The following is a 112005-nucleotide window of genomic DNA, read 5'->3' as shown; positions in this document are numbered from 1 at the left end:
TTCTTCGTCACCTCGGCCGACTCCGGCACCGTGGTGCTCTCCACCCTCTCCGCCCGCGGCGGCAGCGCCGACGACGACGGGCCCAAGTGGCTGCGGGTGTTCTGGGGCCTGGCCACCGCGCTGGTCACCGGCGGGTTGCTGTTCGCCGGCAGCATCGACGCGCTCAAATCAGCGGTGGTGCTCACCTCGCTACCCTTCTCGCTGATCCTGCTGCTGATGATGTGGGGCCTGCACAAGGCCTTCTACCTCGAATCCCAGCGCCAGCGCGCGCGCAGCCACTCCCTGGCGCCGCCGCTGGCGGCCAAGGCCGGCGGCTGGAAGCGGCGCATCTCCCAGGCCGTGCACTTCCCCACCCGCGACGAGGTGTACCGCTTCCTGGCGGACGTGGTGAGCCCGGCGATGGCCGAGGTGGCGGAGGTGTTCCGCGACAAGGGCCTGCAGGTGGACGCCGACCTCGACCCGGGCAACCTGGAGCTGAGCCTGGAGATCGGCCACGGCGAGCAGCACCCGTTCTACTACCAGGTATCGATGCGCGGCTACTTCACGCCGTCCTTCGCCCGCGCCGGCATGGGCGGCCTGCACCTGAAGAACCGCCGCTACTTCCGCGCCGAGGTGCACCTGGCCGAGGGCAGCCAGGACTACGACCTGATGGGCTACGGCAAGGAGCAGATCATCAACGACATGCTCGACCAGTACGAGCGGCATCTGCAGTTCCTGCATCTGGTCCGCTGAGAAGCCGTCTACGATCCGCCATGCGTCGGCATGGCTGCGTAGACAGTTTCCAGACGCGACCAAGGGAGGCCTGGAAATAGGCAATTGATAGTGATTATCATTGGCCATTCTTTTTCCAGGCCATTCCCATGTCGGCGACCGTCCTCGACCCACAGCACGCCCTGCGCGACCTCTACAGCGAGCACCACGGCTGGCTGCACGGCTGGCTGCGGCGCCGCCTGGGCAATGCCTGCGATGCCGCCGACCTGGCCCAGGACACCTTCGTCCGCGTGCTGCGCGCGCGCAACGCCAGCGAAATCCGCGAGCCACGCGACTACCTGGCCACCGTCGCCCGCGGCCTGATGGTCGACCACTTCCGCCGCCGCGCGCTGGAACAGGCCTACCTGGAAGCCCTGGCCAGCCTACCGGAAGACGAGCAGCCCTCGCCGGAGACCCAGGCCCTGCTGTTCGAGGCGCTGATGGAGATCGACCGCCTGCTCGACGGCCTGGGCGCCAAGGTCAAGCGCAGCTTCCTGCTGGCCCAGGTGGAAGGCCTGACCTACGCCGAGATCGCCGAGCGCCAGGGCATTTCCCTGCGCACGGTGAACAACCACATGGCCAAGGCCATGGAACACTGCTGCCTGATGCTGCCATGAGCACCGCCACTCCCAGCGAGACCGAGCGCCAGGCCATCCGCGCCGCGGCCCAGTGGTACGCGCGCCTCTATTCCGGCCAGGCCAGCGATGCCGACCGCAACGCCTGGCAGCACTGGTACGCCGCCAGCGCCGAGCACCAGCGCGCCTGGGCCCGGGTGGAACAGGTGCGCCAGCAGTTCGCCCGGGTGCCGGGGCAACTGGCCGGGCCGACGCTGGGCGCCCGCGCGCTGTCGCGGCGGCAGATGCTCGGCGGCCTGGGCAGCCTCGCCCTGGGCCTGCCGTTGGCCTGGCTGGCCTGGCGCGACACGCCCTGGCAGGCATGGCTGGCCGACTACCGCAGCGCGGTGGGCGAACGCCGCGAAGTCACCCTGGCCGACGGCTCCTCGCTGACGCTCAACACCGATAGCGCGGTGGACGTGCTCTTCGACCCCCGACAACGCCTGCTGCGCCTGTTGCGCGGGGAAATCTTCGTCAGCACCGCGCCGGACCCCAGCGGCAGCGCGCGGCCCTTCCGCGTGGAGACGCCCCAGGGCCGCATCCTCGCCCTGGGCACCCGCTTCAGCGTGCGCCTGCTCGACGGCCGCACCCGCGTCGCCGTGCTCGACAAGGCCGTGGAAGTCCGCCCCCAGGCCGCGCCGCAGCGCAGCCGCATCCTGCACGGCGGCGAGCAGCTCGACCTCGACGCGCTGGAACTCGGCCAATTGCGGCACAACGACGCCAACACCGCCGCCTGGCTGGCCGGCAGCCTGATCGCCGTGGACCGCCCGCTGGGCGAGCTGCTGGAGGAACTCTCGCGCTACCGCAGCGGCGTGCTGCACTGCGACCCGCGGGTGGCCGGCCTGAAGGTCTCCGGCAACTTCCCCATCGGCGACACCGACCTGGCCCTGGCCGCCCTGGAATCCGGCTTCGACCTGCGCATCGTGCGCCATACGCGCTTCTGGGTCAGCGTGCAGCCACGCGCCTGAACGCCGGGGGCGAAAAAAATCCGCCCGCCCTTGCACTTTTTCCCGCCCTCGCCCGGCCCCCTCTTATTCCGGGCCATCTGGCCCAACTTGGGGGAGCTTGCATGAACCGCTACACCGCCCCGGCGCCGACCACCGGCAGCCGCTCGTTGCACAAACCGCTGGCCCTGGCCATCGCCCTGGCCCTGGGCGCCGGCGCGCTCGCCGCCACCACGGCCCAGGCCGCGGAAGCCGCGCGCTACGACATCGCCGCCGGCCCGCTGGCCGAGGTGCTCGGGCGCTTCGCCAGCGCCGCCGGGGTGGCCCTGTCGTTCGACGCCGCGCAACTGCGCGGCCGCCAGTCCACCGGCCTGCACGGCAGCTACGACGTCACCGGCGGCTTCAGCGCGCTGCTCGCCGGCAGCGGCCTGGAGGCCGAGCCCCAGGCCAACGGCAGCTACGTGCTGCGGCCACTGCCCACCGACGGCGCCGTGGCCCTGTCGGCCAGCACCATCACCGCCAGCCTCGGCGCCGAGACGCTGCCGCCCGCCTATGCCGGCGGCCAGGTGGCCAGCGGCGCGCGCCTGGGCATGCTGGGCAACGCCGACCTCATGGACACGCCCTTCAGCGTCACCAGCTACACCGCGCAGACCATCGAGGCGCAGCAGGCGCGCAGCGTCGCCGACCTGCTGGTGGCCAACGACCCGTCGGTGCGGGTGGTCGGCGGCCGCGGCGACCTGGTGGACACCTACGTCATCCGCGGTTTCAACGTGAACAACGCCGACGTCGCCCTCAACGGCCTGTACGGCGTGCTGCCCTACTGGCGGGTGCCGATCGAGTTCGCCGAGCGCGTCGAAGTGCTCAAGGGCCCCACCGCCCTGCTCGGCGGCATGTCCCCCGGCGGCAGCGTCGGCGGCACCATCAACCTGGTGCCCAAGCGCGCCGAGGACCAGCCGCTGACCCGCGTCAGCCTGGACTGGACCGACCGCTCGCAGGTCGGCACGCACCTGGACATCGGCCGCCGCTTCGGCGAGGGCAACGCCTTCGGCGTGCGCTTCAACGGCGTGTACCGCAACGGCGACACCGCCATCGACCACCAGAGCCGCGAGTTCCCGCTGATGTCCCTGGCCCTGGACTTCCGCGGCGAGCGCCTGCGCCTGTCCAGCGACCTGCTGTACCAGAAGGAAAGCCTGGAGGGCGTGGTGCGCCCGGTGATCACCGGCAACGCCACCAGCATCCCCCACGCGCCGGACTCCAAGACGCGCTTCGGCCTGCGCGATTCCTACCTGGACCAGGAGGACTACTCCCTGGTCAACCGCGGCGAGTACGACCTCGGCGACCACCTCACCGCCTTCGCCAGCATCGGCGGGCGGCAGAGCAACTACGAGACCATCGCCGCCAACAGCATCCTCAACGGCAACCAGGGCGACATCATCAACGGCCTGGCGCGCCAGCGCGCCGACCGCCGCACCTACTCCGGCGAGGCCGGCCTGCGCGGCGACTTCGACACCGGCCCGGTGCGCCACGACTGGACGCTCAGCGCCAACCGCCTGCACGAGCGCCTGGGCATGGTCTACGTGTTCACCGGCATGCAGCCGGGCAGCCTCTACGAGACCTCGCCGCACACGCCGATCCCGGACTTCTCCAGCCTCGACGGCGGCATCCCCAAGACCAACGAAACCGACCTTTCCGGCGTGGCCCTGGCCGACAAGCTGTCGATCCTCGACGAGCGTGTGCAGTTCACCGCCGGCGTGCGCCGGCAGACGGTGCAGTCCAAGGACTACGACCCGTCCAGCGGGGCGCGCACCAACAAGTACGACGAGCACGCCTGGACGCCGATGTTCAGCCTGCTGGTCAAGCCGCTGGACGAGCTGTCGCTGTACGCCAACTACATCCAGGGCCTGAGCCAGGGCGACACCCCGCCCTCCACCGCGGCCAACGCCGGCCAGGCGCTGGCGCCGTACAAGGCCGAGCAGTACGAGGTCGGCGCCAAGTACGAACTGGGCAGCTTCACCACCACCCTGGCGCTATTCGAGATCAAGAAGCCCAACGCCTTCCTCGACGCCGACAACGTGTTCCGCGCCGACGGCGAGCAACGCAACCGCGGCATCGAGCTGAGCCTGTTCGGCGAACTGACCGACGACCTGCGCGTGCTGGCCGGCGCCACCTACATCAAGGCCGAGCAGAGCAAGACCGCCAACCCCGCCAGCGAAGGCCAGGACGCCCCCGGCGTGCCGCGGCGCCAGGCCAACCTGGGGCTGAGCTGGGACACCCCGTTCGTCCGGGGGCTGACCCTCGACGGCCGCTGGATCTACACCGGCGCGGCCTACCTGGACACCACCAACGACCTCAAGGTCCCGCACTGGAACCGCGTCGACGTCGGCGCCAGCTATGCCTTCCAGGTCGCCGGCAAGCCGCTGGTGGCGCGGGCCAACCTGGAGAACCTGCTGGCCAAGGACTACTGGACCGCGTCCAACGGCTACATGACCGTCAGCTCGCCGCGCACCCTGTCGCTGTCGCTGACCGCGGACTTCTGAGGCGCCCATGACCGCGAAAGCCCTGCGCACCTGGTACCTGGTGCACAAGTGGACCAGCCTGGTGTCCACGCTGTTCCTCCTGCTGCTGTGCCTGACCGGCCTGCCGCTGATCTTCCACGAGGAGATCGAGCACTACCTGGAACCGCACCCGGAGCTCAAGCCGCTGACCGCCGAGTCGCCGCGCATCGACTACGACGATGTGGTGGCCCGCGCCCTGGCCGCGCGCCCGGGCGAGGTGGTGCGCTTCGTGGTGTTCGACCCCGACGAGCCGCTGGGCGCGGTGATCACCGCGCCCAGCCTGGTGCCGCCGCCGGAGATCGGCCACGTGCAGCCGTTCGACGCGCGCACCGGCGAGTTCTTCGACCCAGAGCCGCCGCCCGGCGGCTTCATGTACCTGATGCTCAAGCTGCACACCGACCTGTTCATGGGCCTGCCCGGCTACCTGTTCCTCGGCTTCATGGGGCTGCTGCTGGTGGCCTCGCTGGTATCCGGGGTGGTGGTCTACACGCCCTTCATGCGCAAGCTCGACTTCGCCGCGGTGCGCACCCGGCGCAGCCGCCGGGTGAAGTGGCTGGACCTGCACAACATGCTGGGCATCGTCACCCTGGCCTGGGTGCTGGTGGTGGGCGCCACCGGGGTGATCAACACCTTGGCGCTGCCGATCCTCATGCTCTGGCGCAGCGACCAGCTGGCCGACATGACCGCGCCCTACCGCGACGCGCCGCCCATGGCCGACAACGGCTCGCTGCACAAGGCGCTGCAGACCGCCCAGGCGGCGGCGCCGGACATGACCATGAGCTTCATCGGCTTCCCCGGCACCCAGTTCAGCAGCCAGCACCACTACGCGGTGTTCATGCACGGCGCCACGCCGCTGACCAAGCGCCTGCTCAAGCCGGCCCTGGTGGACGCGCAGACCGGCGAGCTGACCGACATCCGCGAGATGCCGCTGTACGTGAAGACGCTGTTCCTCTCGCAGCCGCTGCACTTCGGCGACTACGGCGGGCTGCCGCTGAAGATCGTCTGGACGCTACTCGACCTGGTGGCCATCGTCGTCCTCGGCAGCGGCCTGTACCTGTGGTTCGCGCGGCGCAAGACCCTGGAGAAACGCCTGGCCGACCTGCAGGCCGGGCACCTGGCCGCGGAGGGCGAGGCATGAAGCGCAACCTGTGGAGGGTGTTCCGCTGGCCCCTGGCGCTGGCCGTGCTCAGCCTGGTGGGGCTGGTTTCCGCGCTGGTCGGCGACGGCCCCTGGGACGCGCTGTCCTGGTTCGCCCTGGGCATTCCCCTGGTGGTGATCCTGGCGGCGCTGGCCCGCGCCCGCAGGCCGTCGCCATGAACCCGATCTACGGCGACCGCACCCTGCGCCTGTGCGGCTACGCCGGGCTGCTGGCCGCGGTGTTCTGGATGATCGGCGACGCCGGCCTGCTCGGCGCCCGGGCCAACCTCGCCGACTACCCGCCGCTGCAGGACTACCTGGCGCGGATCAGCTTCGAAGGCCTGGACTACATGCTGCCCAACAGCGAGCCGCGCCTGGCCTTCGGCGCCCTGGTGGCGGTGCTGGCCATGCCGCTGTACCTGCTCGGCGCCTGGCACTGGTTCCTGGTCGCCCGCGGCCGGGGCTGGATGGCCTGGACGCTGTTCGCCCTGCTGGTCTGCGGCAACGCCTACTCGCCGCTGGGGCACGCCGCCTTCTACCACCTGGGGATGGTCTACAAGACCCTCCTGCTGGTGCCGGCGGACGCCCACCCGGCGCTGCTGGCGCTGGGCGAGCAGTTCCACCGCCTGCTGATGATCGCCTGGGTGGCGGCGGTGGGCGGCCTGGTGGCCGGGCTGGGCGTGCTCGCCCTGGCCATCGCCTGCGGGCGCACGCGCCTGCCGCGCAGCAGCGCGCTGCTGCTCAACCCGCTGAGCCTGGGGGTGCTGGGCCACTTCGCCCCCGCCGCGCTGGCGGAGCCGCTGGCCACCTGGCTGCGCGGCGCCGGCATCAACATCGGCTGGTTCGTCGCCTACGCCTTCTCCAGCCTGTGGTTCGCCCGGCGCGGGGCTCAGAGCCGGTAGGGCAGGCGCACGCCGGCGTCGTCGACGGGAAAGTCCCTGGTGTTGCGGGTGACCAGCAGGCGCCCCTGCACCTCGGCGCTGGCCTTGATGATGGCGTCCGGCAGCTTCACCCGCAGCGCCTGGCGCACCGCCACGGCGCGCTCGGCGACGGGCGCGTCGAGCGGCACCAGGGCGAAGCTGTCGAGGAAGGCGCGGGTGGCCGCGGCGGTGGCGGGCGTGGCGCCGATCATAACCTCCATCCAGGTGACGATGCTGATGGCGGGGTCATCGTAGCGGCGCAGCTCGTCGCGGGCCTGCTCGTGGCCGTTGAGGTAGTCGATGAGGATGTTGGTGTCGAACAGCGCCTTCACCATTCCTCGCGCACCTTCTCCTGGTAGGCCAGGCCGTCGCCGGCGCTGCCGTTCCACAGGCCGAAGGCGGCCTCGGCATCCTGCCGGCGGTGCCGGACCAGGTACTCGGCGACCGCCTCGCGGATCAGCGCGGCGCGCGATTGCTGCTGTTGCTCGCCCAGGGCGTTGAGCGCCTCGAGATGTTCGGCAGGGATGTCGACCAGGGTACGCATGGTGCCCTCCATATGTGATATCGATAACATATATCACACATCCCCGATCGACCAAGCCTGCGTTTGTATCAGCGTTTGCCCAGCACCTGGCGGTGGAACAGCACGCAGACCACCACGAACACCAGCAGCCCCAGCCACTGCGCGGTGTCCTCGAAGCCGGCGCCGACCAGCGCCAGGGGCGCGTCCTTGCCGCTGGTGCCGATCAGCGCGGCGAGCAGGATGCCCATCAGGCTCTCGCCGACGATCAGCCCCGAAGCCAGCAGCACGCCGCGGCGGCGCGGCAGGTCGGCGTACTTCTCCTCGTCCACCCCGGCGGCCTGGGCGCGCTTCTTCAGCGCGCTTTCCAGCAGCCAGGCGAGCACCGCGCCCACCACCAGGGTCATGCCGATGGTCGGCGGCAGGTAGATGCCCAGGCCCACGGCCAGCACCGGCAGGCTGGCCTTGCCGGTGCGGCGCAGGAGCACGTCGACGAGGATCAGGGCGATGCCCAGGGCCACGCCGATGAGGATCATGTTCCAGTTCAGCGCGTTATGGAAAATCCCGCTGGCGATGGCGGTCATCAACGTCGCCTGGGGCGCGGCCAGGGCCGCGCCGGGGTCCATGCCCTCGCGTGGCAGGGCGCCGGTGAAGCCGTAGGCGTTGTACAGCAGCTCCAGCACCGGCGGGATCACCAGCGCGCCCACCAGGCAGCCGACGATCAGCGCCACCTGCTGGCGCCAGGGCGTGGCGCCGACCAGGTAGCCGGTCTTGAGGTCCTGCAGGTTGTCGTTGGAAATGGCGGCGATGGCCAGCACCACCGAGGTGGTGAACAGCGCCAGGGCGATCGCCAGCTTGCCGCCCTCGCGGGCCAGGAAGCCGGTCTCCAGCGAACCGACGCCGAGGATCAGCAGCGACACCAGGATCACCGCGATGATGCCGATGCCGGAGATCGGGCTGCTGGAGGAACCCACCAGGCCGGCCATGTAGCCGCAGGCGGCGGCGATCAGGAAGCCGAAGAAGAAGGCGAACACCACGCAGGTGGCCACCAGTCCCCAGAAGGCGAAGCCGGCGAGGTCCGGCGCGGCCTGGCCGAGGAAGTAGGCGAAGACCACGAACAGCGCCACCAGCAGGACCGCGGCGATGGCCAGGATCCAGGCCGCCGGCATGTCGCGCTCGGTGCGCAGGTCGCTGGCCTCGACGCGTCCGCTGATGGCGCCGAGCGAGGCCCAGACGCCCTGCACCATGGGCTTGAACAGGGTGGCCAGGGTCCAGAGCGCGGCCACGCCTATGGTGCCGGCGCCGAGGAAGCGCACCTGGCTGCTCCACAGCTTGCTGGCCAGTTCCGGCAGGCTCTGCCCGGCGGCCAGGGTGCTGTTCACGGTGAGCAGCGGCACCGCCACGCCCCAGGCGATCACCACGCCGATGAGGATGGCGATGCCGGCGGTGATGCCCATCAGGTAGCCGGCGCCCACCAGCGCCAGGGAGAAGCCGGTGGACAGGCGGAAGGCCGCCTGGCCGGCGCTGATCCAGAAACTGAAGCCCTCGGCCAGCAGCTTGAAGCCGCTGCTGAACAGGCTGAACAACGCCGCCACCAGACCGCCGGCGAGGATGTCGCGCAGGCCCGGCTTGCTGCCGTCGCCGGCCTGCGGGTGTTCCTCGTCATGGCTGCCGACACGGAGGATTTCCGCCGCCGCCACGCCCTCGGGGTACGGCAGGCTGCTCTGCACCACCATCACCCGGCGCAGCGGGATGGTGTAGAGCACCCCGAGGATGCCGCCGATGGAGCAGATGGCCGCCGTCTGCCAGAACGGGAAGCCGGCCCAGTAGCCGATCATCAGCAGCCCCGGGAGGATGAAGATGATCGACGACAGGGTGCCGGCGGCCGAGGCCTGGGTCTGCACCATGTTGTTCTCCAGGATGTTCGAGCCGGAGAAGTAGCGCAGCACCGCCATGGAGATCACCGCGGCGGGGATCGAGGAGGCGAACGTCAGCCCGACCTTCAGGCCCAGGTAGACGTTGGAGGCGGTGAAGACGACGGTGATGAGGGCGCCGAGGATGAGCCCGCGCAGGGTCAGTTCGGCCAGGTTCGATTCGTCCGGAATCCGTTCGAGCATGGAAGGAAGTCTCTGAAAGGCAACCTGCCAAGCTTAGGCCAGAGCGGCGCGCGCGCCCACGTCACCGAATGTCGCCCAGGCGACGCCCCCCGCTTTTCGTAGGAGCGAGCTTGCTCGCGAACAGCTTCGGCACGAGGCGGTTCGCGAGCAAGCTCGCTCCTACAAGGGCAAGGGTTGGCGTGCGGGGGTCAGAACGGCTTGTCGCCGAGTATGGTCGCGCGGTGCATCACCCGGCGCTGCGGGCGGTAGTCGTCCACCGCGTAGTGCTGGGTCACGCGGTTGTCCCAGAAGGCCACGTCGTTCTCGCGCCAGCGCCAGCGCACGGTGAACTCCGGGCGGGCGACGTGGGCGAACAGCAGGTCGAGGATGGCCCGGCTCTCGGCCGCCGACAACTCGTTGATGCGGGTGGTGAAGCCGTCGCTGACGAACAGCGCCTTGCGCCCGGTGACCGGGTGGGTGCGGATCACCGGGTGCGAGCGCGGCGGGTTCTTCTTGCGCGCCTCCTCCAGCCGCGCCAGGTCGGCGTCAGTGGCGCCGAAACGTTCCTGGGGGAAGGACTTGCTGATGTCGTGGGTGGCGGTCAGGCCGTCGAGCAGGCGCTGCAAGGGTTTGGACAGCGCCTCGAAAGCGGCGATGCCACTGGCCCAGAGGGTGTCGCCACCGTAGGGCGGCAGTTGCTTGGCGGCCAGCACCGCGCCCAGGGCCGGGGTTTCCAGGAAGGTCACGTCGGTGTGCCAGATGGCGTTGTCGCGCACGTCGGTGACGGCGGTGTCGAGCACGATCACCTCGCGCTGCTCGGGCACGCTGGGGTAGATCGGGTGGATGTGCAGGTCGCCGAAGCGCGCGGCGAAGGCGGCCTGCTGCGAAGGAGTCAGCGGCTGGTCGCGGAAGAACAGCACCTGGTGGGTGAGCAGGGCCTGCTCGATGGCCTGCTGCTGGGCGTCGTCCAGCGGCTGGCGCAGGTCGATGCCGGAGACTACGGCGCCCAGGGCGGGGCTGAGGGGGGCCAGGGTCAGGGTGGTCATTTCTTTTCTCTCTCGTGTTCTGTGCGGGGAAGAGCACCCTCTCCCCAGCCCTCTCCCGCAAGCGCGAGAGGGGGCTTTGTTCGGTGTGTCAGTCGAGCGCCGAGCTAGCCGGCAGCTCCGATCAGTCCCCTCTCCCGCTTGCGGGAGAGGGTTAGGGTGAGGGGCTCTGGCTCTGGCTCTTGCTCCTCCCCCTACTCCCAGGAAGCAAACCGCCCCTGCAACCAGCGCAAACCCACCTCGAAGCTCAACGCGATCCCGGCGATCAGCAGAATCCCCAGCACCACCACATCGGTCGCCAGGAACTGCGCCGCCGACTGCACCATGAAGCCCAGCCCGCGGTTGGCGGCGATCAGCTCGGCGGCGACCAGGGTCGACCAGCCCACGCCCAGGGCGATGCGCAGGCCGGTGAGGACTTCCGGCAGGGCGCTGGGCAGCACTACGTGGCGCACCACCTGCCAGCGGTTGGCGCCCAGGCAGCGCACCGCCTGGATGCGCGACCTGTCCACGCGGCGCACGCCGGCGGCGGTGGCGATCAGCAACGGGGCGAACAGCGCGAGGTAAATCAGCAGCACCTTGGACAGCTCGCCGATGCCGAACCAGATGACGATCAGCGGCAGGTAGGCCAGCGGCGGGATCGGCCGGTAGAACTCCACCAGCGGGTCGAGCGCGGCGCCCACCAGCGGGTTGAGGCCCATGAGGATGCCCAGCGGAATCGCCGTGAGCACCGCCGCGCCGAGGGCCAGCAGCACGCGCAGCAGGCTGGTGCCGATGTGCTGCCACAGCGTGGCGTCGACGTAGCCTTCGGCGAGCACCCGCTGCAAAGCTTCGTAGAGCTGCTCGGGAGCCGGCAGGAACAGCGTGTCGACCCAGCCGAAATGGGTGGCGAACCACCAGAGCGCGGCGAGTGCGGCGATGCTCCCGGCGGCGGCCCAGCGCCGCGCGTCGCGTGGGCGGGCAGGCTTGGCGCGGCGGCGGGCAGGCAGCTTGGCGCTGAGGGTGTCAGTGGGCATGTTCGGCCTCCGGTTCTTCGAGGAACTCATCCAACAACTCTTGACGCAGGCGGCCGAACTCGGGGTCGGCCTTGATCGAGCGCACCGGCTCGCCGGCCGCGTAGCGCCGCGCGAAGTCCGGGCGCAGGCGCTTGACGATGCGCGCCGGCGGGCCGTCCATGACCACCAGGTCGGTGGCCAGGAACAGCGCCTCGTCGACGCTGTGGGTGATCAGGAACAGGCCCTTGCCGGTCTTGCGCCACAGGTCCAGGGTGAGCACCTGCATGCGCTCGCGGGTCAGGGCGTCGAGGGCGCCGAAGGGCTCGTCCAGCAGCAGGAAGTCCGGCTCCACCGCCAGCGCGCGGGCCAGGCCCAGGCGCTGGCGCTGGCCGCCGGAAAGCTGCGAGACGCGGTAATGCGCGTGCTCCTGCAGGCCCACCAGGGCCAGCACCGCGCGGGCGCGGGCCTCGCGCTCGGCGCGGCCCAGGCCGCGGATGCGCAGGCCCAGGGCGACGTTGTCGAGGGCGTCCAGCCAGGGCATCAGGGCGTCGTCCTGGAACACCACGCCACGCTCGCCGCCGGGGCCTTCGAGAGTCCGGCCGTCGATCTGCACGCGGCCGCGGTCGGGCTTCTGGAACCCGGCCAGGACGTTGAGCAGCTTGGACTTGCCGCAGCCCGAAGGGCCCAGCACCACCAGGGACTCGCCCTTGGCCACGTCCAGGGTCAGCTCATGCAGCACGCGCCGGGTCTGGCCATGCTGCTGGAAAGAAAGGCTCACGGCCTCGGCCGTCAGACGGCTCATGTTTCTGCCCTCCGCAGGGTAAGAAGTGGCTCGCTGGAGCACCCTCTCCCCCCGCCCTCTCCCGCAAGCGGGAGAGGGGGCTACCCGTGCCATCCCCGGGAATCGGTGCCCAGGCCTGGCGACGGACGGCTCCCTCTCCTTTCAGGGCGAGGGCTGGGGAGAGGGGCTCTTCAGCGGGCTTCCCAGTACTCTCAGCGCTGCCCCACCTGCACGCTCTCCGCCTGGCGCACGTACTCCGCGCTGACGTAGGGCGAGTAATCCTTGAGCACCGACGACACGCGCTTCTGCTCCTTCAGGAAGGCCGCGGTCCCGGCGATGTCCTTGGCGGTGCCGCCGCCCAGCAGCGCGCTGGAAAGCTGCTCCTTGGTCTCGGGGAAGGCGCTGCCGGCCAGCAACTCGGGCACGTCCTCAGGCGCCGCTCCGGTCAGCCGGGCGATCTTCTTCGCCTGCTCGGAATCGGCGGTCCACTGGGCCTTGTGCGCGTTGTAGTCGGCGAAGGAGTCGAGGGTCACGCGGGCGAACTTGGCCAGCACCTCCGGGTGCTTCTCGGCGAAGTCCTTGCGCGCCACCCAGACTTCGAAGGTCGGCGCGCCCCATTTGCCCACTTCCGCAGCGTCGGTCAGCACCTTGCCGCTCTTCTTGATCTCGCCCAGGGCCGGCGACCAGACGAAGGCACCGTCGATGTCGCCACGGCGCCAGGCGGCGGCGATCTCGGTGGGGTTGAGGTTGACGATCTTCACTTTGGTGGGGTCGATCTTCCAGTGCTTGAGCGCGCCCAGCAGGCTGTAGTGCGAGGTGGAGACGAAGGGCGTGGCGATGGTCTTGCCGACCAGGTCCTCGGGCTTCTCGATCCTGCTGCCGTTGCGCACCACCAGGGCCTCGGCGGCGTTGATCTGCGCAGTGACGATGAAGGCCACGATCGGCAGGCCGCGCGAGGTGGCGGCGGCCAGCGGGCTGGAACCCAGGTTGCCGAGCTGCACGTCGCCCGAGGCGATGGCGGCGACCACTTCCGGGCCGCTGTTGAAGCGGCGCCAGTCGAGCTTCTCGCCGATGGCTTTTTCGTAGGTGCCGTCGGCCTGCGGGACCTTGGTCGGGTCCACGCCGGTCTGGTAGCCGAGGGTGATGTCGGCCTGGGCGATGCCGGCGACGCCGACCAGGGCGAGCGCGGCCAGCAGGCGGCGCGGGGCGAAAGTGCGTTTCATGGGGTGCTCCTGGAAATGCATTCGGGGCGGCCGGCCGGGCCGTGACGGGCCGCCCCTCGCGGAGCGGCGGGAAATTCGCTTCAGTTGCGCGCCAGGTCCGGCTGCCAGACCTGCACGGCGCGGGCGTCCACCGGCTTGGGCAGCAGGCCCTCGGCGTAGAAGGCATCGGCGATACGCTGCTGCTCGTCGAGGCCGTCGGCGCGCACCGGCTGCACGTCGTAGCTGCGGCGGGCGTTGGCCTGCTCCACGGTGGCGGCGTCGAGGTTGCCCCACAGCGGGCCGAGCAGCTTGGCCGCGTCGGCCGGGTGTTGCTTCACCCAGCGCCCGGTCTTCTGCAGTTCGGCGAAGACCTGCCCGAGCACTTGCGGGTGGGCCTTGGCGTAGTCGCTGGAGGCCAGGTAGTAACGCTGGTAGCTGGCCAGGCCCTGGCCGTCGGCGAGCACGCGGGCGTGCTGCTGGCGCTGGGCGCTGGCGACGTAGGGGTCCCAGGTCACCCAGGCGTCCACCTTGTGGTTCTCGAAGGCGGCGCGGCCGTCGGCGGGGGTCAGGTAGGCAGGCTGGATGTCGGAGAACTTCAGGCCGGCCTTGGCCAATGCGGCGATCAGCAGGTAGTGGCTGCCAGCGGCCTTGGTCACGGCCACGCGCTTGCCTTTCAGATCGGCCAGGGATTTCAGCGGCGAATCCTCCGGCACCAGGATCGACTGCGCGGTGGGCGACGGGGTTTCGCGGGCGAAGTAGGTCAGCTGCGCGCCGGCGGCCTGGGCGAACACCGGCACAGTGTCGGCGACGTCGGCGGACAGGTCGACGTTGCCGACGTTGAGCGATTCGAGCAGCGGCAGGCCGCTGGGGAACTCATGCCAGGACACCTTGATGCCCTGCTTGCCCAGCTCGCGCTCCAGGGTGCCCTGGGCTTTGACTATGGTCAGCAGGGTGGAGGACTTCTGGAAACCGATGCGCAGGCTGCCTTCGGCGTGCGCGCCCAGGGCGCCCAGCAGGGCGGCGGAGGCGGCGAGGCCGACGGCGAAACGGCGCAGGAACGGGCTGCGGGACATGGGTACGGCTCCTCGGGTACGGGGCGGCCGCCTGCAGAGCGAGGACGGACCACTGGACTGGTGTCAGGTGTTCTGGATGAGTCCGGTGGTCCGGTGAAGCAGAGATTACAGGCATAAAAAATCAGAAATAAATAATTTTTAGTTCTTAACTAATGCCGCGCGGATTCATCCCGCCATCAGTGCGCAGCCCCCAGCAGCCGGGCCCTCACGCCCTCCGCGCGGAGGCTGGCCTGGGCCGCCTGGCGGGCCACCGCCAGGGCCTGGGCGGCGAGATTGGCGAAGTGGCTGGCGCGGCCGAAGGCCAGCGCCGCGCCCGCCTCGATGTCCTCGTCCAACTGTCGGGCGGCCTGCTCGCTGAGCACCAGGCCCAGGCCGAGCAGCCGCGACAGTTCCGAGGCCTCGGGTAGGTCCAGGTTGTCCGCGGCCTGCAACGCCAGGCCCAGGGCGACGTTGGCCTGCAGCAGCTGCGCCAGGCCGTCGCCGAGCACGCGCCGCGGCGTGGCCGCCAGGCCCGGCGACAGCAGGATGTCCTCCGGGTGCAGGCGCAGGCCCTGGCAGTGGGCGCCGGCGCGCAGCGCAAGGCCGGCCCGCGCGCTGGGCAGCGCAGCCAGCAGGAAGTCGCCGCTGGGCGCGTGCCAGGCGCGCAGCAGCAGCCAGTCGGCCGCCTCGGCGGTGAAGGCATCCCATTGCGCGCCGTTGACGCGGAAGCCGCCGCGCAGGTGTTCCTCGGCCCGCAGCCGCTGGCCATCGTCCTCGCCCAGGGCGCCCCACAGCGGCTCGCGCAGCAGGCTCAGGTGCAACAGGCGCTGCAGCTGTTCGCGGCTGCCGAGCAGGCGCACGCGGGTCAGTTGCAGGTGATGCACGGCGAACAGCCGGGCCAGGCCGCCGTCGCGCTCGCAGAGGTCGCGCAGAACCTGCAGGACCTCGCGCCAGGGGCTGCCGGCGCCGCCCAGCTGGGCCGGCAGCGACAGCCGCAGCAACCCGGACTCGCGCAGGGCGCGGGCCCAGGCGGCGGGCCCGGCGACGACGGGCTGGGGGAACGGCTCGGCGGGAGCCAGCCGGGGCGGGGCGACGCTCATGGGCACCTCGGGACGACGGGATCAGTGCCTGGGCGAATGGCGCGCGGGAAGACTGAAGCGAAGGGGTTCGGCGGCGCCCCGTTGCGCCGCGCACGAGGCGCGGCCGGGGCGGCACTTAGAACCATATCCAAGCAGTGCGGCAAGGTTAAATAACCTTTTTGCCTTAGCTGAGAACCGTCAGGGCTGCCGCTGGCCAACGGCCGGCCCCTGCTCCACCGCGAAGCCCGCGGCGAAGGTCGGCTGCACGTCCAGGCGCTGCGGGATCAGCCCATGGGCCTGATAGAAGTCCGCGGTTTCCTGCTGCTGGGCTAGGGTCTGGGCGTCCAGCGCCTGCCAGCGCAGTTGCCGGCGCTCGAACTGCAGGCGCGCGGCGTCCTCGGGGAAGCCGATGATCTTCGCCAGGCTGTGCGAATACTCGTCCAGGTACGCGTAGGCCCAGTGCTGGGCGCCGGCCAGGCGTTGCAGGTAGTCCTGCAGGGCGGCGCGTTTCGCCGGGTCGGCCAGGGCGCTGTCGGTGGCGGCCAGGAAGCTGTTGCCAGCCCACAGGCCACGGCCGTTGACCAACACCCGCGCCTTGTCGGCGGTTTCCGAGAGCTCGGTGTAGGGCTCCCAGGTCGCCCAGGCGTCCACCGAGCCGTTGGCCAGGGCCATCTTCGCGTCCACCGGGCCGAGGAAGCGCAGTTCCACGTCCTTCTCGCTCAGGCCTGCCGAAGCCAACGCCTTGAGCGCGACGAAGTGGCCGATGGAGCCGCGCCCGGTGGCGATGCGCTTGCCCTTGAGGTCCGCCGCCGAATGCAGCGGCGAGTCGCCGCGGACGATCACGGCGGTGCCATAGGGGTCGGACTTGTCCACCGCGATGGCCTTCACCTGGGCGCCGGCGGCCAGGGCGAAGAGCAGGGGCGCATCGCCGATGATGCCGGCATCCACCGCGCCGGCGTTGAGCGCTTCGGCCAGGGGCGCGGCGGCGGGGAATTCGAACCACTGGATGTCGTAGGTCAGGCCCTTGAGCGCGCCGGCGGCGTCCAGCTGGGCACGCATGTTGCCCTTCTGGTCGGCCAGGCGCAGGGGCACGCGCTCGGCGGCGAAGGCCTGGCCGGCAGCCAGGCACAGCAGCAGGAACAGGCTGAGGATCTTGCGCATGGCGGGGCTCCTCAACGCTGGCCGACTGTGAGGTCGGCAAGCAGCTGGCGGGCCACCTCGGCGGCGCCGGCGGACAGGCTGAAGTCGAACGCCGGAGCGATGTCCAGCGCCTTGGGCAGCACGCCCTCGCCGTGGAAGAAGTCGGCGGCCTTCTGCAGCGTGGCGGCGATGTTCGCATCGAACACGACGGGGCTGATGCGCGCCTCGCCCACCCAGCGGCGCGTCACCTCCCGGGGCATGTTCAGGTCCTTGGCCAGCGCCGCGGCGAAGGCGTCCGGATGCTGCAGGGCCCAGACCTGGGCGCGCGCCAGGCGCGTCAACAGGTCGCTGATGGCGGCCTTCTTGCCGGCGATGGCGGCGTCGCTGGCCAGGGCGTAGGAGTAGCCGGTCATGATGCCGTCGCCGTTGTCGATCACCCGCGCCTGGTCGAGCAGCACGGCGCTGGAGGTGTAGGGCTCCCAGGGCACCCAGGCGTCCACCGAGCCGCGCACCAGGGCGGCACGGCCGTCCACCGGGCCGAGGAAGGAGAAGGTCACGTCCTCGGGCTTGAGCCCGGCGCGGCGCAGCGCGCCCAGGGCCATGAAGTGGCCCCAGCCGCCGCGGTTGACGGCGATGCGCTTGCCCTTGAGCTCGGCCACCGAGTGGATCGGCGAATCCTTGCCCACCACCAGCGCCACGGTCGCCGGGTTGAAGTGCCAGGCGCCCACGGCCTTGAGCGGCGCGCCGGCGGCATAGACGAAGAGGAACGGGATGTCGCCGGTGAAGCCGATGTCCAGGGCGCCGGCGTTCAGCGCTTCGAGCACCGGGGCGCCGGAGGGGAAGGCGGACATTTCCAGCTTGTACGGCAGGTTGTCCAGCTCGCCGGAAGCGCGCAGCGAGGCGTAGCGGTCGCCCTTCACGTCGCCCAGGCGCAGGGTGACGGGTTCGGCGGCGCTGGCGGCGCCCGCCAGCAAGGTCGCGGCCAGCAGGCCGGCGAAAACACGCAGGGTTCGTTTCATAGGGCAATCTCCAGGCGGCTTCGCACGGAAGCCAGGGGTTGTCTTGGGGCTATCCGTTCCGCCGGTGCGGTCGCCGATATTGCCGTCGCTGTTGTCGGGTGATCGCACGGGCTCAGGGGCTCAGCGCCGCCCTCCCCGCCGCGATCCAGACGCTGTCCTTCTGCGGGGTGTGCACGCGCCCGCAGAGCACGTCGCGGTAGTGGCGCTGCAGCGGGTTGTGCCGGCTCAGGCCGTGGTTGCCGCTCAGCTCCAGGGCCTTCTCGACCACCGCCACCGCGTTGTCGGTGACGGCGACCTTGATCAGCCCCGCCTCGCTGGCGCTCAGCCGCTCGCGGCAGGCGGCGTCGAGCAGCAGGCGGTTCTGCAGCAGCAGGCCGTCGATGGCGCCCAGCGCTTCCTGCACCCGCGGCAGGCTGGCCAGGGGCGCGCCGAGGCTGGCCGGCACGCGCTCGCGCAGCCAGCCCAGCAGCCAGTCGCGGGCGGCCCCGGCGATGCCGTCGTAGAGCGCGCCGAGCAGCGCCGCGCTGGCCTGGGCGAAGTCGCGCAGCACGGCTTCGTCCGGCGCCGGCGGCTGGTCGTGGGGGTAGAGGCCGACGGCGTGTTCCAGCGGCACCGGCACCTCTTCGAAGATCACCTCGTGGCTGCCGGTGGCGCGCATACCCAGGTGGTCCCAGCTTTCCACGATGCGGATGCCGGGGCTGTCGCGGCGCACCAGCCAGGCGCCCACCCGCGGCGTCGGCTCGTCGCTGCGCGCCCACACCGCCAGCCAGGTCAGCCCGGGAATGCCGGTGGTGTAGAGCTTGTGCCCGGACAGCCGCCAGCACTCGCCGTCACGCCGCGCCACGGTTTGCGGCAGGCCGCCGCGCGAGGGCGAGCCCAGCTCCGGCTCCACCCGCAGGCTGTTGATCAGCGCGCCCTGCTCCAGCGCCTCGCGGGCCACGCGGCGCTTGAGCGCTTCGGGCCAGCCGGGGTTGTCCGCCAGGCGCCGCAGGTGCAGGTACTGCATGCACAGCACCAGCGCGGTGGAGGGTTCGCCACGGGCCACGGCGCCGACCACCCGGCGCAGTTCGCCGAGGCCGGCGCCGAGGCCGCCGAGCGCCTGCGGCAGGGCCAGGCCGAGCAGGCCGTGGTGTTGCAACAGGGCGAGGTTGGCGTGGGGAAAGTCGCCGCTGCGGTCGTAGGCCTCGGCGCTCTCGGCCAGTTGCCGGGTGAGCGCCGGCAGCAGGTCGTTGAGCGCCAGCGGCGGGGTCTGCAAATTGGTCATGGGCTCAGGCCGTGGCACGCCGGCGCTCGCGCTCGGCGACCTTGGCGCGGGTCAGCGGGATCAGCTCGCGGCCGTATTCCACGGCGTCGTTGAGCGGGTCGAAACCGCGGATGAGGATGCTGCGCACGCCCAGGTCGTAGTAGGCCAGCAACGCATCGGCGACCTGCTCCGGGGTGCCGACCAGGGCGGTGGAGTTGTGCCCGCCGCCGACCAGCTTGGCGATGCCGGTCCACAGGCGTTCGTCGACGCGGTCGCCCTGCTCCACCGCCTTGAGCAGGCGCTGGGCGCCGACGCTCTGCGGCTTGCCCTTGGGGAAGCCGGCCTCGCCCAGGCGCTGGCTGGCGGTCGCGCGGATCGCCTCGGCCCTGGCCCAGGCCTCTTCCTCGGTGCGCCCGAGAATGGGCCGGAACGACAGGCTGAACTCCACCTCGCGGCCGTTCTGCCGCGCCTGCTCGCGCACCGCGGCGATGGTCTCGGCGGCCTGGGCCAGGGGCTCGCCCCAGAGCATGAACACGTCGGCCTGCCTGCCGGCGACCTTCAGCGCCGCCTCCGAGGAGCCGCCGAAATACACCGGGATATGCGGCTTCTGCTGCGGGCGGATGGCCGAGAAGGCCTGCTCCACGCGGTAGTGCTTGCCGTGGAAGTCGAAGGGCTCGGCGCTGGTCCAGGTGCGTTTGAGCACCTCGATGAACTCGTCGCTGCGGGCGTAGCGCTGGTCGTGGTCGAGATAGTCGCCGTCCTTGCGCTGGTCGGCGTCGCTGCCGCCGCTGATGATGTGCACCGCCAGGCGCCCGTCGAGCAGGTGTTCGAGGGTCGCCAGCTTGCGCGCGGCCAGGGTCGGGGCGACGAAGCCGGGGCGGTGCGCCAGCAGGAAGTTGATCCTGGAGGTGGCCAGGCCGGCGGTGGCGGCCACCAGGAAGCCATCCGGCTGATCGGACCAGTAGCCGACCAGGATGCGGTCGAAGCCGGCCTCCTCGTGGGCGCGGGCGAAGGCGGCGATGTACTGCTTGTCGAGGATCGGGCCGGCCGGGGCGATGGTCTCGGAGGCCAGGCGGTGGCCGATCATGCCGAGGAACTGGATGCTCATGGGGTTGCGTCCTGTGCTCAGTGGAAGGCGTTGGCGAAGGAGGGGTCGATCACGCTGGCGGTGTCGAAGGCCTTGGGCAGCGCGCCGGTCTGCAGCAGGAAGTCGGCGGTGCCCTGGTAGTCGGCGGCGGCCTGGGCGTCCACCGGGCCGACGCTCATGCCGGCCTGGCCGATCCAGTGGCGCGACACGGCCGGGTCGAGGCTGGCCTTCTTCGCCCAGATGTCGGCGTACTGCTCCTTGTGCGCCTCGACCCAGGCCCGGGCCTTCTGCAGGCGGCCGAGGAAGTCGGCGATCTGTGCGCGCTTGGGTTCGATGGAAGCGGCGTTGGCGGCGATGCTCGACAGCCCCGGCATCAGATCGCGGGCGGTGAGGATCGGGCGCGCGCCGGAGAATACGATCTGCTGCGAGATGTACGGCTCCCACACCGGGAAGGCGTCGATGCTGCCGCGCGGCAGGGCGGCGGCGGCGTCGATGGGCATCAGCTTGACGAAGTCGACGTAGTCGCTGGGCAGGCCGGCCTTCTCCAGCGCGCGCAGGGTCAGTTGCTGGCTCCAGGCGCCGGGCCAGTAGGCGACCTTCTTGCCCTTGAGGTCGGCGATGCTCTGCACCGGCGAGTCCTTGGGCACCAGCAGGGCGATGGTGTCGGGGTTCTGCCGCGACACGCCGATGAGCTTCACCGGCGCGCCCTTGGCGGCCAGGAAGATGAACCCGGAATCGCCGAGGAAGCCCAGGTCCAGCGCCCCGGCCTGCAGCCCTTCGGCCACGGGCGCGGCGGACTGGAAGTGCTTCCAGTCGACCGTGTAGGGCGCGCCTTCGAGCACCCCGGAGGCCTCCATGGAGGCGCGCACGTTGTAGTAGTTCTGGTCGCCCACGCGCAGCGTCGGCAGGTCGGCGGCCTGGGCCAGGGGCGCGCCCAGCAGCAGCGCGGCGAAGGTGGCGCGCAGGCGTCGTTTCAGGTTCATCGATGGGGCTCCTCAGCCGGCGCGGCGCAGTTGCGGCAGGCGGGCGATGTGGTCGTGGATGGCGGGAATCAGGCCCTGGCCGTAGCGCACGGCGTCGCCGAGCGGGTCGAAGCCACGGATCAGGAAAGTGGAAACGCCCAGGCGGTAGTACTCGCCCAGGGCGGCGGCGACCTGCTCGGGAGTGCCGACCAGGGCGGTGGAGTTCCAGCGGGCGCCGGTCAGCCGGGCCACGCCGGTCCACAGCCGGGTGTCGAGCACCTCCCCCTGTTGCGCGGCGGCCAGCAGGCGCTGCGAGCCGACGTTCTGCGGCTGGTGGTCGTGCAGCGGCAGGCCCAGGCGCGCGCGGTTCTCGCGCACCTGTTCGAGCACCTCGGCGGCGCGCTTCCAGGCGGCTTCCTCGGTGTCGGCGACTATCGGCCGAAACGACACCGAGAAGCGCGGTTCGCGGCCCTGGGCCCGTGCGGCGGCGCGTACCCGGCGGATGTGGCCGTCGACGGCGGCCAGCGGCTCGCCCCAGAGCATGTAGGTGTCGGCGTGCTTCGCGGCGACCTCGATGGCGGCGTCGGAGGAGCCGCTGAAGTAGATCGGGATATGCGGCTTCTGCCGCGGGCGCACGGCCGGCGAGGCGCCCTGGAAGCGGTAGAACTCGCCGGCGAAGTCCACCGGGGCCTCGGCGGTCCAGATACGCCGCAGGGCGTCGAGGTATTCGTCGGTGCGGGCGTAGCGGCGGTCGTGGTCGAGGTAGTCGCCGTCGCGGGCAAGGTCTTCGTCGTTGCCGCCGCTGACCACGTTCAGGGCCAGGCGGCCGTCGCTGAACTGGTCGAGGGTGGCCAACTGGCGCGCGGCCAGCGGCGGCGCAATCACCCCGGGCCGGTAGGCCAGCAGGATGCCCAGGCGCCGGGTGGCGGCGGCAACGAAGGAGCTGACCACGGCGCCCTCGGCGGCATTGCTGAAGTAGCCCACCAGCACGCGGTCGAAACCGGCGTCCTCATGGGCCTGGGCGAAACGCCGGACGAAACCGGCGTCCACCGCCTCCCCCAGCGGCTGGTCCACCTCGGAACTCGGGGTGGCGGTGATCATGCCGAGAATTTCCACGCTCACTGTGTTGCCCTCGCCTGGGCCGCTGCATAAGGGCGGCGGCTTTCGTTATAAGAAAAACGTCTTGATGGACGTTGTTCTTAGAAGCTATAGGCAAGCACTTCATGATGGAAATTCATTTTTGGCATATTCTAATATGCTAATTACGCATATTCAGAGTTGGCCAAGTTGCGCGGGGGAGGTTTTTTGCTTTTGTAGGAGCGAGCTTGCTCGCGAACAGAGTTTCCCGGTCATGCCGGTGTCAGGCATGAGAGCGCCCTCTCCCTAACCCTCTCCCTGAAGGGAGAGGGGACCGTTGGGCAGAAACGGGTATTACGGAGTCAGCCGGAAACTCTGGCGTATCCGGCGAACATCAGGCTTGCAGCCGGCACGGACAAGCCCCCTCTCCCTTCAGGGCGGGGCGCGCAGCCGAGGGCTGGGGAGAGGGGACAGAGTCGACCTGAGACGACAGCGCTGCCGGGAGAGTCTGTTCGCGAGCAAGCTCGCTCCTACAGGGGGCGAATGAGTAAGACTCACCCCACCCGCATATCCAACCCTTCAGCCACCGCATCGCCGAACAACCGCGCCGGCGCCTCCAGGTTGCCCAGCAAGCGCGGCCGCACCAGCCAGAGCTGGATCAGCGGCTGGAAGTCCTCCAACTGCAACACCCGCAGCTGCTCCCGATAACGGCTGCGCGCAAGAGCCGGCGCCGGCACCAACCCGAGGCCACGCCCCTCGGCAACCAGGCCCAGCTGCAGCTCGCTGCCGAAGGTCTCCAGGTTCAGCTGCAAACCCAGCCCCTGGTCGGCCAGGGCGCGCTGCAGGCCGGCGCGGAAGCCGCAGCCGTCGGGGTTGAGCACCCAGCCGTGCTGGTAGCAGTCGAGCAGGCGGCGGGCCTGCACGTCGCTGTCGCGGGCGGCCACCACGCACAGCTCCACGCGGCCCAGCGGCGTGGCGCCGAGGTCGTCGGGGAACACCTTGCTCGGCGGGAACAGCACCACCGCCGCGTCCAGCTCGGCGTTCTCCAGCCGCGCCAGCAGGTGGCTGCCCCAGCCGCTGCTAACCTGGGCGCGCAGCTCCGGGTACTCGCCGGCCAGGCGCCGCAGCGCTTCCAGCAGCACCACCTCGCCGATGCTCTGCGGCACGCCCAGGCGCAGCACGCCGCTGGGGGCGGTGTCGCTGGCCACCAGTTCGCGCAGCCCGTCCACCTCGCGCAGCACCCGGCGGCACTGCTCGTAGACGCGCAGGCCGGCGGCGGTGGGCTTGAGCGGCTTGGTGTTGCGGTCCAGCAGCTCCACGCCCAGGGCTTCCTCCAGGCTCTGCACCCGGCGGGTGATGGCCGACTGCGTCAGGCCCAGGCTCTCGGCGGCCTGGCTCAGGGAGGCGTTGCGGATCACCGCGACGAAGGCGTCGATGTCGTCGATCTTCATGGGGCTGGCACCAATTGCATTTCTCGCATATTAGCTTAGATTCAAAATGCATTTCAGGAATAAAAACGCGTTTGCTACCGTACAGCCAGAACCTTCCGGAGTGAATACGCCGCATGTCCGCCCCCCTGCGTTTCGACCGCCTGCGCCAGTTCATCGGCGACCTGGCCAGCCTGCTCGACGAACATCCCGACGAAGCCACCCTGCTCGCCAGCGCTCGCCCGCTGCTGGCCGAGCTGGTGCGCCATGACGACTGGCTGCCCGAGGCCTGCGCCCAGCCCGACGCGCAGCGCTACCAGCAGTACCTGCTGCACGCCGACTCGCAGCAGCGCTTCTCGGTGGTCAGCTTCGTCTGGGGCCCGGGCCAGCGCACGCCGGTGCACGACCACCGCGTCTGGGGCCTGATCGGCATGCTGCGCGGCGCCGAGTATTCGCAGCCCTTCGCCTTCGCCGCCGACGGCAGCCTGCAGCCGGCCGGCGCGGCGCTGCGCCTGGAGCCGGGCGAGGTGGAGGCGGTGTCGCCGCGCATCGGCGACATCCACCAGGTCAGCAACGCCTTCGCCGACCGGCCGTCCATCAGCATCCACGTCTACGGCGCCAACATCGGCGCGGTGCGGCGTGCCGTCTATACCGCCGAGGGTGAAGAGAAGCCCTTCATCTCCGGCTATTCCAACAGCCAGTTGCCCAATATCTGGGACCTGTCGAAAGAGAACCCCGCATGAGCCAGATCGCCCGCCGTACCTTCCACGACCTCCGCGCCGCCCTCCTCGCCCGCCGCGAGCTGGCGCTGCTCGACGTGCGCGAGGAAGACCCCTTCGCCCAGGCGCACCCGCTGTTCGCCGCCAACCTGCCGCTGTCCAAGCTGGAGCTGGAGGTCTACGCCCGCGTGCCGCGCCGCGATACGCCGGTCACCGTCTACGACGACGGCGAAGGCCTGGCCGAAGTCGCCGCGCAGCGCCTGCTGGCGCTGGGCTACAGCGACGTGGCCGTGCTCGACGGCGGCCTGGCCGGCTGGCGCGCTGCCGGCGGCGAGCTGTTCAAGGACGTCAACGTGCCGAGCAAGGCCTTCGGCGAGCTGGTGGAAGCCGAGCGCCACACGCCGTCGCTGGCCGCCGAGGAAGTGCAGGCGCTGCTCGATGCCAAGGCCGACGTGGTGGTGCTCGACGCCCGCCGCTTCGACGAATACCAGACCATGAGCATCCCCGGCGGCATCAGCGTGCCCGGCGCCGAGCTGGTGCTGCGCGTCGCCGAGCTGGCGCCCAGCCCGGCCACCCGCGTCATCGTCAACTGCGCCGGGCGCACCCGCAGCATCATCGGCACCCAGTCGCTGGTGAACGCCGGCATCGCCAACCCGGTGTCGGCGCTGCGCAACGGCACCATCGGCTGGACCCTCGCCGGCCAGCAACTGGAACACGGCCAGGCGCGGCGCTTCGGCGAAGTCTCCGCCGCCACCCGCGCAGCCGCCGCCCAGCGCGCCCGCGCCGTGGCCGACCGCGCGCGGGTGGCGCGCATCGACCTGGCCGGCCTGCGCCAATGGCAGGCCGAAGGCGCGCGCACCACCTACCTGTTCGACGTGCGCACCCCAGAGGAATACGAGGCCGGCCACCTGCCCGGCTCGCGCTCCACCCCCGGCGGCCAGCTGGTGCAGGAGACCGACCACGTCGCCAGCGTGCGCGGCGCGCGCCTGGTGCTGCTGGACGACGACGGCGTGCGCGCCAACATGAGCGCCTCCTGGCTGGCGCAGATGGGCTGGGAGGTGGCGGTGCTGGACGGCCTGTCCGCCGCCGACTTCAGCGAACGGGGCGCCTGGGCCGCGCCGCTGCCGCAGCAACCGCAGGCCGAGACCATCGCCCCGCAGACCCTGGCCCAGTGGCTGCGCGAGCCGGGCACCCGGGTGCTCGACTTCACCGCCAGCGCCAACTACGTGAAACGCCACATTCCCGGCGCCGCCTGGGCCCTGCGCAGCCAGCTGAAAGAAGCGCTGGCGCAGCTGGGCACGGCCGAGCGCTACGTGCTCACCTGCGGCAGCAGCCTGCTGGCGCGCTTCGCCGTGCCGGAAGTGCAGGCCCTGAGCGACAAGCCGGTGTTCCTGCTCGAAGGCGGCACCGCCGCCTGGGTCGCCGCGGGGCTACCCACCGAGGAAGGCGAGAGCCTGCTCGCCGCGCCGCGCATCGACCGCTACCGCCGCCCCTACGAGGGCACCGACAACCCGCGCGAGGCCATGCAGGGCTACCTGGACTGGGAATTCGGCCTGGTCGAGCAGCTCGGCCGTGATGGCACCCACGGCTTTTTCGTCATCTGAAAGCCCGCCATTTCGCGACGTCTGTCGGTGAGTGGCGAAAAAATGACCACCTGTCGGCTGTCCGGGAAAGTGATGGGAATTTTGACGTTCTGGGGTGTCTTAGCCTGCAGAGGTGCCACCATGAACGTCACCCACCGCTACGCCATCCACTACCGCCTGCGCGAACAGCCGCGCCGGCTGATCCACGAGTGGTCCGAGGAACCCAACGAGTTCCTCGCCCTGCTCCAGGTGCTGCTGCACCTGGCGCAGGAGACCGGCGAAGACCCCACCGGGCTGACCGACGCGCCCCTGGACCCCAACCTGATCCCCAACCTGCGCAACAGCGCCGACCGCGTCGGCGTCAGCCGCGTGCGCATCGTCCCGATCGACTGAGCCGGCTCAGGCCGCCTCGCGCCGCCGCCACTGCGGCAGGCTGATCAACAGCACCGCCCCGATGATCACCGCCATCGCCAGCGCCTCCGGCCAGCCGATGTGCTCGCCGGCGAACGCCACCCCGAGCAGCACGGCCACCGCCGGGTTGACGAAGGCATAGCTGGTGGCCGCCGCCGGGCGCACGTTGGCCAGCAGGTAGACGTAGGCGCTGAAGGCGATGATCGAACCGAACACCACCAGGTAGCCCAGCGCCAGCCAGCCGCGCACATCCGGCATCTGCTGCAGGTGCTCGCCGGAAAGCTGGCTGCCCAGCAGCAGCGCGGCGCCGCCCACCAGCATCTCCAAGGCGCTGGCCATGGGCCCGGCCGGCAGGTCCAGGCGCCGGCTCCACACCGAACCGAAGGCCCAGGCCGCGGCGGCGAAGAGAATCAGCGCAGCGCCCGCCGGGCTGCCCTGCAGGTTGGAGCCGAGGTTGAGCAGCACGATGCCGCACAGCCCAAGGCCGATGCCGCTCCACTCCAGCAGGCTGTTGCGCTGGCCGAACAGGCGCGCGAACACCAACGCGAACAGCGGCACCGTGGCCACCCCCAGTGCGGCCACGCCCGAGGCCACGCCCCAGTGCTCGGCCACCGTCACCCCGCCGTTGCCGCAGCTGAGCAGGAGGATGCCGATGGCCCCGGCGTTCAGCCACTGCCGCCCGCTGGGCAGCGGCGCGCCGCGGTATAGCGCCCAGGCCAGCAGCAGCGTCCCGGCGATGACGAAGCGGCAGCCGGCCATGAGCATCGGCGGCCAGCTTTCCACGCCGATGCGGATCACCAGGTAGGTCGAGCCCCAGATGAAGTAGAGGGCGAAGAAGGCGGCGATCAGCGTCAGCGAAACGCGGGCTTTGGGCATGGGCATGACAGACATGGCAGAGGGCTCGACAAGTGGGTCGTAGCGCCTCATTTTATTAAGTGCTTTCGCGCCTTATAAGGCACAGAAAACGCATTATCTGGCGTAACACTTTTCTTTCGATGGATTTTCAAATGTAAATCCGTCGATTCCACAGACGAGAAAAACGATGGACAAATACGACCGCGCACTGCTCGCCGCCCTGCTGGAAAACGGCCGCCTGTCCTTCGCCGAACTGGCCCGGCGCATCAACCTCTCGCCCCCGGCGGTGGCCGACCGCGTGGCGCGCCTGGAGGCCGACGGCGTGATCACCGGCTACCACGCCAGCGTAGACTTGACCAAGCTCGGCCGCCCGATCCAGTGCCTGATCGAACTGCGCCTGAACGACCACCGCGGCGCCCTGCAACTGCAACGCCTGACGGAAATCCCCCAGGTGCTCGACTGCTACCGGGTGACCGGCGAATCCTGCGTGATGCTGCGGGTGGCGGTGACCAGCACCGCCGAGCTGGAAGAGTTGATCGACCAGTTGGCCCAGCACGGGGCGAGCAAGACTTCGCTGGTGCTGTCCACGGCGCTGGATGGGCGGGTGCATCCGGCGATGTTGCAGGGGGGATGAAAGGCTGGAGGCTGGAGGCTGGAGGCTTTTCGTATTTCGTAGGAGCGAGCTTGCTCGCGAACAGGCATTCACCGGGAACTACAGGTGCTGGATTCTAGAGCGCCCTCTCCCTAACCCTCTCCCTGAAGGGAGAGGGGACCGTTGGGCAGGGTTTGATGTTATGGCGTTAGCCGGCAACCTCGGCGATTTCCGGCTGAAACCACTTCCTCTCTCGGCACGGACTAGCCCCCTCTCCCTTCAGGGAGAGGGCTGGGGAGAGGGGACGGAGTCGACCTGAGACGATAGCGCTGCCGGGAGAGGCTGTTCGCGAGCAAGCTCGCTCCTACGAAAAGCCAAAGCCCCCACCCTGCGCGCAAAAAAAGAGGCGGCACCGCTCGCACGGCACCGCCTTAAGTCACGGAGTTGCTGTTACATCGTGGGCCGGCCACAGCCGCCCGATGTATTGGATTACTTTTCCACGATCGCGGTCACACCTTGCCCGCCCGCCGCGCAAATCGAGATCAGCCCGCGCCCTTTCCCGGCCGCGTCCAGCAGCTTGGCCAGGTTGGCGACTATGCGACCGCCGGTGGCGGCGAAGGGATGGCCGGCGGCCAGGGAGCTACCCTTGACGTTGAGCTTGCTGCGGTCGATCGAGCCCAGCGGCGCGTCCAGGCCGAGGCGGGTCTTGCAGTACTCGGCGTCCTCCCAGGCCTTGAGGGTGCACAACACCTGGGCGGCGAAGGCCTCGTGGATCTCGTAGTAGTCGAAGTCCTGCAGGCTCAGACCGTTGCGCGCCAGCAGCCGCGGCACGGCGTAGACCGGGGCCATCAGCAGGCCTTCTGCGCCTTCGCCGACGAAGTTCACCGCCGCCGCCTCGCCGTCGCGCAAATACGCCAGGATCGGCAGGCCGCGCGCCTTGGCCCAGTCCTCGCTGGCCAGCAGCACCACCGAGGCGCCGTCGGTCAGCGGGGTGGAGTTGGCTGCCGTCAGGGTGCCGCGCGGGCCCTTCTCGAACACCGGCTTGAGGGTGCCGAGCTTTTCCAGGTTGATGTCCGGGCGCAGGTTCTGGTCGCGGGTCAGGCCGCGGAACGGCGTCATCAGGTCGTTCTGCCAGCCTTCGGCATAGGCCGCTGCCAGCTTGATGTGGCTTTCGTAGGCGAGCTTGTCCTGCTCGTCGCGGGGAATCTGCCAGGTCTGCGCCATCAGCTCGCAGTGCTCGCCCATGGACAGCCCGGTGCGCGGCTCGCCGTTCCTGGGGATATGCGGCAGCAGGTGGCGCGGGCGGATCTTCAGCAGGCTCTTGAGCTTGTCGCCGTTGGACTTGCCGCGGTTGGCCTCCAGCAGGATGCGCCGCAGCCCCTCGTTGACGCCGATGGGCGCGTCGGAGGTGGTGTCCACGCCGCCGGCGATGCCGCAGTCGATCTGCCCCAGGGCGATCTTGTTGGCCACCAGGATCGCCGCCTCAAGCCCCGTGCCGCAGGCCTGCTGGACGTCGTAGGCCGGGGTCTGCGGGGCCAGGCGGGTGCCCAGCACGCATTCGCGGGTGAGGTTGAAGTCCCGCGAGTGCTTGAGCACCGCGCCGGCCACCACCTCGCCCAGGCGCTCGCCGTGCAGGTTGTAGCGCTCGATCAGGCCGTCGAGGGCGCAGGTCAGCATCTCCTGGTTGCTCGCCGTGGCGTAGACGGTGTTGGAGCGGGCGAAGGGAATACGGTTGCCGCCGACGATGGCGACCCGTCGGGTCTGGGTCATGCAAGGCTCCTTGCGGGCTGAGCGGGTTCTGGCGCACAGGCTAACCTTAGCCGGTCCCGTCGCATTGGCCGCCCCGCCATGGCGCAGGTCAGCGCGGTCAATTGCGCGGAACCGGTGCCTGCGTAGAGTGGTCGGCACTTCGAGTATCCGTGCAGGAGCCCCCGTCCATGACCGATCGCTACATCGCCTTCGCCAACTCCAACGTCGGCCGCCGCCTGGTCGGCGCCTTCGGCCTGCCTGCGCCGGTACGCCTGGAACGCTGGAGCGCCGGGCGCACCCGGCCGGTGGACGGCGCCCTGTTGCTGGGCGGGGCGGGCAACCTGGGCGAGGCCGTGCTGGGCTTCAGCCAGCGCCTGACCGACGCCGTCTACGCCGCCGTGGAGGGCCAGTACGGCCTGCCGCGCTGGACCGCCGAGCACGGCCCGAAGCTCAAGGCCATGGTGTTCGACGCCAGCGGCCTCACCGGCTTCGAGCAACTGATCGAACTGCGCGACTTCTTCCAGGCCGCGCTCAAGGGCCTGGACCTGTGCCCCCACGTGGTCATCCTCGGGCGCGCCCCGGAATCGCTGAAAGACCCCGTCGCCGCCAGCGTGCAGCGCAGCCTGGAGGGCTTCAGCCGCTCCCTGGGCAAGGAGATCCGCCGCGGCGGCAACGTGCAGTTGCTGTACGTCGGCAAGGGCGCGGAAGACCAGCTCGAAGGCGCCCTGCGCTTCTTCCTTTCGCCCAAGAGTGCCTACGTGTCCGGCCAGGTGATCCGCCTTTCCGCCTACGCCGGCCAGGTGCAGGACTGGAGCCGCCCGCTGGTGGGCAAGCGCGCCCTGGTCACCGGCGCGGCCCGCGGCATCGGCGCGGCCATCGCCGAAACCCTGGCCCGCGACGGCGCCGAGGTGGTGCTGCTGGACGTGCCGCCGGCCAAGGACGCCCTCGACGCCCTGGCAGCGCGCCTGGGCGGCAAGGGCGTGGCCCTGGACATCTGCGCGCCGGATGCCGGCGAGAAGCTGGTGGAGGCATTGCCCGAAGGCGTGGACATCGTGGTGCACAACGCCGGCATCACCCGCGACAAGACCGTGGCGAAGATGAGCGAGGCGTTCTGGAACTCGGTGATCGACGTCAACCTCAAGGCCCCGCAGGTGCTCACCCAGGCCCTGCTCGACGCCGGCAAGCTGCGCGACGACGGCCGCGTGGTGCTGCTGGCCTCCATCAGCGGCATCGCCGGCAACCTCGGGCAGACCAACTACGCGGTGAGCAAGGCCGGCCTGATCGGCCTGGCCCAGGCCTGGGCCCCGGCCCTGGGCAAGAAGGGCATCAGCATCAACGCGGTGGCCCCGGGCTTCATCGAAACGCAGATGACCGCGGCCATTCCCCTGACCATCCGCGAGGCCGGCCGGCGCATGAACTCCATGGGCCAGGGCGGCCTGCCCCAGGACGTGGCCGAGGCCGTGGCCTGGTTCGCCCAGCCGGGCAGCGGGGCGGTGAGCGGGCAGGTGTTGCGGGTTTGCGGGCAGAGTTTGCTTGGGGCGTGAGGGTGGCGGGGATCGCGGACGAGCCCCGAGTGGTTTCCAGGTGGTCTGGGTGTTTGGGGTTTATTCCGCCCCTCTCCCTAACCCTCTCCCTGAAGGGAGAGGGGACCGTTGGGCAGGGTTTGATGTTATAGCGTTAGCCGGCTAGCACAGAGGTTTCCGGCGGAAACCATCACCTTTCTCGGCACGGACTAGCCCCCTCTCCCTTCAGGGAGAGGGCTGGGGAGAGGGCGCTCTTCAGGGCAAGCACCGACGCCACCGGCAGAACAGCGTTCGCGAGCAAGCTCGCTCCTACGAAAAGCCGCTCCCTCCCGTCGCTAGACTCGGCCGCTCTCTCAAACCTTCCCGCGCTTGCGGAACTCCACCGGCGTCTCCCCCACCCAGCGCTTGAAGGCGCGGTAAAAGGTACTCGGCTCTGAGAACCCAGTACGCTCGACGATCACCTCGATACGCTCGTCGGTCTTCAGCAACAGCTCCTTGGCCAGCCGGCAACGGTAGTCGGTAACCAGGTCGTTGAAGCGCACCCCGGCCATGGCCAGGCGCTCGCGCAGGCGCCGGGCCGGCATGTCCAGGCGTGCGGCGACCTGCTCCAGGGTGGCGCCGCCGTCCACCAGCAGCTCGCCGATCAGCTCGCGCACCTTGCGCACCAGGTCCAGGCGTTCCACCTCGGCCAGTTGCCGGCGCGCCAGCGACTCGTGCATGCGCAGCAGTTCCGGGGCGGCGTGGCGCGAGGGCTTGTCCAGCACCGCGGCGTCGAAGACCAGCGCATAGCGCTCGGCGCCCAGGCGCACCGGGCAGCCGTAGACCTGTCGATAACGTTCGGCAGGGGCGCCCTCGCCGTGCATCAGCTCCACCTCATGGGGCCGGAAGTCGCCCTCGGTGAGCGCGTGGAACAGGCGGATCACCGCGCCGGCGAGCATTTCCGGGAAGTGCCGGTTGGTCCCGGCACTGTGGCCGAGCAGCAGCACGGCGCGCTCGCCCTCCACTTCCAGGCGGGCGTTGAGGGTATCGGAGAGCAGGCGCACGTAGCGCAGGGCGTGGCGCAGGCCCTCGCCGAAGGTGGCGCTGGAGAGGAACAGGTATTCCAGCAGCAGGCCGTGGAAGGCCGGCAGGTGCCCGGCCAGGTACAGGCCGACGTGCTCCTCGCCGCATTCCTCGGCGGCGGCCTTCCAGAACAGGTTCTGCGCGCTATGCGGGAAGCGCCCGGCCGGCAGGGCGCCCGGCGGCAGGCCAACCCGGGCCAGCACACGGTCGGGATCGCTGCCGCTGGCGCGCAGCGCGTCGATCACCGGGCGCATCAGCGCCACATCGTCGGTCAGATCGTGCATGGTATTTATTCTGGTTATCCATGAAGCGGGCCCATCTTAGGCAGCTTTCCTACCGCCTCTCAAGTAACACGCCATGGCAGCGGTCGAATTATCCACAAGCCCCATGCCAGAGCCGCCGATTGACCGGCCTGCCGCCACGCCGCCCCGCCCCGGCCAATGCCCGGCCGGGCCCGGCGGCTAAGCTGAAGGCAATACCGCCCAGGAGACTCCTAATGCCCAAAGACTGGCTGGACCTGTCCGCCCCACCCACCCTGCCCGGCCTGTTCCTGCGCGCCGCCGTGCGCCGCGGCCTGCGCGGCCGCAGCCTGCCCACCCGCGGCGTGCGCGCGCCGGTGATGGTCGACGCCCGGAACCTGGAGCGCTACCGCCAGGTGTGCGGCTTCAGGAACGACCACCTGCTGCCGCCGACCTACCCGCACATCCTCGCCTTCGGCCTGCAGATGGGCCTGCTCACCGACGCCCGCTTCCCCTTCCCGCTGCTGGGCCTGGTGCACCTGGAGAACCGTATCAGCGTATTACGCCCCCTCGGCGGCCTGGGCCCGTTCCAGGCCAGCGTGCGGGTGGCCGACCTGCAGCCCCACGACAAGGGCGTGACCTTCAGCCTGATCACCCAGCTGCACGACCAGCTCGGCCTGCTCTGGGAAGGCGACAGCCGCCTGCTGTTCCGCGGCATGCGCCTGGAAGGCACGCCGCCGGAACGCGAGGAACAGCCCGAGCTGCCGCTGGAACAGATCGACCACTGGCAATGCCCGGCGGACATCGGCCGGCGCTACGCCCGGGTGGCCGGCGACTACAACCCCATCCACCTGTCGGCGGCCAGCGCCAGGCTGTTCGGCTTCCCCCGCGCCATCGCCCATGGCCTGTGGAACAAGGCGCGCAGCCTGGCGGCCCTGGGCGAGCGCCTGCCGGCGGCCGGCTACCAGGTGCAAGTGCGCTTCCAGAAGCCGGTGCTGCTGCCCTCCAGCGTCACCCTGCTGGCCAGCGAGGTGGCCCCGGCCGGGCAGTTCGCCCTGCGCGGCGAGGACGGCCTGCCGCACATGGCCGGCGCCTGGAAACCGCTCGACGCTTGATGCGGCGCCGCTGAAGCCGGAAGCTATGGGGCTCCCAAGGAGCCCCCGATGAACCTCGACGAACTCACCGCGCGCCTGCACACGATCCGCGACCACAACGACTGGAAACGCTTCCACAGCCCGAAGAACCTAGCCATGGCCGCCAGCGTGGAAATGGCCGAGCTGGTGGAAATCTTCCAGTGGCTGAGCGAAGACGAGTCGCGCCAATTGCCCGCCGACAAGCTCGCCCACGCAGGGCAGGAAGTCGGCGACATCGTCCTCTACCTGCTGCTGCTCTGCGCCGAACTGGGCCTGGACATGGACCAGGCGGTGCGCACCAAGCTGGCCGACAGCGAAAGGCGCTTCGTGCATGGCTGACCGGCATTTCGACGAACTGGCCACGCGCTTCGCCGAGAAAATCTACGGCGGCGCCAAGGGCGCCATCCGCCTGGCCGTGCTGCAGGCCGACCTGGCCGAAGCGCTGCCCGAGCGCCCGCTGCGCGTGCTCGACATAGGCGCCGGCCTGGGCCACATGGCGCTGTGGCTGGCCGGGCGCGGCCACCAGGTGACCCTCGCCGAACCCGCCGCGCCCATGCTCGAAGGCGCCCGCCAGCGCTTCGCCGAGGCCGGCCGCGCGGCCACCTTCATCGAGGCGCCCTGGCAGGCGTTGCTCGGCCAACTGGACGAACCCTACGACCTGGTGCTGTGCCACGCCGTGCTGGAATGGCTGGCCGAACCCCAGGCCATCCTCCCCGTGCTGCACCAACTGACCGCCCGCGACGGCTGGCTGTCGCTGGCCTTCTACAACCGCGACGCGCTCATCTACCGCAACCTGCTCAAGGGCCACTTCCGCAAGCTGCGCAAGCAGCGCTTCGCCGGCGAAGGCCAGAGCCTGACGCCGCAGCAGCCGCAGGACCCGCGCGAGCTGGAAGCGGCCATGGCGGATGCCTGGAACATCGAGGCGCGCAGCGGCGTGCGGGTGTTCCACGACTACATGCCGCAGGAGTTCCAGCACAAGGCCGAGCCCCTGGACCTGGTGGAAATGGAACTGGCCTACCGCCGCCACCCGGCCTTCGCCGGCCTGGGCCGCTACCTGCACTGGCTGTGCCGCCCGCGCGAATAGGTGCACAATCGCCCCATCACCGTCGTCGCCCGCGCCCCGGCGCGGGCGGGAGCCCCGCATGTCGCCACGCCTGATCCTGCTGCCGCTGCTCGCCGCGCTGGCCGCCTGCCAGAGCCAGAATCCCTACACCAGCCAGTCGCTGCCGCCGCCCCCGGTGCCGGCCCAGGCCAGCGCCCCGGGCTTCGACCCCGGCGCCTACCCGGCCGCGCCGCCGGACTACGGCCGCTACCGCTCGTGGAACTGGACCGGCGCGCCCAGCGGCGCCACCACCTACGGCAGCTCGCTGCAGGACGCGGTCAGCGAAGGCCTCGACCAGATCGGCCTGCGCCCGGCACGCCCCGGCGCCACGCCGGACCTGCGCGTGAGCGCGCGGGTCAGCAGCGAGCAGCGCACCCGCCAGGTCACCGACTACTACGGCGGCGGCTACTACGGCGGCTGGAACGATCCCTGGTACGGCGCCTCCATCCCGGTAACGCGAACCTACATAGTGCAAGTCAACGTGGTGCGTATCGAGCTGTACGACGCCCGCGACAACCACGCCGTCTGGGTGGCCTCGGCCGAATACCAGCCCAGCGGCAACCAGAGCGAACAGGCCCGCGGGCTGCGCGAAGCGGTGCGCAAGGCGCTGTCGGGCTACCCGCCGCACTGAGGCGCTTGTCCGGCTTTGCTGCCAGAAAACTGCGGAATAGGGCCGTTTCGAGGCATTCCGCCACTTGCCTTTGCGCACGCTCTGAGCTTCGATGAAGACTCTGCCTGGAGTATGCCGATCATGATCCGCCGTCTGTTGTTGCTGGGCCTGCTGCTGGGCCTGGCCGCCTGTGAGACCGTCAACCTCAGCCGCGACTACGATTCCAGCCGCGACTTCGCCGCCTACCGCAGCTGGGCCTGGGCGCAGCCGGCCTTCGAATACCGCCCGGACGACCCGCGCATCAAGAGCGACCTCACCGAGCAACGCATCCGCTCGGCGGTGGCCGACCAGCTCGACCAGCGCGGCCTGCGCCCGACCCAGGGCAGCGCCGCGCCCGACGTGACGGTGCGCGCCTACCTGATCGTCGACCAGCGCCAGGACCAGGTCACCACCTACACCGGCGGCTACTGGAACGGTTACTGGGGCGGCTACTGGGGCGGCCCGGCGATGGCCGAGTCGCGCACCGTGACCTACAAGGTCGCCACCATCCAGGTCGACCTGCTCGACGGCAAGGACGGCAAGCTGGTGTGGCGCGGCAGCGGCGAGCAGATCATGCGCAGCAGCCCGCCGACCCCGGCCGAACGCGAAGCGGCGATCCGCGAGACCGTGCAGAAGGTCCTCGCCCAATACCCGCCACACGGATGAGCCTGCAGCATCGCCCCGTGGAAGCCGGCGACCTCGCCGAGGTGGCCGGCTTCGTGCGTAGCGCCGACGAACTCTTCTACGCCTACCCCAAGGCCCGCTGGCCGTTCAGCGTCGAACAGCTGGCCGCCGCCGTGGCCGAGCGCCGCGCCAGCACCCTGGCCCTGCTCGACGGCCGCGCCGCCGGCTTCGCCAACTTCTACCAGAGCGTGCCCGGCGAGTACTGCGCCCTGGGCAACATGATGGTCGCGCCCTGGGCCCGCGGGCACGGCGTGGCGCGCTACCTGATCGGCGTCATGGAAGACCTCGCCCGGCGCGACTACGCTGCACCGCTGATGAAAATCTCCTGCTTCAACGACAACGCCGGCGGCCTGCTGCTCTACGCCGGCCTGGGCTATCGCCCGGTGGGCATCGTCGAGCGCCAGGCGCCGGACGGCCGCCGCGTGGCCCTGGTGCAGATGGAGAAAGCCCTTGAACCGGCCTGATATCCAGCGCGTGCTGATCATCGTCAGCAGCGGCCCGAGCACCCCGGCGCGCTGCGCCGCGCCCTTCTACACCGCCACCCTGTTGGCCTGCATGGACGCCGAGGTGACGCTCTTCCTCAGCGGCGAAGGCGTGCAGCTGGCGCGCCAGGACGTGGTGGACAACCTCTACGCCGCCCCCGGCGGCGAACCGCTCAGCCACTTCATCCAGCAGGCCAAGGAAGCCGGCGCGCGCCTGCTGATGTGCCGCGCCCCCGGCGTGCCCATCGACGAAAGCGCGCTGATCGGCGAAATCGACGAAATCGCCAGCGGCGGCGAACTGGCGCGGATGATCCTCGAATACGACCGGGTGCTGACCCTGTGAAACTGCACGGCCTGGAGTTCCCCGACGACCTGCTCTACGCCCCGGACTACAACCTGTGGCTGCGCGAAGAGCCCGACGGCGCCGTGACCCTCGGCCTGAGCGCCTACGGCTGCGCGCTCTACGGGCAGATATTCGCCTTCACCCCCAAGCGCGACGGCTGGCACATCGAGCGCGACCGCAGCTTCGGCGTGGTGGAATTCGCCAAGGCCGCCTCCTCGGCGCGCTGCCCGCTGGCCGGCACCCTGCTGGTGAGCAACGAGGACGTGCAGCGCCGCCCCGGCCTGATCAACCTCGACTGCTACGGCGAAGGCTGGATGGTGCGCCTGCGCCCGGACGACTGGGCCGCCGCCAAGGCCGGCTTCGTCAGCGGCCAGGCGGCGCTGGAGGCCTTCGCCGAACGCATGCGCCTGGACGCCTTCGACCCCGAAGGCAACGACGTCCAGGCCCTGCGCCGCGACTGAGCTTAAGCAAGCCATAAGCTTCGCCGGCCTAGGCTGTGCGATCCGCAAGCTCCCCCACAGAAGGAGTCCACCATGCCCCGGCTTCCCGCGCTCGTCCTCGCCCTGCTCGCCCTCTCCGGCTGCGCCGGGCAGAGCAGCTACAACCTCGGCGCCATCGAGTCGCCGGTGAAGGAATCCTTCGGCCTCGACGACGTGGAACGGCAGCCCATGATGGGCGCGCAATTCCAGCAACAGGGCGGCTTCTCGTCCCAACAGCAGCGCCTGCTGATGGGCCAGTGAGGCAGTCCTAGTCCACCCGGAAGCCCGCCAGCTGCTGCTGTTGCTCGACCGCCAGGCGGGCCAGCTCCAGGCTCGCCGCGGCGCTCTGCTCGGCGTTCTCCACCACGCTCTGGATGCTGTCGTTGAGCTGGGTGATGTTCTGGCTGATCTCATGGGCCACCGCCGTCTGCTCCTCGGTGGCGGTGGAAATCTGCGCGTTGCCGTCGGCGATGCGGTCGATGGCGTTGGCGATGTGCCGCAGCGCCTCGCCGGACTCGCGCGAATGCCGCACGCTGTCCCCGGCCCGTTCGCGGGACTCCTGCATCACGCCCACCGCCTGGCGCGCGCCGCTCTGCAGCGAATCGATCATGCCGCGGATCGACTCGGTGGCCTTCTGCGTGTTGCTCGCCAGGCTGCGCACCTCGTCGGCCACCACGGCGAACCCGCGCCCGGCCTCGCCGGCCCGCGCCGCCTCGATGGCGGCATTGAGCGCCAGCAGGTTGGTCTGCTCGGCGATGCTCTGGATCACCCCCAGCACGCTGCCGATCTCGTCGCTCTGGCTATGCAGGCGGTCGATCACCTCGGCGCTCTCCTGCACCGCCTGCGACAGGCGCTCGATGGCGCCCAGGTTGGCCTCCACCAGCTCGGTGCCCTGGTGCGCCTCGCGGCGCACGTCCTCGGCCACCCGAGCCATGTCCAGCGCGTTCTCCGCCACCTGCTGCACCGCGGCGCTCATCTCATGCACGGCGGTGGCGACCATGGCGGTCTGGTCGCCCTGGCCGTTGGCGGCATCGCTGACCTGGGCGCTGATGGCGCTCATCTCCTCCGACGCGCTGGCCAGCTGCACCGAGGCGCCGCCCAGGTGGCGGATCAGCCGCTGGAAGTGTTCGAGCATGGTGTTGAAGGCCTGGGCGGTCTGCGCCAGCTCGTCGCGGCCCACGGCCTCGGCGCGCAGGCTCAGGTCGGAATTGCGCTGCACCGTGGCGATGGTCCGGCCCAGTTGTTCCAGCGGGCGGTTGATCGAGCGGCTGACCAGCAGGCTGAACAGCAGCATGCCGACCAGCACCACCACGGCGATGGCCACGAAACTGGCTTTCATCGCCTGGTAACGCGCGGTGGAGGCCTGGCTCAGCCTTTCGCCCTCGCGGACCTGCAGCTGGGCCAGCTCCTCCAGCGCATCCCCCAGCGGGTCGAAGGCCGCATACAGGCGTCGGATGAAGCTGGCGTCGCTCTCGCCGCGCAGGCTGCCGTCGGTCTGTTCCTGCAGCGTGTCCACCAGCTTGTCCACCGCGGCCATGCGCGCGCGGATGCCGGCCACCATCTGCTGCTCGGCATCGGTCATCTTGCTGTCCTGCACCAGGCGCCAGGAGTCCGCGATGGTCTTGCGCGCCTCGCCGATGGCGCCGCGCAAGACGTCCACGTCGATCACCCCGGAGCGGTACTTGTGCAGCGCATCCACCATGTTCACCGCATAGGCGTTGGAGATCAGGTTGAGCCGGTTCACCGGGCGCATGCGGTCGTTGAACAGCTCGTCGAAATCATCGTTGAGCTGGTCGGCGTTGTACGCCGCCAGCGCCATCACCCCGGCCAGCACCAGCAGGGGCAGGAACGCCAGCGACAGCAGGCGGGTACGTACGCGGATCTGGTTGAGCATCGCATCTCTCCTGGGCTGCTCGAACTCGTGCGCGGACCGCACAACCGCGATCCGCTCGTCTCGGCGAATGGATCGGCCCGCCAGGGGATAACTGGACCTGAGGATTAAGTAGGAAAAATCCCGCCATTTAGAGAGATGTGTCGCAGGAAATGGCTGCTAGGGTGAAAGAAACCCCACGCCCGGGAGGCCGGATGCTCCGCCACGCCCTCGCCCTGCTCCTGCTGCTGGCCAGCCTCGGCGCCCACGCCGACCAGCCCGCGCAACCCGGCTTCGTCTACCTCGACCAGGTGCTGCAGCACGCCCATTACGAAGCGCGCTACTACAGCGGCGACAACTTCGTCGGCAGCCGCATCGACGGCTACGAAAGCCCACGGGTGATCCTCACGAAGGAAGCGGCCACGGCCCTGGCCGAAGTGGAGCGCGACGTCGCCCTCAGCGGCCTGCAACTGAAACTCTTCGACGGCTACCGCCCGCAACGCGCCGTGGCCCACTTCCAGCGCTGGGCCGCGGACCTGGCCGACACCCGCACCAAGGAGCGCTACTACCCGCACCTGGACAAGGCGGCGCTGTTCCGCGACGGCTACATCGCCAAGAAATCCGCCCACTGCCGCGGCAGCACCGTGGACCTCACCCTGGTCGACGCCAATACCGGCCAGGAACTGGACATGGGCAGCCACTTCGACTTCTTCGGCCCCATCTCCCACCACGGCACCAACCTGATCAGCGTGCAACAGACGCGCAACCGCGAAACCCTGCGCAGCGCCATGCAACGCCACGGCTTCGAACCCTACGCCAACGAGTGGTGGCACTACACGCTGAAGCAGGAGCCGTATCCCAACACCGCCTTCGACTTCCCCGTGAAATAGCCTGCCAGCTTTTCGTAGGAGCGAGCTTGCTCGCGAACGTGTTATCCGCTGATTGCGGAGTTGAGGCGGTTCGCGAGCTCGCTCCCAAGAGCATGGCCAACCCGCCCCCTCAGGAATAGGTTCAGCCAAAACCTGCAAACGGGAAGACCCATGAGTACCGTCGACCACCAGACCAACCCACACGCCAGCGATCAAAGGACGCAAGACCGCCATCGCTTGCGAAACCGCCTTCTGGCCGGCGCCGAATCCGCTCCCACAGAGCACGCCGATGCGGCCTTCTTCGAGCACCTGCGCAACCGAATCAAGGAACAGAGGAAGAAGCCCTAACAACGACGATGAACCTGCGCACCGGCCCGAACGTCGAACGACAGCCCCTCAGCCAGGACATCTCATGACCCAGCCCCCCACCTTCGACGGCCAACGCCGGAGCAACGCCGAAGCCGACCGCATCGAACTGGCCGAAGCCAACCCGGACTGGCCCCGGCGCTTCGCCGAGGAAGCCGGCGCCATCGCCAGCGCCCTGGCCCTGCCCGGCCTGAAGATCGAACACTTCGGCAGCACGGCGGTGCCCGGCCTGAAGGCCAAGCCGATCATCGACATCCTCCTGCTGCCCCCGCCCGACGCCGATTGGCAAAGCCTGGTCGCCCCGCTGGAAGCCCTCGGCTACCAATACTGGCGCGACAACCCGGCGCCGCAGCGGATGTTCTTCGTCAAGGGCAAGCCACCCCGGGGCCAGGGCAGAACCCACCACGTCCACGTCATGAACCTGGCCGACGCCGACCGCCACCTGATCTTCCGCAACTGGCTGCGCAACCATCCGCAGGACACGGCGGAATACCAACGCCTCAAGGAACAACTGGCAGAACGCTTCCCCACCGACCGCGAGGCCTACACGCAAGGCAAGGACGAGCTGGTGGCCCGGATACTGGGCAAGGCCCTGCAAGAGGGCCGCGACTCAGGTGGATCGGTACAGGGAGCCAGGACGTAGGATGGGTTGAGCGCCAGCGATACCCATGCGGTCACGGTGATGGGCATCGCTGGCGCTCAACGCCATCCTACGCAGTGCAATGCCTGCGGGTTCGCCACTAGAATCCGCCCATCCCCCAGGACTCGGTGAACCTCATGAAGAAATGGATTCTGCTGATCGCCCTCGCCCTGCTCGCCTGGCAGTACATGGACAACCCGTCCTGGCAGAACCATTTCTCCCGCTCAAAGCCAGCTCCGATGAGCGTCGCGGAAGATACCGACGAACCGACCACCGACCTGATGCCGCCGGCGGCAAACACCACACCCGCCAGCCCTGCTCTCGATGTTCGCTGCGATGGCCGCAAGTACTGCTCGCAAATGACCTCCTGCGCCGAGGCCAAGGCGTTTCTGCGCAGTTGTCCGGGGATGAAGATGGATGGGGACGGCGATGGGATTCCCTGCGAGGAGCAGTGGTGCAGGATGTAACAGTCCGCTCCGGGAATAGAGCAGTTGGGGCTGAAGGAGAAGTGGTGGAAAAGCAGTGGGAGTCGAACTCGTTCTTTGCCGTAGTCGTTGATGGCATTTTTTAGTCAATTCCAGAAAAACCGGTACCTTCAGCCACGTTCTGCTCTCCATGTATGGTAGACGTCAGCAACGTTCGACACCAGCCTTCACCATACTTGTGTATCTACTCCTAGACATCGGGTAAGATGGCAAAAAATCATCATTTTTGCGGCTACACACAGGGAATTGAGATGGCTGAATTCGAACTAATCCCCGATGACCAACAGGAAAACTAGGATGACATTTCCGCACCGGTATCATTCAAAGATGCCGTAGTTCTTAATGCTGACTGGACTATTGAGACAATTAATCTCCAAATCCAGAAGGGCAATATTGATCTGCAACCCGGTTTTCAGCGTCGAGTCGCTTGGGACGACGAAAGAAAGAGCCGACTCATTGAGTCAATTATTGTAGGACTCCCCGTACCAAACATTGTTCTTGCAGAGAACAAAGACTCGCGCGGAAAGTTTATCGTTATCGACGGTAAGCAGCGACTTGTTGCGGTGAGCGAATACATGCAAGGCACATACAAGCTTAAAGGCCTTGACATGCGACCCGATCTTAATTCGAAGGCATTCAATGACCTGCCTCAAGAAGATCGCGAACACTTAGAAAACGCAACCATTAGGTCGAGCGTTATTCGAAACTGGAAGGACGAAAACTTCCTCTACGTCACCTTCTTCCGCCTAAATAGTGGCAGCTTGCCACTCTCCCCGCAAGAACTTCGCAAAGCATTGATTGGCGGCAATCTCATTAGCGCCATCGACGACTACATGCTAGGTAGCACTCCGTTCAAAGCCGTATTTGGAGATGGCTTGGACAAACGAATGAGAGATTCGGAATTGGTTCTACGATTTGTTGCGTATGACCGCTCCTTAGCCGATTATCGAGGTGACTTCAAAGAATTTCTCGATAACAACACTCGCTACTTCGAAGATGACTGGGATAACAGATCCCCGCAGATAAAAGATATCTTCCAACGACTAGACACTGCTCTTGACGCAGCACACAAAATATTTGGTCAAGATGCATTCAAGAAGTGGATTGGCGATAAATACGAGCGCGTTATAAACCGCGCGGTATTTGACTGCATATCCCGCTTCTTTGCGCAACCAGACGTAGCGGCCGAAGCAATTGCTCGTCAAACAGAAGTGGTCGACGCCTTTAAGGCAGTTTGCCAAGTTCAAGCTTTTAAAGACTCCATTGAGAAAACACCTAAAACGGTTACGGCGACTTTCCAGCGCGTTGACCTTTGGGGCGAGCAACTGGCTGCCTGTCTGGGAAAAGCTTTCGATAAAGTTGCGCATAGGATCGTTTAACCTATGCCAACCCCATGTGCCCACTTTGCTCACCTAGAAACAAGGCTTACTGATCTTCGGGCTAAATTCTTAGATGATCAGATTAAGGCTGAAACAGCTAATCCAACTACGTTCTCGCCTGACCTGGATAGTATCGCTGCATTCAGACTCCTAATGCACGCGGAGTTTGAAGACTTCTTGGAGCGCAAGGCGAAAGAAAATCTAGACAAAATAAACACCAAACTATTAATATCGGCAACTGGATCGTCTCGAGTTTTCCCAGAGTTATTTTATATAGCAACTATAGTAAACCGTCCACTTGACCCGTCAAATGTATTTGACGCAACGGCTTTTAAAGGCCATATCTCAAGCTTGATCGGAACTGCGAAAGGCATTATCAAAGAAAACAATGGCATCAAGGAAGGATCATTTAATGCCTTGTCTGTTTTCGCCGGGAAGACAGCAGACGAAATCGACTCGACTCTTTCAGCAAGCCTTAACAGCTACGGAAAAAAACGAGGCGACGTTGCACATCAAAGCATAAGACACTCTACGACCATTAACGCACCTAGCGCTGAGTTCGCCTCTGCAAAAGACTTGGTCGACGGACTCGCCTTATATTTTGATCTGACGAGCTAAACTCTCAGCGCGCATCCTACCTTCTCGACGAGCACCAAACCGGCGCTCGTCGAATTTTGGAATTCCTGTATAATAAACAGTCCCCTTAGCAAGGCCTGCCGACACTTCAGACTTGTTTTTGCTACAGACTCCCACTCCGTCATCTCGTCACGACTAATAGCCTCAAAATAATACAGCACCATATTTATTATTTCAGCGCCACGTATATCACGTTGACTCTGCCGCAGGACTAAATATGGACAAATTTACTTTCCCTACTCTATTTCTTGAGGGACATGTAGAGTCCTGCCCCTTTCCTATAACTTAGCGCACAGAAATCCAAGTTAATTTAAACCTCATCATCAGGACTGAGCTGTCCGGCAACAGGTAAGCTCTCTCCAGTCAGCAACCACCACCGATACTGCGGATAAAGCTCCCCAAGCCGCTCCAACTCCTCAGCACCAATGCGTGCCCTTCCCCGCTTGATGCTCTGCCAGCGCACGTAGTCCTTGCTGTTCACCTCAGCCAAATCCTTCAGACTCGTCTGCTCCAGCAAGAGCAGCGCTCTATCGGCCATGCCTTGCGCCATTAAAAAATTCCGTTATGGAGTATTGCCATAAGCGCAGATTTATGGAAATAATCCATAAATCATCGCGATCCCAAGTCCGATGAATACTGACGGAACAGGCGTTGAACTGGAAGACTGCTGCCCAGGATCGGCTTGTTCCTGCCCCTGAGTTTCCATCACGGAAGGAGACACCAATGCCCCATTTCGACACCTCCACCGCCCTCGCACTGCTGGGCAAGACCATCCAAGCGGACCTGACCTTGAAAGACGCGCCGTATCTTGAAAGCTATCGCGGTCGCGTCGTCGGGGTGGCCCTGACCGTGGAGGATGAGCCCCCGTACTTTCTGGTGCGCAATCCGGCTGAGCCGCAGCGCTTTCCGGAAGAATTGTTATGGAGCGATATCCACAGACTGCAGGTAATCGACGACGAGACGCCAGCCAGCGAAACCTGAAAGTTATCGCAGCGAAGACAGAATAATCGGAGGGAAGTGGCGGAAGGCAGTGAGAGTCGAACTCACCCAGGAACGGCTGCCGTCCCCCACCGGGTTTGAAGCCCGGCCACGCCACCGGGCGTGATTGCCTTCCATATTGATCTACAAGGCTTTTTCGCCAGCTTCCGTTGCCGACTCCGGCGGAGTGTCGAAGAAGTGTCGAAAATTCCTGGACGCATCACCGCCCAGAACAGCGATGCCGTTTCTTCCATCAAGAGCAACGGCCATTTCAATCACGGCTCATAGTCTTCCGGCGGCTCGAAGCAATGAAGCCTGCCATCCAGCCAGGGATCGACTATATCCACTTTCAATGTGCGGATGTAGCTTTGGAAGCGCGAGTCCTTATGCGCATGAGGGCCGAATACGGACAGCATCAAATAACGGTTTTCCGGGAGGTCCTGCGCATAGAGCAGCCACAGGTCATGCTCGGACTCGCTGTCTTTCACGGTGCGTTTGAAGGGATCGCCGATTTTGCTCCAGCGCAGCAGGACCACTCGGCTATCGGTCAACTGGACATGGCCGAAAGGCACCTGCCAAAGAGAGGCATCACGCCCCCAATGGGACGGATGAATATCGCAGACCTTCAGGTTGTAGAAATCGACGTACAGGTCGTGCCAGGCGGGGAGGTTCATGAAGCTGTCGGTTACGAAGACTCGCGCAATCGACACGCAACCTCACTTAGAGTCCGGAAGCTTCCCGGTCTCGACAAAGTATTGATATTGGGCGTCCCCGGCACGCGCGGCCTGTTCCACGACCGCGAGCGGATCACGCGCGCCTTTCTTGGTCCTGGGCTTGGGCTTGCCGGTAGGTTTGGCCGCGGGCCGGCCAACAAGGTGCATCACCATAAAATCCCTCCTGAAACGGGGATTGCAATGCTCACCATGGTAAGCGCTGCTGCTTTTTTGAGCAATCAGACCTGCCTTGCCGCCATTGGCCTGCAGTCTTGGTGATCACCATGATGGCGGCACTCAGGCAGTTCGCTCTGCATTGACGCCTGCCCCGAGTGCCAACGCCGAATCCTCCCGAACCCTTCTCTCATTGCCGAACCGCCGGGTAAAGCCGATGCGGTCGAAGTATTCCAGTAGCTGGATGCTGCGCTTGCGGCCTATGCCGATGCGGTCGCGGAAGGCGGCGGCGCGGATCAGGCCTTGTTCGGTGTGGAGTTGCAGGGCTTGTCGGGCCAGTTGGCGGAGGGTTTCGTCGGGGTAGAACAGGTCTTTCACCACCTGGTGCAGTTGGCCGAGGCGGGCGAGTTTGCGTAGCAGCAGGCGCATGGCGGCTTCGTCGACTTGCAGTTCGCGGGCCAGGTCGCGGGTCCAGGGGGGGTCGTAGGCGCCGGCTTGCAGCAGGGGGCGGATGCGTTCGCGCAGGGCTTCGTCTTCGGCGCCCAGTTGTACGCGGTGGTCCGGCAGGTGCAGCCAGGGGCCGCTGCTTTCCACGGTTTTGCTGGCCAGGGCCTGTTCCAGCAGGGCGATGAAGATCGGGCGTTCCAGTTGCGCGAAGGCGTAGCGGCGCAGGCGGTCGCGGTCGGGGCCGAGTTCGTCGGGTTGTTCGGCGTGGAAGCGGGCCAGGGCTTGCAGCAGCTGTTCGCCCAGGGCATGCCAGCGTTCGGCGGTGAACAGGCGCGGGCCACCGCGGGTGGGGATTTCCAGCAGTTCGGCGGGCAGTTGCCAGCTTGCCCGGGGGCGGTTGAATTGGCGGGCCAGCAGTTTGGGGTCCAGGCCGTTGTCGGCGTGTTGCAACAGCACCGGCAGGGCCTGTTCCAGGCCTTCGCCGCGCAGGGCCTGGAGTTGTGCCAGGCGCTCGGGGCTGCGGCGGTTGCGGGCCGGGGCGAAGGGGTCGAGCACGCGGCCGCCGCCGAGGGTGCGTTGGGCGGATTGGTCGCGCAGCACCAGGCGGTCGCCGTGCACGGTTTGCACGGGAGCGTTCAGCACAAGCTGCGCGAAGGCCCGTTCGCCCGGCGCCAGGCGTTCGTCTTCCAGCAGGGCGACGCGGCCGGTCACGTCCTGGGCGCCCAGGTGCACGTGCAGCGGCGTCCAGTGGACCAGGGCGCGGGGTTCGCCGGGAAGCAGTTGCAGGTCGATGTCGATGCGGGTGGTGGGCGCGTGCAGTTCCGGCGCCAGCAGCCAGTCGCCGCGTTTCACCTGGTCCGGGCCCAGGCGTTCGCCGGCGATGTTGACCGCCACCCGCTGGCCGGCGTGGGCCTGTTCGGCGGCGCGGTTCTGGGCGTGCAGGCCGCGCACACGCACCGGGCGGCCGGCGTTGCCCAGCTGGAGTTCGTCGCCCACCTTCACGCTGCCGGAGAAGGCCGTTCCAGTGACCACCAGGCCGGCGCCGCTGACGCTGAAGGCGCGGTCCACGGCCAGGCGGAAGCCGCCCTGGCTGGAACGCTCACGGACCTCGCGGGCAGCCGTGGCCAGGGCCTGGCGCAAAGCATCTACGCCCTCCCCCGTGACGCTGGAAACCGGGTAGATCGGCGCGCCGGCCAGCGGCCCCTGCGCCAATAGGCTTTCCACTTCGGCGCGGGCCTCGGCCAGGCGCTGCGGGCTGACTCGGTCGGCCTTGCTCAGGGCCACCAGGGCGCGGGGGATGCCGAGCAGTTCGACGATGGCCAGGTGCTCGCGGGTCTGCGGCATCACGCCGTCGTCGGCGGCCACCACCAGCAGCACCAGGTCGATGCCGCTGGCGCCGGCCAGCATGTTGTGGACGAAGCGCTCGTGGCCGGGCACGTCGATGAAGCCGGTCAGCGCGCCGTCGCCGAGGTCGGCGTAGACGTAGCCCAGGTCGATGGTGATGCCGCGTTCGCGCTCGGCCGGGCGGCGGTCGCCTTCCACGCCGGTGAGCGCGCGCAGCAGGGCGGTCTTGCCGTGGTCGATGTGCCCGGCGGTGCCGACGATCAAGCCTCGCCCTCCGCCAGCAGCGGCAGTTGCGCGAGGAAGGCGACCTCGTCGTCGAGCTGGCGCAGGTCGAGCCACAGGGTGTCGTCGTCGATGCGCCCGAGCACCGGGATGGGTAGGCCGCGCAGGCGTTCTTCCAGTTCGCGCAGGGCGCGGCCGCGCAGGCGTTTGTTGCTTTGCGGGCGCAGCGCCAGGGCGGCGCTGGGCAGGCGCGCCACCGGCTGGGCGCCGCTGCCGATCATGCCCAGGGCGGCTTCCGCGCTTACCGCCCAGCCGGCGCCCAATTGCGCGGCGAGCAGCGGCGCCAGGCGCGCGGCCTGGGCCTGGATGACGACCTGCGGGCGGCTGAGCAGGCGCAGGGTGGTGAGGCGTTCGGCCAGGCGATCGGGGTCGCGGTACAGGCCGAGCACGGCTTCCAGTGCGGCGAGGGTCAGCTTGTCCACGCGCAGGGCGCGCTTGAGCGGGTTCTTCTTGATCCGCCCGATGAGTTCCCTGCTGCCGAGGATGAGCCCGGCCTGGGGGCCGCCGAGGAGTTTGTCGCCGCTGAAGGTGACGATGTCGGCGCCGTCCTTCAGGGCTTCCTGCACAGTCGGTTCCTTGGGCAGGCCCCAGCGCGTCAGGTCCACCAGGGTGCCGCTGCCCAGGTCTTCCAGCAGCGGCAGGCCGTGGGCGTGGGCGATGCCGGCGAGGTCGCGGGTGGCGACGCTGGCGGTGAAGCCCTGCACGCTGTAGTTGCTGGTGTGCACGCGCATGAGCAGGCCCGAGCGCGGGCCGATGGCGGCTTCGTAGTCCTTGGCGTGGGTACGGTTGGTGGTGCCGACCTCGACCAGTTTCACCCCGGCGCGGGCCATGATGTCGGGGATGCGGAAGGCGCCGCCGATCTCGATCAGTTCGCCGCGGGAGATGATGCCTTCCTTGCGCGCGCCCAGGCTGTTGAGCGCCAGCAGCACGGCGGCGGCGTTGTTGTTGACCACGGTGACCGCCTCGGCGCCGGTCAGTTCGCGGATCAGCCCGGTGATGAGGTCGTCGCGGTCGCCGCGCTTGCCGCTGGCCAGGTCGAATTCCAGGTTCAGCGGGTAGCGCGCGGCCATTGTGATGGCTTCGATGGCTTCGTCCGGCAGCAGGGCGCGGCCGAGGTTGGTGTGCAGCACGGTGCCGGTGAGGTTGAACACCCGGCGCACGCGGCTGGCGTGGTGCGCGGCCAGGCGTTCGCCGGCGCGGCCGGCGAGCACCGCTTCGCTCAGTTCCACGGCGGCGAGCTGGCCGTGGCGGGCCGGCTCGCGCAGTTCGTCGAGCAGGTCGCGCAGGGTGCCGAGCAGGGCTTCGCGGCCGTAGCGCTGTTGCAGGGGTGCGCAGGCCGGGCTGCGCAGCAGGCGGTCGATGGAGGGCAGGCGGGCGGAGGTCATGCGCGGTCCTGTCTGGTGCTTCGAGGGTTGGGGAGGCGATGGGTATCGTCGCGGGCTCCTCAACCCATCCTACGGGGGTCTGGATGCAGTCTAGGTCAGTCTGCGTCGCCGGGGGACAGCAGCAGGTTGGGCGCGCTGCGCAGGTAGCCTTCCTCGGCCAGGCGGATGTCCAGGGCCAGGCTGGCGAGGTCGTCGGCCTGGGGCTCGGCGGCTTCGTCGTGTTCCAGGTAGCACTGCTTGAGGTAGGCCTGGCAGTTGGGGCAGACCTCGGCGCGCAGCGGGGCGTGGATGACCTCGCGGCTGTCGCTCTGCTGGGACAGGTAGAACAGGCCCTTGCTCTGCCGGCAGTGGCTGCACTTGATGCGCACGTAGTGCCACTGGCAGGAGCACAGCGAGCAGGCCAGGTAGCGCAGGCCGTTGTACTTGCCGCGGTTGTGGATGACGCCGGCCACCGGCGGCGAGCCGCAGGCCGGGCACAGGGTCTGTTCCTCGCGCTCGCTGAGCAGGCCTTCGGGCAGGCGCAGCAGCCAGTGGCTGAAGGCGACCTGCAGGGTGGCGCCGAGGAAAGGCACCAGGGCCGCCGGCAGCAGGTCGAACTGGCCGTTGAGCAGGGCCAGGGCCCAGGCCTTGTGCTGGCCGGCGTCGGCCTTGCGCAGTTGTTGCAGGGCATCGGCGATGGGGCTGGCGGGGCTGGTGGCGAAGGCCTGCAGCAGCGGGTCGAGCAGCGCCAGCCAGGCGCCTTCGCGCACCAGCACTTCGAAGCCCAGCGGCGGCATGCCGTGCTCGACGCTGCGGCGCAGGGCGGCTTCGTCGGGCATGGGCAGCGGTGGCGGGTTGTCGAGCAGGTGCTGCTGGATGTCGCAGAGTTCGGCCAGCAGGTTCAGGTAGTCGCCCAGGGGGTGGCCTTCGGCGAGCTGGCGCAGGCGCTGGCCACGCAGGGCGAAGAGCTGCGGCGAGGGCAGCTTGAGGAAGGGGGGGATGTTGGCGGCGGCTTCGATCTGGCCGGGTTCGAGGATTTGGCCTGGCACGCAGGACTCCTTGGTCGGTGGTTTCAGGGATGGGGCGAATCGTCTGGATCAGCCGCCTTTCCCTCTCCCTGGCCCTCTCCCTGAAGGGAGAGGGGATTGTTCGGTGCATGGGTTGGATTACTGTGCTCGTCCCATTGATGGGTATCGCTGCGCTCAACGCCATCCTACGGGGGGTGTGGGCCCGCTCAGTGGCCCTCGCCCTTGTCCACGCTTTTCAGCCAGGCGGCGTGGTGCTTGCGGGCCCAGGCGCGGCTGACCCAACCATAGAGCATCGCGCCCATGGAGCCCTTGACCCAGATGCCGGCGTAGATGTGCACGATGATGCTGCTGATCAGCACGAAGGCGGCGAAGGCGTGCAGCAGCGCGGACAGGCGGATGACCTCGATGCCGAACCAGGCGCTGAAGTACTGGCGCCAGATCACCAGGCCGGTCACCAGCAACACCAGCATGCACAGCAGCAGGGTCCAGAACAGCAGCTTCTGCCCGGCGTTGTAGCGGCCCACCGCGGGGAGGTTCTCCTCGTGGTTGCCGACCACGTCGCGCCACTGCTTCAGCCATTGCACGTCGCTGCGGTCGAGCAGGTTGTGGTGGGCGAAGCGCAGCACCAGGCCGAGGAAGAACACGAACATCGCCAGCCCCAGGAAGGGGTGCAGGATGCGCGTCCAGGGCCCGCCGCCGAACAGGCTGCTGAGCCAGAACAGCGCCGGGTGGAACAGCGCCAGCCCCGACAGGCCGGCGAGGATGAAGAAGATCGCCACCAGCCAGTGGTTGCTGCGCTCGTTGGCGGTATAGCGTTGGATGTCTTTTTTCATGCTGGGCTCCTCTGAGGGCCGACGAGCGCCCTCTCCCCATCCCTCTCCCCGACGGGAGAGGGGGCTGTTCGGTGCATGGGCTCAACGCGGGTCGCGCGGGTCATAGCGGTGCACCGAAGGGTCGACCTTGTGTACCGGCGCCTCCGGGTCCGGCCCCGGCTGCTCGTCCTCTTCCGTGCGGTTGGGGCCGATGCGGGTGTAGTGGAAGAACCCGGCGAGCACCACCGCGCCCATGGCCAGCAGGCCCAGCGGCTTGGTGATGCCCTTCCACAGGCTGACCAGCGGGCTGATGGCCGGCTTGTCGGGCAGGCCGGCGTACAGCGAGGGCTGGTCGTTGTGGTGCAGCACGTACATCACGTGGGTGCCGCCGACGCCTTCGGGGTCGTACAGGCCGGCGTGCTCGAAGCCGCGCGACTTGAGGTCCTCGATGCGTTCGGCGGCGTGCTCCTTCATGGCGTCCTTGGTGCCGAAGACGATGGCGCCGGTGGGGCAGGTCTTCACGCAGGCCGGCTCCATGCCCACGCTCACGCGGTCGGAACACAGGGTGCACTTGTAGGCCTTGTGGTCCTTCTGCGAGATGCGCGGGATGTTGAACGGGCAGCCGGTGATGCAGTAGCCGCAGCCGATGCAGTGGTCCTGGTTGAAGTCGACGATGCCGTTGGCGTATTTCACGATCGCCCCCGGGCTCGGGCAGGCCTTCAGGCAGCCCGGCTCGGCGCAGTGCATGCAGCCGTCCTTGCGGATCAGCCATTCGAGGTTGCCGGCCGGGTTCTCGTGCTCGGTGAAGCGCATCACCGTCCAGGAGTCGGCCGTCAGGTCCAGCGGGTTGTCGTACACCCCGTGGTTGTGGCCCACCTCGTCGCGCAGCTCGTTCCATTCCGAGCAGGCCACCTGGCAGGCCTTGCAGCCGATGCACTTGGACACGTCGATGAGCTTGGCCACTTCCTGCTGGTTGCGCACCGAGGGCATCGGCGTGGTGGTGGCCGAACGGGCACTGATGTCTTGCGTGCTCATGCCTCACCTCCGCTGATTTTCTCGACGTTGACCAGGAACGACTTGAACTCCGGCGTCTGCGTGTTCCCGTCGCCGACGAAGGGCGTCAGGGTGTTGGTCAGGTAGCCGTTGCGCGCCACCCCGGCGAAGCCCCAGTGCAGCGGGATGCCGACGTGGTGCACGGTCTTGCCGTCGACCTGCAGCGGGCGGATGCGCTTGGTCACCACCGCCACGGCCTTGATGTAGCCGCGGTTGGAGGAGACCTTCACGCGGTCGCCGGCAGCGATCCCCAGTTCCTTGGCCAGTACCTCGCCGATTTCCACGAACTGCTCCGGCTGGGTGATCGCGTTCAGCCGGCAATGCTTGGTCCAGAAGTGGAAGTGCTCGGTGAGGCGGTAGGTGGTGGCCGCGTAGGGGAACTCGTCGGCCTTGCCGAAGACTTCCATGTCGTTCTTGAACACCCGCGCGGCCGGGTTGCTGGTGGCCTTGGGGTTGTCCCTGTGCAGCGGGTTGATGCCGATGGGCGTCTCGAACGGCTCGTAGTGCTCGGGGAAGGGCCCTTCGGCCATCTTGTCCACGGCGAAGAAGCGCGCCACCCCCTCGGGGTTCATGATGAACGGGTTCATGCCCGCTTCCGGCGGCACGTCGGGCTTGTAGTCGGGCACGTCGGTGCCGCCCCAGGCCTTGCCGTTCCACCACACCAGGCGTTTCTTCACCGGGTCCCACGGCTTGCCGGCAAGGTCGGCCGAGGCGCGGTTGTAGAGGATGCGCCGGTTGGCCGGCCAGGCCCAGGCCCAGCCGAGAGTCTGGCCCATGGCGTAGGGGTCGGCGTTGTCGCGGCGGGCCATCTGGTTGCCCTGCTGCGTCCAGGAACCGGCGAAGATCCAGCAGCCGCTGGCGGTGCTGCCGTCGTCGCGCAGCAGGGCGAAGCCGGGCAACTGCTCGCCGGCCTTGGCCAGGACCATGCCGTTCTTCGGGTCCACCAGGTCGGCCAGGGCCTTGCCGTTGTACTCCTTGGCCAGCTCCTCGGGGCTGGGGTCGTCCGGGCGCTGGTAGGGCCAGTCGAGGCCGAGGATGGCGTCGGGGAACTTGCCGCCCTCCTTCGCGTACAGCGTGCGCAGGCGGTGGAACAGCCCGGCCATGATGGCGATGTCCGGCCGTGCCTGGCCCGGCGGTTCGCCGCCCTTCCAGTGCCACTGCAGCCAGCGCCCGGAGTTGACGATGGAGCCGTCCTCCTCGGCGAAGCAGGTGGTGGGCAGGCGGATCACCGTGGTCTGGATGGCCTTGGTGTCGACGTCGTTGAAGTCGCCGGCGTTGCGCCAGAACTCCGAGGTCTCGGTGGCCAGCGGGTCCATGATCACCAGCCACTTGAGCTTGGCCAGCGCGGCGCCGACCTTGGCCTTGTTGGGGAACGAGGCGATGGGGTTGAAGCCCTGGCAGAAGTACCCGTTGACCTTGCCCTGGTACATCATGTCGAACACCCGCAGCACGTCGTAGCCGGCGCCGGGCATGTCGAGCTTGGGCAGCCAGTCGTAGCACCAGTTGTTCTCGGCCGTGGCGGCCTTGCCGAACCAGGACTTCATCAGGCTGACGTGGAACTTGCCGTAGTTCTGCCAGTAGGACAGTTGCCCCGGGCGCAGCGGCTTGCTGGTGCGCTTGGCGATGTAGGCGGCGTAGTCCTGCTCGGCGTCCATGGCCAGGGTCAGGTAGCCCGGCAGCAGGTTGGAGAGCAGCCCCAGGTCGGTCAGGCCCTGGATGTTGGAGTGGCCGCGCAGGGCGTTGATGCCGCCGCCGGGCATACCGATGTTGCCCAGCAGCAGCTGCACCATGGCGCCGGTGCGGATCATCTGCGCGCCCACCGAGTGCTGCGTCCAGCCCAGGGCGTACATGATGGTCATGGCCTTGCCGGGCGCCGAGGTCTCGGCGATCTCGGCCCAGATCTTGAGCATCATGTCCTTGGGCGTGCCGCAGATGTTGCTGACCACGTCCGGCGTGTAGCGGCTGTAGTGCTGGCGCATCAGGTTGAACACGCAGCGCGGGTGCTGCAGCGTGGGGTCGACCTTGGCGAAGCCGTCCTCGCCGCGCTCGTAGTTCCACGCGGACTTGTCCGGGTAGCTGCGCTTCTCGGCGTCGTAGCCGTTGAACAGGCCGTCCTCGAAGCCGAAGCCTTCCTGCACGATAAAGGCGGCGTCGGTGTAGTGCTCGACGTACTCCTTCTGGTACTTGCCGTTCTCGATCAGGTAGCTGATCAGGCCGCCGAGGAAGGCGATGTCCGTCCCCGTGCGGATGGGCGCGTAGTAGTCGGCCACCGAGGCCGAGCGGGTGAAGCGCGGGTCCACCACCAGCAGGCGCGCCTTGTTGTGCGCCTTGGCCTCGGTCACCCATTTGAAGCCGCAGGGGTGCGCCTCGGCCGCGTTGCCGCCCATGATGAGGATCAGATCGGCATTCTTGATGTCGGTCCAGTGGTTGGTCATGGCTCCACGGCCAAACGTCGGGGCAAGACTTGCCACCGTCGGGCCGTGTCAGACACGCGCTTGGTTATCGAACCCCAGGATGCCGAGGGAACGCACCACCTTGTGGGTGATGTAGCCCGCTTCGTTGGAAGACGCCGAGGCGGCCAGGAAGCCGGTGGTCAGCCAGCGGTTCACCGTCTGGCCCTGCTCGTTCTTCTCGATGAAGTTGGCGTCGCGGTCGTCCTTCATCAACCGGGCGATGCGGTCCAGCGCCTCGTCCCATTCGATGCGCTTCCACTCGCTGGAGCCGGGCTCGCGGATCTGCGGGTACTTCAGGCGGTTGGGGCTGTGGACGAAGTCCAGCAGGCCCGCGCCTTTCGGGCAGAGGGTGCCGCGGTTGACCGGGTGGTCGCCGTCGCCCTCGATGTGGATGATGTTCTGGGTGACGTTCTTGGCCGCGTCGCCCTGGCTGTACATGAGGATGCCGCAGCCTACCGAGCAATAGGTGCAGGTGTTGCGCGTCTCGGTGGTGCGTTCGAGCTTGAAGTGGCGGATCTGTTCGGCAAAGGCCTCCGGGGGCGTCATGCCGAGGGCCGCAAGGCTTGATCCTCCAAGGCCGACGGCGGCGACCTTGAAGAATTGCCGACGGTTCATATCCATCGTGCGTCTCCTGATCAGGCAAAGGGCGCCCAGTACCTGGCCAGGCGCCTCTGTTTAAAAGATAGCCAACCTGGCGCATTGCGCCAGGCAGCGCCAGCAGGCGCGGCCGAGCACTCTGCCTGAAAAGGCCGAGACGCTTCCCTGACCCAGGTCAGCCCACGCAGGCCAGCTCAGCGGAAATAAAGCAGTACCTGCAAATCGGTACGCGAGGGGTAGGAACAGATCAGTTGGCCGTCGTCGCCCAGGCAGGAGGGCTGCAGGTCCTGGTTGACGCTCTCGTGCAGGCCCAGCAGGAACAGGCCCAGCAGCGCGGCTAGCAGATAGTGGCGGTAGTGCCGCAGGTGCTTTCTTCTTGTGCCGTTCATGACAACCTCCCGAGGAAGCCGGTCAGGGAACCGGGGGCGGCGAAAGCTGCCGCCCCACCGTTCCAGTGTGTGCCCGCTGCGCCAGCTGTCAAGCCGCGGCGGCTTGGCCCAAATGCCCGGCGCAGCCGTCAGCCGGGCCGTTCACCGGCGCCGCGCAACTTCCTATGGTGCGCTCATCGCCCTGCCGACGAAGCCAGCATGCACGCCACCGACGCCAGCCCCTACCCTCACCTGCTCGCCCCGCTGCGGATCGGCCCGCTGCAGCTGCGCAACCGCGTGGTCATGGGCTCCATGCACACCGGCCTGGAGGACCGCCTGTGGGACTTCGGCAAGCTCGCCGCCTACTACCGCGAGCGCGCCCGCGGCGGCGTGGGGCTGATCATCACCGGCGGCTTCGCGCCCAACCGCGAGGGCTGGCTGCTGCCGCTGGGCAGCGACCTGACCGGCAGCCTGCAGGTGCCGGCGCACCGCCGCCTGACCCAGGCGGTGCACGCCGAGGGCGGGCGCATCCTGCTGCAGATCCTCCACGCCGGGCGCTACGGCTATCACCCGCTGGTGGTTTCGGCCTCGCCGCTCAAGTCGCCGATCAGCTGGTTCGCCCCGCGCGAGCTGTCCGAGCGCGGCATCGCCCGTACCATCGCCGCCTTCGGCCGCTGCGCGCGCCTGGCCCGCGCCGCCGGCTACGACGGGGTGGAGATCATGGGCAGCGAGGGCTACCTGCTGAACCAGTTCCTCTGCCCGCGCGGCAACCGCCGCCAGGACCGCTGGGGCGGCAGCCTGGAGAACCGCATGCGCCTGGCGCTGGAGATCGTCCGGCGCATCCGCCGCGCGGCGGGCGGGCGCTTCGTCATCGGCTTCCGTCTGTCGCTGCTCGACCTGGTGGAAGGCGGCAATACCTGGGACGAGGTACGCCAGGTGGCGCTGGCGCTGCAGGAGGCCGGCGTGGATGTGCTCAACAGCGGCTTCGGCTGGCACGAGTCGCGGGTGCCGACCATCGTCACCTCGGTGCCGCGCGCGGCCTTCGCCGAGGTGACCGCGCGCCTGCGCCGCGAACTGCGCATTCCGCTCATCGCCAGCAACCGCATCAACACCCCGGAACTGGCCGAAGCGCTGCTCGCCAGCGGCCAGGCCGACCTGGTGTCCCTGGCCCGGCCGCTGCTGGCCGATCCGCAGTTCGTGCAGAAGGCCGCCGCCGGCCAGCCCGGGCGCATCAACACCTGCATCGCCTGCAACCAGGCCTGCCTCGACCACGCCTTCGCCAACCGCCGCGCCAGCTGCCTGGTCAACCCGCGCGCCGCCCACGAGACCGAGCTGCGCTACCGCAAGGCGCGCCAGCCCAAGCGCATCGCGGTGATTGGCGCTGGCCCCGCCGGACTCTCGGCGGCCTGCGTGGCGGCCGAGCGCGGCCACCGCGTCAGCCTGTTCGAGGCCGGCGGCGCGATCGGCGGGCAGTTCAACCTGGCCCGGCGCATCCCCGGCAAGGAAGAGTTCGGCGAAACCCTGCGCTACTTCGCCGTGCGCCTGGCCGAGCTGGGCGTGGACCTGCACTTGAACCGGCGCATCGCCCGAGGCGAACTGCAGGGGCAGTTCGACGAGGTGATAGTCGCCACCGGCATCCGCCCGCGCCGGCTGCAGCTGCCGGGCATCGAGCATCCCAAAGTGCTCGGCTACCTGGACGTGCTGAACGGCGCACCGGTGGGCCGGAAGGTGGCACTGATCGGCGCCGGCGGCATCGGCTTCGACGTCGCCAGCTTCCTGCTCGCCGAACGCGAAGGCCCGCAGCCGCTGGGCCAGTGGCTGGGCGAATGGGGCATCGACCTGGACAACAGCACGCCCGGCGGGCTGCGCAGGCCCACGCCGATCACGCCGAAACGCCAGCTCTGGCTGCTGCAGCGCAAACCGGGCACGCCCGGGGCCGGCCTGGGCAAGACCAGCGGCTGGGTCCACCGCGCTCACCTGAGGCACCACCAGGTGCGGATGCTGGGCGGCGTGGAATACCTGCGCATCGACGACGCCGGCCTGCACATCCGCGTGGACGGCCGCGAGCAGTGCCTGGCGGTGGACAACGTGGTGATCTGCGCCGGCCAGGAGCCGCTGCTGGAACTGCAACCCACCCAGGCCGCGGAGAACCTGCGCCACCACATCATCGGCGGCGCCCGCCTGGCGCGGGAGCTGGATGCCAAGCGGGCGATCAGGGAGGGGGCGGAGTTGGGGGCGCGGTTGTGAGGGGGGGTGTTTCGTTGGGGGGGGGGCTTGGTGCGGTTCCGAAGAGCGCCCTCTCCCTAACCCTCTCCCTTCAGGGAGAGGGGACCGTTCGGCGCGCTTGGCTGTTCTGGAGTCAGCCGGCAACACCGAAAGCTTCCGACGGAAACCTTGCCTTCCCTCGGCACGGACAAGCCCCCTCTCCCTTCAGGGAGAGGGCTGGGGAGAGGGAACGGAGGTCAGCGTAATGCCAATACACCCGGCAACCCCCGTTCGCGAGCAAGCTCGCTCCTACGAGAAGCGGCGCCATCCTACAAGCATCTCGGCTCAGGAAGCTGTAATCTGTTAGATTACAGTCCGGCGATGATCAGGAGCTTCCGCCACAAGGGCCTGCGTGCCCTATACCTGCATGGGGATCATCGCGGCGTCAGGGCTGACCATGTGTCCAGGCTGCTGCGCATCCTTGCTGCCCTGGATGCCGCCAAGGACCCCAGGGAAATGGACCTGCCCGGTTATCGCCTGCACGGGCTGAAAGGCACGCTGCGGGGCTACTGGTCCGTCAGCGTCTCCGGCAACTGGCGGGTGATCTTCCGCTTCGAAGACACCGACGCGGAACTGCTGGACTACCTCGACTACCACTGAGCGGAGGGCTCGCCATGGCGATGCACAACCCACCCCACCCGGGCGAAATCCTGCGCGAGGATGTTTTGCCGGCCCTGTGCCTGTCGGTCACTGCGCTGGCCACGCACCTGGGTTTCAGCCGGCCGCACCTGTCCAAGGTGCTGCATGGCCGCGCGCCCATCAGCGCCGACCTGGCCTGGCGCCTGGAACAGGCCGGCCTGTCCAGCGCCCGGCACTGGCTGGCGATGCAAGCCGCCTACGACCTCTGGCAGGTCAGCCAGCAACCCCATCCACCGATCCCCCGGCTGCAGGCGGTGGCGTAAAGAGGGAAACCCCGTAGGAACAATTATCTGCCGGCTGCACCAGGTGCATTTCGTAGGATGGGTTGAGCCTGCGAAACCCATGCGGTCACGGTGATGGGTATCGCTTCGCTCAACCCATCTTACAGGCTACTAAAAGCCGTGGCGCCTACAAGTGGCGTAGGGCGTATAACCGTTCGCGGTTATACGCCGCCTGACCTTGGCCCCAAACACGCTCCGCGTTCAACCTCGAAGCGCCCGCCCCGAACTTCACGGCGAAAACCCCATCGTCCAAGGCAGCTCCTCCGACTCCAGCAACGCCTTGATCGCCCGCAAGTCCTTCTCCACCCACTGCGCGTCGCGCTCGAAGGCGGCGTCGTCCATCGCCGGCTGGCGCAGCAGGGTCAGCTGCAGTTCGCAGCCGTCGCCGTTGGCGACCAGGCGCAGGGGGATGTGGATGGGCGGGGCGTCTTCGGGCAGCACGTCGTGGTCCAGCACGCCGAACGGGTTGCGCGGCGAGAAGCGCACCCGCAGCGGCCCCTGGGGCGTCTGCGCCAGCCAGTGGTCGGCGCCCAGCGGTTCGATGGCGCTGCACAGGCCCGAGGCCCAGCGCGGGAAGTTGCGCGGTTCGGCGAGGAAGTCGTAGGCCACCTGCCAGGGGCGCTCGATGCGCACGGCCAGGGTGCGGGAAGCGGAGGTGCCCATGGTTTCTCTCCTGGGAAGCGGGAGCGCTGCTCCGGTCTGGTGCATACTAGCCGGCTGTCCTTTTCGCTTCGACTGCCAAGGAGTCCCCCATGCCCACGCCACCCTGGTGGATGTTCGTCCTGCCGCTGATCGCCGGTACCTGCCTGCCGCTGCAGGCGGGCATCAACGGCCAGTTGGCCAAGCAGGTGTCCAGCGTGCTGGCCGCCGCGCTGATCTCCTTCTTCGTCGGCACCCTCGGCCTGCTGGTGCTGACCCTCGCCAACCGCGAGTTCCCCGGCGTGCCGGCACTGCGCTCGCTGCACTGGTGGCATTGGTGCGGCGGCTTCCTCGGCATGTTCTTCATCTTCATCGCCGCCTTCGCCGCGCCGCGGGTCGGCGCCCTGCTGTTCATGGTGCTGGTGCTGGCCGGCCAGCTGGGCATGGCCATGGCCCTCGACCACTTCGGCTGGGCCGGCTTCAGGGAGAACCCCATCAGCGCCCTGAAGCTCGCCGGCATCGCCGCCATCGGCGTGGGCATCTGGCTGATCCGCAAGGGCTGAGCGCCGGCATTGCCCGGCGCGGGCGCCGCCGCTATAGTCGGGCGGCGGCGTCCACCACGCCACCGGTCCGCGGAAAGGGTTCGCCCAGGTGCTGCATCCGCCGACTTTCCATACGACTCCGGCCCGACAGCGGACCCGGCCCGAAAGGAGCTCGTATGTCCCCGACTTCCGGCCAAGACGGCCGCATCGACCTCGACCGCCAACGCCAGCACGCCAAGGCCCTGCTGCGCGACCTGCGCGCCGGCCAGGCGCAAGCCCTGCAACGCCTCCACGCCCAGGCCCCGCACGGCCTCGGCCCCCCGCCGCGGCTGGCCGACTGCCAGTGGCTACTGGCGCGGGAACTGGGTTTCGCCAGTTGGCCGAAGCTCAAGGCCCACGTCGAGGCCATCGCCTTCGCCGCGCGCCACCCGGACTTCGCCAGCGGCGACGAAGCCGCCTGCCTGCACCTGCGCTGCGGCAACGATATCGCCCACAGCCTGGAACTGGCCGGCTTCCGCGGCGAGTTCCGCATGTTCGCCGACCCGCTGAGCATGGGCCCCGTGCCGGCGCTGCCGGAAGAAAGCTTCCGCCAACTGCGCGCGGCCTTCGTCAGCCAGGCCTTCGACATCCCCGCGGCCGACGCCCTGCGCCGCACCCGGGACGAATACGCCCTGCTCGACCAACTCCCCGAGCGCCAGCGGGTGGTGCTCTGGTGCGAGGCGGACGCCTACGACCAGCTGTTCCTGATCCGCGTGCTCGCCGGCCTGCCGCGCTTGCCCGAGCGCCTGGAGCTGATCGAGACCGACCGGGTGCCCGGCGTGCAGCGCTTCATCGGCATCGGCCAACTGGCCCCCGACCTGCTCGCCTGGCTCTGGCCGCAGCGCCGGCCGCTGGGCGAAGAGGCCCTGCTGCTGGCCCGCGAAGCCTGGGACGCCTATCGCCAGCCCTCGCCACAGGCCTGGGCTGTGCTGGCCGGCAAACCGACACCGGCGCTGCCGCTGCTGGGCAACGCCCTGCGCCGCCAGTTGCAGGAGCTGCCCGGCGCGCGCGACGGCCTGTCGCTGACCGAGCGCCTGAGCCTGGGCATAGTCGCCGAGCGCGGCGAGCTGCCCCTGGGCCGGGTGTTCGCCGAGCTGATGACGCACCGCGAACCGTTGCCCTACCTGGGCGACCTGATGTTCCACGTGCTGATGCGCCCGCTGATCGACAGCCCCACCCCGCTGCTGGTCGAGGCCGAGCCGCAGCTGCCCTGGGCCCAGCGCCCGGTGCGCCTCACCGCGCTGGGCCGCCAGGTGCTGGCCGGCGAACGCCACGGCCTGGACCAACTGGCCGCCGAGCGCTGGGTCGGCGGTGTGCGCCTGCGCCCGGGGCAGCCGCACTGGACGCTGGACGACGGCCTGCAACCGCGCTGGCGCGACTGACGCCGCCGTTTCGTCGAAAGGGCGCGCAATCCGCCGCCGAGGCCACTATGATTGCGCGCCCCGCAACGCACCGTGCCGCCGCCATGAGAAAACCGCCGCTGATCGCCAACGCCGAACTCGACCGCCTGGAAACCTGGGCCAAGTACAGCTCGGGCCTGTGCCGCGACTGCCACGCCACCTGCTGCACCATGCCGGTGGAAGTGCGCATCGGCGACCTCATCCGCCTGGGCGTGGTGGACGAGTTCGAACGCGAGGAACCGGCGAAGAACATCGCCAAGCGCCTGAGCAAGGAAGGCCTGGTCGAGCGCTTCAACCAGAAGAGCGGCATCTTCACCCTCACCCGCAGCAGCAACGGCGACTGCCTGTACCTGGACCGCAAGACGCGCCTGTGCACGGTCTACGCCAAGCGCCCGGACACCTGCCGCAACCACCCGCAGGTGGGCCCGCGCCCAGGCTACTGCGCCTACCGCAAGAAGCAGGCGTAAGGCCGCAGGCGCTCCGGTCCCGCTATACTGCGGCGCTGCTGCGGAGCCTTGCATGAACCCACTGAGCGACGCCTGGCGCGATCGCCCGACCCACCGACGGGTCTGGGCGCTGGCCGCGCCGATGATCCTGTCCAACGTATCCGTGCCGCTGGTGACCCTGGTCGACAGCGCGGTCATCGGCCACCTGCCCCACGCCCATCAGTTGGGCGCGGTGGCCGTGGGCGGCAGCCTGTACACCCTGCTGGTGGGCGTGCTCGGCTTCCTGCGCATGGGCACCACCGGCTTCGCCGCCCAGGCCGCCGGGCGCGGCGATGGCGGCGCGCTGCGGCGCATCCTCGGCCAGGGCCTGCTGCTGGCGATGGGCCTGGCCTTGCTGCTGGGCCTGCTGGCGCTGCCGCTGACGCCGCTGGCCATGGGCCTGATGAACGCCTCGCCGGAACTCGACGGCCTGGCCCGGCAGTTCTTCCACATCCGCCTGTTCGGCCTGCCCGCGGCCCTGGCCAGCTACGCGCTGATCGGCTGGCTGCTGGGCACGCAGAACGCCCGCGGGCCGCTGGCCATCCTGCTGACCACCAACCTGGTGAACATCGCCCTGGAGCTGCTCTTCGTGCTCGGCCTGGGCTGGGGCGTGGCCGGCGCCGCGCAGGCCTCGGTGATCGCCGAGTGGAGCGGCGCGGCCCTCGGCCTGTGGCTGGCCCGCGGCGCGCTGGGGCGCTTCCCCGGCGTGCCGGACTGGCGCCGCCTGCGCCGCTGGGTGAGCTGGGCGCCGCTGCTGATGGTCAACCGCGACATCTTCATCCGCAGCCTGGCGCTGCAGGGCGTGTTCTTCCTGGTGACCGTGCAGGGCGCGCGCCTGGGCGACGCCACGGTGGCGGCCAACGCCCTGCTGCTCAACGGCCTGATGATCACCTCCTACGCCCTCGACGGCCTGGCCCACGCGGTGGAGGCCCTGTGCGGCCATGCCATCGGCAGCGGCGACCGGCGCACGCTGCGCCGCTCGCTGCTGGTGGCCTGCGGCTGGTCGCTGCTGGCCAGCCTGGCCTTCGTGCTGTTCTTCGGCAGCGCCGGGCACCTGTTCATCGCCCTGCAGAGCGACATCCCCGAAGTGCGCGCGGTGGCCGACCAGTACCTGCCGTACCTCGCCGTGCTGCCGCTGATCGGCATGTGGAGCTACCTGCTGGACGGGCTGTTCATCGGCGCCACCCGCGCCCGCGAGATGCGCAACGCCATGCTCCTGGCCTGCGCCGTGAGCCTGCCGCTGGGCTGGCTGCTGCAACCGCTGGGCAACCACGGGCTGTGGCTGGCGTTCCTCAGCTTCATGCTGCTGCGCGGTCTGATCCTCGCCGCCTACGCCTGGCGCCTGACGCGCCGCGACGCCTGGCTCGGCGTACCCTCGGCCTGACTGGCAGGCGCCGCCGCCGCGCTCTAAAGTGCCAGGCGGCGCCCACGATAGCGCCGAGCACAACGAAGCCGTGGCGCGGACCACGGCCCACGCCTGACAAGGACCCGACGACATGGCTTCAGCCCTGGTTGCCTACCTGCACTTCATCTCCATCTTCGTGATGTTCGCCCTGCTGGTGCTGGAGCACCGCCTGTTCCAGCTGCCGCTGGACGCCAGGCGCGCCCGCAGCCTGGTGATCATCGACCTGGCCTACGGCGCCAGCGCCGGCGTCGTGCTGCTCAGCGGCATCGCCCGCACCCTGTGGTTCGCCAAGGGCCTGGACTACTACCTGCACAACGCCGCCTTCCACGCCCTGGTCGGCCTGTTCGTGCTGGTGGCGCTGCTGTCCATCTACCCGACGCTGACCTTCCTCAACTGGCGCAACGCGCTCAAGGCCGGCCAGGCCCCGCAGGTCGGCGAGGCCCAGGGCCGGCGGGTGACGCTGGTGATCCGCATCGAGCTGCTGGCGATGCTGATCCTGCCGCTGCTGGCCAGCCTGATGGCCCACGGCATCGGCATGACCGGCAGCTAGAGCAGCCGCGCCAGGGGCTCGCGCAGGGCTTCGGCGGTGGCCGGCGGCAGGCGCAGGTGGAAGCGCCCGCGCAGCACCTCGATCAGTTCGTCCACGTCGAGGATCCGCCGCTGCTCGGCGTTGCCCTTGGCATCGCGCCAGCCGAACTGGCCGTCGAGCAGGGTCAGGCGCCTGTCGCCCTCGCTGAGGGCTACCCGCAGGCTCTTGCGGAACACGCTGTCCGGGTGCGTCGAGGTGTACCAGTTGCGCGGCAGGTAATCGACCCAGTGCTGCGGTTGCAGGGTGAAGCGGTACAGCGCCTGCCAGCCGCTGGCGGTGTGCAGCGCCAGTTCCAGTTCGTCGCCGTCGTGGGGGGCGATGCGCCAGCCGCCGGGCAGCTCCTCGCCGATCACCAGCGGCAGCGGCCGCGGCGGGTTGGCGCCGCCGAAGCCGACATCCGCCAGGTAGGGCCCCTCGTCCAGCTCGATGCGCAGCAGCAGGTGGCTCTGCTGGGTGCGCTCGACCTCCGCCGGCATGCCCCAGCGCACCCGCGCCACCAGCAGGCTGATGCGGTAGCCGAGGCTGGCCAGCAGCCGGGCGAACAGGCTGTTCAGCTCGAAGCAGTAGCCGCCGCGGCCACCCTCGACGACCTTGGCGAAGACCGCCTCCGGCTCGATGGCGACGGGCCGCGCCAGCAGCACGTCGAGGTTCTCGAAGGGCAGGTGGTGCAGCGCCGCGTCGACCAGGCGTTCCAGCGTCTGCAGGGTCGCGGCCGGCGGCTGCGGCGGCAGGCCGAGGCGCGCCAGGCAGGCCTGCAGCTGCTGCGGGGTGAAGGGGGTGAGTGGCGTCATGGGGTTTCTCCTCGGGCCAGGCGGAAGCCCGGCTGCCACCCGAGCCGGTGGCGCGCCAGCGCGGTGCTGACCTCGGTGTCCTGCTCGGCCAGGTTGTAGCACCCGGGCGCGCCCCACTCCAGCGCCAGCAGCGCGGCGCGGGCGGCGTCGTCGACGTGCAGGGCCAGGCGCGGGTCGGGTTCGTCGCAGCCGGTGCCGGGGCCGTACAGGCGCCCGTAGCGCAGCACCAGGCCTTCCAGGGGCGCGGCGCCGAGCACGGCATTCTCCAGCGCGGCGACGCCGCCGACGCTGATGGCGCGCGGGCCCTCGGCCGCCAGGTCGAGCGGCTGCCGCTCCTGGTGCGGCAAGGGCCCCGGCGCATAGGCCCAGGCGATGCTCTGCGCCACCAGCCGCTGCGCCCCGGCGGCGCGGGCCGCGGCCACCAGGTTGGCGGTGCCCTCGCGGCGCACCCGGGCGTTGCGCGGCGTGGCCTCGGCCATGCGCGTCGGGTCCAGGCCGGGCGGCAGGTCGGTGAGCTGGTGCAACACCCACTGCGGACGGAACGCCAGCATGGCGCGCGTCAGCGCCGCGCCATCGAAGACGTCCAGCACCTGCGCCTCGGCGCCGGCCGCGCGCAGGGCCTCGGCCCGCGCCGGCTCACGGCTGCACGCCAGCACCCGGTAGCCGCGCGCCAGCAGCATGGGCAGCAGGCGCTTGCCCACGGCGCCGGTGGCGCCGGCGAAGAAGATTCTCGTGCACATGTTCGACCTCGTCTGGAGAGTGGATGGGGCCACTCTAGGGGCGCCATGGCATAGTCGACAGAGCCAAGAATCGATTGAAAGCCTGGGACATGATCGCGCGACCGATCCGCGCAGCGCTTCCGCGAATGCCAGATTTCTCGTCTATAACGAAGGTTCCCGACTTCCCTCGCCACAAGGAAACGCCCATGAGCAAAGTCTTCGACGTCGCCGTGCTGGTCGGCAGCCTGCGCAAGGAATCCCTCAACCGCAAGGTGGCCCTGGCCCTGGCCGAGCGGGCCCCGGCGAACCTGAAGCTGGAGATCGTCGAGATCGGCCAGCTGCCGCTGTACAACGAGGACCTGGACGGCGACAACGCCCCGGCCGCCTACGCGCCCTTCCGCGAGCGCATCCGCCGCGCCGACGCGGTGCTGTTCGTCACCCCGGAATACAACCGCTCGGTGCCGGCGGCGCTGAAGAACGCCATCGACGTGGGTTCGCGCCCCTACGGCAAGAGCGCCTGGGGCGGCAAGCCGGGCGGCGTGGTCAGCGTCTCGCCGGGGGCCATCGGCGGCTTCGGCGCCAACCATGCGCTGCGCCAGTCCCTGGTGTTCCTCGACGTGCCCTGCATGCAGCAGCCGGAAACCTACCTGGGCGGCGCCGGCAACTTCTTCGACGCCGCCGGCAAGGCCAACGACCAGGTCGGGCCCTTCCTGCAGACCATCATCGACAGCTACGCCCGCTGGGTGGAGAAGATCGCCGGGGCCTGAGGCCCGCGCCGCTCCTACGAAGAGCATCATCCTTCTCGTAACGCGTCATCGTTCCCGGGCAACGGTGTGCCTTCCTACCCACGAAATCGCGCGCAGGGCGCGCTCCTACATTGGAATGGCGCGGGTGGGGCAGCGTAGGAGCGGATCTCATCCGCGATCCGCGCCGATACCTCCGGCTATCGCGGACAAGGTCCGCTCCTACGGGGAGAAACACCGTGCTCCCCGGCAACCTGTAGGAGCGGGCCCTGCCCGCGATTCGCGCGCAGGGCGCGCTCCATTGGAATGGCGCGGGTGGGGCAGCGTAGGAGCGGATCTCATCCGCGATCCGCGCCGGGGATATCCGGCTATCGCGGACAAGGTCCTACGGGGAGGAATGCCGTGCTTTCCGGCAACCTGTAGGAGCGGGCCTTGCCCGCGATTCGCGCGCAGGGCGCGCTCCTACATGGGGAATGTAGGGCGGACTCCCCCGCCCCTTCACTCCTCCTCGTAACGCGCCAGCCGCTGGCGCAGGCGGGCGTTCTCGCCGCGCAGCTGCTCCACCTCGTCGAGCAGGCGCAGGGCCAGGGCGATGCCCGGCCAGTCCACCTCGAACTCGCGTTGCAGGCGCACCGCGCGGCGCACCAGGGTCAGTGACTCGACGCTGAACAGCCAGGTGTCGCCCCGCCGCTCCAGGGGCTCGACGATGCCGACCTCGACTATTTCCAGCAGCGTCTCGCGCGGCAGCCGCGCGCCCTCGCAGAGCTCTTCCAGCTCCAGGCTCAGCAGTATGTCGCTCATGGCCGTTTACCCCACTGGCTGCGTGGATCGAAGGCCGCGCGGGCGGCCAGTTCTTCCCAGTGCTTACGCGTCTCGCCCTCGGGCGCGCCCTTGGGCATCACCACCTTGAGCACCGCGTAGAGGTCGCCGGCGGGGTCCTCGCCCTTGCCGGCCAGGCCCTTGCCGCGGATGCGCAGGCGCTGGCCGCTCTGGCTGCCCGGCGGCACGCTGAGGGCGATGCGGCCGTTCAGGGTGGGCACCTCGATCTTCGCCCCCAGCGCCGCTTCCCAGGGCGCCAGCGGCACGCTGAGGACAAGGTTGCGGCCGTCGACGTCGAACAGCGGGTGCGGCGCCAGGCGGATGATCAGGTAGAGGTCGCCGGCCGGCGCGCCGCCGATGCCGGGCGCGCCCTGGCCCTTCAGGCGGATGCGCTCGCCGTCCACTACGCCCGGAGGAATGCGCACCTTCAGCGTCTTCTCCACGTCGGGCAGGCGTCGGCCCTGCTCGTCGTAGCTGGGCAGGCCGAAGCGGATAGGCTGCGGCTCGCCGGACTGGCTCTCCTCCAGGAACAACGGCACCTCCAGCTCGATGTCGCGGCCGCGCCTTTCCCGCCGGCGGTGCCCCTGCGGGCCGGCATGGGCGCCGAAGATCGACTCGAAGAAGTCGGAGAAATCCTGCTCCTGGAAATGCTCGGCGCCCTCGAAGCCGCCGGACGGCTGCCAACCCGGCGGCGCCTCGAAGCGGCCGCTCTGCTGGTACTGGCGCAACTGGTCGTACTCGGCGCGCTTCTCGGGGCTCTTGAGCACCTCGTAGGCCTCGGAGACTTCCTTGAAGTGCGCTTCGGCGTCCGCCTCCTTGCTGACGTCGGGGTGGTATTTGCGCGCCAGCTTGCGGTAGGCGGTCTTGATCGCCTTTTCGTCGGCGTCCGGCGCCACGCCCAGCGCCGCGTAGTAATCCTTGAAGTCCATCGCCTTGCTGCTCCCGGGTCTGGAACTGCAAGCCTAGTCGCTGGCGCGGCACTCGTCCGCTCGCGACGGCTGATCCGCGTCATGGCATAGTCATTTATCCACAAAGCCCGCAGCGAACCAGGCCATGACCGAGCCCCTCGCCTTGCGCCTGGACCCCGGCCTGGCGCAGCCGATCTACCGCCAGCTCTACGAGCGCATCCGCGAGGCCATCGCCCGCGGCACCCTGCGCCCGGGCGAGCGGGTGCCGCCAGTGCGCGGCCTGGCCAGCGAGCTGGGCGTGGCCCGCGGCACCGTGGAGCTGGCCTACCAGTTGCTGACCAGCGAAGGCTACCTGCTGGCCCGCGGCCCGGCGGGCACCGTGGTATCGCCGCAGTTGGCCGGGCGCAACGCGGAGCGCCCGGCGCGCCTGGCGCCGCAACCGGAGCAGGTGCTGCCCGGGCTGATCGCCCACGGCCCGCAGGTGCTGCCGCTGCAACTCGGCCTGCCGGCGCTGGACGCCTTCCCCAAGGCGCTGTGGTCGCGCCTGGCCGCGCGCCGCCTGCGCCACACCGCCGAGGTCGAGCTGGCCTACCCCGACCCTTGCGGCTACGCCCCGCTGCGCGAGGCGCTGGCCGGTTACCTCAACGTGTCCCGCGGGATCGCCTGCGAGCCGGCGCAGGTGCTGATCTGCGCCGGCTACCAGGGCGCCCTGGACCTAGTCAGCCGCACCCTGCTGCAGCCGGGCGACGCCTTCTGGCACGAGGACCCCGGCTACCCCCGCGGGCGCCAACTGATGGCCGCAGCCGGCGCCCGGCCGGTCGCGGTGCCGGTGGACGCCGATGGCCTGAGCGTGGAACAAGGCCTGCGCCGCGCACCCGACGCCCGCTTCGCCCTGGTCACGCCCTCGCAGCAGAGCCCCACCGGCGTGGCCCTGAGCCTGCCGCGACGCCTGGCGCTGCTGGACTGGGCGGCCCAGACCGGGGCCTGGATAGTGGAAGACGACTACGACAGCGAATACCGCTACGCCGGCTTCCCCCTGCCGGCGCTGAAGAGCCTGGACCGCCAGGGCCGCGTGCTCTACGCCGGGACCTTCAGCAAGGTGCTGTGCCCAGCCCTGCGCCTGGGCTACCTGGTAGTGCCGCCGCCGTTGCTGGAGCGCTTCGTGCGCAGCCAGCAGACCTTCGCCAACGGCTGCGCCGAGCTGCAGCAGGCGACGCTGTGCGACTTCATCGCGGAAGGCCACTTCGCCCGCCACCTCAAGCGCACCCGCACGCTCTACGCGCAGCGCCGGCAACTGCTGCGCACGGCCCTGGAGCGGCGCCTGGGCAAGCGCATGAAATTCGCCGAGCTGCCCGGCGGCCTGCACCTGATCGGCCGGATCGACGGCGACGACAAGGCCATCGCCGCCCGCGCAAGGGAAGCCGGCCTGGGCTTGCAGGCGCTGAACAATTGGTGTGTGGAAGCGCGCCAGGAACCGGCGCTGGTGATGAGCTTCACCAATGTGAAGGACGAAAGGAAGGCAGCCGAATTGGCCAGGCGCGTGGCGCAGGTGATGGAGACGTAGGATGGGTTGAGCGAAGCGATACCCATCACCATGACCCGATGGGTTTCGCAGGCTCAACCCATCCTACGAAGAGCACCACGTCGGCGGGGTAACGGCGTATAACCGCGAACGGTTATACGCCCTACGAAGAGCGGGTCGTGCCGGTCAGGACGACAGGTAGGCCGAGCGCGTCAGGCCCAGGCGCAGCGCGTCGAGGAACTGGGTGCGCTCGCGGGCGGTGAGCTTGGCGCCGGCCACCTTGTCGCGGTAGTGGGTCATCAGCTCCTCGGGCGACAGGTGCACGTAGCGCAGCATGTCCTCGATGGTGTCGTGGGTCTCGATGCCGGCGTGGTGGAAGCTGCCGTCGGCGTTCTGGTAGACGTTCACCGAGTCGGTGTCGCCGAACAGGTTGTGCATGTCGCCGAGGATTTCCTGGTAGGCGCCGACCAGGAACACGCCGATCAGGTAGTCCTCGCCTTCCTTCACGTCGTGCACCGGCAGGCTGGTCTCGATGCTCTGCTCGTCGACGTACTGGGTGATCTTGCCGTCGGAGTCGCAGGTCAGGTCCTGCAGCACCGCGCGGCGGTCCGGTTCCTCGCCCAGGCGGTGGATCGGCAGGATCGGCAGCACCTGGCCGATGGCCCAGGTGTCGGGCAGGCTCTGGAACACCGAGAAGTTGCAGATGTACTTGTCGGCGAGCTTGTCGTTGAGTTCGTCGAGCACCTGGCGGTGCGAGCGCTGGCGGGCCTTGAGCTGGTTGTGCAGGCGCCGGCAGATGGCGAAGTAGCACTGCTCGGCCAGGGCCTTCTGGGCCAGGCTGATCTTGCCCTCGGCGTACTGGCTGGCGGCGTCGCTCATGTAGTGGGTGGCGCGCCAGTAGGTCTCGGTGACCATCTCGGCGTCGGTCGGGCCGAGCAGGTCGGCCAGGTACTGGACGATCTCCGGCTGCTCGGCGAGGTCGGTGATCTTCGGCAGTTCGTCGTTGTGCCGCTCGACGTCGGTGACCTGGGTGATCAGCACCGCGTGGTGCGCGGTCAGCGCGCGGCCGCTCTCGGAGAAGATGTGCGGGTGCGGCAGGCCCTGGGCGTCGCAGAACTCCTTGAGCATGCCCACCACCACGCCGGCGTAGTCGTCGATGTCGTAGTTGATGGAGCTGGCGTTGCGCGAGTGGGTGCCGTCGTAGTCCACGCCCAGGCCGCCGCCGACATCCACGTGGTCCACCGGCAGGCCGAGGCCGCGCAGCTCGCCGTAGTAGCGGATGGCTTCCTTGAAGCCGTGCTGGTAGTCGGCCAGGTTGGCGATCTGCGAGCCCATGTGAAAGTGCAGCAGGCGCACGCCCTGGTCCAGCCCGGCCTTGCGGAAGCGCTCGACCACCGACAGCAGCTGCGCGGCGGAAAGGCCGAACTTGGCCTTCTCGCCGCCGGTGTCGGCCCACTTCGAGGAGGCCAGCGAGGACAGCCGCACGCGCAGGCCGACCTGCGGCAGCACGCCGACGTGCTCGGCCTCCTCGATCACCAGCTGCACCTCGGACTCCTTCTCGATGACGATGAAGACGTTGTGCCCGAGCTTCTGCCCCATCAGCGCCAGCTTGATGAACTCGCGGTCCTTGTAGCCGTTGCAGACGATGGTCCCGCCCTTGGGCGCCAGCGCCAGCACCGCCATCAGCTCCGGCTTGGAGCCGGCTTCCAGGCCGATGGAGACGTTCTGCGTGGCGATGATGCTTTCCACCACCGCTTCCTGCTGGTTGACCTTGATCGGGTAGAGCGCGGTGTAGCGGCTGCCGTACTCCAGGCGCGCGATGTTGGCGTCGAAGGCGCCGGTCAGCTTGCGCACGCGGTCCTGCAGGATGTCCGGGAAGCGCACCAGCAGCGGCAGCGACAGGCCCGCCTCGCGCAACTGGCCGACCAGCGCATGCAGATCGATCGGCTGGGCGTCGGCACCCTGCGGGCGCACCTCGACGTTGCCGGCGTCGTTGATCGCGAAATAGCCGGCGCCCCAATGGCGGATACCGTAGATGCTGCGGCTGTCCGCCACCGTCCAGTTGCTGCCGTCGTCTTTGCGGGTCCGTCTTGCGGCCATGCGCGGGTGTCTCCTGAAAAGAAAGTCGAGCGCCCGGCGCGGGTAGCGCGCGGACGCAACAAGCCTAAACGTCGGGTATGACGTTGCCGTGTTGACCGCCATCTCTGGCGGTAGTTTAGGAAAGCGTGGCGAACTCGCGAGCGCGGCGCATCTCCCATCTAGGGAACGGGCTGGCCGGCATGCCGGCGCCGTGCGCCGCTGCCTAACCCGTTCCCTGCAGGGGAGAGACGAATCAGCCGCCGGATTTCTTAGCCTTGAAGCCGCGCTTGGCCAACTCTTCGAGGAGCAGCTCGACGTGGTCGCCCTGGATCTCGATGACGCCGTCCTTCAACGCGCCGCCGGTGCCGCAGCGTTTCTTCAGCGCCGTGGCCAGTTCCTTGAGGGCGTCTTCGGCCAGGGGCACGCCGCTGACCGTGGTCACGGTCTTGCCGCCGCGGCCCTTGGTCTCGCGGCGCACACGGGCGATGCCGTCGCCGGCCGGGATCACGGACTGCTTGCAGATGCAGGCGCCAACGGGCTGGTTGCAGTCCGGGCAATGCCGGCCCGCATCGGTGGAATAGACGAGCCCGCCAAGGGCGGACAGGGAGGATGCTTTCTTGACCACCGGGCGTTTTCCCCAGGATTGGCCTCTAAGGGCCAGGTCAACGAATGATCGGCTGGCGCCGACCGCGACGCCCCACTCAGGCAGGGGCTGCGCATTCCCGCCGGAGGACCCGAGCGGAAAGGTCGCGCAATTTACCAGCATTGGAGGCAAATGCTAAGGGTGGAAATGCGTCATTGATCGGCGGATTGGCGACATGCCTGAAAAGCACCCTCACCCCGGCCCTCTCCCGCAAGCGGGAGAGGGAGTCCGCGCCGGGAGCACCGAGCCTCACTGCGATGGCGGCGTGGATGCACAAACCACGGCTTGCCCATGGCACAGTTTCGCCGCCCACTCAGGACAGTCCCCTCTCCCGCAAGTGGGAGAGGGAGTCCGCGCCGGACGCACCGAGCACTGCTGCTGTTATGGAGTGGATGCATGGGCAATGGCATGCAAGAGGCACAGACCACACGCCCACTCAGGACCGTCCCCTCTCCCGCTTGCGGGAGAGGGTTAGGGTGAGGGGCTCTTGCTCTTAAAGCTGCCCCAGATACAACCGCAAAGCCTGCAACGAGTCCGGACAGTACAAAACCCCGGAGCCAGCCTCCTCCAACGCCACGGCCGGCTCGACGAACCGCGCCTCCAGCACCTCCTCCGGCTGCAGCCTCAGCGCCCCGTCCCAGGTCGCCGAGAACACCGCACACCACAACCGATTACCCGGCTCGTCGAAAAAGAAGGTGCCATGCTCGCGCAACTCCACGCCGGCCACGCCCAGCTCTTCCTCCAGCTCGCGGCTGGCCGACAGCGCATAGCTCTCGCTGGCCTGCACCATCCCGCCGGCGGCGGCGTCCCAGTAGCCCGGGTACACCGCCTTGCTCAGGCTGCGGCGGTGCACGCAGAGCTGCCCGGCGCCGTTGAACAGCAGGATGAAGGTGCCGCGGCCGATCAGCCCGCGCTCGCGCAGCTGGGCGCGCGGCAGCTCGCCCAGCAGTTGGTCGCGCTCGTCGACCCAGGCGATCAGTTCCCGGTCCGAGGCCAGCCGGTGGGCGGCCTCGGCGGCGCTGACGAGGTCCATCAGCCCTGCGCCAGCAGTTGCCGCAGATCGATGATCGCGGCGTTGGCCCGGGAAATGTAGTTGGCCATCACCAGCGAATGGTTGGCCAGCACGCCGAAGCCGCTGCCGTTGAGCACCATCGGGCTCCACAGCGCTTCCTGGGTGGCTTCCAGCTCACGGATGATCTGCCGCACGCTGACGGTGGCGTTCTTCTTCGCCAGCACGTCGGCGAAGTCGACCTCGATGGCGCGCAGGATGTGCGACAGCGCCCAGGCCTGGCCGCGGGCCTCGTAGAACACGTTGTCGATCTGCAGCCAGGGGGTTTCCTGCACCTCTTCGTCGACCTGCGGCGCCTCCCCCGGCGCCAGCGCCGAGGCGGTCTTGATGTTGGTGTTCAGCTTGACCCGCCCGACGCTGGCGGACAGGCGCTGGGACAGCGAGCCCAGGCGGGTGGAAACGTCGCCCAGCCAGTTGTTCAGGCTGTCGGCGCGGGCGTAGAACTGCGCGTTGGGCTGCTCGGCGGAGAGGCGCGCCAGGTAGCGGTCCAGGGACTTGATGCCCTCGGCGTACTCCGACTCGGAAGACGGCAGCGCCCAGCTCTTGTTGTCGAAGTTGAAGCGCGGCTCGGCGCGGGCCAGGTCGGCGTCCTCGGTGGACTGCGACTGCGAGCGGGCGAAGTCCTTGCGCAGCGCGCGGGACAGGTCGCGGGTCTGCACCAGCACGCCGTATTCCCAGCTGGGCATGTTGTCCAGCCACAGGCCCGGCGGGAAGATGTCGTTGGACAGGTAGCCGCCCGGCTTGTTCAGCAGGGTGCCGACCACTTCCTTGAGGGTTTCCACGGTGGTGTAGCCCACCACCATCTGCCGCCCGGCGCGCTCGGCGGCCTGCTGCGCATGCTGCTGCACGGGGAACAGGTCCGGCTCGCGGCTCCAGTACCAGCCGACCAGGGCGGCGACCACCAGGTAGGCGCCCAGCAGCCCGCCGACCACGCGCACCAGCCAGGGCCCGCCGAAGTAGGCGCGCACATCGTCAACCCTGTCGTCGACGCGCTCGCGCACCGAGCCGCCGCGATTCTTCCAGTTCCACATGGCAAAGTCCTTGGTTCGACCTAACGGAAAAAGGTTGGACCGCAGGCCCCGCCACAGGTGCCGGGCGATGCCGCGATCCAGGCGCACTAGCATGCCGCAGTCGGCGCCCGAAGGGCAGCCTACCCTCTGCATGGCACGCCTGGCGATCCTTGACCGACATCACTGGAATTGCCAGCGGCAAATGGTAGCATGGTGCCATCATCGCTCTGGCGACCCCGCCACCGCGTCAGCCCTCACAAGAAGTGCGCCATGACCGAGCACGACGATCCCACCCGCGATCGCTTGAAACACCATTTTGCCCAGCGGGTGATCCACCAGGCCCGGCACGTGCTGGAGATCTGGCAGCAGCTCAGCCGCTCGGAATGGACCGCCAGCGGCATGGCCGACCTGCGCGAGGCCGTCCTGCGCCTGCAGCGCTACGCCGAGCGCTTCGAGCAGGCCGAGCACGCCCAGTTGGCCGCCGCCATTGGCGCCGGGCTGGACGCCGTGGCGGGCAACCGCGGGCGCCTGTCCAGCGAGCTGATCAACGAGTTCGCCCAATTGATGCTGCGCCTGTCGCGCACCGGCCTGCGCCATGGCGACCAGCTCGAACACACCCAGCTGCCGCCGCTGCGCAAGCCGGTCTACCTGGCCCTGCAGGACGCCGAGCGCGCCGAGCGCCTGGCCCAGCAGCTGGAGTTCTTCGGCGTCCACGCGCAGCTGTGCGAGCACGCCGCGGCCTTCCGCGCGGCCATGGCCGAACGCCATCCGGCGGCGCTGCTGATGGACGTCGACTTCGCCGGCGCGGGCCTCGGCCTGGCCCTGGCCGAGGAAGTGCAGGCGGGCCTGGCGCACAAGCTGCCGGTGCTGTTCTTCAGCCACGAGGACACCGACACCCCCACCCGCCTGGCCGCGGCCCGCGCCGGCGGCCAGGAGTTCTTCAGCGGCACCCTGGACGCCTCCGGGGTGCTGGAAAAGATCGAGATGCTCACCCGCGTCGCCCACTACGACCCCTTCCGCGTGCTCATCGTCGACGATTCGCGGGCCCAGGCGGCGCACACCGAGATGGTCCTCAATGGCGCCGGCATCGTCACCCGCGCGCTCACCGCGCCGCTGTCGGTGATGGCCGAGCTGGCCGAGTTCCAGCCGGACCTGATCATCCTCGACATGTACATGCCCGAATGCCTGGGCACCGAGCTGGCCAAGGTGATCCGCCAGCACGAGCGCCACGTCAGCGTGCCGATCATCTACCTGTCGGCCGAGGACGACCTGGACAAGCAGCTCGACGCCATGAGCGAGGGCGGCGACGACTTCCTCACCAAGCCGATCAAGCCGCGCCACCTGATCGCCACCGTGCGCAACCGCGCGGCGCGGGCGCGCAGCCTCAAGGCGCGCATGGTGCGCGACAGCCTCACCGGGCTGTACAACCACACCCACACCCTGCAATTGCTGGAAGACGCCAGCTACCGCGCGCGCCGCGAAGGCCAGCCGCTGGCCTTCGCCATGCTCGACATCGACCACTTCAAGAAGGTCAACGACAGCTACGGCCATCCCATGGGCGACCGGGTGATCAAGAGCCTGGCGCTGTTCCTCAAGCAGCGCCTGCGCAAGACCGACCACATCGGCCGCTACGGCGGCGAGGAATTCGCCGTGGTGCTGCCGGACACCGACAGCGTGGCGGCGCACAAGGTGCTGGAGGAAATCCGCCAGCGCTTCGCCGAGATCCGCTACCCGGCCAAGCCCGCCGACCTGGCCTGCACCTTCAGCTGCGGCATCGCCCAGCTGGGCGCGGACGAAGACGCCACCGTCCTGGCTCGCCGCGCCGACGAGGCGCTGTACCGCGCCAAGCATGGCGGGCGCAATCGCGTCGAGGTGTTCGCCTGATCCCGCGGACCGGCGGATAACGCCGGGGGTGGGCTCGGCGTAGGGCGGATAACCGTTCGCGGTTATCCGCCGCTTGACCTTGGCCATGCCCCGCGCGGTGATGGGCACGAAACGCCGTTGAAGAGCGCGCCAGGTCCAACCACGACGCCCCGTAAAATGGGTTTCCCGCGCCTACCGGGCCATCCCATCAACGCTCGCCCAGCTTGTGCCGCGCCGCGTACAGGCAAACCATCTCCATCGCCAGGGTCGCGCCGGCCAGGGCGGTGATCTCGGCGCTGTCGTAGGGCGGCGCGACTTCCACCACGTCCATGCCCACCAGGTTGATGCCACGCAGCGCGCGGAGGATTTCCAGCGCCTGGTGCGAACTGAGCCCGCCGCAGACCGGCGTGCCGGTGCCCGGCGCGAAGGCCGGGTCGAGGCAGTCGATATCGAAGGTCAGGTACACCGGGCTGTCCCCCACCCGCGCGCGGATGCGTTCGGCGATGGCCTGCGGCGAGTGGCGGTGCACTTCGCGGGCATCCAGCACCTGGAAGCCCATCACATCGTCGTTGGTGGTGCGCAGGCCGACCTGCACCGAGCGCGCCGGGTCCACCAGCCCCTCGCGGGCGGCATGGTAGAACATGGTGCCGTGGTCGATGCGCTGGCAGTCCTCGTCCGGCCAGGTGTCGCTGTGGGCATCGAAATGGATCAGCGACAGCGGGCCGTGCTTCTTCGCATGGGCCTTGAGCAACGGGTAGCTGATGAAGTGGTCGCCGCCCAGGGTCAGCAGCGCGCAGCCGGCATCGAGGATGCGCGCGGCGTGGGCTTCGATGGCTGCCGGGGTTTCCTGCGGCACGCCGTGGTCGAAGGAGCAGTCGCCGTAGTCGATCACCGCCAGGTGGTCGAAGGGGTCGAACTCCCAGGGGAAGTGCCGGGCCCAGGCCATCTGCACCGAGGCGGCGCGGATCGCCCGCGGCCCGAAGCGGCTGCCGGGGCGGTTGGTGGTGGCGGTGTCGAAGGGCACGCCGCTCACCACCAGGTCGACGCCGCGCAGGTCGCGGCTGTAGCGGCGGCGCATGAAGCTGGTGATGCCGGCGTAGGTGGATTCGGCGGCGGTGCCATACAGGCTGTCGCGGGTGATGGCCTGGTCGTTGTCGTGGGCTTGATCCATGGTGTCCTCATCATCGGTGTTTTTTGGGTGTGTCCTGATAGCTCGGTGCCTGCGGCTCCACCCTCGCTCAGGAGCGGGTGCGGAACGCCGACCACAGCCGCGTCCGCTCACGTTGCTGCTTCAAGGTCAGCAACTGCTCGCCAAACAGCTTCCGGCGCATGGCCGGCGCCGGGTAGATGTCCGGGTCGCCGGCCACATCGGCATTGAGCAGCGGCGTGGCCTTGCGGTTGGCGTTGGCGAAGTACAGGGTGTTGGTCAGCTCGGCGATGGCGTCCGGGCGCAGCATGAAGTCGATGAAGGCGCGCGCTTCCTGCGGGTGCGGCGCGTCCACCGGGATGGCCATGGTGTCGAACCAGATCAGCGTGCCTTCCCTGGGTATCCGGTAGATCACCTCGAATGGCTTGTTCGCCTGCCTGGCCTGCGCGGCGCCCATCAGCGCGTCGCCGGTGTAGGTCAGCGCAAGGCACAGCGTGCCGTTGGCCAGGTCGTTGATGTGCTTGCCGCTGGCGATGTAACGCACGTTGGGCTGCAGCTTTTCGAGCAACTGGCGGACCTGGGCCAGGTCGGCCGCGTCGGTGCTGTAGGGCGACTTGCCCAGGTAGTTGAGCGCCACGCTGATCACTTCCTGGGGCGAGTCGATCAGCGAGATGCCGCAGTCGGCCAGGCGGCTGGCGTATTCGGGCTTGAACAGCAGGTCGAGGCTGTCCAGCGGCGCGTCGGGGATGCGCTTGAGCACTTCGTCCCTGTTGATCGCCAGGCCCACGGTGCCCCAGGTGTAGGGCACGCCGTAGCGGTTGCCCGGATCGATGGCGGCCAGCTTGGCCAGCAGTTCCGGGTCGAGGTTGGAGAAGTTCTTCAGCTGCGCGTCGTCCACCGGCTGCACGGCCTTGGCCTGGATGGCGCGGGCCAGCCCGCTGCTGGCGGGGAAGACGACGTCATAGCCGCTGCGGCCGGTCATCAGCTTGCTGTCGAGCACCTCGGCGCTGTCGAAGGTGTCGTATTTGACGCGGATGCCGGTTTCCTGCTGGAAGCGCTGCAAGGCCTCGGCGCCGACGTAATCCGCCCAGTTGTACAGGTTGAGTACCCGCTCCTGCGCCTGCAGGGGCATGGCCAGGGCCGCGAGCAGGGCCGCAAGGGAAGCCCAGGGAAACATACGCATGATCATCGCCTCGGGGTTGTTGTGGTTATGCGGCGAGCATGGGGCGGGCTTTACTTTGTAAAAATACAAAGTTAATTACTTTGGCATTCCACCAGAGCAATGTTTGGAGACAGCCATGCTCAGCCAGTTGCGCGACCTCGACCTGCAGTTGCTGCGCCTGTTCGTCACCGTGGTGGAATGCGGCGGCTTCAGCGCGGCGCAGGGCGAGCTGGGCCTGAGCCAGCCGAGCATCAGCATCCAGATGGCCAAGCTGGAGACGCGCCTGGGCTACCGCCTGTGCGAGCGCGGCAAGGGCGGCTTCCGCCTGACGCCCAAGGGCGAGCACCTGCTGCAATCGACGCGGCGGCTGTTCGTCGCCATCGAGGGCTTCCGCGACGAGGCGCGCGGCGTGGCCGACAAGCTGCTGGGCGAGGTGCGCATCGGTCTTTCGGAAAGCCTCGAAGAAAGCGTCGTCGCGCGACTGTCCGAGGCGATCCGCCGCTTCCGCCAGCGCAACGAGGCGGTCAGCCTGGAGCTGCTCACCGCCACGCCCGCCGAACTGGAGCGCCTGTTACTGCAGGACCGGCTGCACCTGGCGGTCGGCTACTTCGCCGGCACCCAGGCGGCGCTGGAGCATCACCCCCTGTTCGTCGAATCCCAGGGCCTGTATTGCGGCGCGGGCCACCCGGCCTTCGAGCACAGCAAGCCGAGCCGCGACGCCCTGGCCGACGCCGACCAGGTGCTGCACCCCTACCGCTTCATCGCCGCCGACGAACCGCTGCAGACCAGCCGCAGCAGCGCGCGTTGCGAACAGGTGGACGGCAGCCTGGCGTTCATCCTCTCCGGCGCGCACATCGGCTACCTGCCCCGGCATGTCGCGCAACCCTGGATCGAGCGCGGCCAGTTGCGCGAGCTGCTGCCGGGCGAACTGGGCTTCGAGGTGGCCTTCAGCCTGACCCGCCACCGTGGCCGCCACCCCGGCGACGCCGAGCAGGCCTTCGTCGGCGACCTGCTGGGGGCGTTCGGCCAGCACGCGGCCGATTGACGCGGCAGCGATGCGGGAACCCGGGCTCGCCGGCGCAGTCCCACAGCCTCGATCACTTCTTGTGACAGCTCCTCGGGCCGCATCGGAAGCTTTCCGCTATCATGCCGCCACCCAGAAAGTCCGCGAGAGTTCCATGCGCCGTCTGCTGACCCTGCTCCTGTTCCTGGTCGCCCTGCCCGCCACCGCCGGCCTGTTCGACAAGCCGGCCCCCGCCGCCCCCGGTTTCAGTACCGCGGCGCCGGCCGAGGGCAAGTTCCTCCCGGTGGCCGAGGCCTTCCGCCTGAGCGTCGAGGACAGCGACAGCCAGCAGGTGCTGCTGCGCTTCGTCAACGCCGAGGGCTACTACCTCTACCGGCACCGCATGAAGTTCCAGGTCGAGCCGGCCGAGGTCAGCCTCGGCGACGTGCAGCTGCCGCCGGGCAAGGCCCACCACGACGACTACTTCGGCGACTCCCAGGTCTACTACGCCATCACCGACGTCAAGGTGCCGCTGAACAACCCGCAGAAGCTGCCCTACCGCCTCACCGTCACCTACCAGGGCTGCGCCGACAAGGGCCTGTGCTACGCCCCGGAAACCGTCCAGGTGCAGGTTTCCGCCGCCGGCGTCGCCAGCCTCGGCGCCAAGCCCGCCGCCGGCAAGGCGGCCGTGGCCTCCGGCGAGCCGGCGGTGGTCGACGACCTGCTGGCGCTGCTCAAGGGCGAAGGCAGCGGCAAGATCAAGAAACTCGACCGCGGCCTGCTGATCGCCTTCCTCGCCGGCCTGACGCTGACCTTCACCCCCTGCGTGCTGCCGATGCTGCCGATCCTCTCCGGCGTGGTCCTGCGCGGGCGCCCGGGCGGCATGCGCGGCTTCACCCTGTCGCTGGCCTACGTGCTGCCGATGGCTGTGTGCTACGCCGTGCTCGGCGCGCTCATGGGCCTGTTCGGCGCCAAGCTCAACCTGCAGGCGATGCTGCAGTCGCCCTGGGTGCTGGTGCCCTTCGCGGCCTTCTTCGTGGCCTTCGCCATCGCCATGTTCGGCATCTTCGAGCTGCGCCTGCCGGGCTTTCTGCGCGAGCGCCTGGACCGCATGGCGGCCGATACCCGCGGCGGCTCGATCGTCGGCGCGGCCACCCTGGGCGTGCTTTCCAGCCTGCTGGTCTCGCCCTGCGTCTCGGCGCCCCTGGCCGGCCTGCTGCTGTACATCGGCAGCACCGGCGACGCCATCGGCGGCGGCCTGCTGCTGTTCGCCCTGGGCCTGGGCATGGGCACCCCGCTGGTGATCTTCGGCGCCGGCGGCGGCGCCGTGCTGCCGAAATCCGGGGCCTGGATGACCGGCGTGCGCAACTTCTTCGGCGTGCTGCTGCTGGCGGTGGCCATCTGGCTGCTGGAGCGGGTGCTCTCCGGCCCGGTGAGCCTGGCCCTGTGGGGCGCCCTGGCCGGCGGCGTGGCCATCGCCCTGGGCACCCTGGAGCTGGTGAACAAGACGCCGCTGCAACGCGGCGCCCAGCTGCTCGGCCTGATGTTCCTGGTCTACGCCCTGGCGGCCTGGGCCGGCGCCCTGCGCGGCGAATCCGACCCGCTGCACCCGCTGGGCCGCTCCGAACCCTCCAGCCACGCCGGCCCGCCCAGCTCGACGCCCGGCCAGTGGCAGAACCTGACCACCCCGGCGCAGCTCGACGCCGCCCTGGCCGCCGCCCGCGCCAATGGCCGGCCGGTGCTGCTGGACTGGTACGCCGACTGGTGCATCAGTTGCCGGATCATCGAGCGCCAGGTGTTGCCGGATGCCGCCGTCCAGGCGCAACTGGCCGGCTACCAGCTGCTGCGCTTCGACATGACCGACAGCACCGCCGAGCAGCGCGCCCTGCTCGACCGCTATAACCTCTTCGGCCCGCCGGCGCTACTGCTGTTCGACGCGGGCGGCCAGGAGCACAGCGACCTGCGCATCGTCGGCGAGACCAATGCGGCCACCCTGGCCGCGCATCTGCAGCAGGCCGGCGCGCGCTAGGGCGCGCCTCATATTTCTGCAGCAATCATCAGGCAACATGCCGACATCTACCGCAAAACCGGCATGACTGGACAGTCACGACCGGTTTCCGGCATAGTCCCGGCCAATTTCCAATCCGCGCGACGAGAGAACAACAAGCCGATGGCCACCCTACTGGTCCTGCACGGGCCCAACCTGAACCTGCTCGGCACCCGCGAACCCGGCGTCTACGGCTCGGTCACCCTCGAGCAGATCAACCAGGACCTGGAGCGCCGCGCCCGCGAGGCCGGCCATCACCTGATGTACCTGCAGAGCAACGCCGAGTACGAACTGATCGAGCGCATCCATGCCGCGCGCGGCGAAGGCGTGGACTTCATCCTCATCAATCCGGCGGCTTTCACGCATACGAGTGTCGCGCTACGTGACGCGTTGCTCGCGGTGAGCATCCCATTCATCGAAGTGCACCTGTCCAACGTGCACAAACGTGAACCTTTCCGGCATCACTCCTACTTCTCCGACGTGGCGGTAGGGGTGATCTGCGGCCTGGGGGCCACAGGCTACCGCCTGGCCCTGGAGTCCGCCCTCGAACAACTTGAACGCCCGTGACCATCACCTGGGAGTGCGAACGCTAATGGACATCCGTAAAGTCAAGAAACTGATCGAACTGCTCGAAGAGTCCGGCATCGACGAGCTGGAAATCCGCGAAGGCGAAGAATCGGTGCGCATCAGCCGCCACAGCAAGACCGCCGCCCAGCCGATCTACGCTGCCGCCCCGGCCTACGCGCCCGCCCCCGCTGCCGCGCCGGCCCCGGCCGCTGCCGCCGCACCGGCCGCAGAAGCTGCGCCGGCCGCCGCCAAGCTCAACGGCAACGTGGTCCGCTCGCCGATGGTCGGTACCTTCTACCGCTCGCCGTCACCGACCGCTGCGCCCTTCGTCGAAGTCGGCCAGAGCGTGAAGAAAGGCGACATCCTGTGCATCGTCGAAGCCATGAAGATGATGAACCACATCGAGGCTGAAACCAGCGGCGTCATCGAGCAGGTCCTGGTCGAAAGCGGCCAGCCGGTCGAGTACGACCAGCCGCTGTTCACCATCGTCTAAGCCGCGGGGAACCTGCGATGTTGGATAAAGTACTGATCGCCAACCGCGGCGAGATCGCCCTGCGCATCCTGCGCGCCTGCAAGGAGCTGGGCATCAAGACGGTCGCGGTGCACTCCACCGCCGACCGCGAGCTGATGCACCTGTCGCTGGCCGACGAGGCCGTGTGCATCGGCCCGGCCCCGGCCGGCCAGTCCTACCTGCACATCCCGGCGATCATCGCCGCCGCCGAAGTCACCGGCGCCAACGGCATCCACCCGGGCTACGGCTTCCTCGCCGAAAACGCCGACTTCGCCGAGCAGGTCGAACGCTCCGGCTTCACCTTCATCGGCCCGAGCGCCGACGTGATCCGCCTGATGGGCGACAAGGTCTCGGCCAAGGACGCCATGAAGAAAGCCGGCGTGCCCACCGTGCCGGGCTCCGACGGCCCGCTGCCGGAAGACGAGGAAACCGCCCTGGCCATCGCCCGCGAAGTGGGCTACCCGGTCATCATCAAGGCCGCCGGCGGCGGCGGTGGCCGCGGCATGCGCGTGGTGCACAGCGAGGAAGAGCTGATCAAGTCGGCCAAGCTGACCCGCACCGAGGCCGGCGCCGCCTTCGGCAACTCCATGGTCTACCTGGAGAAGTTCCTGACCAACCCGCGCCACGTGGAAGTCCAGGTGCTCTCCGACGGCCAGGGCAACGCCATCCACCTGGGCGACCGCGACTGCTCGCTGCAGCGCCGCCACCAGAAGGTGCTGGAAGAAGCCCCTGCGCCGGGCATCGACGAGAAGGCCCGTGCGGAAGTCCTCGAACGCTGCGTTCGCGCCTGCGTCGAGATCGGCTACCGTGGCGCCGGCACCTTCGAGTTCCTCTACGAGAACGGCCGCTTCTACTTCATCGAGATGAACACCCGCGTGCAGGTGGAGCATCCGGTGTCGGAGATGGTCACCGGCATCGACATCGTCAAGGAAATGCTGCGCATCGCCTCCGGCCAGAAGCTGTCGGTACGCCAGGAGGACGTGGTGATCCGCGGCCATGCCCTGGAATGCCGGATCAACGCCGAGGACCCGAAGAACTTCATGCCCAGCCCGGGCACCGTGAAGCACTTCCACGCCCCCGGCGGCAACGGCGTGCGCGTCGACTCTCACCTGTACAGCGGCTACACCGTACCGCCGAACTACGACTCGCTGGTCGGCAAGCTGATCACCTACGGCAAGGACCGCGACGAGGCCCTGGCGCGCATGCGCAATGCCCTGGACGAGCTGATCGTCGACGGCATCAAGACCAACATCGACCTGCACAAGGACCTGGTCCGCGACAAGGAATTCTGCAAGGGCGGTGTGAACATCCATTACCTGGAAAAGAAACTCGGCATGAGTCACTGACCCCACGCCGATAAAAGCGCTGGAGGCTGGAAGGCTGGACGAAAAAGCGGATAATCCCGCCCTTCGTCCGGCCTTCCAGCCTTCAGCCGTTTTCTCACGAGGTTTTTTATGCCCTGGGTTCAAGTCCGCCTCGCCATCACCCCGGAACAGGCGCCCACCTACGAAGACGCCCTGCTGGAAGTCGGCGCCGTCTCGGTGACCTTCATGGACGCCGAGGACCAACCGATCTTCGAGCCGGACCTGGGCACCACCCCGCTGTGGACCCACACCCACCTGCTGGCGCTGTTCGAGGACGGCACCGACGAGGCCGCGCTGCTGGCCCACCTGCAGCTGCTGACCGGCGGCGAACTGCCCCAGCACCAGGTCGAAATCGTCGAAGACCAGGACTGGGAACGCAGCTGGATGGACAACTTCAAGCCGATGCGCTTCGGCCGCCGCCTGTGGATCGTCCCCAGCTGGCACGAGGCGCCGGAGCCGGAGGCGGTGAACCTGCTGCTCGACCCGGGCCTGGCCTTCGGCACCGGCACCCACCCGACCACCGCGCTGTGCCTGGAATGGCTGGACGGCCAGGAACTGGCCGGCGACACCGTGCTGGACTTCGGCTGCGGCTCGGGCATCCTCGCCATCGCCGCGCTGCTGCTAGGCGCGAAGCAGGCGCTGGGCACCGACATCGACCCGCAGGCCCTGGAGGCCTCGCGCGACAACGCCACGCGCAACGGCATCGACCCGGCGCTGTTCCCGGTCTACCTGCCCGCCGATCTGCCCGCCGGGCAGGCCGACGTGGTGGTGGCGAACATTCTCGCCGGTCCCCTGGTCTCACTGGCAGGCCAGCTGACTTCCCTGGTCAAGCCCGGCGGCCGCCTGGCCCTGTCGGGCATCCTCGCCGAGCAGGCCGAGGAAGTGCGCGCCGCCTACGCCGACGCCTTCGAGCTGGAGCCCACCGCCGAGCGCGAAGGCTGGGTACGCATCAGCGGCCGCCGCCGCTGAACCCTGGTGGCGGCCAACTGCCCGCACGCCGAGGCTTGAGTTAGACTAATCGACCGTTTATCGCCGGACCGCCGCATGAGCGCCAGTTTCATCACACAGTGCCCGCATTGCCTCACCAGTTTCCGCGTCAACCAGGCGCAGCTGGGTGCGGCCAATGGCGCTGTGCGCTGCGGCGCCTGCCTCAAGGTGTTCAACGCCCCACAACATATGCTGGGCGGCACCGCGCGCTCCGGCGGCGAGCCCATCCAGCCGCCGGCTGCGGCCCCGAAACCCGCAGCGCCCGCAGCGCCAAGCGAGCCCCCGCGCCCCGTCCCGGCGCCCGGCGTCGCCACCCTCGGCTGGCCGCTGGCGCCGCACAGCGCGCGACCGTCCGCCGACAGCACGGTAGCCCCGGCCGCCACACCTATGCCGGCCCCCACCCAGCCCCCGGCACCGGCCAGGCCGGCGCAAGAAGCCGCCGCAGCGGCCAAGCCCGCCGACGATACCCTGTGGATCCACGACGATCTCGACCTGGACAGCCTCAACCTCGACGAAGAGCTGGCCAAGCTCGACGAATTCGAGCTGTCCCAGGAATTCCGCGAACTGCAGGCCGCGCCCAAGCCGGCCGAGGCCCTGCTGGGCAACCGCCCGTCGGCGCGCGACCCGCATGACGAACGCTGGGCCGAGGCCCTGCTGCGCGACGAGGAACGCCAGGCGAGCGAAGGCGGCCGCCAGGAACCGAGCCAGGGCCGCATCGACGAAGAGCCCGAGCAGCCCCCCGTCGCGCCGCCGCAACCGCAGAGCGCGCCGGTCGAAGAGCCGGCCGTGGCCGCCGCGGCCGCAGAAGAGGAAGACGACGACCTGCCGAGCTTCAGCGCCCGCCGCGACGACGAGCCGCTGGAAACCGAAGCCGAGCCGGACGAGGAACCCGAGGCCGAGCCCCCGCTGGCGGAACGCGAGACGCCCCGCCTGGGCGCGCCGCTGGACGACGAGGACGAAGAGGCAGACGACAAGGCCCCGCGCCGCCCCGACCCGGGCCTGGGCGAGGCCGCCCTGCACGACCTCAGCGACGAGCCGCTGCAACTGGACTGGCAGAAGCCCAAGAGCCGCTGGGGCTGGCGCCTGCTCTGGCTGCTGCTGATCCTCCTGGCCCTGGCCGGCCTGGGCGGCCAGTACGTGGCCTACCACTTCGACGAACTGGCCCGCGAGGACGCCTACCGCCCCTGGTTCGCCGAACTCTGCCCGCAGCTGGGCTGCACCCTGCCGTCGAAGGTCGACGTCGAGCAGATCCGCAGCAGCAACCTGGTGGTGCGCAGCCACCCGGACTTCAGCGGCGCCCTGGTGGTGGACGCGATCATCTACAACCGCGCCAGCTTCTCCCAGCCCTTCCCGCTGCTGGAGCTGCGCTTCGCCGACCTCAACGGCCAACTGATCGCCAGCCGCAGCTTCAAGCCCAGCGAATACCTGGGCGGCGAGCTGGCCGGGCAGAGCGAGATGCCGCCGCAGACGCCGATCCACGTGTCGCTGGACATCCTCGACCCGGGCCCCAAGGCGGTCAACTACAGCCTCAGCTTCCATTCGCCGGAGTGACCGGCGCATAACGCAGAACCCCGCGCAGCGCCAGTTCCGCTCGTCTTCCAACCCCAGGCAATAAGCCGGCGGCTGTTCAGAATTTATCCAAAATCGCCTTTATCCGGTCATCGAGAGCGGGTATCATGCCCTCCCTTTTTTGCAAGCACCGGTGGCCTCTCGCCGACCCTCCCCGAGTCCTCGACCCGCGGGAGCGTGCAGCGATTGCGCCCCATAACAGGGAAGCGATGTCGGTGGTTCGCATCGGCTCTTACACACTGCCCAACAGACTGATCCTGGCTCCCATGGCCGGCGTCACCGATCGCCCGTTCCGCCAGCTGTGCCGCCGCCTCGGCGCCGGCATGGTGGTCTCGGAGATGGTCACCAGCGACGTGCGCCTGTGGAACAGCCGCAAGTCGCGCCTGCGCCTGGTGCACGACGGCGAGGACCAGCCGCGTTCGGTGCAGATAGCCGGCGGCGACCCGCAGATGCTCGCCGAGGCCGCCCGCGCCAACGTCGAGCTGGGCGCGCAGATCATCGACATCAACATGGGCTGCCCGGCCAAGAAGGTGTGCAACAAGGCCGCCGGCTCCGCGCTGCTGCGCGACGAGAAGCTGGTGGCCGAAATCCTCGAAGCCGTGGTGGCCGCCGTCGAAGTGCCGGTGACGCTGAAGATCCGCACCGGCTGGGACCGCGACAACCGCAACGGCGTGAACGTCGCGCGCATCGCCGAGCAGTCGGGCATCCAGGCCCTGGCCGTGCATGGCCGCACCCGCGCCGACCTGTACACCGGCGACGCCGAATACGAAACCATCGCCGCGATCAAGCAGGCGGTGTCCATCCCGGTGTTCGCCAATGGCGACATCACCTCGCCGCAGAAGGCCCGCCAGGTGCTCCAGCACACCGGCGCCGACGCCTTGCTGATCGGCCGCGCCGCCCAGGGCCGGCCGTGGATATTCCGTGAGATCGAGCACTACCTGAGCACCGGCGAGACCTTGCCGGCGCCGTCCCTGGCCGAGGTGGAAAGCATTTTGCTGGAGCACCTGGCCGCCTTGCATGCCTTCTATGGGGAAGAGCTGGGTGTCCGCATCGCCCGCAAGCACGTGGGCTGGTACCTGGCGACGTTACCGGGGGCGGCGGAGTTCCGCGCCCAGTTCAATCGTTTGCAGAACACGGATGCACAGAGCGCCAGCGTCAGGCAGTTCTTCGCCGAGCGCCACGACAACGGAAAAGGGGTGGCCGCATGACAACGATGACCGAGACTTTAGTGAGTGGAATGACACCCGTGAGCGACAACGCGAACCTCAAACAGCACCTGAACACGCCGACGCAGGAAGGCCATACCCTGCGCGACAGCGTCGAGAAGGCACTGCGCAACTACTTCGCCCACCTCGATGGGCAGCCGGTCACGGACGTGTACAACATGGTGCTCTGCGAAGTGGAGGCACCGCTGCTGGAAACCGTGATGGACCACGTGAAGGGTAACCAGACCAAGGCGTCGGAGCTGCTCGGCCTGAACCGCGGCACCCTGCGCAAGAAGCTCAAGCAATACGATCTTCTCTAGAAGCTGGAAGCGCGAAGCCCGAAGCTGGAAGTGGAAAGCCGAACGGCGCTCTTGACTTCCGGCTTTCAGCTTCAAGCTTCCAGCTCTTTCTTTTCCTCTATCCGATGGCCTGACAGATGACCGACCAAACCACCCGCCTGCCCATCCGCCGCGCGCTGATCAGCGTCTCCGACAAGACCGGCGTCGTCGATTTCGCCCGCGAGCTGGTCGCCCTCGGCGTGGAGATCCTCTCCACCGGCGGCACCTACAAGCTGCTCAAGGACAACGCCATCGCCGCCGTGGAAGTGGCCGACTACACCGGCTTCCCGGAAATGATGGACGGCCGCGTCAAGACCCTGCACCCGAAGGTGCACGGCGGCATCCTCGGCCGTCGCGACATCGACGGCGCGGTGATGGCCGAGCACGGCATCAAGCCGATCGACCTGGTGGCGGTCAACCTGTACCCCTTCGAGGCCACCGTGGCCAAGCCCGACTGCGACCTGCCGACCGCCATCGAGAACATCGACATCGGCGGCCCGACCATGGTCCGCAGCGCGGCGAAGAACCACAAGGACGTCGCCATCGTGGTCAACGCCGGCGACTACGCCGGCGTGGTCGCGGCCCTGAAGGCCGGCGGCCTGACCTATGCCCAGCGCTTCGACCTGGCCCTGAAGGCCTTCGAGCACACCGCCGCCTACGACGGCATGATCGCCAACTACCTGGGCACCATCGACCAGGCGCGCGACACCCTCTCCACCGAAGGCCGCGGCGCCTTCCCGCGCACCTTCAACAGCCAGTTCATCAAGGCCCAGGAAATGCGCTACGGCGAGAACCCGCACCAGAGCGCGGCCTTCTACGTCGAGGCGAAGAAGGGCGAGGCCAGCGTTTCCACCGCCGTGCAGCTGCAAGGCAAGGAACTGTCGTTCAACAACGTGGCCGACACCGACGCCGCGCTGGAATGCGTGAAGAGCTTCGTCAAGCCGGCCTGCGTCATCGTCAAGCACGCCAACCCGTGCGGCGTGGCCGTGGTCCCGGAGAACGAGGGCGGCATCCGCAAGGCCTACGACCTGGCCTACGCCACCGACACCGAGTCGGCCTTCGGCGGCATCATCGCCTTCAACCGCGAGCTGGACGGCGACACCGCCCAGGCCATCGTCGAGCGCCAGTTCGTCGAAGTCATCATCGCCCCGAAAGTCTCCGCGGCCGCCCGCGCCGTGGTCGCCGCCAAGGCCAACGTGCGCCTGCTCGAATGCGGCGAGTGGCCGGCCGAGCGCGCCCCGGGCTGGGACTTCAAGCGCGTCAACGGCGGCCTGCTGGTACAGAGCCGCGACATCGGCATGATCACCGAGGCGGACCTGAAGATCGTCACCCAGCGCGCGCCCAGCGAACAGGAAATCCACGACCTGATCTTCGCCTGGAAAGTGGCCAAGTTCGTCAAGTCCAACGCCATCGTCTACGCCAGGCACCGCCAGACCGTGGGCGTCGGCGCCGGCCAGATGAGCCGCGTCAACTCCGCACGCATCGCCGCCATCAAGGCCGAGCACGCCGGCCTGGAAGTGAAAGGCGCGGTCATGGCCTCGGACGCCTTCTTCCCGTTCCGCGACGGCATCGACAACGCGGCCAAGGCCGGCATCACCGCGGTGATCCAGCCGGGCGGCTCGATGCGTGACAACGAAGTCATCGCGGCGGCCGACGAAGCCGGCATCGCCATGGTGTTCACCGGGATGCGCCATTTCAGGCACTAAAAGCTGGAAGCCTGTAGCTGGAAGCCTGAAGCCCGACCGCTTCCAGCTTCCAGCTTCCAGCTTCCAGCTCTCAGACGAGAGCTATCGAATATGAATGTACTGATCATCGGCAGCGGCGGTCGCGAACACGCCCTGGCCTGGAAGGTCGCCCAGGACCCGCGCGTGGCGAAGGTCTTCGTCGCCCCGGGCAACGCCGGCACCGCCACCGAGCCCAAGTGCGAGAACGTCGCCATCGACGTGCTGGCCCTGGAGCAACTGGCCGACTTCGCCGCGAAGAACGTGCAGTTGACCATCGTCGGCCCCGAGGCGCCGCTGGTCGCCGGCGTGGTCGACCTGTTCCGTTCGCGCGGCCTGGACATCTTCGGCCCGACCAAGGGCGCGGCCCAGCTGGAAGGCTCCAAGGCCTTCACCAAGGACTTCCTGGCCCGCCACAAAATCCCCACCGCCGACTACCAGAACTTCACCGAAGTCGAGCCGGCCCTGGCCTACCTGAAGGAAAAAGGCGCGCCCATCGTGATCAAGGCCGACGGCCTGGCCGCGGGCAAGGGCGTGATCGTCGCCATGACACTGGAAGAAGCCGAGGAAGCCGTGCGCGACATGCTCGCCGGCAACGCCTTCGGCGACGCCGGTTCGCGCGTGGTGATCGAGGAGTTCCTCGACGGCGAGGAAGCCAGCTTCATCGTCATGGTCGACGGCCAGAACGTGCTGCCCATGGCCACCAGCCAGGACCACAAGCGCGTCGGCGACGCCGACACTGGCCCCAACACCGGCGGCATGGGCGCCTACTCGCCGGCCCCGGTGGTCACCCCCGAGGTGCACCAGCGGGTGATGGACGAGGTCATCTACCCGACCGTGCGCGGCATGGCCGAGGAAGGCAACGTCTACACCGGCTTCCTCTACGCCGGCCTGATGATCGACAAGAGCGGCGCGCCCAAGGTCATCGAGTTCAACTGCCGCTTCGGCGACCCGGAAACCCAGCCGATCATGGTCCGCCTGGAGTCCTCCCTGGTCCTGCTGGTCGAGGCCGCCCTGGCCAAGGCGCTGGACAAGGTCGAGGCCACCTGGGACCCGCGCCCCACCGTGGGCGTGGTGCTGGCCGCCGGCGGCTACCCGGGCGACTACGCCAAGGGCGACGTCATCGAAGGCCTGGCCGAAGCCGCCAAGCTCGACGGCAAGGTGTTCCATGCCGGCACCGCGCTGAAGGACGGCCAGGTGGTCACCTCCGGCGGCCGCGTGCTCTGCGCCACCGCCATCGGCCCGAGCGTGTCCTCGGCGCAGCAGCAGGCCTACCGCCTGGCGGAGCAGATCCGCTGGAACGGCTGCTTCTACCGCAAGGACATCGGCTACCGCGCCATCGCCCGCGAACGCGGCGAAGGCTGAAAGGCCGGCGGGCGCAGGGGCTGAGCCGCCTTTGCGCCCGTTTTTCCGACCTGCGGTCGGCAGGCGGCCACGTGCGGGCCCGGGTGGATTTCGGGGCCGTCGGCACTTGGCTATAATCCGGCCACTCTCCACCGAAGGGAATTCGCCGTGCGCCGGCTCTGGAACGCCACAGGACTTCTGGTCTGCCTGCTGCTGACGGCCCTGCTCGTAGGCCCGGGCCTCGTCCAGGCGCAGGATGCCGACGGCTGGTCGCAGTTGCACGACGGCGAAGGCCGCCTGCAGTTGCAGGACGTCCTCTCCGCACGCCTGCGCCCGCTGTTCAGCCCCCTCGACATCGAAGACCTGCACGCCCCCGCCGGCCCCGGCGCCATCTGGCTGCACTACCGCCTGCCGGCCAGCGACGCGCCGCGCCAGCTGCGCCTGTTCTCGCCGAGCCTGGACAGCCTGCAGCTCTACCTGCTGCACGGCTCGCAGCTGCTGGAAGAGCGCCAGGCCGGCAACCTCTACCCCGGCCAGCGCCCGCTGCTCAACAGCGACATCCTGCTGCCGCTGCGCAGCAGCCCCGAAGTCCTCGACCTCTACCTGCGCCTGAGTTCCAGCCAGAGCCTGCGCCCCACCATCAGCCTGGAAAGCGCCGAATACCCCGCCGGCCAGCAGCGCCCGCTGCAGTTCGGCATCCTCCTCGGCTGCCTGGGCATGCTGCTGCTCTACAACCTGGTGCGCTTCGCCTACAACCGCGTGCTCAGCGGCCTGTGGCTGGCCGGCGTGCACGCCGGGCTGCTGCTGGCCTGCCTGACGCTGTTCGGCCTGCTCAGCCCCTGGTACGGCACGCACCAGACCTGGCAGCCGCTGACCGCCCAGCTGGCCCTGCTGCTGGTGCTGTTCTGCGCCCTGGGCTACACCGCCAGCTTCTTCCACGGCCAGCCGCCACGCCGCCCCCTGGGCCGCCTGCTGGCGCTGGGCAGCCTCGGCCTGCTGGGCCTCGGCGCGCTGCTGCACCTGGCCCTGGACATCCCCACCGGCGAGTTGCTCTACGGCCTGGTGGCGATCACCAGCCTGGGCATGTTCCTCATCGCCGCCTACTACATGCGCCACGGCTATCGCCCGGCCCGGCTGTTCGTCATCGCCATGGGCGTGTTCGTCAGCGCCTGGCTGCTGAGCCTGCCGGCCCTGCTCGGCTACGTGCCCACGCGCAGCGACTGGCTCGGCAGCGCGCTGCTGGGGCTGACCGCAGCGGCCGGCTTCCTGCTCAGCCTGGCCCTGGCCGAGCGCCAGCGCCAACTGCAGCAGGAGAGCTTCGACGCCAGCCGCAAGCGCGCCGCCAGCAGCGCCGAGCTCAAGGCCAAGGGCGAGTTCCTGGCGAAGATCAGCCACGAAATCCGCACCCCCATGAACGGCGTGCTGGGCATGACCGAGCTGCTGCTCGGCACCCCGCTGTCGGCCAAGCAGCGCGACTACGTGCAGACCATCCACAGCGCCGGCAACGAGCTGCTGGCGCTGATCAACGAAATCCTCGACATCTCCAAGCTGGAGTCCGGGCAGATCGAGCTGGACGAGGTGCAGTTCGACCTGGGCGCGCTGATCGAGGACTGCCTGGCGATCTTCCGGGTGCGCGCCGAGCAGCAGAAGATCGAGCTGATCAGCTTCACCCAGCCGCAGGTGCCACGGGTGATCAGCGGCGACCCGACGCGCCTGCGCCAGGTGCTGCTGAGCCTGCTGGACAACGCCTTCAAGCAGACCGAGGAAGGCGAGATCCTCCTGGTGGTGGCCCTCGACGGCCCGCCGGGCAAGACGCGCCTGCGCATCGCCGTGCAGGACAGCGGCCGCCCGCTGGACCCCAACGACCGCCAGGCCCTGCTCACCGCCGAGCTGCACAGCCGCGACTTCCTCTCCGCCACCCGCCTGAGCAGCCGCCTGGGCCTGGTGATCGCGCGCCAGCTGATCCAGCTGATGTCCGGCCAACTGGGCATCGAAAGCGGCCTGGACAGCGGCGGCGACAGCGGCAACACCCTGTGGCTGAGCCTGCCGCTGGACCAGGACATGCTCGAACACCCCACCGCCGACCTCGACAGCCCGCTGCAGGGCGCGCGCCTGCTGGTGGTGGACGACAACCAGACCTGCCGCAAGGTGGTGGTGCAGCAGTGCAGCGTCTGGGGCATGAACGTCAGCGCCGTGGCTTCCGGCAAGGAAGCCCTGGCCCTGCTGCGTACCAAGGCACACCTGCGCGAATACTTCGACGTGGTCCTGCTCGACCAGGACATGCCCGGCATGACCGGTATGCAACTGGCGACCAAGATCCAGGAAGACCCCAACCTCAACCACGACATCCTGCTGATCATGCTCACCGGCATCAGCAACGCGCCGAGCAAGATCATCGCCCGCAACGCCGGGATCAAGCGCATCCTGGCCAAGCCGGTGGCCGGCTACACGCTCAAGGCCACCCTCGCCGACGAACTGGCCCAGCGCGGCCCCAGCGGCGTGACCAACTACCTGCCGGCGGCCGCCGAACCTGCGCCGCTGAGCCCGCCCAGCGACTTCCGCGTGCTGGTGGCCGAGGACAACAGCATCTCCACCAAGGTCATCCGCGGCATGCTCGGCAAGCTCGACCTGCAGCCGGACACCGCCAGCAACGGCGAGGAAGCCCTGGCCGCGATGAAGGCCACCCAGTACGACCTGGTGCTGATGGATTGCGAGATGCCGGTGCTCGACGGCTTCTCCGCCACCGAGCGCCTGCGTGCCTGGGAAGCCAGCGAACACCGCCCGCACACGCCGGTGGTGGCGCTCACCGCGCACATCCTCAGCGAACACAAGGAACGCGCCCGCCTGGTCGGCATGGACGGGCACATGGCCAAGCCGGTGGAACTGTCGCAACTGCGCGAACTGGTGGCCTACTGGGTAGCCGAACGCGAACGCCGCCTGCGCCAGCAGAGCGACGCGGCGTTGCCGTCCTGACGCCCATCACGGCGCCGAGGTGCTTTTCGTAGGATGGGTTGAGCTTGCGAAACCCATGCGGTTGCGGTGATGGGTATCGCTCCGCTCAACCGCATCCTACGGGCGTTGTGTCTGCCGGAGGGTGTAGGAGCGAGCTTGCTCGCGAACGGCGTTTCCCGGTGGCTACGGTCTTTCGGGTTGACCTCGCCCCTCTCCCTAACCCTCTCCCTGAAGGGAGAGGGGACTGTCCGTGCCATCGGACATATCGGCGCTCACCGGCAACAGCGGAGTAGCAGTGAGCGACGTGATCACACTTCACTCCGTACGGCCCCCTCTCCCTTCAGGGAGAGGGCTGGGGAGAGGGAAAGGAGTCGGGCCAATACACCGACATCACCGGTGAACATCCTTCGCGAGCAAGCTCGCTCCTAACACCCCCCACCGAAACCCGCCCCCTGGCAATGACCACGCCCCACCCCGCCCGCTATGCTTCAGCCCCAGCAGAGCCATCTCACCCGGACGAGATCCCCCCATGCATGTGCTGTTCAGCGTGTACCTGAAGATGCTGGTGCTCTACAGCCCCTTCTTCGTGCTTTCCTGCTTCATCAGCCTCAGCCGCGGCTTCGCCCCGCGCGACCGCAAGCACATGGCCTGGCGCGTGGCCCTGGCGGCGCTGGTGGCCAGCGTGCTGCTGTACCTGTTCGGGCGCTACATCTTCACCCTCTTCGGCATCACCGCCGACGCCTTCCGCATCGGCGCCGGCAGCGTGCTGTTCATCTCCGCCCTGGGCATGGCCCAGGGGCGCTCGGCGGTGCAGAGCGACAACGTGCAGCAGGACGTCACCATCGTCCCGCTGACCATCCCCATCACCGTAGGCCCCGGCACCATAGGCGCGCTGCTGGTGATGGGCGTCGGCCAGCACTGGGAGGACAAGCTGCTGGCGCTGCTGGCGATCGTCCTCGCCTGCCTCACCCTCGGCGTCACCCTCTTCCTGTCCGACCGCATCGAACGCATCCTCGGCGAGCAGGGCCTGCAGATCGTCAGCCGGCTGATGGGCCTGTTCGTCTGCGCGCTGGCCGCGCAGATCATCATGACCGGCGTGCGCGGCTACTTCCTGCCCGCGCCCTGAGACCGGCGTCACACAGAGGCGCGCCCCAATTGGGGGCGAATCGTCCGTGCGCCCCCTCGGCGCACCAGAATGGCGCCGCGAAAACCCCGAGCGAAACGGCAAAAAACGCCGCGCAAGCCCTCTGGCACAGGGCTTTGCGCTGCTTGGCACGGATGCTGCGATAGACCTCCCGACCCGCAGGGGTCCCCTACCCATTTCGGGAGGCTGCACAGGCGACGGCCCAGAATCCGCGCGGCACCCTCCCAGGTACTGGAAGCCAAGGAGGCTGCCGCGATGAAACGTCGTCCCCTGTTGAAAAGCACCCTGGCGGTGAGCGCGCTGCTGCTCACCGGCCTGTTCCCCTTCGGCTCCCAGGCCGCCGAGACCATCAAGGTCGGCATCCTGCATTCGCTGTCCGGCACCATGGCCATCTCCGAGACCTCGCTCAAGGACATGGCGCTGATGACCATCGACGAAATCAACGCCAAGGGCGGGGTGAACGGCAAGAAGCTGGAGCCGGTGGTGGTCGACCCGGCGTCGAACTGGCCGCTGTTCGCCGAGAAAGCCCGCCAGCTGCTGACCCAGGACAAGGTCGCGGTGGTCTTCGGCTGCTGGACCAGCGTCTCGCGCAAATCCGTGCTGCCGGTGTTCGAGGAACTCAACGGCCTGCTGTTCTACCCGGTGCAGTACGAGGGCGAGGAAATGTCGCCCAACGTCTTCTACACCGGCGCCGCGCCGAACCAGCAGGCCATCCCCGCGGTGGAATACCTGATGAGCGAGGACGGCGGCGCGGCCAAGCGCTTCTTCCTGCTCGGCACCGACTACGTCTACCCGCGCACCACCAACAAGATCCTGCGCGCCTTCCTGCACAGCAAGGGCGTGGCCGACAAGGACATCCAGGAGGTCTACACGCCGTTCGGCCACAGCGACTACCAGACCATCGTCGCCGACATCAAGAAGTTCTCCGCCGGCGGCAAGACCGCGGTGATCTCCACCGTCAACGGCGACTCCAACGTGCCCTTCTACAAGGAACTGGCCAACCAGGGCCTGGAAGCCACCGAAGTGCCGGTGGTGGCCTTCTCGGTGGGCGAGGAAGAACTGCGCGGCATCGACACCAAGCCGCTGGTGGGCAACCTCGCGGCGTGGAACTACTTCGAGTCGGTGAAGAACCCGCAGAACGAGAAGTTCGTCGCCGACTGGAAGGCCTACGCCAAGGCGAAGAACCTGCCGAACTACGCCACCGCCGTGACCAACGACCCGATGGAAGCCACCTACGTCGGCATCCACATGTGGGCCCAGGCCGTGGAGAAGGCCGGCAGCACCGACGTCGGCAAGGTCCGCGAGGCCATGGGCGGGCAGACCTTCAAGGCGCCCTCGGGCTTCACCCTGACCATGGACAAGACCAACCACCACCTGCACAAGCCGGTGATGATCGGCGAAATCCAGGACGACGGGCAGTTCAACGTGGTCTGGAAAACCCCCGAGCCGATCCGCGCCCAGCCCTGGAGCCCGTTCATCCCGGGCAACGACAAGAAGCAGGACTGAATTGAAAAAGCTGGAAGCTGGAAGCTGGAAGCTGGAAGCTGAAAGCCAAAAGCGACGCGGTCTCGCTTCTAGCTTCTAGCTTCTAGCTTCTAGCTTCCAGCTTCCAGCCTCCAGCTTCCAGCCTCCAACCAACGAAAAAACCCATGCCCCCACCCGCCCTTATCCGTCTAATCCGAGCCTGCGCCCTGGCGCTGGCCACCCTCCTCGCCCTGCCCGCGCAAGCCGGCCCGGCCCGGGACTTCGCCGCCGCCGACAATGACGGCCGCGCCCAGCTGCTCGAACACTGGGCCGCCGCCCCCGAGGCCGAGCGCCTGCCGCTGCTCGAAGCGCTCCAGGCCGGGCGCTTCGCCGTCGACGCGCAGAACCATGCCTTCCTCCTCGGCGACGACAAGCACTACCGCGCCGCCGAAGGCGACGCCACGCCCGCCGGCGAGCCCGACAAGCTGCGCCTGAACAACCGCCTGCGCGGCCTGCTCAACACCGCCCTGGCCAGCCACCAGTTGGTGGCGAAGGACCCGACGCTGCGCCTGGAAGCCGCGCGCCAGTTGCAGAAGACCGCCAAGCCCGCGCAGCGCGAACTGCTCGCCCAGCGCACCGGCGCGGAAACCGACGACAAGGTGAAAGCCGCCCTGCAACTGGCCCTGGCCAACCTGCAACTGGCCGACACCGTCCCGCAGGTGCGCCTGGCCGCCGTGCGCCTGCTCGGCGATTCCGGCGACCCGCTGGCCCTCACCCGCCTGCAGAACCTGCTCGACCCGGCCGTGGAGGCCGACGAACAGGTGCGCACCGCCGCCGCCACCAGCCTGGCCCAGGTCAAGCGCCGGCTCATGGTCGGCGACCTGCTCGGCCAGGCCTTCAGCGGCCTGTCGCTGGGCTCCATCCTGCTGCTGGCGGCCCTCGGCCTGGCCATCACCTACGGCCTGCTCGGGGTGATCAACATGGCCCACGGCGAGATGCTGATGCTCGGCGCCTACTCCACCTACATGGTGCAGTCGCTGCTGCAACGCTTCGCCCCCGGCCTGCTGGAGTTCTACCCGCTGCTGGCCCTGCCGGTGGCCTTCGGCGTCACCGCGGCCATCGGCATGGCCCTGGAGCGCACGGTGATCCGCCACCTCTACGGCCGCCCCCTGGAAACCCTGCTGGCCACCTGGGGCATCAGCCTGGTGCTGATCCAACTGGTGCGCGTGCTGTTCGGCGCGCAGAACGTCGAGGTGGCCAACCCGGCCTGGCTGTCCGGCGGCGTGCAGCTGCTGCCGAACCTGGTGCTGCCGTGGAACCGCATCGTCATCATCGGCTTCGCCCTGTTCGTGCTGGCGCTCACCTGGCTGCTGCTCAACCGCACGCGGCTGGGCCTGAACGTCCGCGCGGTGACGCAGAACCGCAACATGGCGGCCTGCTGCGGCGTGCCCACCGGGCGCGTGGACATGCTCGCCTTCGGCCTCGGCTCGGGCATCGCCGGGCTCGGCGGGGTGGCCCTGTCGCAGGTCGGCAACGTCGGCCCGGACCTGGGCCAGAGCTACATCATCGACTCCTTCCTGGTGGTGGTGCTCGGCGGCGTCGGCCAACTGGCCGGCAGCGTCTGCGCGGCCTTCGGCCTGGGCGTGGCGAACAAGATCCTCGAACCGCAGATCGGCGCGGTGCTGGGCAAGATCCTGATCCTGGCGCTGATCATCCTGTTCATCCAGAAACGCCCGCAGGGGCTGTTCGCCCTGAAAGGGAGGGTCATCGATTGATGAAAACGCCAATGCCCGAACCGACCGCTCCTACAGGGTGCGTCCGCCGACCGTAGGGAGATTTGCCCGTGAACCAACCACTCACCGTGACGGCCGCGCAGAAGGCCGGCCCGCGAGTCACTGCCGGCATCGTCGGCGCGGCCCTCGTCGCGCTGCTGATCCTGCCGCTGCTGCACCTGCTGCCCGAGACCAGCGCCCTGCACCTGTCGGCCTACGGCCTGACGCTGACCGGCAAGATCCTCTGCTACGCCATAGTCGCCCTGGCCCTGGACCTGGTCTGGGGCTACGCCGGCCTGCTATCCCTCGGCCACGGCCTGTTCTTCGCCCTGGGCGGCTACGCCATGGGCATGTACCTGATGCGCGAGGCGGCCGGCGACGGCCTGCCGGCGTTCATGACCTTCCTGTCGTGGAACGAGCTGCCCTGGTACTGGGCCGGCACCCAGCACTTCCTCTGGGCCCTGTGCCTGGTGGTGCTGGCGCCGGGGCTGCTGGCCTTCGTGTTCGGCTTCTTCGCCTTCCGCTCGCGGATCAAGGGCGTGTACTTCTCGATCATGACCCAGGCCCTGACCTTCGCCGGCATGCTGCTGTTCTTCCGCAACGAGACCGGCTTCGGCGGCAACAACGGCTTCACCAACTTCCGCAGCATCCTCGGCTTCTCCATCACCGCGCCGGGCACCCGCGCCGCGCTGTTCCTGGCCATCGTCCTGCTGCTGGCGGCCAGCCTGGCGCTGGGCTTCGCCCTGGCGCGCAGCAAGTTCGGCCGGGTGCTCACCGCCCTGCGCGACGCCGAGAACCGCCTGATGTTCTGCGGCTACGACCCGCGCGGCTACAAGCTGTTCGTCTGGACCCTGAGCGCGGTGCTCTGCGGCCTGGCCGGCGCCCTGTTCGTGCCGCTGGTGGGCATCGTCAACCCCAGCGAGATGTCGCCGACCAACTCCATCGAGGCCGCCGTGTGGGTGGCCCTGGGCGGGCGCGGCACGCTGCTCGGCCCGCTGCTCGGCGCCGGCGTGGTGAACGGCGCCAAGAGCTGGTTCACCGTAGCCTTCCCGGAGTACTGGCTGTTCTTCCTCGGCGCCCTGTTCATCGTCGTCACCCTGTACCTGCCGCGGGGCATCCTCGGGCTGATCAAGCGGGAGAAAGCGCAATGAGAGCCGTCCCCCACCTGATGCTGGAACCGGCCTTCGACCCCAGCGGCACCAGCCGCGACGCCGTCGGCCTAGGCGCCAGCGCGAGCGAAGGCCTGGACGTGCGCCACGGCACCATCCTCACCCTGGAAGACATCAACGTCAGCTTCGACGGCTTCCGCGCCCTGCGCGACCTGACGCTGTACATCGGCGTGGGCGAGCTGCGCTGCATCATCGGCCCCAACGGCGCGGGCAAGACCACGCTGATGGACGTGATCACCGGCAAGACCCGCCCCGACAGCGGCAAGTCGTACTTCGGCGAGACCTACGACCTGCAGCGCATGAGCGAGGTGGAAATCGCCCAGGCCGGCATCGGCCGCAAGTTCCAGAAGCCCACGGTGTTCGAGGCGCTCTCGGTGTTCGAGAACCTGGAGCTGGCGCAGAAGGCCGACAAGTCGGTGTGGGCCAGCCTGCGCGCGAAGCTCAGCGGCGAGCAGAAGGACCGCATCGAGGAAGTGCTGGCCACCATCCGCCTGCGCGACTCGCGCAACCGCCCAGCCGGCCTGCTCTCCCACGGCCAGAAGCAGTTCCTGGAGATCGGCATGCTGCTGGTGCAGGAGCCGCAACTGCTGCTGCTCGACGAACCGGTGGCGGGCATGACCGACGCCGAGACCGAATTCACCGCCGAACTCTTCAAGTCCCTCGCCGGCCAGCACTCGCTGATGGTGGTGGAGCACGACATGGGCTTCGTCGGCAGCATCGCCGACCACGTCAGCGTGCTGCACCAGGGCCACGTGCTGGCCGAGGGCTCGCTGGAAGAAGTGCAGGCGAACGAACAGGTGATCGAGGTTTATCTGGGACGCTGAGCTTGAAGCCGAAAGCCAGAAGCTGGAAGCCGGAGCCGCTCTGCTTCCAGCTTCCGGCCTCGGGCTTCCAGCGCTGAAAAGGAAAACGACATGCTACAAGTCAGCCAACTACATCAGTTCTACGGCGGCAGCCACATCCTCCGCGGCCTGTCGTTCGACGCGAAGATCGGCGAGGTCACCTGCCTGCTCGGGCGCAACGGCGTGGGCAAGACCACCCTGCTGCGCTGCCTGATGGGCCTGGTGCCGGCGCGCGAGGGCAGCGTCAGTTGGGAGGGCAAGGCCATCACCGGCTTCAAGCCGCACCAGCGGGTGCGCGCCGGCATCGCCTACGTGCCCCAGGGGCGCGAAATCTTCCCGCGGCTGAGCGTGGAGGAGAACCTACTGATGGGCCTGTCCCGCTTCGGCGCCAGGGAAGCGAAGCAGGTGCCGGAATTCATCTACGAACTCTTCCCGGTGCTGCGCGAGATGAAGCAACGCCGCGGCGGCGACCTCTCCGGCGGCCAGCAGCAACAGCTGGCCATCGGCCGCGCCCTGGCCAGCCGCCCGCGCCTGCTGATCCTCGACGAGCCCACCGAAGGCATCCAGCCCTCGGTGATCAAGGAGATCGGCGCGGTGATCCGCAAGCTCGCCGAGCGCGGCGACATGGCCATCCTGCTGGTGGAACAGTTCTACGACTTCGCTGCCGAACTGGCCGACCAGTACCTGGTGATGGCCCGCGGCGAGATCGTCCAGCAAGGCCGCGGCGCGGACATGGAAAGCGAAGGGGTACGCGGGTTGGTGGCCATCTGACGTAGGGCGTATAACGCCTCCGGCGTTATCCGCCGTTTGACCTTGGCCCCAGGCCGCTCGGTGTCGACCTGGGCACCACCCAGGCCGACTTCGGAGCGGCCAGGGAGATGGGTGTATCGGCGGATAACCGCGAACGGTTATTCGCCCTACGCCCCATAATGGTGCATGGCGCGTACCAACGCACCGCAATCGCGCCAATAGCTGACCACTCGGACAACCCCATCCCCCGCTGCCGCCCAGGCTTGCCAGGCCCACGCACTATCCTGGCGCAGAAGGCACGCCAATTGCTCTACCCAGGGCAACCCCAACAGAACACGCACCATGAACGCACCCGCCGCCCTCTTCCACCCCGCCTGGCACGCCGAACTGGAGCTGGCCTACGCCCGCGTCGGCGACGGCACGCGGCCGGTCACGCGGCGCCACCTAGGGCCGCTGCGGGTGCAGAAGCACCTCTACGCCGAAGGGCCGGAAGTCTGCCAGCACATCGTGGTGCACCCGCCCGGCGGCATCGCCGGCGGCGACACCCTCGCCCTCGACATCCACGCCGGCCCCGGCGCCTGGGCCCAGCTCACCAGCCCCGGAGCGGCCAAGTGGTACCGCGCCGCCACGCCGGCCAGCCAGCGCCTGCGCCTGCGCGTCGAGGCCGGCGCCACCTTGGAATGGCTGCCGCAGGAAACCATCGTCTTCTCCGGCGCCCGGGCCGAACTGCACACCGACATCGACCTGCAGGACGACGCCCGCCTGTTCTACTGGGACGTGGTCGCCCTCGGCCGCCCCGCCGCCGGCGAGCGCTTCGACCAGGGCCGCTTCGCCGCCAACCTGGACATCCGCCGCGACGGCCGCCGCCTGTGGCACGAACGCCAGCGCATCGACGGCGGCGAGCGCCTGCTGGACTCGCCCATCGGCTTGGCCGGGCAGCCGGTCATGGCCACGCTGATCGCCAGCGGGCAGATCGACGCCGAGCTGCTGGAAGCCTGCCGCGCGCTACCCTGCCAGGGCCGCGGCAACCTCAGCCAATTGCCCGGCCTGCTGGTCGCCCGCTGCCTGGCCGCCGAGGCGCTGCACGCCCGCGCCTGGCTCATCGAACTCTGGCGCGCGCTGCGGCCCGCGCTGCTCGGCCGCGAGGCCGTCCCCCCCAGAATCTGGAGCACCTGAGATGGATTTGACGCCCCGCGAGAAAGACAAGCTGCTGATCTTCACCGCCGGCCTGGTGGCCGAACGGCGCCTGGCCCGCGGCCTCAAGCTGAACCACCCGGAAGCCATCGCGCTGATCTCCGCCGCCCTGCTCGAAGGCGCCCGCGACGGCCGCACGGTGGCCGAGCTGATGCACTATGGCACCACCCTGCTCAGCCGCGAGCAGGTGATGGAAGGCGTGCCGGAGATGATCCCGGAGATCCAGGTGGAAGCCACCTTCCCCGACGGCACCAAGCTGGTCACCGTGCACCAGCCCATCGCCTGACCAGCGGCCGCTTTCGAACGAACCTGCCTGAAGGAACACCGCAATGCTGATCCGCGACGCCAACCCAACCGACCTCGGCGCCCTGCGCGACATCTACAACGACGCCGTGCTCAACACCACCGCGATCTGGAACGAAGTCGCCATCGACCTCGACAACCGCCGCGCCTGGCTGGAACTGCGCGCCCAGCAGGGCTTCCCGGTGCTGGTCGCCGAAGACGCCGGCGAAGTGGTCGGCTACGCCAGCTATGGCCCCTGGCGCGCCTTCGACGGCTTCCGCGAAACCGTCGAGCACTCGGTGTACGTGCGCGCCGACCAGCGCGGCAAGGGCGTGGGCCCGCAACTGATGCAGGCGCTGGTCGACCGCGCCCGCGCCCAGGGCCTGCACGTGATGGTGGCGGCCATCGAGAGCGGCAACGCCGCCTCCATCCGCCTGCACGAACGCCTGGGCTTCGCCACCACCGGGCAGATGCCGCAGGTGGGCCAGAAGTTCGGCCGCTGGCTCGACCTGACCTTCATGCAACTGGTCCTCGATGCGCGGGATACGCCCTGACAAAAGACGAGAAAAGCCGCTGGAGGCTGGAGGCTGGAGGCTGGAGGCTGGAGGCTGGAGGCTGGAGGCTGAACGAGGGAGTCGCTTTTTCGTTCAGCCTCCAGCGAATCGAGGGAAGCTGCGCATGAAAAACAGTCGTCAACCCCACACCGACAGGTTCGGCCTCAGGAGCCCCCCATGATCCCTGGCGAATACGACGTCCAGCCCGGCGAGATCGAACTCAACGCCGGCCGCCGCACCCTGGCCCTGACCGTGGCCAACGGCGGCGACCGGCCGATCCAGGTCGGCTCGCACTACCACTTCTACGAAACCAACGACGCTCTGCAGTTCGACCGTGAGGCCGCCCGCGGCATGCGCCTGAACATCCCGGCCGGCACCGCGGTGCGCTTCGAGCCGGGGCAGAGCCGCGAGGTGGAGTTGGTGGAGCTGGCTGGCGCGCGCCGCGTCTATGGCTTCGCCGGGCGGGTGATGGGCGCGCTTTGAGATTGATGCAAGCAAGAGAACCCTCTCCCCCACCCTCTCCCTGAAGGGAGAGGGAGCTGTCCGTGCCGGCTGACGCCAAGGTTTCATCCTGCACCGAACGGTCCCCTCTCCCTTCAGGGAGAGGGTTAGGGAGAGGGCGCGTGGTTGAGCCCCGTGCCGAAGGCTCAGGAAAAGTACCAAATGCCCTGGCCGCCAAGGAGCCGCAATGAAGATCAGCAGACAAGCCTACGCCGACATGTTCGGCCCCACCGTCGGCGACCGCGTGCGCCTGGCCGACACCGAGCTGTGGATCGAGGTGGAGCAGGACTTCACCATCTACGGCGAGGAAGTGAAGTTCGGCGGCGGCAAGGTCATCCGCGACGGCATGGGCCAGGGCCAGCTGCCGGCGGCCGAGGTGGTCGACACCGTGATCACCAACGCGCTGATCCTCGACCACTGGGGCATCGTCAAGGCCGACGTGGGCCTCAAGGACGGGCGCATCAAAGCCATCGGCAAAGCCGGCAACCCGGACATCCAGCCCGGCGTGAGCATCGCCCTGGGCGCCAGCACCGAAGTCATCGCCGGCGAGGGCATGATCCTCACCGCCGGCGGCATCGACACGCACATCCACTTCATCTGCCCGCAGCAGATCGAAGAGGCACTGATGAGCGGCGTCACCACCATGATCGGCGGCGGCACGGGGCCTGCCACCGGCACCAACGCCACCACCTGCACCTCCGGGCCCTGGCACCTGGCGCGCATGCTCCAGGCCGCCGACGCCTTCCCGATGAACATCGGCTTCACCGGCAAGGGCAACGCCAGCCTGCCGCTGCCGCTGGAGGAACAGGTGCGCGCCGGCGCCATCGGCCTGAAACTGCACGAGGACTGGGGCACCACCCCGGCGGCCATCGACAACTGCCTGAGCGTGGCCGACCGCCTCGACGTGCAGGTGGCCATCCACACCGACACCCTCAACGAATCCGGCTTCGTCGAAACCACCCTGGCCGCCTTCAAGGGCCGCACCATCCACACCTACCACACCGAGGGCGCCGGCGGCGGCCACGCGCCGGACATCATCCGCGCCTGCGGCTTCGCCAACGTGCTGCCCAGCTCCACCAACCCGACGCGGCCGTTCACCCGCAACACCATCGACGAACACCTGGACATGCTCATGGTCTGCCACCACCTGGACCCGAGCATCGCCGAGGACGTGGCCTTCGCCGAGTCGCGCATCCGCCGCGAGACCATCGCCGCCGAAGACATCCTCCACGACCTCGGCGCCTTCAGCATGATCAGCTCCGACAGCCAGGCCATGGGCCGCGTCGGCGAAGTGATCACGCGCACCTGGCAGACCGCCGACAAGATGAAGAAACAGCGCGGCGCCCTGCCCGGCGACGGCGCACGCAACGACAACTTCCGCGCCAAGCGCTACATCGCCAAATACACCATCAACCCGGCGATCACCCATGGCGTCAGCCACGAAGTGGGCAGCATCGAAGTGGGCAAGCTGGCCGACCTGGTGCTCTGGCGCCCGGCCTTCTTCGGCGTGAAGCCGAGCCTGATCCTCAAGGGCGGCGCCATCGCCGCCAGCCTGATGGGCGACGCCAACGCCTCCATCCCCACCCCGCAGCCGGTGCACTACCGGCCGATGTTCGCCAGCTTCGGCGGCAGCCGCCACGCCACCAGCCTGACCTTCCTCAGCCAGGCCGCCTGGGAAGCCGGGCTGCACACCCGCCTGGGGCTGCACAAGGCCATCGGCGTGGTGCAGGGCTGCCGCACGGTGCGGAAGACCGACCTGATCCACAACGCCTACCTGCCGCACATCGAGGTGGACCCGCAGAACTACCAGGTACGCGCCGACGGCCAACTGCTGTGGTGCGAGCCGGCCGAAGTGTTGCCCATGGCGCAGCGTTACTTCCTGTTCTGAGAATCCCCTCGTAGGATGGTGTTGAGCGAAGCGATACCCATCGCCACGGCATCATGGGTTTCGCAGGCTCAACCCATCCTACGAAGAGCACCTCGGCGCAGCCTGCAAGACAGTCGCGCCTATGCCACAAGCGAGCACGGCTTCTCGGTACACCACGCCATTCCCCTGCGCGCGATTCGCGGGCAGGGCCCGCTTACGTTCCAGGAAGCACGGCTTTTCGTAGGATGGCGTTGAGCGAAGCGATACCCATCAGCGCAACCGCATGGGTTTCGCAAGCTCAACCCATCCTACGAAGAGCACCTCGGCGCAGCCTGCAAGACAGTCGCACCTACGCCACAAGCGAGCACGGCGTCTCGGTACACCACGCCATTCCCCTGTAGGAGCGCGCCCTGCGCGCGATTCGCGGGCAGGGCCCGCTTACGTTCCAGGAAGCACGGCTTTTCGTAGGATGGCGTTGAGCGAAGCGATACCCATCACCGCCACCGCATGGGTTTCGCAAGCTCAACACCATCCTACGAAGAGCACCTCGGCGCAGCCTGCAAGACAGTCGCACCTACGCCACAAGCGAGCACGGCGTCTCGGTACACCACGCCATTCCCCTGTAGGAGCGCGCCCTGCGCGCGATTCGCGGGCAGGGCCCGCTCCTACAGGCGGCTGAAATCCCCCGGGGAAATTCAGAAGACCTCCCCCACCGGCACCGCTTCGCATTTCCCCCCGGAGTCCACCCCCTACGCTGGCAGGGCCTCTGTGCCCGTCCCTCCAGAACAACAAGGACTCCCGATGAAACGACTGACCGCCACCCTGGCCCTGGCGCTGGGCCTGTGCGCCTGCGCCCAGGCCGCCGATCCCATCACCCTGGGCCTCAACTACCCCCGCACCGGCAGCTACCAGAACGAAGGCCGCGACCAGATGCGCGGCGCCCTGCTGGCCATCGACGAAATCAACGCCGGCGGCGGCGTGCTCGGCCGCTCGCTGCGGCTGTCCAGCCACGACAGCGCCTCGCGCTCGAAGAAGGCCGTGGCCAACGTCGACAAGCTGGCCGACGAGGGCGCCGCCATGCTCTTCGGCGGCGCCTCCAGCGCCGTGGCCATCGCCGCCGGCAAGCGCGCCGCCGAGCGCGGGCTGCTGTACTTCGGCGCCGTCACCTACTCCAACGACACCACCGGCAAGGACGGCCACCGCTACATGTTCCGCGAGGGCATCAGCGCCTGGATGAGCGCCCGGGTGCTGGGCCAGTATCTGGCGCAGAAGCACCCGGGCAGCCGCTACTTCTACATCACCTCCGACTACACCTGGGGCCACACCACCGAAGCCTCGCTGCGCCAGGCCACCGGCACGCAGGACGGCGCCCAGCACCCCGGGCGGCGCATTCCCTTCCCCGCCGTCGGCCTTGCGCACTACCGCGACAGCCTCACCCAGGCGGCCGCCAGCGACGTCCAGGTGCTGGTCCTGGTGCTGTTCGGCCGCGACCTGGAGCGGGCCATGCGGGTGGCCCACGACCTCGGCCTGACCAGGCGCATGCAGATAGTCGCGCCCAACCTCACCCTGAACGTGATCGAGCAGGCCGGGCCGAGCGTGATGGAGGGCGTGGTCGGCACCGAGCCCTGGACCTGGCGCGTGCCGGAACTGGAGAACAGCGCCCGCGGCAAGGCCTTCGTCAACGACTACGTGAAGCGCTACCAGAAGTACCCGTCCAGCTCCGCCGCCTCGGCCTACGGCATCGTCTACCAGTGGGCGGACGCCGTGCGGCGCGCCAACAGCCTGGACAGCGAGGCGCTGATCAGGGCCCTGGAAGGCCACCGCTACACCCTGCTCAAGGGCGAGCAGTACTGGCGCGCGTTCGACCACCAGAACGTGCAGCGCATCTATGCGGTGAAGGTGAAGCCGCGCAGCGAGGTGCTGAAGGATCCGCTGAAGCAGGACTACTTCGAGATCATCCACCAGCTCGACGGCGACCAGGCCGCGCCCAGCCTCGACGAGTGGAAGGCGGAAAGGCGCGCCGCCGGCAAGCCCCCGCTGCTGCAGTGAAGCGCCTCAGCGCAGCTGGCTGTCCTTGCTGCCGCGCCGGTTGTAGCCGGCGAAGGCCGCCTGCTCGTCGTGGGCGGCCTGGCAGTTCACGCACAGACGCACGCCGGGCACGGCCTTGCGCCGCGCCTCGGGAATGGGCGCATCGCACTCCTCGCAATGCGTCAGGCTCTCGCCGCGGGGCAACTGGCTGAGCGCCCGGGCGACTGCGTCCTCGATGGTGCTGTCGATCTGTTCCTGCACCGCGCCGTCGTTCGCCCAACCACTGGCCATGGCAACCTCCGATCAAACTTTGTACAGATTGCAGATATTGGCGCCCCGGCGGCCGATTGCAAGGGCGAAAACGCGGCGGGGTGCGCTGAAAAGCCCCTTCCCCGGGCGCCGCGCAACGAGAACAATAGCGCGCTTTCCCGCCATGGATGTTCCCCGATGCGAATCCTCCCGTCTCCTCTGCGCCACTGCCTGCCGCTGGCGCTCTGCGCCCTGCTCGGCAGCCAGGCCCAGGCCGCCGAGGCCCCCGGCGTCGAAGCCGACCTGGTCGACGCCAACCGCTACCTGCTGCTGTACAGCGCCACCGCCGACGAGCGCTTCCTCGACCGCCTGGACGCCACCGGCAAGCACCTGCAAGCGGCCCTTGGGCAGCGCCAGGATGCCACCACGCTGCGCACACTCTGGGCCAGCTACGAGCAGGGCCGCCAGCAGATGCTGGCCGAGCACGCCGCCCATAAGCTCGACCAGAACGGCGAGATGGCCCGCAGCCTGAAGCTGGCCGAGCCCCTGGACGCCTACCTGCAGGCCCACCCCCTGGCCACCCCGGGCCTGGCCGACGACCTGCGCAGCCGCGCCCTGCTCACCGCCCGCCTGGCCAACCTGCAGAAGGTCGACGGCCCGCGCGCCGAGGCCGAGGCGGCGAACGTCAAGGCCCTGGACGAGCGCATCCAGCAGCGCATCGACGCCCTGGCGAAGAGCGACCCGGCCCTGCACGACGAACTGGACAAGCGCTGGCGCTACCTGCAGGTCAGCCAGCGCAACGGCCAGCAGTTGCTCTACCCCTTCAACGCGCAGATCGAGGCCATGCTCGGCAAACTGGCCGGCGCCTGACGGGGACGCGGAGGCGGTCTACCACAGCTTCGGAATCGTCCGATATCCGGCGCCGGGAGGGCCGCCAAGAATGGCGGCTCCATCGCCAGGAGCCGCCCCATGCACCGCCTCGTCCTTTCCCTGCTGCTGAGCCTGCTGGCCAGCCTGCCGACCGCGGCCCTGGCCGATGACTTCGACGCCACCCTGCAGGCCGCGCAGCGCTACCTGCTGCTCTACAGCGCCACGGGGGACGAACGCTTCCTCAAGCGCCTGGAACGGCTCGACGAGGCCTTCCAGGGCCAGGTCGCCGAACAGCACAACGGCGAGACGCTGCAGGACATCTGGTCGCTCTACGGCGAAACGGTGGCGCAGGTGGAAAGCGGCTACGAACAGAGCGGCCCGGCGCTGCGCCAGGCGCTGGCCCAGGCCCTGGAAGTCTCGGCGCTGCTGCAGGAATTCCGCCTCCAGCCCGGCGCCGCGCCGGGGGATGCGACCCTGGCGGCCAACCTGCAGCGCCTGGCCCTGCTGCAGGCCAAGCGGGCCAACCACCGCCTGCTGGGGGAAGACACCGACACCCTGCGCGAGGCCATCGCCGACCTGCAGCAGACCATCGAGACGCAGTTCGCCGCCCTGCCGGCCAGCGTCGAAGGCGAAGCGATGCGCGCCCGCTGGCGCTACCTGCGGCTGACCGAGCGCCCGGCCGGCACCCTGCTCTACCCGTTCAACGCCCAGGTCGAGTACCTGCTGGAGAAGCTCAGCGAGAACGGGCCAGCCTGAAAGGCCCTACTCCTTCACTTCCATGTATTCCCTGGCGAAGATCTGGTACTCCTCCGGCAGGGTGTACTTCTTCGCCAGCTCCGAGGCGGTCAGGTCGGAAGCATCCACGCCACGCTGCTCGCGCAGGCAGTCGTAGGTCGCCTTGATGGCGGCGAAGTAGGCGGCATGGCCGTCCACCACGATGCGCACGCCGAGCTTGGCCAGGCGCTTGTCGTCGTGCAGCTTCGGGTTGCCGTAGGACACCAGCATCAGCGGCACGCTCAGGTGCCGGGCGATGGCCTCCAGGTGCTCGAAGTCGCGGATGCCGACCATGCAGATGCCGTCGGCGCCGGCGGCCTGGTAGGCCAGGGTGCGGCAGATCACGTCGTCCACCTCGATCACCTCGGCGTTGGTCCGCGCGATGATCGCCATCTCCTGGTCCACCCGCGCCTCCAGCGCCGCGCGGATCTTGCCCACGCCCTCCTCCACCGGGATCAGGTCGGTGGACTTGCGGCCGAACTGCGCCGGCAACAGGGTGTCCTCGATGGTCAGCGCGGCCACGCCGGCGCGCTCCAGCTCGACGATGGTGCGCATCACGTTCAGCGCGTTGCCGTAGCCGTGGTCGGCGTCGGCGATCACCGGCAGGCGCGCCACGCGGCCGATGCGGGTGGCCTGCTCGACGAACTCGCTGAGGGTGATGAGGGCGAAGTCGGGCGCCGCGAGCACTTGTAGCGAAGCTACAGAACCACCCAGGATGCCGACCTCGAAGCCGAGGTCACCGGCGATGCGCGCCGACATCGGGTCGAACACCGATGCCGTGTGGTAGCAGGAGGAAGAGTTCAGCAACGCCCGGAAACTCTGGCGTAGCTCGTGGTGGGAGGCTCTGTGCATGGCGGGATCCAACTGCGACCTGGAAGTGGGAAAGGGTTCTGCGGAATCGGCAAACTCATGTAGCAAAACTACAGGACGGCAAATGTAGCAAAACTACAAGGCCTTCCCAAGCACTCTATAACCTCCACCGTCCAGCGGCACATGAGCCGATAGTCGAGCAGGCCCAGGCGCACTCGCGTAAACTGCGCGGCCGTTTTTTTCGCCGGACCTTTCCGCCATGCTGCACTCCACTGACGCCCGCGCCCTGGGCATCGACTTCGGCACCTCCAACTCCACCGTCGGCTGGTGGCGCCCCGGGATGGAACCGCTGATCGCACTGGAAGACGGCAAGATCACCCTGCCCTCGGTGGTCTTCTTCAACACCGAGGAACGCCGCCCGGTCTACGGCCGCCAGGCCCTGGGCGAATACCTGGAAGGCTACGAAGGGCGCCTGATGCGCTCGCTGAAAAGCCTGCTCGGCTCGCCGCTGCTCAAGAGCGAGACCACGGTGCTGGGCAGCGCCCTGCCGTTCAAGGACCTGCTCGGGCTGTTCATCGGCGAGCTGAAGAAGCGCGCCGAGGTAGTCGCCGGCCGCGAGTTCGAGGCCGTGGTACTGGGCCGCCCGGTGTTCTTCGTCGACGACGATCCCGAGGCCGACCGCGAAGCCCAGGACACCCTGGTGGCGGTGGCGCAGAAACTCGGCTTCAAGGATATCTCCTTCCAGTACGAGCCCCTGGCCGCGGCCTTCGACTACGAGCGCGGCATCCAGCGCGAGGAGCTGGTGCTGATCGTCGACATCGGCGGCGGCACCTCGGACTTCTCCCTGGTGCGCCTGGCCCCGGAGCGCCGCGAGCAGGCCGAGCGCCAGGCCGACATCCTGGCCACCGGCGGCGTGCACATCGGCGGCACCGACTTCGACAAACAGCTCAGCCTGCAGGGCGTGATGCCGCTGTTCGGCTACGGCAGCCGGATGAAGTCCGACGCGCTGATGCCCACCAGCTACCACCTGAACCTGGCCACCTGGCACACCATCAACGCGGTGTACGCGCAGAAGTCGCAGCTGGCGCTGAAGAACATGCGCTACGACATCGTCGACGGCACCGGCATCGACCGCCTGTTCCGCCTGATCGAACAGCGCGCCGGGCACTGGCTGGCGATGCAGGTGGAAGCCAGCAAGATCGAACTGAGCGACAGCCAGCGCCGCGACATCGACCTGGCGCGCATCGAACCGGGCCTGGTGGCCGAACTGACCCGCGAACTGTTCGAGGGCGCGATAGAGCCGCAGCTGGAGCGCGTGCGCGCCGGCATCGGCAAGCTGCTGGGCGATGCCGACATCGACCCGGACAAGGTCGACACCGTGTTCTTCACCGGCGGCTCCAGCGGCGTCCCGGCCCTGCGCCAGAGCGTGGCCGCCATGCTGCCCAACGCCCGCCACGTCGATGGCGACCGCTTCGGCGGTATTGGCAGCGGTTTGGCTATCGAGGCGAAAAAGCGCTACGGCTGAGGGGCTGGCTTTTCGTAGAAGCGAGCTTGCTCGCGAACCGTGCCTACCGGGGACTTTGGGGGGTGGGCTGTAGAGCGCCCTCTCCCTAACCCTCTCCCTGAAGGGAGAGGGGACCGTTCGGAGTGCACTGATGTTTCGGCATTAGCCGGCTAGCACGGAGATTACCGACTGAAACCAATCTTCCTCTCGGCACGGACTAGCCCCCTCTCCCTTCAGGGAGAGGGCTGGGGAGAGGGAACGCGCTCAGGTCCAGCTCAAGAGCAATCGGGAAACTCCGTTCGCGAGCAAGCTCGCTCCTACAGAAACAATCACCCCGACACCGCCTGTACCCGAGCCAACGCAGCGTACCGGCCCTGCGCCGGAGCGTGGCGGCCATGCAACCCAACACTCGCCACGTCGATGGCGACCGCTGAGGCGAAGAAGTGCTACGGCTGAGAGGCAGGCTCTTTCGTAGGAGTGAGCTTGCTCGCGAACCGTGCCTACCGGGGACTTTGGGGGGTGGGCTGTAGAGCTCCCTAACCCTCTCCCTGAAGGGAGAGGGGACCGCTGGGCAGACACTGGTGTTCTGGAGTCAGCCGGCGACGCCGAAAGTTACCGGCTGAAACCATTCCCTCTCTCGGCACAGACAAGCCCCCTCTCCCTTCAGGGAGAGGGCCGGGGAGAGGGGACGTGCTCAGGTCCAGCTCAAGAGCAATCGGGAAACTCCGTTCGCGAGCAAGCTCGCTCCTACAAGCCACACT

108 protein-coding genes and 1 tRNA gene (1 of these 109 only partly in view) are annotated in these 112005 nt (G+C 68.6%); 66 read left to right on the top strand and 43 right to left on the bottom strand.

Annotation, left to right across the window (positions count from 1 at the left end; all coding sequences use genetic code 11):
• The 7 genes from betT to FG99_RS08620 form a co-directional block, all read left to right on the top strand.
• Positions 1–732, top strand: the end of a protein-coding gene (gene betT / locus FG99_RS08650; protein WP_051878752.1) for a choline BCCT transporter BetT. It extends 1224 nt beyond the left edge of the window; only the last 732 of its 1956 coding nucleotides appear in the window; its start codon lies beyond the left edge, outside the window; it ends in the stop codon at positions 730–732.
• Between the two features lie 128 nt (positions 733–860).
• Entirely contained in the window at positions 861–1367 is a 507-nt protein-coding gene (locus FG99_RS08645; protein WP_043268844.1) for a sigma-70 family RNA polymerase sigma factor, read from the top strand.
• Positions 1364–2332 (top strand): FecR domain-containing protein, encoded by a 969-nt coding sequence (locus tag FG99_RS08640; protein WP_043268841.1) that lies wholly within the window; start codon positions 1364–1366, stop codon positions 2330–2332. The genes FG99_RS08645 and FG99_RS08640 overlap by 4 nt, the downstream gene beginning before the upstream one ends.
• Before the next feature lie 101 nt (positions 2333–2433).
• Positions 2434–4845 (top strand): TonB-dependent receptor, encoded by a 2412-nt coding sequence (locus FG99_RS08635; protein WP_051878609.1) that lies wholly within the window; start codon positions 2434–2436, stop codon positions 4843–4845.
• Between the two features lie 7 nt (positions 4846–4852).
• The gene (locus FG99_RS08630) at positions 4853–6001 is read left to right on the top strand and encodes a PepSY-associated TM helix domain-containing protein (protein ID WP_043268839.1); all 1149 of its coding nucleotides are present in this window, start codon (positions 4853–4855) and stop codon (positions 5999–6001) included.
• Positions 5998–6180: a hypothetical protein gene (locus FG99_RS08625; RefSeq protein ID WP_043268837.1), complete on the top strand. Its 183-nt coding sequence runs from the start codon at positions 5998–6000 to the stop codon at positions 6178–6180. Before FG99_RS08630 ends, FG99_RS08625 begins: the two co-directional genes overlap by 4 nt.
• Complete coding sequence (locus tag FG99_RS08620) at positions 6177–6902, top strand: DUF6796 family protein (RefSeq protein WP_043268835.1); 726 nt, start codon at positions 6177–6179, stop codon at positions 6900–6902. Before FG99_RS08625 ends, FG99_RS08620 begins: the two co-directional genes overlap by 4 nt.
• Here FG99_RS08620 and FG99_RS08615 read toward each other — a convergent pair.
• From FG99_RS08615 to FG99_RS08540, 16 genes are all read right to left on the bottom strand, one after another.
• Positions 6890–7255 carry a type II toxin-antitoxin system VapC family toxin gene (locus tag FG99_RS08615; RefSeq protein WP_043268833.1) on the bottom strand — a complete coding sequence of 122 codons (366 nt, stop codon included), beginning with the start codon at positions 7253–7255 and terminating at the stop codon, positions 6890–6892. The two genes, FG99_RS08620 and FG99_RS08615, sit on opposite strands and share 13 nt — an antisense overlap.
• Complete coding sequence (locus FG99_RS08610) at positions 7249–7464, bottom strand: ribbon-helix-helix domain-containing protein (RefSeq protein WP_009613188.1); 216 nt, start codon at positions 7462–7464, stop codon at positions 7249–7251. Before FG99_RS08610 ends, FG99_RS08615 begins: the two co-directional genes overlap by 7 nt.
• 68 nt (positions 7465–7532) lie before the next feature.
• Positions 7533–9557, bottom strand: coding sequence for an OPT family oligopeptide transporter (locus tag FG99_RS08605; protein ID WP_043268831.1), 2025 nt, complete (start codon positions 9555–9557; stop codon positions 7533–7535).
• A 188-nt stretch (positions 9558–9745) separates the two neighbouring features.
• Positions 9746–10582: a taurine dioxygenase gene (gene tauD / locus FG99_RS08600; RefSeq protein ID WP_043268829.1), complete on the bottom strand. Its 837-nt coding sequence runs from the start codon at positions 10580–10582 to the stop codon at positions 9746–9748.
• Between the two features lie 191 nt (positions 10583–10773).
• Positions 10774–11592: an ABC transporter permease subunit gene (locus FG99_RS08595; RefSeq protein ID WP_009613191.1), complete on the bottom strand. Its 819-nt coding sequence runs from the start codon at positions 11590–11592 to the stop codon at positions 10774–10776.
• On the bottom strand, positions 11582–12373 hold the full coding sequence (locus FG99_RS08590) for a taurine ABC transporter ATP-binding protein (protein WP_043268827.1): 792 nt from the start codon (positions 12371–12373) through the stop codon (positions 11582–11584). The genes FG99_RS08595 and FG99_RS08590 overlap by 11 nt, the downstream gene beginning before the upstream one ends.
• 191 nt (positions 12374–12564) lie before the next feature.
• On the bottom strand, positions 12565–13575 hold the full coding sequence (gene tauA / locus FG99_RS08585; protein WP_043268825.1) for a taurine ABC transporter substrate-binding protein: 1011 nt from the start codon (positions 13573–13575) through the stop codon (positions 12565–12567).
• An 80-nt stretch (positions 13576–13655) separates the two neighbouring features.
• Positions 13656–14627 carry an aliphatic sulfonate ABC transporter substrate-binding protein gene (locus FG99_RS08580; RefSeq protein WP_043268823.1) on the bottom strand — a complete coding sequence of 324 codons (972 nt, stop codon included), beginning with the start codon at positions 14625–14627 and terminating at the stop codon, positions 13656–13658.
• Between the two features lie 176 nt (positions 14628–14803).
• Positions 14804–15706 (bottom strand): acyl-CoA dehydrogenase family protein, encoded by a 903-nt coding sequence (locus tag FG99_RS08575; RefSeq protein ID WP_051878606.1) that lies wholly within the window; start codon positions 15704–15706, stop codon positions 14804–14806.
• Positions 15707–15883: 177 nt separating this feature from the next.
• Positions 15884–16846: an ABC transporter substrate-binding protein gene (locus FG99_RS08570; RefSeq protein WP_043268821.1), complete on the bottom strand. Its 963-nt coding sequence runs from the start codon at positions 16844–16846 to the stop codon at positions 15884–15886.
• Positions 16847–16857: 11 nt separating this feature from the next.
• A complete protein-coding gene (locus FG99_RS08565) occupies positions 16858–17844 on the bottom strand; it encodes an aliphatic sulfonate ABC transporter substrate-binding protein (RefSeq protein WP_043268819.1) in 987 nt (328 codons plus the stop codon).
• Between the two features lie 112 nt (positions 17845–17956).
• A complete protein-coding gene (locus tag FG99_RS08560) occupies positions 17957–19108 on the bottom strand; it encodes an acyl-CoA dehydrogenase family protein (protein WP_043268817.1) in 1152 nt (383 codons plus the stop codon).
• 4 nt (positions 19109–19112) lie between these two features.
• Complete coding sequence (locus tag FG99_RS08555; protein ID WP_043268815.1) at positions 19113–20195, bottom strand: LLM class flavin-dependent oxidoreductase; 1083 nt, start codon at positions 20193–20195, stop codon at positions 19113–19115.
• 17 nt (positions 20196–20212) lie between these two features.
• Positions 20213–21157, bottom strand: coding sequence for an ABC transporter substrate-binding protein (locus FG99_RS08550; protein WP_043268813.1), 945 nt, complete (start codon positions 21155–21157; stop codon positions 20213–20215).
• A 12-nt stretch (positions 21158–21169) separates the two neighbouring features.
• Entirely contained in the window at positions 21170–22237 is a 1068-nt protein-coding gene (locus tag FG99_RS08545) for an LLM class flavin-dependent oxidoreductase (protein ID WP_081884592.1), read from the bottom strand.
• A gap of 530 nt (positions 22238–22767) precedes the next feature.
• Positions 22768–23664, bottom strand: a complete 897-nt coding sequence (locus FG99_RS08540) for a LysR family transcriptional regulator (protein ID WP_043268809.1) — start codon at positions 23662–23664, stop codon at positions 22768–22770.
• 113 nt (positions 23665–23777) lie between these two features.
• Here FG99_RS08540 and FG99_RS08535 point away from each other — a divergent pair, with 113 nt between their 5' ends.
• The 3 genes from FG99_RS08535 (at position 23778) to FG99_RS08525 (ending at position 26335) form a co-directional block, all read left to right on the top strand.
• On the top strand, positions 23778–24383 hold the full coding sequence (locus FG99_RS08535) for a 3-mercaptopropionate dioxygenase (protein ID WP_043268807.1): 606 nt from the start codon (positions 23778–23780) through the stop codon (positions 24381–24383).
• On the top strand, positions 24380–25963 hold the full coding sequence (locus FG99_RS08530) for a rhodanese-related sulfurtransferase (RefSeq protein WP_043268805.1): 1584 nt from the start codon (positions 24380–24382) through the stop codon (positions 25961–25963). Before FG99_RS08535 ends, FG99_RS08530 begins: the two co-directional genes overlap by 4 nt.
• A 120-nt stretch (positions 25964–26083) precedes the next feature.
• Positions 26084–26335, top strand: a complete 252-nt coding sequence (locus FG99_RS08525; RefSeq protein WP_009613214.1) for a hypothetical protein — start codon at positions 26084–26086, stop codon at positions 26333–26335.
• Between the two features lie 6 nt (positions 26336–26341).
• Here the strand turns inward: FG99_RS08525 and yedA are convergent, their stop codons facing one another.
• A complete protein-coding gene (gene yedA, locus FG99_RS08520; RefSeq protein ID WP_043269147.1) occupies positions 26342–27229 on the bottom strand; it encodes a drug/metabolite exporter YedA in 888 nt (295 codons plus the stop codon).
• 166 nt (positions 27230–27395) lie between these two features.
• Between yedA and FG99_RS08515 the strand changes: the two genes are divergently transcribed.
• A complete protein-coding gene (locus FG99_RS08515) occupies positions 27396–27842 on the top strand; it encodes an Lrp/AsnC family transcriptional regulator (protein ID WP_043268803.1) in 447 nt (148 codons plus the stop codon).
• Between the two features lie 447 nt (positions 27843–28289).
• Here the strand turns inward: FG99_RS08515 and FG99_RS08510 are convergent, their stop codons facing one another.
• Positions 28290–29570 (bottom strand): acetyl-CoA C-acetyltransferase, encoded by a 1281-nt coding sequence (locus tag FG99_RS08510; RefSeq protein WP_043268801.1) that lies wholly within the window; start codon positions 29568–29570, stop codon positions 28290–28292.
• A 167-nt stretch (positions 29571–29737) separates the two neighbouring features.
• Between FG99_RS08510 and FG99_RS08505 the strand changes: the two genes are divergently transcribed.
• Entirely contained in the window at positions 29738–31093 is a 1356-nt protein-coding gene (locus FG99_RS08505) for a 3-oxoacyl-ACP reductase (RefSeq protein ID WP_043268799.1), read from the top strand.
• Positions 31094–31425: 332 nt separating this feature from the next.
• Here the strand turns inward: FG99_RS08505 and FG99_RS08500 are convergent, their stop codons facing one another.
• Entirely contained in the window at positions 31426–32418 is a 993-nt protein-coding gene (locus FG99_RS08500) for an AraC family transcriptional regulator (protein WP_043268798.1), read from the bottom strand.
• 212 nt (positions 32419–32630) lie between these two features.
• Here FG99_RS08500 and FG99_RS08495 point away from each other — a divergent pair, with 212 nt between their 5' ends.
• From FG99_RS08495 to FG99_RS08455, 9 genes are all read left to right on the top strand, one after another.
• The gene (locus FG99_RS08495) at positions 32631–33488 is read left to right on the top strand and encodes a MaoC family dehydratase (RefSeq protein ID WP_043268796.1); all 858 of its coding nucleotides are present in this window, start codon (positions 32631–32633) and stop codon (positions 33486–33488) included.
• A 48-nt stretch (positions 33489–33536) separates the two neighbouring features.
• Complete coding sequence (locus FG99_RS08490; RefSeq protein WP_043268794.1) at positions 33537–33845, top strand: MazG-like family protein; 309 nt, start codon at positions 33537–33539, stop codon at positions 33843–33845.
• Positions 33838–34590, top strand: coding sequence for a methyltransferase domain-containing protein (locus FG99_RS08485; RefSeq protein WP_043268792.1), 753 nt, complete (start codon positions 33838–33840; stop codon positions 34588–34590). Before FG99_RS08490 ends, FG99_RS08485 begins: the two co-directional genes overlap by 8 nt.
• Before the next feature lie 58 nt (positions 34591–34648).
• A complete protein-coding gene (locus FG99_RS08480; RefSeq protein WP_043268790.1) occupies positions 34649–35239 on the top strand; it encodes a DUF4136 domain-containing protein in 591 nt (196 codons plus the stop codon).
• A 120-nt stretch (positions 35240–35359) separates the two neighbouring features.
• On the top strand, positions 35360–35923 hold the full coding sequence (locus tag FG99_RS08475) for a DUF4136 domain-containing protein (RefSeq protein WP_043269144.1): 564 nt from the start codon (positions 35360–35362) through the stop codon (positions 35921–35923).
• Positions 35920–36405, top strand: coding sequence for a GNAT family N-acetyltransferase (locus FG99_RS08470; protein WP_043268788.1), 486 nt, complete (start codon positions 35920–35922; stop codon positions 36403–36405). Before FG99_RS08475 ends, FG99_RS08470 begins: the two co-directional genes overlap by 4 nt.
• Entirely contained in the window at positions 36392–36766 is a 375-nt protein-coding gene (locus tag FG99_RS08465) for a DsrE family protein (RefSeq protein ID WP_043268786.1), read from the top strand. The genes FG99_RS08470 and FG99_RS08465 overlap by 14 nt, the downstream gene beginning before the upstream one ends.
• Positions 36763–37227, top strand: a complete 465-nt coding sequence (locus FG99_RS08460; protein ID WP_043268784.1) for a glycine cleavage system protein H — start codon at positions 36763–36765, stop codon at positions 37225–37227. The genes FG99_RS08465 and FG99_RS08460 overlap by 4 nt, the downstream gene beginning before the upstream one ends.
• A 72-nt stretch (positions 37228–37299) precedes the next feature.
• The gene (locus tag FG99_RS08455; RefSeq protein WP_009613244.1) at positions 37300–37506 is read left to right on the top strand and encodes a hypothetical protein; all 207 of its coding nucleotides are present in this window, start codon (positions 37300–37302) and stop codon (positions 37504–37506) included.
• 7 nt (positions 37507–37513) lie between these two features.
• On the opposite strand, the gene FG99_RS08450 is transcribed toward FG99_RS08455, so the two are convergent.
• Positions 37514–39139: a methyl-accepting chemotaxis protein gene (locus FG99_RS08450; RefSeq protein WP_009613245.1), complete on the bottom strand. Its 1626-nt coding sequence runs from the start codon at positions 39137–39139 to the stop codon at positions 37514–37516.
• Between the two features lie 191 nt (positions 39140–39330).
• Between FG99_RS08450 and FG99_RS08445 the strand changes: the two genes are divergently transcribed.
• The 6 genes from FG99_RS08445 to FG99_RS31990 all read left to right on the top strand — a co-directional run bounded on the left by FG99_RS08445 (position 39331) and on the right by FG99_RS31990 (position 43472).
• Entirely contained in the window at positions 39331–40005 is a 675-nt protein-coding gene (locus tag FG99_RS08445) for a M15 family metallopeptidase (RefSeq protein ID WP_043268782.1), read from the top strand.
• 150 nt (positions 40006–40155) lie between these two features.
• Positions 40156–40332, top strand: coding sequence for a hypothetical protein (locus FG99_RS31995; RefSeq protein ID WP_156060055.1), 177 nt, complete (start codon positions 40156–40158; stop codon positions 40330–40332).
• Positions 40333–40396: 64 nt separating this feature from the next.
• Positions 40397–40993: a GrpB family protein gene (locus FG99_RS08440; RefSeq protein ID WP_043268780.1), complete on the top strand. Its 597-nt coding sequence runs from the start codon at positions 40397–40399 to the stop codon at positions 40991–40993.
• Between the two features lie 134 nt (positions 40994–41127).
• A complete protein-coding gene (locus FG99_RS08435; protein WP_043268778.1) occupies positions 41128–41457 on the top strand; it encodes an excalibur calcium-binding domain-containing protein in 330 nt (109 codons plus the stop codon).
• Positions 41458–41777: 320 nt separating this feature from the next.
• Positions 41778–42854 carry a GmrSD restriction endonuclease domain-containing protein gene (locus tag FG99_RS31150; protein WP_218187145.1) on the top strand — a complete coding sequence of 359 codons (1077 nt, stop codon included), beginning with the start codon at positions 41778–41780 and terminating at the stop codon, positions 42852–42854.
• A gap of 3 nt (positions 42855–42857) precedes the next feature.
• Entirely contained in the window at positions 42858–43472 is a 615-nt protein-coding gene (locus FG99_RS31990; RefSeq protein ID WP_141766219.1) for a hypothetical protein, read from the top strand.
• A gap of 328 nt (positions 43473–43800) precedes the next feature.
• Here the strand turns inward: FG99_RS31990 and FG99_RS08425 are convergent, their stop codons facing one another.
• Positions 43801–44040, bottom strand: a complete 240-nt coding sequence (locus FG99_RS08425; protein WP_043268776.1) for a hypothetical protein — start codon at positions 44038–44040, stop codon at positions 43801–43803.
• A gap of 173 nt (positions 44041–44213) precedes the next feature.
• Here FG99_RS08425 and FG99_RS08420 point away from each other — a divergent pair, with 173 nt between their 5' ends.
• Positions 44214–44471: a hypothetical protein gene (locus FG99_RS08420; protein WP_043268774.1), complete on the top strand. Its 258-nt coding sequence runs from the start codon at positions 44214–44216 to the stop codon at positions 44469–44471.
• A 37-nt stretch (positions 44472–44508) separates the two neighbouring features.
• Here FG99_RS08420 and FG99_RS08415 read toward each other — a convergent pair.
• From FG99_RS08415 to FG99_RS08370, 9 genes are all read right to left on the bottom strand, one after another.
• Positions 44509–44604: transfer RNA gene (locus tag FG99_RS08415), tRNA-Sec, on the bottom strand.
• A gap of 139 nt (positions 44605–44743) precedes the next feature.
• A complete protein-coding gene (locus FG99_RS08410) occupies positions 44744–45142 on the bottom strand; it encodes an uS10 family ribosomal protein (RefSeq protein WP_135499953.1) in 399 nt (132 codons plus the stop codon).
• A gap of 336 nt (positions 45143–45478) precedes the next feature.
• Entirely contained in the window at positions 45479–47410 is a 1932-nt protein-coding gene (selB, locus tag FG99_RS08405; protein ID WP_043268770.1) for a selenocysteine-specific translation elongation factor, read from the bottom strand.
• Complete coding sequence (selA, locus tag FG99_RS08400; protein ID WP_043268768.1) at positions 47407–48813, bottom strand: L-seryl-tRNA(Sec) selenium transferase; 1407 nt, start codon at positions 48811–48813, stop codon at positions 47407–47409. The genes selB and selA overlap by 4 nt, the downstream gene beginning before the upstream one ends.
• 95 nt (positions 48814–48908) lie before the next feature.
• Positions 48909–49841, bottom strand: coding sequence for a formate dehydrogenase accessory protein FdhE (fdhE, locus tag FG99_RS08395; RefSeq protein WP_043268766.1), 933 nt, complete (start codon positions 49839–49841; stop codon positions 48909–48911).
• A 185-nt stretch (positions 49842–50026) separates the two neighbouring features.
• Complete coding sequence (locus tag FG99_RS08390) at positions 50027–50653, bottom strand: formate dehydrogenase subunit gamma (protein WP_043268765.1); 627 nt, start codon at positions 50651–50653, stop codon at positions 50027–50029.
• 81 nt (positions 50654–50734) lie between these two features.
• Entirely contained in the window at positions 50735–51667 is a 933-nt protein-coding gene (fdxH, locus tag FG99_RS08385; RefSeq protein WP_043268763.1) for a formate dehydrogenase subunit beta, read from the bottom strand.
• A complete protein-coding gene (gene fdnG, locus FG99_RS08380; protein WP_156060054.1) occupies positions 51664–54759 on the bottom strand; it encodes a formate dehydrogenase-N subunit alpha in 3096 nt (1031 codons plus the stop codon). The genes fdxH and fdnG overlap by 4 nt, the downstream gene beginning before the upstream one ends.
• 170 nt (positions 54760–54929) lie before the next feature.
• Positions 54930–55124, bottom strand: a complete 195-nt coding sequence (locus FG99_RS08370) for a hypothetical protein (protein WP_009613266.1) — start codon at positions 55122–55124, stop codon at positions 54930–54932.
• 198 nt (positions 55125–55322) lie between these two features.
• Here FG99_RS08370 and FG99_RS08365 point away from each other — a divergent pair, with 198 nt between their 5' ends.
• From FG99_RS08365 to FG99_RS08355, 3 genes are all read left to right on the top strand, one after another.
• Positions 55323–57350, top strand: a complete 2028-nt coding sequence (locus FG99_RS08365) for an NADPH-dependent 2,4-dienoyl-CoA reductase (protein WP_043268758.1) — start codon at positions 55323–55325, stop codon at positions 57348–57350.
• A gap of 339 nt (positions 57351–57689) precedes the next feature.
• Positions 57690–57968, top strand: coding sequence for a type II toxin-antitoxin system RelE/ParE family toxin (locus FG99_RS08360; protein ID WP_043268756.1), 279 nt, complete (start codon positions 57690–57692; stop codon positions 57966–57968).
• Positions 57969–57982: 14 nt separating this feature from the next.
• A complete protein-coding gene (locus FG99_RS08355; protein WP_009613269.1) occupies positions 57983–58270 on the top strand; it encodes a HigA family addiction module antitoxin in 288 nt (95 codons plus the stop codon).
• A 246-nt stretch (positions 58271–58516) separates the two neighbouring features.
• Here FG99_RS08355 and FG99_RS08350 read toward each other — a convergent pair whose 3' ends face one another.
• Positions 58517–58951 (bottom strand): SRPBCC family protein, encoded by a 435-nt coding sequence (locus FG99_RS08350; protein WP_043268754.1) that lies wholly within the window; start codon positions 58949–58951, stop codon positions 58517–58519.
• A gap of 89 nt (positions 58952–59040) precedes the next feature.
• Here FG99_RS08350 and FG99_RS08345 point away from each other — a divergent pair, with 89 nt between their 5' ends.
• From FG99_RS08345 to FG99_RS08325, 5 genes are all read left to right on the top strand, one after another.
• Positions 59041–59490, top strand: a complete 450-nt coding sequence (locus FG99_RS08345; protein WP_009613271.1) for a DMT family transporter — start codon at positions 59041–59043, stop codon at positions 59488–59490.
• Positions 59491–59645: 155 nt separating this feature from the next.
• Complete coding sequence (locus FG99_RS08340) at positions 59646–60890, top strand: DUF1835 domain-containing protein (protein ID WP_043268752.1); 1245 nt, start codon at positions 59646–59648, stop codon at positions 60888–60890.
• Between the two features lie 47 nt (positions 60891–60937).
• Entirely contained in the window at positions 60938–61375 is a 438-nt protein-coding gene (locus FG99_RS08335; RefSeq protein ID WP_074982816.1) for a YkgJ family cysteine cluster protein, read from the top strand.
• A gap of 52 nt (positions 61376–61427) precedes the next feature.
• Positions 61428–62777: an MATE family efflux transporter gene (locus FG99_RS08330; RefSeq protein WP_043268749.1), complete on the top strand. Its 1350-nt coding sequence runs from the start codon at positions 61428–61430 to the stop codon at positions 62775–62777.
• Positions 62778–62889: 112 nt separating this feature from the next.
• Complete coding sequence (locus tag FG99_RS08325; RefSeq protein WP_043268746.1) at positions 62890–63348, top strand: DUF2214 family protein; 459 nt, start codon at positions 62890–62892, stop codon at positions 63346–63348.
• Here FG99_RS08325 and FG99_RS08320 read toward each other — a convergent pair.
• Positions 63345–64178 (bottom strand): arylamine N-acetyltransferase family protein, encoded by an 834-nt coding sequence (locus tag FG99_RS08320; protein ID WP_043268744.1) that lies wholly within the window; start codon positions 64176–64178, stop codon positions 63345–63347. The two genes, FG99_RS08325 and FG99_RS08320, sit on opposite strands and share 4 nt — an antisense overlap.
• Positions 64175–64918 carry an NAD-dependent epimerase/dehydratase family protein gene (locus FG99_RS08315; protein WP_043268742.1) on the bottom strand — a complete coding sequence of 248 codons (744 nt, stop codon included), beginning with the start codon at positions 64916–64918 and terminating at the stop codon, positions 64175–64177. Before FG99_RS08315 ends, FG99_RS08320 begins: the two co-directional genes overlap by 4 nt.
• Positions 64919–65103: 185 nt before the next feature.
• Here FG99_RS08315 and FG99_RS08310 point away from each other — a divergent pair, with 185 nt between their 5' ends.
• Positions 65104–65664 (top strand): NADPH-dependent FMN reductase, encoded by a 561-nt coding sequence (locus tag FG99_RS08310; RefSeq protein ID WP_009613278.1) that lies wholly within the window; start codon positions 65104–65106, stop codon positions 65662–65664.
• Between the two features lie 474 nt (positions 65665–66138).
• On the opposite strand, the gene FG99_RS08305 is transcribed toward FG99_RS08310, so the two are convergent.
• On the bottom strand, positions 66139–66441 hold the full coding sequence (locus tag FG99_RS08305; RefSeq protein ID WP_043268740.1) for a chaperone modulator CbpM: 303 nt from the start codon (positions 66439–66441) through the stop codon (positions 66139–66141).
• On the bottom strand, positions 66438–67388 hold the full coding sequence (gene cbpA, locus FG99_RS08300; RefSeq protein WP_043268738.1) for a curved DNA-binding protein: 951 nt from the start codon (positions 67386–67388) through the stop codon (positions 66438–66440). The genes FG99_RS08305 and cbpA overlap by 4 nt, the downstream gene beginning before the upstream one ends.
• Positions 67389–67512: 124 nt before the next feature.
• Here cbpA and FG99_RS08295 point away from each other — a divergent pair, with 124 nt between their 5' ends.
• Positions 67513–68931, top strand: coding sequence for a MocR-like pyridoxine biosynthesis transcription factor PdxR (locus FG99_RS08295; protein ID WP_051878602.1), 1419 nt, complete (start codon positions 67513–67515; stop codon positions 68929–68931).
• Between the two features lie 144 nt (positions 68932–69075).
• On the opposite strand, the gene speA is transcribed toward FG99_RS08295, so the two are convergent.
• The 4 genes from speA to FG99_RS08275 form a co-directional block, all read right to left on the bottom strand.
• Positions 69076–70989, bottom strand: a complete 1914-nt coding sequence (gene speA, locus FG99_RS08290; protein ID WP_043268736.1) for an arginine decarboxylase — start codon at positions 70987–70989, stop codon at positions 69076–69078.
• 232 nt (positions 70990–71221) lie between these two features.
• Entirely contained in the window at positions 71222–71593 is a 372-nt protein-coding gene (locus FG99_RS08285) for a translation initiation factor Sui1 (protein ID WP_043268734.1), read from the bottom strand.
• A gap of 511 nt (positions 71594–72104) precedes the next feature.
• Positions 72105–72644: an NUDIX hydrolase gene (locus FG99_RS08280; RefSeq protein WP_043268732.1), complete on the bottom strand. Its 540-nt coding sequence runs from the start codon at positions 72642–72644 to the stop codon at positions 72105–72107.
• Positions 72644–73711, bottom strand: coding sequence for a DUF2333 family protein (locus FG99_RS08275; protein ID WP_024128112.1), 1068 nt, complete (start codon positions 73709–73711; stop codon positions 72644–72646). Before FG99_RS08275 ends, FG99_RS08280 begins: the two co-directional genes overlap by 1 nt.
• A gap of 249 nt (positions 73712–73960) precedes the next feature.
• On the opposite strand from FG99_RS08275, the gene FG99_RS08270 reads away from it, so the two are divergent.
• Positions 73961–75574, top strand: coding sequence for a GGDEF domain-containing protein (locus FG99_RS08270; protein WP_043268730.1), 1614 nt, complete (start codon positions 73961–73963; stop codon positions 75572–75574).
• A gap of 187 nt (positions 75575–75761) precedes the next feature.
• On the opposite strand, the gene speB is transcribed toward FG99_RS08270, so the two are convergent.
• Positions 75762–76724 (bottom strand): agmatinase, encoded by a 963-nt coding sequence (speB, locus tag FG99_RS08265; protein WP_043268728.1) that lies wholly within the window; start codon positions 76722–76724, stop codon positions 75762–75764.
• Between the two features lie 67 nt (positions 76725–76791).
• On the bottom strand, positions 76792–77889 hold the full coding sequence (locus FG99_RS08260; protein ID WP_141766307.1) for a polyamine ABC transporter substrate-binding protein: 1098 nt from the start codon (positions 77887–77889) through the stop codon (positions 76792–76794).
• Positions 77890–77998: 109 nt separating this feature from the next.
• Here FG99_RS08260 and FG99_RS08255 point away from each other — a divergent pair, with 109 nt between their 5' ends.
• The 24 genes from FG99_RS08255 to FG99_RS08140 all read left to right on the top strand — a co-directional run bounded on the left by FG99_RS08255 (position 77999) and on the right by FG99_RS08140 (position 107058).
• Complete coding sequence (locus FG99_RS08255) at positions 77999–78907, top strand: LysR family transcriptional regulator (RefSeq protein ID WP_043268726.1); 909 nt, start codon at positions 77999–78001, stop codon at positions 78905–78907.
• Between the two features lie 133 nt (positions 78908–79040).
• Entirely contained in the window at positions 79041–80894 is a 1854-nt protein-coding gene (dsbD, locus tag FG99_RS08250) for a protein-disulfide reductase DsbD (RefSeq protein ID WP_043268725.1), read from the top strand.
• Positions 80895–81035: 141 nt separating this feature from the next.
• On the top strand, positions 81036–81479 hold the full coding sequence (gene aroQ / locus FG99_RS08245; RefSeq protein ID WP_009613296.1) for a type II 3-dehydroquinate dehydratase: 444 nt from the start codon (positions 81036–81038) through the stop codon (positions 81477–81479).
• A 25-nt stretch (positions 81480–81504) separates the two neighbouring features.
• On the top strand, positions 81505–81972 hold the full coding sequence (accB, locus tag FG99_RS08240; RefSeq protein WP_043268722.1) for an acetyl-CoA carboxylase biotin carboxyl carrier protein: 468 nt from the start codon (positions 81505–81507) through the stop codon (positions 81970–81972).
• Positions 81973–81989: 17 nt separating this feature from the next.
• The gene (accC, locus tag FG99_RS08235) at positions 81990–83336 is read left to right on the top strand and encodes an acetyl-CoA carboxylase biotin carboxylase subunit (protein WP_009613299.1); all 1347 of its coding nucleotides are present in this window, start codon (positions 81990–81992) and stop codon (positions 83334–83336) included.
• A 108-nt stretch (positions 83337–83444) separates the two neighbouring features.
• Positions 83445–84323, top strand: a complete 879-nt coding sequence (gene prmA / locus FG99_RS08230; RefSeq protein ID WP_009613301.1) for a 50S ribosomal protein L11 methyltransferase — start codon at positions 83445–83447, stop codon at positions 84321–84323.
• A 75-nt stretch (positions 84324–84398) separates the two neighbouring features.
• A complete protein-coding gene (locus FG99_RS08225; RefSeq protein ID WP_043268719.1) occupies positions 84399–85892 on the top strand; it encodes a DUF3426 domain-containing protein in 1494 nt (497 codons plus the stop codon).
• Positions 85893–86119: 227 nt separating this feature from the next.
• Positions 86120–87118 (top strand): tRNA dihydrouridine synthase DusB, encoded by a 999-nt coding sequence (gene dusB, locus FG99_RS08220; protein ID WP_009613304.1) that lies wholly within the window; start codon positions 86120–86122, stop codon positions 87116–87118.
• Complete coding sequence (gene fis, locus FG99_RS08215; protein WP_009613305.1) at positions 87115–87435, top strand: DNA-binding transcriptional regulator Fis; 321 nt, start codon at positions 87115–87117, stop codon at positions 87433–87435. Before dusB ends, fis begins: the two co-directional genes overlap by 4 nt.
• Positions 87436–87551: 116 nt before the next feature.
• Complete coding sequence (purH, locus tag FG99_RS08210; RefSeq protein WP_043268717.1) at positions 87552–89159, top strand: bifunctional phosphoribosylaminoimidazolecarboxamide formyltransferase/IMP cyclohydrolase; 1608 nt, start codon at positions 87552–87554, stop codon at positions 89157–89159.
• A 90-nt stretch (positions 89160–89249) separates the two neighbouring features.
• Positions 89250–90539: a phosphoribosylamine--glycine ligase gene (gene purD, locus FG99_RS08205; protein ID WP_043268715.1), complete on the top strand. Its 1290-nt coding sequence runs from the start codon at positions 89250–89252 to the stop codon at positions 90537–90539.
• Positions 90540–90686: 147 nt separating this feature from the next.
• Positions 90687–93491: a hybrid sensor histidine kinase/response regulator gene (locus FG99_RS08200; protein WP_009613312.1), complete on the top strand. Its 2805-nt coding sequence runs from the start codon at positions 90687–90689 to the stop codon at positions 93489–93491.
• A 508-nt stretch (positions 93492–93999) separates the two neighbouring features.
• Positions 94000–94596 (top strand): MarC family protein, encoded by a 597-nt coding sequence (locus FG99_RS08195; RefSeq protein ID WP_009613314.1) that lies wholly within the window; start codon positions 94000–94002, stop codon positions 94594–94596.
• Between the two features lie 273 nt (positions 94597–94869).
• Positions 94870–96120 (top strand): urea ABC transporter substrate-binding protein, encoded by a 1251-nt coding sequence (urtA, locus tag FG99_RS08190; protein WP_043268713.1) that lies wholly within the window; start codon positions 94870–94872, stop codon positions 96118–96120.
• Between the two features lie 143 nt (positions 96121–96263).
• Entirely contained in the window at positions 96264–97853 is a 1590-nt protein-coding gene (gene urtB, locus FG99_RS08185; protein WP_043268711.1) for an urea ABC transporter permease subunit UrtB, read from the top strand.
• Positions 97854–97921: 68 nt separating this feature from the next.
• A complete protein-coding gene (gene urtC, locus FG99_RS08180) occupies positions 97922–99001 on the top strand; it encodes an urea ABC transporter permease subunit UrtC (protein ID WP_043268710.1) in 1080 nt (359 codons plus the stop codon).
• A complete protein-coding gene (urtD, locus tag FG99_RS08175) occupies positions 98998–99843 on the top strand; it encodes an urea ABC transporter ATP-binding protein UrtD (RefSeq protein ID WP_141766308.1) in 846 nt (281 codons plus the stop codon). Before urtC ends, urtD begins: the two co-directional genes overlap by 4 nt.
• Before the next feature lie 90 nt (positions 99844–99933).
• Positions 99934–100632, top strand: a complete 699-nt coding sequence (gene urtE / locus FG99_RS08170; RefSeq protein ID WP_043268706.1) for an urea ABC transporter ATP-binding subunit UrtE — start codon at positions 99934–99936, stop codon at positions 100630–100632.
• 321 nt (positions 100633–100953) lie between these two features.
• Complete coding sequence (locus FG99_RS08165; protein ID WP_043268705.1) at positions 100954–101787, top strand: urease accessory protein UreD; 834 nt, start codon at positions 100954–100956, stop codon at positions 101785–101787.
• A 1-nt stretch (position 101788) separates the two neighbouring features.
• Complete coding sequence (locus FG99_RS08160; protein ID WP_043268703.1) at positions 101789–102091, top strand: urease subunit gamma; 303 nt, start codon at positions 101789–101791, stop codon at positions 102089–102091.
• A gap of 43 nt (positions 102092–102134) precedes the next feature.
• Positions 102135–102641 carry a GNAT family N-acetyltransferase gene (locus FG99_RS08155; RefSeq protein ID WP_043268701.1) on the top strand — a complete coding sequence of 169 codons (507 nt, stop codon included), beginning with the start codon at positions 102135–102137 and terminating at the stop codon, positions 102639–102641.
• 177 nt (positions 102642–102818) lie between these two features.
• The gene (locus tag FG99_RS08150; RefSeq protein ID WP_043268699.1) at positions 102819–103124 is read left to right on the top strand and encodes an urease subunit beta; all 306 of its coding nucleotides are present in this window, start codon (positions 102819–102821) and stop codon (positions 103122–103124) included.
• A 205-nt stretch (positions 103125–103329) separates the two neighbouring features.
• Positions 103330–105030, top strand: coding sequence for an urease subunit alpha (gene ureC / locus FG99_RS08145; RefSeq protein WP_043268697.1), 1701 nt, complete (start codon positions 103330–103332; stop codon positions 105028–105030).
• A gap of 780 nt (positions 105031–105810) precedes the next feature.
• Positions 105811–107058, top strand: coding sequence for a substrate-binding protein (locus FG99_RS08140; protein WP_043268695.1), 1248 nt, complete (start codon positions 105811–105813; stop codon positions 107056–107058).
• Positions 107059–107064: 6 nt separating this feature from the next.
• On the opposite strand, the gene FG99_RS08135 is transcribed toward FG99_RS08140, so the two are convergent.
• Positions 107065–107328 carry a DksA/TraR family C4-type zinc finger protein gene (locus FG99_RS08135; protein ID WP_043268693.1) on the bottom strand — a complete coding sequence of 88 codons (264 nt, stop codon included), beginning with the start codon at positions 107326–107328 and terminating at the stop codon, positions 107065–107067.
• Positions 107329–107484: 156 nt separating this feature from the next.
• Between FG99_RS08135 and FG99_RS08130 the strand changes: the two genes are divergently transcribed.
• Both FG99_RS08130 and FG99_RS08125 read left to right on the top strand, forming a co-directional pair.
• Positions 107485–108156 carry a hypothetical protein gene (locus FG99_RS08130; protein ID WP_043268691.1) on the top strand — a complete coding sequence of 224 codons (672 nt, stop codon included), beginning with the start codon at positions 107485–107487 and terminating at the stop codon, positions 108154–108156.
• Between the two features lie 99 nt (positions 108157–108255).
• On the top strand, positions 108256–108912 hold the full coding sequence (locus tag FG99_RS08125; protein WP_043268690.1) for a hypothetical protein: 657 nt from the start codon (positions 108256–108258) through the stop codon (positions 108910–108912).
• 6 nt (positions 108913–108918) lie between these two features.
• Here FG99_RS08125 and FG99_RS08120 read toward each other — a convergent pair whose 3' ends face one another.
• On the bottom strand, positions 108919–109782 hold the full coding sequence (locus FG99_RS08120) for an isocitrate lyase/PEP mutase family protein (protein WP_043268688.1): 864 nt from the start codon (positions 109780–109782) through the stop codon (positions 108919–108921).
• A 217-nt stretch (positions 109783–109999) separates the two neighbouring features.
• On the opposite strand from FG99_RS08120, the gene FG99_RS08115 reads away from it, so the two are divergent.
• Positions 110000–111265 carry an Hsp70 family protein gene (locus FG99_RS08115; RefSeq protein ID WP_043268686.1) on the top strand — a complete coding sequence of 422 codons (1266 nt, stop codon included), beginning with the start codon at positions 110000–110002 and terminating at the stop codon, positions 111263–111265.
• Positions 111266–112005: the final 740 nt, after the last annotated feature.

The organism is Pseudomonas sp. AAC (assembly GCF_000725445.1).
Classification (GTDB): Bacteria; Pseudomonadota; Gammaproteobacteria; order Pseudomonadales; family Pseudomonadaceae; genus Pseudomonas; species Pseudomonas citronellolis.
This window is presented reverse-complemented; position numbering and strand designations above follow the sequence as displayed.

Bases quoted from the DNA above. Each gene is read 5' to 3' on its own strand.
- FG99_RS08225 (WP_043268719.1), top strand. From the start codon at position 84,399: ATGAGCGCCAGTTTCATCACACAGTGCCCGCATTGCCTCACCAGTTTC.
- FG99_RS08160 (WP_043268703.1), top strand. From the start codon at position 101,789: ATGGATTTGACGCCCCGCGAGAAAGACAAGCTGCTGATCTTCACCGCC.
- FG99_RS08595 (WP_009613191.1), bottom strand. From the start codon at position 11,592: ATGCCCACTGACACCCTCAGCGCCAAGCTGCCTGCCCGCCGCCGCGCC.
- FG99_RS08545 (WP_081884592.1), bottom strand. From the start codon at position 22,237: ATGATCACCGCCACCCCGAGTTCCGAGGTGGACCAGCCGCTGGGGGAG.
- FG99_RS08280 (WP_043268732.1), bottom strand. From the start codon at position 72,644: ATGGACCTCGTCAGCGCCGCCGAGGCCGCCCACCGGCTGGCCTCGGAC.
- FG99_RS08575 (WP_051878606.1), bottom strand. From the start codon at position 15,706: ATGAGCGTCGCCCCGCCCCGGCTGGCTCCCGCCGAGCCGTTCCCCCAG.
- FG99_RS08150 (WP_043268699.1), top strand. From the start codon at position 102,819: ATGATCCCTGGCGAATACGACGTCCAGCCCGGCGAGATCGAACTCAAC.
- purD (WP_043268715.1), top strand. From the start codon at position 89,250: ATGAATGTACTGATCATCGGCAGCGGCGGTCGCGAACACGCCCTGGCC.
- FG99_RS08325 (WP_043268746.1), top strand. From the start codon at position 62,890: ATGGCTTCAGCCCTGGTTGCCTACCTGCACTTCATCTCCATCTTCGTG.
- FG99_RS08330 (WP_043268749.1), top strand. From the start codon at position 61,428: ATGAACCCACTGAGCGACGCCTGGCGCGATCGCCCGACCCACCGACGG.
- FG99_RS08390 (WP_043268765.1), bottom strand. From the start codon at position 50,653: ATGAAAAAAGACATCCAACGCTATACCGCCAACGAGCGCAGCAACCAC.
- FG99_RS08255 (WP_043268726.1), top strand. From the start codon at position 77,999: ATGCTCAGCCAGTTGCGCGACCTCGACCTGCAGTTGCTGCGCCTGTTC.
- FG99_RS08555 (WP_043268815.1), bottom strand. From the start codon at position 20,195: ATGAGCATCCAGTTCCTCGGCATGATCGGCCACCGCCTGGCCTCCGAG.
- FG99_RS08580 (WP_043268823.1), bottom strand. From the start codon at position 14,627: ATGTCCCGCAGCCCGTTCCTGCGCCGTTTCGCCGTCGGCCTCGCCGCC.
- FG99_RS08630 (WP_043268839.1), top strand. From the start codon at position 4,853: ATGACCGCGAAAGCCCTGCGCACCTGGTACCTGGTGCACAAGTGGACC.
- cbpA (WP_043268738.1), bottom strand. From the start codon at position 67,388: ATGGACTTCAAGGATTACTACGCGGCGCTGGGCGTGGCGCCGGACGCC.
- FG99_RS08505 (WP_043268799.1), top strand. From the start codon at position 29,738: ATGACCGATCGCTACATCGCCTTCGCCAACTCCAACGTCGGCCGCCGC.
- tauA (WP_043268825.1), bottom strand. From the start codon at position 13,575: ATGAAACGCACTTTCGCCCCGCGCCGCCTGCTGGCCGCGCTCGCCCTG.
- FG99_RS08140 (WP_043268695.1), top strand. From the start codon at position 105,811: ATGAAACGACTGACCGCCACCCTGGCCCTGGCGCTGGGCCTGTGCGCC.
- FG99_RS08490 (WP_043268794.1), top strand. From the start codon at position 33,537: ATGAACCTCGACGAACTCACCGCGCGCCTGCACACGATCCGCGACCAC.
- FG99_RS08310 (WP_009613278.1), top strand. From the start codon at position 65,104: ATGAGCAAAGTCTTCGACGTCGCCGTGCTGGTCGGCAGCCTGCGCAAG.
- FG99_RS08425 (WP_043268776.1), bottom strand. From the start codon at position 44,040: ATGGCGCAAGGCATGGCCGATAGAGCGCTGCTCTTGCTGGAGCAGACG.
- urtA (WP_043268713.1), top strand. From the start codon at position 94,870: ATGAAACGTCGTCCCCTGTTGAAAAGCACCCTGGCGGTGAGCGCGCTG.
- FG99_RS08570 (WP_043268821.1), bottom strand. From the start codon at position 16,846: ATGCGCAAGATCCTCAGCCTGTTCCTGCTGCTGTGCCTGGCTGCCGGC.
- urtB (WP_043268711.1), top strand. From the start codon at position 96,264: ATGCCCCCACCCGCCCTTATCCGTCTAATCCGAGCCTGCGCCCTGGCG.
- fis (WP_009613305.1), top strand. From the start codon at position 87,115: ATGACAACGATGACCGAGACTTTAGTGAGTGGAATGACACCCGTGAGC.
- FG99_RS08590 (WP_043268827.1), bottom strand. From the start codon at position 12,373: ATGAGCCGTCTGACGGCCGAGGCCGTGAGCCTTTCTTTCCAGCAGCAT.
- FG99_RS08510 (WP_043268801.1), bottom strand. From the start codon at position 29,570: ATGACCCAGACCCGACGGGTCGCCATCGTCGGCGGCAACCGTATTCCC.
- FG99_RS08295 (WP_051878602.1), top strand. From the start codon at position 67,513: ATGACCGAGCCCCTCGCCTTGCGCCTGGACCCCGGCCTGGCGCAGCCG.
- FG99_RS08360 (WP_043268756.1), top strand. From the start codon at position 57,690: ATGATCAGGAGCTTCCGCCACAAGGGCCTGCGTGCCCTATACCTGCAT.
- yedA (WP_043269147.1), bottom strand. From the start codon at position 27,229: ATGCCCAAAGCCCGCGTTTCGCTGACGCTGATCGCCGCCTTCTTCGCC.
- FG99_RS08475 (WP_043269144.1), top strand. From the start codon at position 35,360: ATGATCCGCCGTCTGTTGTTGCTGGGCCTGCTGCTGGGCCTGGCCGCC.
- FG99_RS08435 (WP_043268778.1), top strand. From the start codon at position 41,128: ATGAAGAAATGGATTCTGCTGATCGCCCTCGCCCTGCTCGCCTGGCAG.
- FG99_RS08480 (WP_043268790.1), top strand. From the start codon at position 34,649: ATGTCGCCACGCCTGATCCTGCTGCCGCTGCTCGCCGCGCTGGCCGCC.
- FG99_RS08260 (WP_141766307.1), bottom strand. From the start codon at position 77,889: ATGATCATGCGTATGTTTCCCTGGGCTTCCCTTGCGGCCCTGCTCGCG.
- FG99_RS08320 (WP_043268744.1), bottom strand. From the start codon at position 64,178: ATGACGCCACTCACCCCCTTCACCCCGCAGCAGCTGCAGGCCTGCCTG.
- ureC (WP_043268697.1), top strand. From the start codon at position 103,330: ATGAAGATCAGCAGACAAGCCTACGCCGACATGTTCGGCCCCACCGTC.
- accC (WP_009613299.1), top strand. From the start codon at position 81,990: ATGTTGGATAAAGTACTGATCGCCAACCGCGGCGAGATCGCCCTGCGC.
- FG99_RS08270 (WP_043268730.1), top strand. From the start codon at position 73,961: ATGACCGAGCACGACGATCCCACCCGCGATCGCTTGAAACACCATTTT.
- speB (WP_043268728.1), bottom strand. From the start codon at position 76,724: ATGGATCAAGCCCACGACAACGACCAGGCCATCACCCGCGACAGCCTG.
- dsbD (WP_043268725.1), top strand. From the start codon at position 79,041: ATGCGCCGTCTGCTGACCCTGCTCCTGTTCCTGGTCGCCCTGCCCGCC.
- FG99_RS08470 (WP_043268788.1), top strand. From the start codon at position 35,920: ATGAGCCTGCAGCATCGCCCCGTGGAAGCCGGCGACCTCGCCGAGGTG.
- FG99_RS08625 (WP_043268837.1), top strand. From the start codon at position 5,998: ATGAAGCGCAACCTGTGGAGGGTGTTCCGCTGGCCCCTGGCGCTGGCC.
- FG99_RS08605 (WP_043268831.1), bottom strand. From the start codon at position 9,557: ATGCTCGAACGGATTCCGGACGAATCGAACCTGGCCGAACTGACCCTG.
- FG99_RS08500 (WP_043268798.1), bottom strand. From the start codon at position 32,418: ATGCACGATCTGACCGACGATGTGGCGCTGATGCGCCCGGTGATCGAC.
- FG99_RS08305 (WP_043268740.1), bottom strand. From the start codon at position 66,441: ATGAGCGACATACTGCTGAGCCTGGAGCTGGAAGAGCTCTGCGAGGGC.
- speA (WP_043268736.1), bottom strand. From the start codon at position 70,989: ATGGCCGCAAGACGGACCCGCAAAGACGACGGCAGCAACTGGACGGTG.
- FG99_RS08370 (WP_009613266.1), bottom strand. From the start codon at position 55,124: ATGAACGGCACAAGAAGAAAGCACCTGCGGCACTACCGCCACTATCTG.
- urtD (WP_141766308.1), top strand. From the start codon at position 98,998: ATGAGAGCCGTCCCCCACCTGATGCTGGAACCGGCCTTCGACCCCAGC.
- FG99_RS08525 (WP_009613214.1), top strand. From the start codon at position 26,084: ATGAACGTCACCCACCGCTACGCCATCCACTACCGCCTGCGCGAACAG.
- FG99_RS08565 (WP_043268819.1), bottom strand. From the start codon at position 17,844: ATGAAACGAACCCTGCGTGTTTTCGCCGGCCTGCTGGCCGCGACCTTG.
- FG99_RS08540 (WP_043268809.1), bottom strand. From the start codon at position 23,664: ATGAAGATCGACGACATCGACGCCTTCGTCGCGGTGATCCGCAACGCC.
- FG99_RS08155 (WP_043268701.1), top strand. From the start codon at position 102,135: ATGCTGATCCGCGACGCCAACCCAACCGACCTCGGCGCCCTGCGCGAC.
- FG99_RS08165 (WP_043268705.1), top strand. From the start codon at position 100,954: ATGAACGCACCCGCCGCCCTCTTCCACCCCGCCTGGCACGCCGAACTG.
- fdxH (WP_043268763.1), bottom strand. From the start codon at position 51,667: ATGAGCACGCAAGACATCAGTGCCCGTTCGGCCACCACCACGCCGATG.
- FG99_RS08345 (WP_009613271.1), top strand. From the start codon at position 59,041: ATGCCCACGCCACCCTGGTGGATGTTCGTCCTGCCGCTGATCGCCGGT.
- FG99_RS08485 (WP_043268792.1), top strand. From the start codon at position 33,838: ATGGCTGACCGGCATTTCGACGAACTGGCCACGCGCTTCGCCGAGAAA.
- purH (WP_043268717.1), top strand. From the start codon at position 87,552: ATGACCGACCAAACCACCCGCCTGCCCATCCGCCGCGCGCTGATCAGC.
- FG99_RS08640 (WP_043268841.1), top strand. From the start codon at position 1,364: ATGAGCACCGCCACTCCCAGCGAGACCGAGCGCCAGGCCATCCGCGCC.
- accB (WP_043268722.1), top strand. From the start codon at position 81,505: ATGGACATCCGTAAAGTCAAGAAACTGATCGAACTGCTCGAAGAGTCC.
- FG99_RS08530 (WP_043268805.1), top strand. From the start codon at position 24,380: ATGAGCCAGATCGCCCGCCGTACCTTCCACGACCTCCGCGCCGCCCTC.
- FG99_RS08315 (WP_043268742.1), bottom strand. From the start codon at position 64,918: ATGTGCACGAGAATCTTCTTCGCCGGCGCCACCGGCGCCGTGGGCAAG.
- FG99_RS08615 (WP_043268833.1), bottom strand. From the start codon at position 7,255: ATGGTGAAGGCGCTGTTCGACACCAACATCCTCATCGACTACCTCAAC.
- FG99_RS08340 (WP_043268752.1), top strand. From the start codon at position 59,646: ATGTCCCCGACTTCCGGCCAAGACGGCCGCATCGACCTCGACCGCCAA.
- FG99_RS08450 (WP_009613245.1), bottom strand. From the start codon at position 39,139: ATGCTCAACCAGATCCGCGTACGTACCCGCCTGCTGTCGCTGGCGTTC.
- FG99_RS08445 (WP_043268782.1), top strand. From the start codon at position 39,331: ATGCTCCGCCACGCCCTCGCCCTGCTCCTGCTGCTGGCCAGCCTCGGC.
- FG99_RS08275 (WP_024128112.1), bottom strand. From the start codon at position 73,711: ATGTGGAACTGGAAGAATCGCGGCGGCTCGGTGCGCGAGCGCGTCGAC.
- FG99_RS31990 (WP_141766219.1), top strand. From the start codon at position 42,858: ATGCCAACCCCATGTGCCCACTTTGCTCACCTAGAAACAAGGCTTACT.
- FG99_RS08130 (WP_043268691.1), top strand. From the start codon at position 107,485: ATGCGAATCCTCCCGTCTCCTCTGCGCCACTGCCTGCCGCTGGCGCTC.
- urtE (WP_043268706.1), top strand. From the start codon at position 99,934: ATGCTACAAGTCAGCCAACTACATCAGTTCTACGGCGGCAGCCACATC.
- FG99_RS08550 (WP_043268813.1), bottom strand. From the start codon at position 21,157: ATGAACCTGAAACGACGCCTGCGCGCCACCTTCGCCGCGCTGCTGCTG.
- prmA (WP_009613301.1), top strand. From the start codon at position 83,445: ATGCCCTGGGTTCAAGTCCGCCTCGCCATCACCCCGGAACAGGCGCCC.
- FG99_RS08350 (WP_043268754.1), bottom strand. From the start codon at position 58,951: ATGGGCACCTCCGCTTCCCGCACCCTGGCCGTGCGCATCGAGCGCCCC.
- FG99_RS08115 (WP_043268686.1), top strand. From the start codon at position 110,000: ATGCTGCACTCCACTGACGCCCGCGCCCTGGGCATCGACTTCGGCACC.
- FG99_RS08635 (WP_051878609.1), top strand. From the start codon at position 2,434: ATGAACCGCTACACCGCCCCGGCGCCGACCACCGGCAGCCGCTCGTTG.
- FG99_RS08195 (WP_009613314.1), top strand. From the start codon at position 94,000: ATGCATGTGCTGTTCAGCGTGTACCTGAAGATGCTGGTGCTCTACAGC.
- FG99_RS08355 (WP_009613269.1), top strand. From the start codon at position 57,983: ATGGCGATGCACAACCCACCCCACCCGGGCGAAATCCTGCGCGAGGAT.
- FG99_RS08645 (WP_043268844.1), top strand. From the start codon at position 861: ATGTCGGCGACCGTCCTCGACCCACAGCACGCCCTGCGCGACCTCTAC.
- FG99_RS08610 (WP_009613188.1), bottom strand. From the start codon at position 7,464: ATGCGTACCCTGGTCGACATCCCTGCCGAACATCTCGAGGCGCTCAAC.
- FG99_RS08535 (WP_043268807.1), top strand. From the start codon at position 23,778: ATGTCCGCCCCCCTGCGTTTCGACCGCCTGCGCCAGTTCATCGGCGAC.
- FG99_RS08365 (WP_043268758.1), top strand. From the start codon at position 55,323: ATGCACGCCACCGACGCCAGCCCCTACCCTCACCTGCTCGCCCCGCTG.
- selA (WP_043268768.1), bottom strand. From the start codon at position 48,813: ATGACCTCCGCCCGCCTGCCCTCCATCGACCGCCTGCTGCGCAGCCCG.
- dusB (WP_009613304.1), top strand. From the start codon at position 86,120: ATGTCGGTGGTTCGCATCGGCTCTTACACACTGCCCAACAGACTGATC.
- FG99_RS08515 (WP_043268803.1), top strand. From the start codon at position 27,396: ATGGACAAATACGACCGCGCACTGCTCGCCGCCCTGCTGGAAAACGGC.
- aroQ (WP_009613296.1), top strand. From the start codon at position 81,036: ATGGCCACCCTACTGGTCCTGCACGGGCCCAACCTGAACCTGCTCGGC.
- FG99_RS08120 (WP_043268688.1), bottom strand. From the start codon at position 109,782: ATGCACAGAGCCTCCCACCACGAGCTACGCCAGAGTTTCCGGGCGTTG.
- FG99_RS08135 (WP_043268693.1), bottom strand. From the start codon at position 107,328: ATGGCCAGTGGTTGGGCGAACGACGGCGCGGTGCAGGAACAGATCGAC.
- FG99_RS08420 (WP_043268774.1), top strand. From the start codon at position 44,214: ATGCCCCATTTCGACACCTCCACCGCCCTCGCACTGCTGGGCAAGACC.
- FG99_RS08125 (WP_043268690.1), top strand. From the start codon at position 108,256: ATGCACCGCCTCGTCCTTTCCCTGCTGCTGAGCCTGCTGGCCAGCCTG.
- FG99_RS31995 (WP_156060055.1), top strand. From the start codon at position 40,156: ATGAGTACCGTCGACCACCAGACCAACCCACACGCCAGCGATCAAAGG.
- FG99_RS08455 (WP_009613244.1), top strand. From the start codon at position 37,300: ATGCCCCGGCTTCCCGCGCTCGTCCTCGCCCTGCTCGCCCTCTCCGGC.
- FG99_RS08335 (WP_074982816.1), top strand. From the start codon at position 60,938: ATGATTGCGCGCCCCGCAACGCACCGTGCCGCCGCCATGAGAAAACCG.
- FG99_RS08495 (WP_043268796.1), top strand. From the start codon at position 32,631: ATGCCCAAAGACTGGCTGGACCTGTCCGCCCCACCCACCCTGCCCGGC.
- FG99_RS08410 (WP_135499953.1), bottom strand. From the start codon at position 45,142: ATGAACCTCCCCGCCTGGCACGACCTGTACGTCGATTTCTACAACCTG.
- FG99_RS08620 (WP_043268835.1), top strand. From the start codon at position 6,177: ATGAACCCGATCTACGGCGACCGCACCCTGCGCCTGTGCGGCTACGCC.
- tauD (WP_043268829.1), bottom strand. From the start codon at position 10,582: ATGACCACCCTGACCCTGGCCCCCCTCAGCCCCGCCCTGGGCGCCGTA.
- FG99_RS08560 (WP_043268817.1), bottom strand. From the start codon at position 19,108: ATGACCAATTTGCAGACCCCGCCGCTGGCGCTCAACGACCTGCTGCCG.
- FG99_RS08440 (WP_043268780.1), top strand. From the start codon at position 40,397: ATGACCCAGCCCCCCACCTTCGACGGCCAACGCCGGAGCAACGCCGAA.